The 115343-nt window shown below is 71.1% G+C and carries 97 protein-coding genes and 3 pseudogenes (2 of these 100 cut by a window edge); 61 read left to right on the top strand and 39 right to left on the bottom strand.

The window, feature by feature from the left end:
• From OG948_RS41625 to OG948_RS41590, 8 genes are all read left to right on the top strand, one after another.
• Positions 1-476, top strand: partial view of a carboxylesterase/lipase family protein gene (locus OG948_RS41625; RefSeq protein ID WP_406300891.1) — the end only. The gene continues 1009 nt to the left of window position 1, outside the view; 476 of the gene's 1485 nt are visible here — the last part of the coding sequence; its start codon lies off the left edge, out of view; it ends in the stop codon at positions 474-476.
• 632 nt (positions 477-1108) lie between these two features.
• The gene (locus OG948_RS41620; protein WP_331770173.1) at positions 1109-2188 is read left to right on the top strand and encodes an iron ABC transporter permease; all 1080 of its coding nucleotides are present in this window, start codon (positions 1109-1111) and stop codon (positions 2186-2188) included.
• Entirely contained in the window at positions 2185-3246 is a 1062-nt protein-coding gene (locus OG948_RS41615) for an iron chelate uptake ABC transporter family permease subunit (protein WP_331770172.1), read from the top strand. Before OG948_RS41620 ends, OG948_RS41615 begins: the two co-directional genes overlap by 4 nt.
• Before the next feature lie 120 nt (positions 3247-3366).
• Entirely contained in the window at positions 3367-4236 is an 870-nt protein-coding gene (locus OG948_RS41610; RefSeq protein ID WP_331770171.1) for an ABC transporter ATP-binding protein, read from the top strand.
• 106 nt (positions 4237-4342) lie between these two features.
• Positions 4343-5413 carry an iron-siderophore ABC transporter substrate-binding protein gene (locus tag OG948_RS41605; RefSeq protein WP_331770170.1) on the top strand — a complete coding sequence of 357 codons (1071 nt, stop codon included), beginning with the start codon at positions 4343-4345 and terminating at the stop codon, positions 5411-5413.
• A gap of 46 nt (positions 5414-5459) precedes the next feature.
• Positions 5460-7337, top strand: a complete 1878-nt coding sequence (locus OG948_RS41600) for an ABC transporter ATP-binding protein (RefSeq protein WP_331770169.1) — start codon at positions 5460-5462, stop codon at positions 7335-7337.
• 132 nt (positions 7338-7469) lie between these two features.
• Positions 7470-9170 (top strand): ABC transporter ATP-binding protein, encoded by a 1701-nt coding sequence (locus OG948_RS41595; protein WP_331773477.1) that lies wholly within the window; start codon positions 7470-7472, stop codon positions 9168-9170.
• Between the two features lie 121 nt (positions 9171-9291).
• A complete protein-coding gene (locus OG948_RS41590) occupies positions 9292-9615 on the top strand; it encodes a YciI family protein (RefSeq protein WP_331770168.1) in 324 nt (107 codons plus the stop codon).
• 137 nt (positions 9616-9752) lie between these two features.
• Here the strand turns inward: OG948_RS41590 and OG948_RS41585 are convergent, their stop codons facing one another.
• A complete protein-coding gene (locus OG948_RS41585; RefSeq protein WP_331770167.1) occupies positions 9753-10151 on the bottom strand; it encodes a VOC family protein in 399 nt (132 codons plus the stop codon).
• A gap of 128 nt (positions 10152-10279) precedes the next feature.
• On the opposite strand from OG948_RS41585, the gene OG948_RS41580 reads away from it, so the two are divergent.
• The 3 genes from OG948_RS41580 to OG948_RS41570 all read left to right on the top strand — a co-directional run bounded on the left by OG948_RS41580 (position 10280) and on the right by OG948_RS41570 (position 14111).
• The gene (locus OG948_RS41580; RefSeq protein ID WP_331770166.1) at positions 10280-11281 is read left to right on the top strand and encodes a YafY family protein; all 1002 of its coding nucleotides are present in this window, start codon (positions 10280-10282) and stop codon (positions 11279-11281) included.
• A 60-nt stretch (positions 11282-11341) separates the two neighbouring features.
• Complete coding sequence (locus OG948_RS41575; protein ID WP_331770165.1) at positions 11342-13123, top strand: immunity 49 family protein; 1782 nt, start codon at positions 11342-11344, stop codon at positions 13121-13123.
• An 88-nt stretch (positions 13124-13211) separates the two neighbouring features.
• Positions 13212-14111 carry a hypothetical protein gene (locus OG948_RS41570; RefSeq protein WP_331770164.1) on the top strand — a complete coding sequence of 300 codons (900 nt, stop codon included), beginning with the start codon at positions 13212-13214 and terminating at the stop codon, positions 14109-14111.
• 22 nt (positions 14112-14133) lie between these two features.
• Here OG948_RS41570 and OG948_RS41565 read toward each other — a convergent pair whose 3' ends face one another.
• Positions 14134-15075, bottom strand: coding sequence for a DUF1838 family protein (locus OG948_RS41565; protein WP_331770163.1), 942 nt, complete (start codon positions 15073-15075; stop codon positions 14134-14136).
• A gap of 164 nt (positions 15076-15239) precedes the next feature.
• Here OG948_RS41565 and OG948_RS41560 point away from each other — a divergent pair, with 164 nt between their 5' ends.
• Positions 15240-16145: a metalloregulator ArsR/SmtB family transcription factor gene (locus OG948_RS41560; protein WP_331770162.1), complete on the top strand. Its 906-nt coding sequence runs from the start codon at positions 15240-15242 to the stop codon at positions 16143-16145.
• Complete coding sequence (locus tag OG948_RS41555; RefSeq protein ID WP_331770161.1) at positions 16142-16744, top strand: dihydrofolate reductase family protein; 603 nt, start codon at positions 16142-16144, stop codon at positions 16742-16744. The genes OG948_RS41560 and OG948_RS41555 overlap by 4 nt, the downstream gene beginning before the upstream one ends.
• A gap of 174 nt (positions 16745-16918) precedes the next feature.
• Here the strand turns inward: OG948_RS41555 and htpG are convergent, their stop codons facing one another.
• Positions 16919-18844: a molecular chaperone HtpG gene (gene htpG, locus OG948_RS41550; RefSeq protein ID WP_331770160.1), complete on the bottom strand. Its 1926-nt coding sequence runs from the start codon at positions 18842-18844 to the stop codon at positions 16919-16921.
• Positions 18845-18946: 102 nt separating this feature from the next.
• The gene (locus OG948_RS41545) at positions 18947-19699 is read right to left on the bottom strand and encodes a type III effector protein (protein WP_331770159.1); all 753 of its coding nucleotides are present in this window, start codon (positions 19697-19699) and stop codon (positions 18947-18949) included.
• Positions 19700-19904: 205 nt separating this feature from the next.
• Here OG948_RS41545 and OG948_RS41540 point away from each other — a divergent pair, with 205 nt between their 5' ends.
• Entirely contained in the window at positions 19905-21605 is a 1701-nt protein-coding gene (locus OG948_RS41540; protein WP_331770158.1) for a DUF885 domain-containing protein, read from the top strand.
• A gap of 211 nt (positions 21606-21816) precedes the next feature.
• Here the strand turns inward: OG948_RS41540 and OG948_RS41535 are convergent, their stop codons facing one another.
• Positions 21817-22749, bottom strand: a complete 933-nt coding sequence (locus tag OG948_RS41535) for a LysR family transcriptional regulator (protein WP_331770157.1) — start codon at positions 22747-22749, stop codon at positions 21817-21819.
• A 101-nt stretch (positions 22750-22850) separates the two neighbouring features.
• Here OG948_RS41535 and OG948_RS41530 point away from each other — a divergent pair, with 101 nt between their 5' ends.
• Both OG948_RS41530 and OG948_RS41525 read left to right on the top strand, forming a co-directional pair.
• Positions 22851-23864: an NADP-dependent oxidoreductase gene (locus OG948_RS41530; protein ID WP_331773476.1), complete on the top strand. Its 1014-nt coding sequence runs from the start codon at positions 22851-22853 to the stop codon at positions 23862-23864.
• Positions 23865-24024: 160 nt separating this feature from the next.
• Positions 24025-24762, top strand: a complete 738-nt coding sequence (locus tag OG948_RS41525) for a hypothetical protein (protein ID WP_331770156.1) — start codon at positions 24025-24027, stop codon at positions 24760-24762.
• 181 nt (positions 24763-24943) lie between these two features.
• Here the strand turns inward: OG948_RS41525 and OG948_RS41520 are convergent, their stop codons facing one another.
• Both OG948_RS41520 and OG948_RS41515 read right to left on the bottom strand, forming a co-directional pair.
• Positions 24944-26638, bottom strand: coding sequence for an alpha/beta fold hydrolase (locus OG948_RS41520; protein WP_331770155.1), 1695 nt, complete (start codon positions 26636-26638; stop codon positions 24944-24946).
• A 166-nt stretch (positions 26639-26804) separates the two neighbouring features.
• Complete coding sequence (locus OG948_RS41515) at positions 26805-27362, bottom strand: TetR/AcrR family transcriptional regulator (RefSeq protein WP_331770154.1); 558 nt, start codon at positions 27360-27362, stop codon at positions 26805-26807.
• 282 nt (positions 27363-27644) lie between these two features.
• Between OG948_RS41515 and OG948_RS41510 the strand changes: the two genes are divergently transcribed.
• Complete coding sequence (locus tag OG948_RS41510; RefSeq protein ID WP_406300575.1) at positions 27645-28268, top strand: hypothetical protein; 624 nt, start codon at positions 27645-27647, stop codon at positions 28266-28268.
• Between the two features lie 84 nt (positions 28269-28352).
• On the opposite strand, the gene OG948_RS41505 is transcribed toward OG948_RS41510, so the two are convergent.
• Positions 28353-29252, bottom strand: a complete 900-nt coding sequence (locus tag OG948_RS41505; protein ID WP_331770152.1) for a LysR family transcriptional regulator — start codon at positions 29250-29252, stop codon at positions 28353-28355.
• 94 nt (positions 29253-29346) lie between these two features.
• Between OG948_RS41505 and OG948_RS41500 the strand changes: the two genes are divergently transcribed.
• Both OG948_RS41500 and OG948_RS41495 read left to right on the top strand, forming a co-directional pair.
• A complete protein-coding gene (locus OG948_RS41500) occupies positions 29347-29664 on the top strand; it encodes a hypothetical protein (RefSeq protein WP_406300574.1) in 318 nt (105 codons plus the stop codon).
• Between the two features lie 60 nt (positions 29665-29724).
• On the top strand, positions 29725-30426 hold the full coding sequence (locus tag OG948_RS41495; RefSeq protein WP_331770150.1) for a 2-phosphosulfolactate phosphatase: 702 nt from the start codon (positions 29725-29727) through the stop codon (positions 30424-30426).
• 17 nt (positions 30427-30443) lie between these two features.
• On the opposite strand, the gene OG948_RS41490 is transcribed toward OG948_RS41495, so the two are convergent.
• Positions 30444-31205: a TetR/AcrR family transcriptional regulator gene (locus OG948_RS41490; protein ID WP_331770149.1), complete on the bottom strand. Its 762-nt coding sequence runs from the start codon at positions 31203-31205 to the stop codon at positions 30444-30446.
• A 314-nt stretch (positions 31206-31519) separates the two neighbouring features.
• Here OG948_RS41490 and OG948_RS41485 point away from each other — a divergent pair, with 314 nt between their 5' ends.
• On the top strand, positions 31520-33778 hold the full coding sequence (locus OG948_RS41485; RefSeq protein WP_331770148.1) for an MMPL family transporter: 2259 nt from the start codon (positions 31520-31522) through the stop codon (positions 33776-33778).
• A gap of 106 nt (positions 33779-33884) precedes the next feature.
• Here OG948_RS41485 and OG948_RS41480 read toward each other — a convergent pair whose 3' ends face one another.
• Positions 33885-34556, bottom strand: a complete 672-nt coding sequence (locus OG948_RS41480; protein ID WP_331770147.1) for a TetR/AcrR family transcriptional regulator — start codon at positions 34554-34556, stop codon at positions 33885-33887.
• Positions 34557-34747: 191 nt separating this feature from the next.
• On the opposite strand from OG948_RS41480, the gene OG948_RS41475 reads away from it, so the two are divergent.
• Positions 34748-35119: a hypothetical protein gene (locus OG948_RS41475; protein ID WP_331770146.1), complete on the top strand. Its 372-nt coding sequence runs from the start codon at positions 34748-34750 to the stop codon at positions 35117-35119.
• A gap of 87 nt (positions 35120-35206) precedes the next feature.
• Here the strand turns inward: OG948_RS41475 and OG948_RS41470 are convergent, their stop codons facing one another.
• On the bottom strand, positions 35207-36070 hold the full coding sequence (locus OG948_RS41470) for a YwqG family protein (protein ID WP_331770145.1): 864 nt from the start codon (positions 36068-36070) through the stop codon (positions 35207-35209).
• A 395-nt stretch (positions 36071-36465) separates the two neighbouring features.
• Here OG948_RS41470 and OG948_RS41465 point away from each other — a divergent pair, with 395 nt between their 5' ends.
• Positions 36466-37878, top strand: a complete 1413-nt coding sequence (locus OG948_RS41465; protein ID WP_331770144.1) for an FAD-dependent oxidoreductase — start codon at positions 36466-36468, stop codon at positions 37876-37878.
• Positions 37879-37920: 42 nt separating this feature from the next.
• Here OG948_RS41465 and OG948_RS41460 read toward each other — a convergent pair whose 3' ends face one another.
• Entirely contained in the window at positions 37921-38301 is a 381-nt protein-coding gene (locus tag OG948_RS41460; RefSeq protein WP_331770143.1) for a hypothetical protein, read from the bottom strand.
• 234 nt (positions 38302-38535) lie between these two features.
• On the opposite strand from OG948_RS41460, the gene OG948_RS41455 reads away from it, so the two are divergent.
• Positions 38536-40509 (top strand): hypothetical protein, encoded by a 1974-nt coding sequence (locus OG948_RS41455; RefSeq protein ID WP_331770142.1) that lies wholly within the window; start codon positions 38536-38538, stop codon positions 40507-40509.
• Positions 40510-40824: 315 nt separating this feature from the next.
• On the opposite strand, the gene OG948_RS41450 is transcribed toward OG948_RS41455, so the two are convergent.
• Positions 40825-41487 (bottom strand): NAD(P)-binding domain-containing protein, encoded by a 663-nt coding sequence (locus tag OG948_RS41450; protein WP_331770141.1) that lies wholly within the window; start codon positions 41485-41487, stop codon positions 40825-40827.
• A gap of 190 nt (positions 41488-41677) precedes the next feature.
• On the opposite strand from OG948_RS41450, the gene OG948_RS41445 reads away from it, so the two are divergent.
• From OG948_RS41445 to OG948_RS41435, 3 genes are all read left to right on the top strand, one after another.
• On the top strand, positions 41678-42301 hold the full coding sequence (locus OG948_RS41445; RefSeq protein WP_331770140.1) for a sigma-70 family RNA polymerase sigma factor: 624 nt from the start codon (positions 41678-41680) through the stop codon (positions 42299-42301).
• Positions 42298-42873 (top strand): hypothetical protein, encoded by a 576-nt coding sequence (locus OG948_RS41440; RefSeq protein WP_331770139.1) that lies wholly within the window; start codon positions 42298-42300, stop codon positions 42871-42873. Before OG948_RS41445 ends, OG948_RS41440 begins: the two co-directional genes overlap by 4 nt.
• A gap of 793 nt (positions 42874-43666) precedes the next feature.
• Positions 43667-44098, top strand: coding sequence for a nuclear transport factor 2 family protein (locus OG948_RS41435; RefSeq protein ID WP_331770138.1), 432 nt, complete (start codon positions 43667-43669; stop codon positions 44096-44098).
• A gap of 491 nt (positions 44099-44589) precedes the next feature.
• Here OG948_RS41435 and OG948_RS41430 read toward each other — a convergent pair whose 3' ends face one another.
• Together OG948_RS41430 and OG948_RS41425 are read right to left on the bottom strand one after the other, a co-directional pair.
• Positions 44590-45078, bottom strand: coding sequence for an SRPBCC family protein (locus tag OG948_RS41430; protein WP_331770137.1), 489 nt, complete (start codon positions 45076-45078; stop codon positions 44590-44592).
• A gap of 315 nt (positions 45079-45393) precedes the next feature.
• Positions 45394-46101 carry a class I SAM-dependent methyltransferase gene (locus OG948_RS41425; RefSeq protein ID WP_331770136.1) on the bottom strand — a complete coding sequence of 236 codons (708 nt, stop codon included), beginning with the start codon at positions 46099-46101 and terminating at the stop codon, positions 45394-45396.
• 66 nt (positions 46102-46167) lie between these two features.
• Between OG948_RS41425 and OG948_RS41420 the strand changes: the two genes are divergently transcribed.
• From OG948_RS41420 to OG948_RS41405, 4 genes are all read left to right on the top strand, one after another.
• Positions 46168-46668: a MarR family transcriptional regulator gene (locus tag OG948_RS41420; protein ID WP_331770135.1), complete on the top strand. Its 501-nt coding sequence runs from the start codon at positions 46168-46170 to the stop codon at positions 46666-46668.
• A 143-nt stretch (positions 46669-46811) separates the two neighbouring features.
• Positions 46812-47423: a GNAT family protein gene (locus OG948_RS41415; RefSeq protein ID WP_331770134.1), complete on the top strand. Its 612-nt coding sequence runs from the start codon at positions 46812-46814 to the stop codon at positions 47421-47423.
• 70 nt (positions 47424-47493) lie between these two features.
• Entirely contained in the window at positions 47494-48342 is an 849-nt protein-coding gene (locus OG948_RS41410; RefSeq protein ID WP_331770133.1) for an oxidoreductase, read from the top strand.
• Positions 48342-48956 (top strand): TetR/AcrR family transcriptional regulator, encoded by a 615-nt coding sequence (locus OG948_RS41405; RefSeq protein ID WP_331770132.1) that lies wholly within the window; start codon positions 48342-48344, stop codon positions 48954-48956. The genes OG948_RS41410 and OG948_RS41405 overlap by 1 nt, the downstream gene beginning before the upstream one ends.
• A gap of 26 nt (positions 48957-48982) precedes the next feature.
• On the opposite strand, the gene OG948_RS41400 is transcribed toward OG948_RS41405, so the two are convergent.
• Together OG948_RS41400 and OG948_RS41395 are read right to left on the bottom strand one after the other, a co-directional pair.
• Complete coding sequence (locus tag OG948_RS41400) at positions 48983-49945, bottom strand: hypothetical protein (protein ID WP_406300573.1); 963 nt, start codon at positions 49943-49945, stop codon at positions 48983-48985.
• 252 nt (positions 49946-50197) lie between these two features.
• Positions 50198-51418, bottom strand: a complete 1221-nt coding sequence (locus OG948_RS41395) for an alpha/beta hydrolase (RefSeq protein WP_331770130.1) — start codon at positions 51416-51418, stop codon at positions 50198-50200.
• 218 nt (positions 51419-51636) lie between these two features.
• Here OG948_RS41395 and OG948_RS41390 point away from each other — a divergent pair, with 218 nt between their 5' ends.
• Positions 51637-52752 (top strand): MerR family transcriptional regulator, encoded by a 1116-nt coding sequence (locus OG948_RS41390; protein WP_331770129.1) that lies wholly within the window; start codon positions 51637-51639, stop codon positions 52750-52752.
• Between the two features lie 297 nt (positions 52753-53049).
• Here the strand turns inward: OG948_RS41390 and OG948_RS41385 are convergent, their stop codons facing one another.
• Entirely contained in the window at positions 53050-54114 is a 1065-nt protein-coding gene (locus tag OG948_RS41385) for an aldo/keto reductase (RefSeq protein WP_331770128.1), read from the bottom strand.
• Between the two features lie 117 nt (positions 54115-54231).
• Between OG948_RS41385 and OG948_RS41380 the strand changes: the two genes are divergently transcribed.
• Entirely contained in the window at positions 54232-55068 is an 837-nt protein-coding gene (locus OG948_RS41380) for a helix-turn-helix transcriptional regulator (protein ID WP_331770127.1), read from the top strand.
• Positions 55069-55231: 163 nt separating this feature from the next.
• On the opposite strand, the gene OG948_RS41375 is transcribed toward OG948_RS41380, so the two are convergent.
• Positions 55232-56386 (bottom strand): MFS transporter, encoded by a 1155-nt coding sequence (locus OG948_RS41375; RefSeq protein WP_331770126.1) that lies wholly within the window; start codon positions 56384-56386, stop codon positions 55232-55234.
• A 371-nt stretch (positions 56387-56757) separates the two neighbouring features.
• Between OG948_RS41375 and OG948_RS41370 the strand changes: the two genes are divergently transcribed.
• The 3 genes from OG948_RS41370 (at position 56758) to OG948_RS41360 (ending at position 60588) form a co-directional block, all read left to right on the top strand.
• A complete protein-coding gene (locus OG948_RS41370; protein WP_331770125.1) occupies positions 56758-57264 on the top strand; it encodes a MarR family transcriptional regulator in 507 nt (168 codons plus the stop codon).
• A gap of 269 nt (positions 57265-57533) precedes the next feature.
• Entirely contained in the window at positions 57534-58532 is a 999-nt protein-coding gene (locus OG948_RS41365; protein ID WP_331770124.1) for an NAD(P)/FAD-dependent oxidoreductase, read from the top strand.
• Positions 58533-58959: 427 nt separating this feature from the next.
• Positions 58960-60588, top strand: coding sequence for an MFS transporter (locus OG948_RS41360; RefSeq protein ID WP_331770123.1), 1629 nt, complete (start codon positions 58960-58962; stop codon positions 60586-60588).
• Positions 60589-60866: 278 nt separating this feature from the next.
• Here the strand turns inward: OG948_RS41360 and OG948_RS41355 are convergent, their stop codons facing one another.
• Positions 60867-61286, bottom strand: a complete 420-nt coding sequence (locus OG948_RS41355) for a nuclear transport factor 2 family protein (RefSeq protein ID WP_331770122.1) — start codon at positions 61284-61286, stop codon at positions 60867-60869.
• A 112-nt stretch (positions 61287-61398) separates the two neighbouring features.
• Between OG948_RS41355 and OG948_RS41350 the strand changes: the two are divergent.
• Positions 61399-61584: pseudogene (locus tag OG948_RS41350) on the top strand (oxidoreductase); the annotation flags it as partial.
• 141 nt (positions 61585-61725) lie between these two features.
• Here OG948_RS41350 and bla read toward each other — a convergent pair.
• The 7 genes from bla to OG948_RS41315 all read right to left on the bottom strand — a co-directional run bounded on the left by bla (position 61726) and on the right by OG948_RS41315 (position 74915).
• A complete protein-coding gene (gene bla, locus OG948_RS41345; RefSeq protein WP_331770121.1) occupies positions 61726-62637 on the bottom strand; it encodes a class A beta-lactamase in 912 nt (303 codons plus the stop codon).
• Positions 62638-63154: 517 nt separating this feature from the next.
• Positions 63155-64702, bottom strand: a complete 1548-nt coding sequence (locus OG948_RS41340) for an FAD-binding oxidoreductase (RefSeq protein WP_331770120.1) — start codon at positions 64700-64702, stop codon at positions 63155-63157.
• Between the two features lie 253 nt (positions 64703-64955).
• Positions 64956-65537, bottom strand: a complete 582-nt coding sequence (locus OG948_RS41335) for a YbhB/YbcL family Raf kinase inhibitor-like protein (protein WP_406300890.1) — start codon at positions 65535-65537, stop codon at positions 64956-64958.
• Between the two features lie 335 nt (positions 65538-65872).
• Entirely contained in the window at positions 65873-66775 is a 903-nt protein-coding gene (locus tag OG948_RS41330; protein ID WP_331770118.1) for a hypothetical protein, read from the bottom strand.
• Complete coding sequence (locus tag OG948_RS41325) at positions 66772-67569, bottom strand: MerR family transcriptional regulator (RefSeq protein WP_331770117.1); 798 nt, start codon at positions 67567-67569, stop codon at positions 66772-66774. Before OG948_RS41325 ends, OG948_RS41330 begins: the two co-directional genes overlap by 4 nt.
• 1111 nt (positions 67570-68680) lie before the next feature.
• On the bottom strand, positions 68681-69565 hold the full coding sequence (locus OG948_RS41320) for an alpha/beta hydrolase (protein WP_331770116.1): 885 nt from the start codon (positions 69563-69565) through the stop codon (positions 68681-68683).
• Between the two features lie 292 nt (positions 69566-69857).
• Entirely contained in the window at positions 69858-74915 is a 5058-nt protein-coding gene (locus tag OG948_RS41315) for an FG-GAP-like repeat-containing protein (protein ID WP_331770115.1), read from the bottom strand.
• Between the two features lie 1456 nt (positions 74916-76371).
• Between OG948_RS41315 and OG948_RS41310 the strand changes: the two genes are divergently transcribed.
• A complete protein-coding gene (locus OG948_RS41310; protein ID WP_331770114.1) occupies positions 76372-77385 on the top strand; it encodes an NlpC/P60 family protein in 1014 nt (337 codons plus the stop codon).
• A gap of 150 nt (positions 77386-77535) precedes the next feature.
• On the opposite strand, the gene OG948_RS41305 is transcribed toward OG948_RS41310, so the two are convergent.
• Positions 77536-78093: a pyridoxamine 5'-phosphate oxidase family protein gene (locus OG948_RS41305; RefSeq protein WP_331770113.1), complete on the bottom strand. Its 558-nt coding sequence runs from the start codon at positions 78091-78093 to the stop codon at positions 77536-77538.
• A 368-nt stretch (positions 78094-78461) separates the two neighbouring features.
• Between OG948_RS41305 and OG948_RS41300 the strand changes: the two genes are divergently transcribed.
• Positions 78462-79484 (top strand): zinc-dependent alcohol dehydrogenase family protein, encoded by a 1023-nt coding sequence (locus OG948_RS41300; protein WP_331770112.1) that lies wholly within the window; start codon positions 78462-78464, stop codon positions 79482-79484.
• A gap of 111 nt (positions 79485-79595) precedes the next feature.
• Here the strand turns inward: OG948_RS41300 and OG948_RS41295 are convergent, their stop codons facing one another.
• The 3 genes from OG948_RS41295 to OG948_RS41285 form a co-directional block, all read right to left on the bottom strand.
• Complete coding sequence (locus OG948_RS41295; RefSeq protein WP_331770111.1) at positions 79596-79724, bottom strand: LPFR motif small protein; 129 nt, start codon at positions 79722-79724, stop codon at positions 79596-79598.
• A 241-nt stretch (positions 79725-79965) separates the two neighbouring features.
• Complete coding sequence (locus OG948_RS41290; RefSeq protein ID WP_331770110.1) at positions 79966-80604, bottom strand: carboxymuconolactone decarboxylase family protein; 639 nt, start codon at positions 80602-80604, stop codon at positions 79966-79968.
• Positions 80605-80815: 211 nt separating this feature from the next.
• The gene (locus OG948_RS41285) at positions 80816-81223 is read right to left on the bottom strand and encodes an SHOCT domain-containing protein (protein ID WP_331770109.1); all 408 of its coding nucleotides are present in this window, start codon (positions 81221-81223) and stop codon (positions 80816-80818) included.
• Positions 81224-81599: 376 nt separating this feature from the next.
• Here OG948_RS41285 and OG948_RS41280 point away from each other — a divergent pair, with 376 nt between their 5' ends.
• The 4 genes and pseudogenes from OG948_RS41280 (at position 81600) to OG948_RS41265 (ending at position 83810) form a co-directional block, all read left to right on the top strand.
• A complete protein-coding gene (locus OG948_RS41280) occupies positions 81600-82247 on the top strand; it encodes a GAP family protein (protein ID WP_331770108.1) in 648 nt (215 codons plus the stop codon).
• A 204-nt stretch (positions 82248-82451) separates the two neighbouring features.
• A pseudogene (locus OG948_RS41275) lies at positions 82452-82763 on the top strand (MFS transporter); the annotation flags it as partial.
• A 315-nt stretch (positions 82764-83078) separates the two neighbouring features.
• A complete protein-coding gene (locus tag OG948_RS41270) occupies positions 83079-83501 on the top strand; it encodes a DUF6325 family protein (protein WP_331773475.1) in 423 nt (140 codons plus the stop codon).
• Between the two features lie 36 nt (positions 83502-83537).
• Positions 83538-83810, top strand: a complete 273-nt coding sequence (locus OG948_RS41265) for an SHOCT domain-containing protein (RefSeq protein ID WP_331770107.1) — start codon at positions 83538-83540, stop codon at positions 83808-83810.
• Between the two features lie 130 nt (positions 83811-83940).
• Here the strand turns inward: OG948_RS41265 and OG948_RS41260 are convergent, their stop codons facing one another.
• The gene (locus OG948_RS41260) at positions 83941-85131 is read right to left on the bottom strand and encodes a hypothetical protein (protein ID WP_406300572.1); all 1191 of its coding nucleotides are present in this window, start codon (positions 85129-85131) and stop codon (positions 83941-83943) included.
• 358 nt (positions 85132-85489) lie between these two features.
• On the opposite strand from OG948_RS41260, the gene OG948_RS41255 reads away from it, so the two are divergent.
• The 4 genes from OG948_RS41255 (at position 85490) to OG948_RS41240 (ending at position 92278) form a co-directional block, all read left to right on the top strand.
• On the top strand, positions 85490-88189 hold the full coding sequence (locus OG948_RS41255) for a LuxR C-terminal-related transcriptional regulator (RefSeq protein WP_331770105.1): 2700 nt from the start codon (positions 85490-85492) through the stop codon (positions 88187-88189).
• A 42-nt stretch (positions 88190-88231) separates the two neighbouring features.
• Positions 88232-88750 carry a hypothetical protein gene (locus OG948_RS41250; protein WP_331770104.1) on the top strand — a complete coding sequence of 173 codons (519 nt, stop codon included), beginning with the start codon at positions 88232-88234 and terminating at the stop codon, positions 88748-88750.
• A 180-nt stretch (positions 88751-88930) separates the two neighbouring features.
• Positions 88931-90544 (top strand): MFS transporter, encoded by a 1614-nt coding sequence (locus tag OG948_RS41245; RefSeq protein ID WP_331770103.1) that lies wholly within the window; start codon positions 88931-88933, stop codon positions 90542-90544.
• 294 nt (positions 90545-90838) lie between these two features.
• Complete coding sequence (locus OG948_RS41240) at positions 90839-92278, top strand: diacylglycerol kinase family protein (RefSeq protein ID WP_331770102.1); 1440 nt, start codon at positions 90839-90841, stop codon at positions 92276-92278.
• Between the two features lie 66 nt (positions 92279-92344).
• On the opposite strand, the gene OG948_RS41235 is transcribed toward OG948_RS41240, so the two are convergent.
• Positions 92345-92632 (bottom strand): amphi-Trp domain-containing protein, encoded by a 288-nt coding sequence (locus OG948_RS41235; RefSeq protein ID WP_331770101.1) that lies wholly within the window; start codon positions 92630-92632, stop codon positions 92345-92347.
• Positions 92633-93011: 379 nt separating this feature from the next.
• On the opposite strand from OG948_RS41235, the gene OG948_RS41230 reads away from it, so the two are divergent.
• From OG948_RS41230 to OG948_RS41220, 3 genes are all read left to right on the top strand, one after another.
• Positions 93012-93293 carry a three-helix bundle dimerization domain-containing protein gene (locus OG948_RS41230; RefSeq protein ID WP_331770100.1) on the top strand — a complete coding sequence of 94 codons (282 nt, stop codon included), beginning with the start codon at positions 93012-93014 and terminating at the stop codon, positions 93291-93293.
• A 255-nt stretch (positions 93294-93548) separates the two neighbouring features.
• Positions 93549-94193, top strand: coding sequence for a dihydrofolate reductase family protein (locus OG948_RS41225; RefSeq protein ID WP_331770099.1), 645 nt, complete (start codon positions 93549-93551; stop codon positions 94191-94193).
• 248 nt (positions 94194-94441) lie between these two features.
• A complete protein-coding gene (locus tag OG948_RS41220; protein ID WP_331770098.1) occupies positions 94442-95206 on the top strand; it encodes a glucose 1-dehydrogenase in 765 nt (254 codons plus the stop codon).
• Between the two features lie 166 nt (positions 95207-95372).
• Here OG948_RS41220 and OG948_RS41215 read toward each other — a convergent pair whose 3' ends face one another.
• The 3 genes from OG948_RS41215 to OG948_RS41205 form a co-directional block, all read right to left on the bottom strand.
• The gene (locus tag OG948_RS41215) at positions 95373-95981 is read right to left on the bottom strand and encodes a TetR/AcrR family transcriptional regulator (protein WP_331770097.1); all 609 of its coding nucleotides are present in this window, start codon (positions 95979-95981) and stop codon (positions 95373-95375) included.
• 136 nt (positions 95982-96117) lie between these two features.
• Positions 96118-97821 carry an FAD-dependent monooxygenase gene (locus tag OG948_RS41210; RefSeq protein ID WP_331770096.1) on the bottom strand — a complete coding sequence of 568 codons (1704 nt, stop codon included), beginning with the start codon at positions 97819-97821 and terminating at the stop codon, positions 96118-96120.
• A gap of 267 nt (positions 97822-98088) precedes the next feature.
• The gene (locus OG948_RS41205; RefSeq protein ID WP_331770095.1) at positions 98089-100875 is read right to left on the bottom strand and encodes a LuxR family transcriptional regulator; all 2787 of its coding nucleotides are present in this window, start codon (positions 100873-100875) and stop codon (positions 98089-98091) included.
• Between the two features lie 261 nt (positions 100876-101136).
• On the opposite strand from OG948_RS41205, the gene OG948_RS41200 reads away from it, so the two are divergent.
• Positions 101137-102051 (top strand): MBL fold metallo-hydrolase, encoded by a 915-nt coding sequence (locus OG948_RS41200; protein WP_331770094.1) that lies wholly within the window; start codon positions 101137-101139, stop codon positions 102049-102051.
• A gap of 21 nt (positions 102052-102072) precedes the next feature.
• The gene (locus OG948_RS41195) at positions 102073-103614 is read left to right on the top strand and encodes a carboxylesterase family protein (protein WP_331770093.1); all 1542 of its coding nucleotides are present in this window, start codon (positions 102073-102075) and stop codon (positions 103612-103614) included.
• 361 nt (positions 103615-103975) lie between these two features.
• Here OG948_RS41195 and OG948_RS41190 read toward each other — a convergent pair.
• A pseudogene (locus OG948_RS41190) lies at positions 103976-104871 on the bottom strand (aldo/keto reductase); the annotation flags it as partial.
• Positions 104868-105746 carry an NAD-dependent epimerase/dehydratase family protein gene (locus OG948_RS41185; protein ID WP_406300571.1) on the bottom strand — a complete coding sequence of 293 codons (879 nt, stop codon included), beginning with the start codon at positions 105744-105746 and terminating at the stop codon, positions 104868-104870. The gene OG948_RS41185 and the pseudogene OG948_RS41190, both read right to left, overlap by 4 nt.
• A 10-nt stretch (positions 105747-105756) precedes the next feature.
• Between OG948_RS41185 and OG948_RS41180 the strand changes: the two genes are divergently transcribed.
• Positions 105757-106587, top strand: coding sequence for a LysR substrate-binding domain-containing protein (locus OG948_RS41180; RefSeq protein ID WP_331770091.1), 831 nt, complete (start codon positions 105757-105759; stop codon positions 106585-106587).
• On the opposite strand, the gene OG948_RS41175 is transcribed toward OG948_RS41180, so the two are convergent.
• Complete coding sequence (locus OG948_RS41175; RefSeq protein ID WP_331770090.1) at positions 106555-107391, bottom strand: class II glutamine amidotransferase; 837 nt, start codon at positions 107389-107391, stop codon at positions 106555-106557. The genes OG948_RS41180 and OG948_RS41175 overlap by 33 nt on opposite strands.
• Before the next feature lie 586 nt (positions 107392-107977).
• On the opposite strand from OG948_RS41175, the gene OG948_RS41170 reads away from it, so the two are divergent.
• The 9 genes from OG948_RS41170 to OG948_RS41130 form a co-directional block, all read left to right on the top strand.
• The gene (locus OG948_RS41170; protein ID WP_331770089.1) at positions 107978-108298 is read left to right on the top strand and encodes a cupin domain-containing protein; all 321 of its coding nucleotides are present in this window, start codon (positions 107978-107980) and stop codon (positions 108296-108298) included.
• A gap of 163 nt (positions 108299-108461) precedes the next feature.
• Positions 108462-109124 (top strand): hypothetical protein, encoded by a 663-nt coding sequence (locus tag OG948_RS41165; protein ID WP_331770088.1) that lies wholly within the window; start codon positions 108462-108464, stop codon positions 109122-109124.
• Positions 109124-109561 (top strand): roadblock/LC7 domain-containing protein, encoded by a 438-nt coding sequence (locus OG948_RS41160; RefSeq protein WP_331770087.1) that lies wholly within the window; start codon positions 109124-109126, stop codon positions 109559-109561. Before OG948_RS41165 ends, OG948_RS41160 begins: the two co-directional genes overlap by 1 nt.
• Positions 109558-109938 (top strand): DUF742 domain-containing protein, encoded by a 381-nt coding sequence (locus tag OG948_RS41155; protein WP_331770086.1) that lies wholly within the window; start codon positions 109558-109560, stop codon positions 109936-109938. Before OG948_RS41160 ends, OG948_RS41155 begins: the two co-directional genes overlap by 4 nt.
• A complete protein-coding gene (locus OG948_RS41150) occupies positions 109919-110512 on the top strand; it encodes an ATP/GTP-binding protein (protein WP_331770085.1) in 594 nt (197 codons plus the stop codon). Before OG948_RS41155 ends, OG948_RS41150 begins: the two co-directional genes overlap by 20 nt.
• Positions 110509-111801: a cytochrome P450 gene (locus OG948_RS41145; protein WP_331770084.1), complete on the top strand. Its 1293-nt coding sequence runs from the start codon at positions 110509-110511 to the stop codon at positions 111799-111801. Before OG948_RS41150 ends, OG948_RS41145 begins: the two co-directional genes overlap by 4 nt.
• A gap of 1 nt (position 111802) precedes the next feature.
• A complete protein-coding gene (locus OG948_RS41140) occupies positions 111803-113668 on the top strand; it encodes a helix-turn-helix domain-containing protein (RefSeq protein WP_406300570.1) in 1866 nt (621 codons plus the stop codon).
• Positions 113669-113927: 259 nt separating this feature from the next.
• Entirely contained in the window at positions 113928-114695 is a 768-nt protein-coding gene (locus OG948_RS41135; RefSeq protein ID WP_331770082.1) for a restriction endonuclease, read from the top strand.
• 110 nt (positions 114696-114805) lie between these two features.
• Positions 114806-115343, top strand: partial view of a HAMP domain-containing protein gene (locus OG948_RS41130; RefSeq protein ID WP_331770081.1) — the 5' portion only. 4037 nt of this gene lie beyond the right edge of the window; only the first 538 of its 4575 coding nucleotides appear in the window; it begins with the start codon at positions 114806-114808; its stop codon lies off the right edge, out of view.

Below are 115343 nucleotides of genomic sequence, written 5' to 3'. Positions count from 1 at the left end.
TCGACCTGCCCGAGGCCTTGGTGACGGCGTACCGCGCGGCGATGCCGCAGGCGCCGGTCCTGGACGTCTACCTCACGCTTCTCGGCGAGGTGATGTTCGGCGAGTACAGCCGGCGCCTGGCCGAACGGCACGCCCGCGCGGGTGGCCGGGCCTTCCTGTCCCGCTTCACCCGCCGTCCGGACGCCCCGGGTGCGGTGCCGCGCGCCTGGCACTGCGCGGACGTCCCCTTCGCGTTCGGCAACCTCGATCTCGACGAGGTGCGATTCCTCATCGGCGGCCCACCCGACGACGCGGACCGCCGACTCTCGCAACGCATGCTTCGTAGCTGGGCCACCTTCGCCGCCGGCGGCGACCCCGGCTGGCCGCACCTGGACGACACGAGCCGGCACACCCACATCTGGGACACGCGGGACCGGCCCCACGCACCCGTCCACGCACCCTGGACCGACGTGGACTTCGGCCCGTTGTGCCCGTGATCACGCGCCCGACCCCAACGGCTCGCCGTCCCGGGCGCGGGCGCTCGGGCCGCGTCCGTTCGTCCGTCCGTTCGTTCGAGCGGATGGGCGGGCGCCGGGCGGGGCGGGGCACGCGTCGGGTGTGGTGGGTGGCTGCGCGTGGGTTCGGCGCCGGGCGTTCGGTCGGCGGGGACGGCCCGCCCCGATGGGGCAGTTGATCGGAGTCGACCGATCGGCGCCGGAAGTGAGGCGATGGTTTCGGTATTGGTGGGATGCGCCACATTCGACGACGCTGAGCCCCGGGTTTTCCGGACTTCACGGGCGTCGGTGATCAAGTGTCCGTAATGCCCTATCGACAGTGTCATGGGATTAACTTAGGCTCACCTAAGTCCCGGCGTGTCGCTCTGTCGACGTGCCCACCTTTCATGTCTTTTGCACGCCTGACAGGCGACTGCCCCGCACGATGGGAGTGGTATGTCGCAGGGTCTTCCTGATGACGCACCGTTGGTCCTCGACCTCGCCGACTTCCGCTTCGGATCGTTCGACACGGCCGCGTCGGTCGTACTCGGCGGGTACGGGGTGCGCGTCGACGGGCGGGGCGCGGTCGGGGAGTTCGGCTTTCGTCGGTCGTGTGTCCCCGATGGATCGAAGGGATGACGCGCGTCGATTCGGGCACGGCCGCCGTCGAGCACGCCGTGCACGTCGTGCCCACCGGCGCGGAGATCCGGCGCCGACGGGTGGTGGGTCTGGTCGCGCTCGTGGCGGTCCTCGTGGTCGCGGCGCTGGTGTCGCTGGTCGTCGGTGCGCGGGCGTTGAGTCCGGCCGAGGTGTGGCACGGGTTGTTCGCGGAGCCGGACGCGGACCAGCGGCAGAACGAGGTCAGGCTCATCGTGCAGACCGTGCGGGTGCCCCGGACGGTGCTCGCGATCGTGGTGGGCGTCGCGTTGGGGGTGGGCGGAGCGCTGATCCAGGGCTACACCCGCAACCCGATCGCCGACACGGGCTTGCTGGGGGTGAACGCCGGCGCCTCCTTCGCGGTGGTCTCGGTGGTCTCCGTGTTCGGGTTCGCCGACCCGACGCAGTATGTCTGGTTCGCCTTCCTCGGCGCGGGGGTTGCCGGTGTCGTCGTGTTCGGGTTGGCGAGTATCGGCCGGGGCGCCGGCAACCCGTTGACGCTGGCACTGGCCGGGCAGGGCATCACGGTGTTCCTCGCGGCGATGACCACCGCGGTCGCGTTGTCGGACAAGGCGTCGCTGAACGCGCTGCGATTCTGGAACTCGGGCTCGGTGACCGGTGTCGGATTCGACGTCATCCGGCCGGTGGCCGCTTTCGTCGGGGTCGGGTTGGTGTTGGCACTGGCCACGCTTCCCACCATCAACCTGCTCAACCTCGGTGACGACGTGGCGCGGGGGCTGGGCGTGAACATCACGCGAAGCCGGATCATCGGCATCGTCGCCATCACCCTGCTGGCGGGCGCGGCGACCGCGGCGTGCGGTCCGATCGCGTTCCTGGGTCTCATGGTGGCCCACGTGGCCCGGTATCTGACCGGGCCGGACTACCGCTGGTCGGTGCCGTACGCGGGTCTGCTCGGTGCCGTCGTGCTCCTGGTCTGCGATGTCGTGGGGCGGGTCGTGGCGCGGCCGGGCGAGTTGGACGCGGGTGTCGTCGTCGCCCTCCTGGGCGCCCCGTTCTTCGCGGCCCTGGTGTGGCGCGGAAAGTTCAAGAGGACATGAGCGCGACAGACGTCGAACGATCGCCGATACCGGGTGTACGGCTGGGGCACGTGTCGTTCGTGTGGCGACCCCGAATGGTGCTCGTCACGCTGCTGTTGGCGGCGGCGACCTTCCTGGTGTTCTGCCTGTCCATCGGCATCGGGGACTTCCCCATCGGCCTACCGCAGGTGGTCGCCACCATCGTCGGCCGGGGTGAGCAGGTCGACGAGTTCGTGATCATGGACCTGCGGATGCCGCGTGCCATGGCCGGTCTCGTGGTGGGGATCGCGCTGGGGGTGTCCGGGGCGATCACGCAGTCGATCGCCCGTAATCCGTTGGCCAGTCCGGACGTTCTGGGCGTCACCGGGGGCGCCAGTGCGGTCGCGGTGTTCCTGGTGACGGTGTCGGGCGGGGCGTCCGCGGCGATCGCGGGCACCGTGGGGCTGTCCGCGGCGGCGCTCGCGGGTGGTCTCGGCGCGGGTCTGCTGGTGTACGTCCTGTCGTGGCGGCGCGGGATCGACGGCCTCCGTCTCATCCTGATCGGCATCTCGGTGAGCGCCGTGACTCAGGCCGTCACGACCTGGCTGCTGGTCTCGGCCGACATCAGGGATGTGGCCCGGGCCCAGGCGTGGTTGGTCGGCTCGCTGGAGGATCGATCGTGGGACGAGGTCCGGATCGCGCTGTGGTGCACGCTCGTCCTGATGATCGTCGTGGCGGTCGTCGCGTTCCAGTTCAAGCCGCTGCACTTCGGCGACGACGTCGCCGCGGGCCTGGGCGTGCGGTACGCGGCGGTGCGCGCGGTCCTGCTGTTGTGCGCGGTACTGCTGGCCGGTGTGGCGGTGAGCGCGGCGGGTCCCGTCCCGTTCGTCGCGCTGGTGGCGCCGCAGGTGGCGATGCGGCTGGCGCGATGCCCGACACCGCCGATGGTCGCCTCCGCTCTGGTGGGGGCGTTGTTGCTGATCGGCTCGGACCTGGTCGCGCGTACGGCGTTGCCGATCACGCTCCCGGTCGGCGTGGTCACCGCCGCGATCGGCGGCCCGTTCCTCGTGTATCTGCTGGTGCGGGCGAATCTCAGGTAGCCGACGCGGACACAGCCGGCGCGGCCGGTGCGGGCAGCCGCAGACCATGACGAGCCGAGACGGCGGATACGGCGGATTCCGCAGACGCAAGGTCGAGCAAAACCGAGACAAGGGGACGTAGTGGCCGCTCAGTTCATGACCGAGACCGAAGGCGGGTCCGACGTCGACCACATGTCACGGCTGGCGGCCGAGGGCGTCACGGTGGGGTACGGCGGCCGGGTCGTCATCGACGGCCTCGACGTGGTGATACCGCCGCGGCTGGTCACCACGATCATCGGGCCCAACGGCTGTGGGAAGTCGACCCTGTTGCGGACCCTGTCGCGGCTGCTCAAGCCGACCAAGGGCATGGTGCTGCTGGACGGCGACGACATCGGCAGGCTCAAGACCAAGGAAGTGGCGAAGAGGCTCGGGCTGTTGCCGCAGGCCCCGGTCGCGCCGGAGGGGCTGACGGTGGCCGACCTGGTCGCCACGGGCCGCCATCCGCACCAGAGTTGGCTGCGCCAGTGGTCGTCGGACGACGCCGCCGTGGTGGAGCGCGCGCTGGCCATGACCGGGGTGGCCGACCTGGCGGACCGCCCGGTCGACGCGCTGTCCGGCGGTCAGCGTCAGCGGGTCTGGATCTCGATGACCCTGGTCCAGGGCACCGACCTGCTGCTGCTGGACGAGCCGACCACCTACCTGGACCTGGCGCACGCCATCGACGTACTCGACCTGGTGGACGATCTGCACGAGGCGGGGCGCACCGTGGTCATGGTCCTGCACGATCTCAACCTGGCCACGCGCTACAGCGACAACCTCATCGTGATGAAGGCGGGGGCGATCCTGGCGCAGGGGCACCCGCGGGACGTGATCACCGCCGAGTTGCTGTACGAGGCGTTCGGGCTGCGTGCGCGAGTGATCGACGACCCGGTGGGCGACCGGCCGCTGATCGTGCCGATCGGCCGTACGCACGTGGTGGTCGGCCAGGGGTCCGACGAAGATCAAAAATAGGAAGACCAACGACAACTTAGGCTAGCCTTGCCTAAGTTGTACCTGTATGGTTTGCCTGCCCTTTAACAAGAGGGGCGGCGAACGGCACGAAAGCAAGGGATTTCGGATGCTCCACCATCGAACGACGCGTATGGGGTCCCGGCGACGATTGGCGGCGATATTGTCCGCCGCGGCGCTCGGAGTCGGCCTTCTCACAGGCTGCGGTTCCGACTCGGACGACAAGGACAAGAAGGCGGACACGTCGAGCGGCAACGCCCCGGTCGCCGCCGCCGACGGCGTCTTCCCGGTCACGGTGGAGCACGCGTTCGGATCCACGAAGGTGACCAAGGCACCCAAGCGGGTCGTCTCCGTGGGCTACACCGACGACCAGGCCATCCTGGCACTCGGCATCAAGCCGGTCGGCATGGTCGACCAGTACCCCAACCCGCCGGGCAAGACCCCCGACGTCAACACCCAGTGGGCCTGGACCAAGGACAAGTGGGGCGACACCCGCCCCGAGGTCGTGATGAACAACGGGGACTCCGCCCCCAATTACGAGAAGATCGCCGCTCTGCGGCCGGATCTGATCATCGCGGTCTACTCCGAGATCGACCAGGCCGCCTACGACAAGCTCGCCAGGATCGCCCCGACGGTGGGCCGCACCAAGGCCGAGAAAGAGCCGTTCAGCGCGCCGTGGCAGGACAACGCGATCCACATCGCCAAGGCGCTCGGCAAGTCCGACGAGGGCACCAGGATGGTGCAGGGCATCCAGGACAAGCTGGACGCGGCCCGCAAGGCGCACCCGGAGTTCGCCAACCAGACCGCCGTCGCGGTGTCCTGGTACAAGGACTCGCTCGCGCCGTTCACCACCACCGACGTGCGCGGACGACTGCTGACGGGCATCGGCTTCAAGGGCGCGACGGAGATCGACAAGATCGCGGACGGCAAGTTCTTCACGGTGCTCTCCCCCGAGCGCATGGATCTGCTCAACGTCGACCGCATCTTCGTCATCAACGACCAGGCGGACCAGGACGCGCTGAAGAAGTTCCAGCTCTTCACCAACCTGCCCGCGGTCAAGAACGGGAAGGTGTCGTACCTGCTGGACGGCGAGGGCCCGGCGGTCGGCGCGGCCATGTCCCAGGGCACGTTGTTGTCCCTGCCGTACGCCATCGACGAACTCGTCAAGGCGGCCGGCTAGTCATGTCGATCGGCATAATCCGTCCCCGGCCCGCCTCGGGCCGGGGATGAGTACCACCGACACGCGTCCGGCGCCGGCGACCCTGCGCACGGCGACCGGACGCCGGGCCACCCGATGGGTCGCGGCGCACTGCCGCGAAGTGCCGTGGCTGACCGCCGGAACCGTGCTCACCACGGTGGCCGGGGCGGCGCTCCAAGTGCTTCCCGTGCTCCTGCTCGGCCGGGTGGTCGACGGCGTGATCGAGGGCGAATCACGCTCGATCCTGGTCACCATCGGGCTGTTGCTGGTGGCCGCCGCGCTCCTGGGCGCGGCGGCCGGCGCGGCGTCGACGTACCTGATCGGACGGCTGGGCGCGGACCTGCTCGCGCGGCTGCGCGAAGGCGCGGTCCGGGCGGTGCTGGGCATGCCGAGCGCACGGATCGAGCAGGTCGGCCGAGGCGACGTGCTCTCCCGGGTCGGCGACGACGTGGCCGTGCTGTCCAAGGGCATCCGAGCGGCCGTCCCCACGGTGTTCTCGGCCGGGGTGCTGGTCGTCATCGCCACCGCCGGGATGTTCGGACTGGACTGGCGACTGGGACTGGCGGGCGCCGGGGCGCTGCCCGCGTACGCGCTGGCCCTGCGCTGGTATCTGCCCCGGTCCGCCCCGCTCTACCGGAAGCAGCGGGTGGCGCAGGCCGACCGCGCGCAGGCGTTGATCAGCGGGTTGGACGGGATCGACACGGTCCGGGCGTACCGCCTCGAGGACACCTTCCGGGAGAAGGTCACCCGCGAGTCGTGGCGGGTGCGCGAACTCGGCATCGAGGTGTTCCGGTTCTTCGGCCGGTTCGTCGGCCGGGAGAACCGCGCCGAGTTCATCGGGCTGGTCCTGATCATCGTGGTCGGCTACGCCCTGTTGGAGGCCGATGCCGCCACCCTGGGCGAGGTGTCGGCGGCCCCGCTGATGTTCCACCGGCTGTTCACCCCGCTGGGCTCCATCATGTTCACCTTCGACGAGGCGCAGAAGTCGGGCGCGAGCCTGACCCGGCTGGTCGGGGTGCTGGAGGAGGCGGGCGAGGATCGGCTGGTGGGCGACGCGGGTGTCGCGACCGCGGGCGTCGGGTCGGCGGAGGGCGCGTCCTCGGACGTTGCGGTTGCCGGCGTCGGGTCCGCGGAAGCCGCGTCCCCGGGCGCCGCGTTCGTGGACGGCGCGCCGTACTCGGTGACGGTGCGAGGGCTGACGTTTCGCTATCCCGACACCGAGGAGCCGGTTCTGCGGGACGTCGACCTGACGATCCCGGGCGGTGGTTCGCTCGCGCTGGTGGGGGCGACGGGTGCGGGCAAGTCGACGCTGGCCGCGCTGATCGCGGGCATCGGCACGCCGCAGGCCGGGTCGGTGTGCGTGGGGTCGACCGACCTCGCCGATCCGGACGAGGCCGGGGCACGGGCCCTGGTGAGCATCCTGACCCAGGAGACGCACGTCTTCTCCGGCTCCCTCGCCGACGATCTGCGGCTGGCCGCGCCGGAGGCGACCGACGCCGAACTGACACACGCGTTGCGTACGGTCGGCGCCGACGGCTGGGTCGACGCGCTGCCCGACGGGCTGAACACCGCGGTCGGCGAGGGCGGCGAACGCCTGGACGTCACCAAGGTCGCCCAGATCGCGCTGGCACGGCTGGTGCTGGGCCGGTCGCCGGTGGTGGTGCTCGACGAGTCGACCGCGGAGGCGGGCAGCGCGGGCGCGGCCGAACTGGAGCGGGCCGTGCGAGCCGCGTGCGCGGGCCGGACCACGTTGTTCGTGGCGCACCGGCTGACCCAGGCGATGGCGGCGGACCGGATCGCCGTGTTGGACGCGGGACGCGTCGTGGAGGAGGGGACGCACGAGGAGTTGGTGGCGCTGGGCGGGCGGTACGCCCGGCTGTGGCGGGCCTGGCGGGAAGGTGGTTGACGGGCGGCTCCGTCCATCCCGCGAACCCCGCGAACTCCGCCTGCCCCGCGAACCCTGTGAACCGTGTGAACCCCGAGAGCTCCGCGAGTCCCGCGAACTCCGCCGACCGGAAAGCGAATGCCCGTCACCTCGATGAACACTCCCGACACGCAGCGGCCCCGCTCGGGGTCCGCCATCCTGCGCACCGCGATGCGTCGCAACGCCGGGGCCATGACCTGGGGCACCGTCCTCATGGGCATGTACCAGGCGGGAGAGACCGCCTTCCCCATCGCGATCGGCCTGATCGTCGAACACACGTTGCGGGATCGAAGCCTGGGCTCACTCGCCCTGGCGATCGCCGCGCTGGCCGTGATCATCACGACCGTGTCGTTGTCGTGGCGGTTCGGGATGCGCATCCTGCAGAAGGCCAACACGACCGAGGCGCACCACTGGCGGGTGGAGGTCGCGGCGTGCGGTCTCCAGCCGGTGGCCAGGGACGTCGACCTCAAGTCCGGCGAGGTGCTCACCATCGCCACCGAGGACGCCGACCAGACCGCCGACATCATCGAAGTGGTGCCGCTGCTGATCAGCTCCCTGGTCGCGGTACTGGTCGCGGCGATCGCGCTGGGTCTGGCCGACATCCGGCTCGGCCTGCTGGTGATCGTGGGGACCGTCGCGATCCTGTCCATTCTGAGCGTGATGTCCAAGCGCATCGGCGCCAGTACGCGTGAACAGCAGGCCCGGGTGGCCCGGGCGGGCGCGAAGGTCGCCGACCTGATCACCGGCCTGCGCCCGCTGCACGGCTTCGGCGGCAACCACGCGGCATTCCTGTCCTACCGAAAGGTCAGCGCGGAGGCGCGGCGCCAGGCGATCACCGTCGCCGGGGTGAACGGCGCGTACGCGGGCACCGCCCAGGCCCTCAACGCGATCCTTGCCGTCGCGGTGACCGTGACGGCGGGTCTGCTGGCGTTCGACGGCTCGATCACGATCGGTCAACTCGTCATGGCCGTGGGGCTGGCGCAGTTCATCATGGAACCGCTCAAGCTCTTCTCGGACATGCCGAAGTACGTGATGATCGCGCGCGCGTCGGCCGAGCGAATGGCGCTGGTGTTGGCCGCGCCGCCGGCGACCACCCCGGGTTCGGGGCGCCCGACGGCGGGCGGAGACCTCGAGATCGACTGCGTGCGATACGGGTCGCTGCACAAGGTGAAGTTCCGGGTGGGCCCCGGCGAGTTCGTGGCGATCGCCGCCTACCAGCCGCGCGCGGCGGCCGAACTCGCGTCGATCCTGGCCGTACAGGTCCCGCCCGACGCCTACGAGGGAGTCGTACGGGTCGGCGGGCAGGAGATCGCGGACCTGTCGATCGAGGCGGTCCGAGAGCACATGCTGGTGAACCCGTACGACGGGGAGATCTTCGCGGGCACGCTCCGTACGAACATCGACCCGTCGGGCGGCAGTCGGATCATCCCCGAGGCCGTCGAGGCGTCCATGCTGACCGACGTCGTCGCCCTGCACCGCGAAGGACTCGAGTACGGCGTCCGCGACCGCGGCGCGAACCTGTCCGGAGGGCAGCGGCAACGGCTGTCCCTGGCCCGCGCCCTCGCCGCCGACACCGACGTCCTCGTCCTGCACAATCCGACGACGGCCGTCGACGCGGTCACCGAACAGTTCATCGCGCGCAACGTCGCGAAGCTGCGCCGAGGCCGCACGACCATCGTGATCACCGGCAGCCCGGCCCTCCTGGACGTCGCGGACCGTGTCCTGGTCCTGGACGACGGCGTCATCACGGCCGAGGACACCCATCGGAACCTGCTCGCCACGGACGCGGACTACTGCTCGGCCGTGGCGCGATGACCCGGGGGCGACGACTCATCGCGTGGCGGACGATCGATGGTGCGGGCGCCGGTCGATCGAGTGGGTGTCGATTGCTCGAGCGGGTGTCGATCGGCGGGTGTCCTGCGGGAGGATGACCCGCATGCAATTCCTCTTGATCGCCCACGACGGAACCGACGAGCACGCCGCGGCCCGTCGGCTCGCGGCCAGGCCACGGCACATCGAACTCGGCGACACGATGGTCGCCGCGGGGCGGATGTTGTTCGGTACGGCGATCCTCGACGCCGATGGACGGATGATCGGATCGATGTTGGTCCTGGACTTCCCCACGCGCGCGGAGCTCGACGCCTGGTTGGCGGTCGAGCCGTACATGACCGGCGATGTCTGGCGGGACGTCGACATTCGCCCGTGTGCGGTGGGGCCGTCCTTCGGCGGCGCGGCGGGGCCTGGGCCGGGGCCGCGCTGAACGCACCCGAAGTCGTCATATCGGCGGGCGTCGTTCGCGTGCGGTGACGGCGCCCCGGTCGAGCGGGTCCACCGCGATCACGGCGCGCCGTGCGACCACGGCGTACCTCGCGATGGCCGGGATCGGCGGGATCGGCGTCAGCGCGCGAACTTCGCGACGGCGGCCGGGGTGACCGGGGTGAAGAAGTTGACGAGGTTGCCGTCCGGGTCGCGGAACAGGAGCGCGCGGTTGCCCCAGGGCATCGTGGTGGGCTCGTTGACGAAGTCCGCCACGAAGCCGGTCAGGTTCCGGTACACGCCGTCCACGTCGTCGACGCGGAATTCGAGGATGACGCTGCGGTTGTCCGCCGGGTGGGCGGAGCCGGGCGCGAACAGTGGGACGGTGCGGGTGCCGGCGATCGCGAGGGTGGCGGAGGCGGTCCTGAGCTCGGCGAAGTCCTCGGTGGCCCAGTCGGCCCGCACGCCGGTGGCGCGCTCGTAGAAGTCGACGAGGCGGGCCACGTCGGCGGTGATGATGCGGATCGAGACGAAGTCCATCGGGGGTCTCTCCTGGCTGGTGATCGGTGATCGGTGATCGGGGATCGGTGATCGGTCGGTGCTTGCGATCACACGCTACGATCGATACCGGACAGAATCCGCCCGGTATTCACGGGAGACTTTCGGTCATGACCCGACCCATCGCTCGCGTGCTCACCCTGCTGGAGCTCCTGCAAGGAGGCGGCCTCCGGACGGTGGCCGAACTCGCCGAGCGGCTCGACGTCGACGAGCGCACGGTGCGTCGGTACGTCGACCACCTCGTCGATCTCGACGTGCCGGTCGAGTCCGTGCGTGGCCGCTACGGCGGCTACCGCCTGGCTTCCGGCTACCGCATGCCACCGCTCATGCTGAGCGACGACGAGGCGCTCGCCGTACTGCTCGGCCTGATCGCGGGCCGGCGGGCCGGTCTGACGACCACCACCGGCACGGCCGCCGAGACGGCGGCGGCGAAGATCCGGCGGGTCCTGCCCGAGCGGCTCCGACACAGGCTCGACGCCGTGTCGGGCTCGCTCGCCTTCACCGCCGAGCCCGGCGAGCCGACCGCCCCGGAGAGCGCGGTCCTGCTCTCGATCGCCGACGCGGTGCGCCATCACCGGCCGATCTCGATCCGGTACACCGCCGCCGACGGCCGACGCAGCGAACGCACGCTGCATCCGTACGGTCTCGTCGCCCACTCGGGCAGGTGGTACGTGACGGGTGTGGACGTCGCGGTGGGCGAGGAGCGGACGTTCCGGCTGGATCGCATCGCCGGCGCGCGGACCCTGCCCGGCGCGTTCGAGCCGCCCGCCGGGTTCGACCCGGCGGAACGCGTCCTGACCGGGCTGGCCACCGCTCCGTACCGGCACGAGGTGACCCTGCGGATCCAGGGGACGGCCGAGCAGATCCACACCCGACTTCCCGCCGGGATCGCGATCGTGGTGGAGCCGCCGGTCGAGAGCGGCGCGGATTCCGACGCCGGGCACTGGTCCCGCGTCGAACTGCGCGTGGAACGACTCGACTGGCTGCCCGCCGTGCTCGCGTCGCTGGACCGGCCGTTCCTCATCGAGCGACCGGATGAACTCCGCGACCTCGTCGTGGCACTGGCCGACCGGCTCACGGACTCGGATCGGCGAACTCCGCCGCAGGTGTGAGGGGCGCCGGTGGCCGGTACCGTGTCGGGCCGGCTCGGCCCGCCTGCGTAGAGTCTTCGGGTGAATCGGCACGACATACCTGATCCGCACCTGTCCATGCTGACCGTGCCGCAGGCCGCGTATCTGCGCGAGCTGACGGCCGATTTCTTCTTCACCCGGCATGGGGTGCGCCCGGCCGTCGAGGGCGATGTCGTCGAGCACGCGGGCCGTCTCAGTCCGCTGAAGAACCTGGCGCAGCGGTGTCGCGCGGTGGGCGAGGAGCAGTGGCCCGCGCTGGTGGAGCAACACTTCGGCAACCTGGAGACCGCGTCCCGGGGTGAGGAGAGCACGCAGGAGTTGCTGCGAGGGGCTTATCCGCGGCTGTTGCCCGACGACTTCTTTCCCGCGGATGCCGCGTCGGGCTTTCGCTACGTGCAGCCGGTGGCCGAGGGGCTCATCCTGGCCTTCGCACTGGACGCGCCCGGTTCCGTGCGGATCCTGACCGACCGGGAAGTGGCGGGCGCCGGGCACCGGGAGCTGTGGACGGCGGGCGTGGCTAACCTGCGGAGCGACCCCGTGGAGCACGTGGAGGTGCGCGGGCCGCAGGGTGCGCTGCTGCACTCCGTCAGCGGTGGCTCCCACTTCGTCGCGAGCAGGGCGCTGGTACTGCCCGACCTGGTCCGATCCGTCACCGGACGAGAACTGCCGGCGGCCGGGGCGCTCGTCGCCGTGCCCACGAGGCACCTGTTGGCGTTCCACGCGATTGTCGACGGGACCGTGGTGGACGCGGTCAACGACCTTGGTGCGTATGCCCTCGGCGCCTACGAGGACGGACCGGGCGCACTGTCCCCGAGGTTGTACTGGTGGCACCAGGGGCAGTTGGTCTCGCTCACGGTCTTCGACCACGACCGGCGCACCTTCTCCGTGGTGCCGCCGCAGGAACTGATGGAGCTGATGAGGAGCCTGCGCGACCGGGACGGCGGCGGAGACTCGGGGCCCGAGGTCGCCGGCGGCACGACCGATGTCGAGCAACCCGAGCACGCCACCGTCGAGCAACTCGCGCGGATCGTGGCCGAGTTCACCGCGCGACTGGAGCAGGACGCGAGCGGCTTCGCCGACGGCTTCGGGGCGGCCGTGGACCTTGCCCATGCCCGCTGCGCGGACGATGCCGCGTCGGCGAAGCCGGAGACGTGGGAAGCCTGGGTCACCGCCATGCAGGTCGGCAGCGCGTTGTTCGCCACCGCGCTCGCCCGGGAGGGGACCGTGCCGTGCCGGATCGGCGATCGCGTGCTTGCCCTCCCCGGCGCCGCCACCGCCACCGGCATCGCGCCGTACGCTCACGCCCGTGCCTGGCTCGACGCCTTCTGGCTCGCGGTCGTCTGCCGCGAGCAGGAGCGGATCACCACCCTGTGCCGGGTGCCGCCGGCGGACCTGCGCCGTGCCGATCCGGTCGACGACTACGTCCTCCACTGGATCGACACCCTGCAGAACTACTGGCTCGGGCGGCCGATGGACGACATCGTCCAGAAGTTGGTCGCCACCATGAACACGTCCGGGCGAGATGTGGCCACCCGTACTCCCCGGGACTTCCTGGATCTGATCGACTATCAGCCAGTGGCTCTCTTCCATCGCCTCGTCACGAAGGATCACGCGGCCTTCGCGGAGGCTCTCACCGAAGCCCTCGCCCACCACGACACCTACTGGAACGGCTCGCGCGCGCCGCGTGGTCGGGTGGCGCTGGGCCCGCTGGCGATGGCGTGCCTCGCGTACGAGATGGGCTTTCCCGTGGACGTCGACACGACGTTGCCGTACCTGCCCAAGTACCTGCTGAATCGCGAGTGGCTCGGCGAGTTCACCACCTGAACCCGGCGTCGATCGACCGCCGGGTTGGGGAGGGGAGGGAGGCGGGAAGGTTCTCGACGATGGTCCGTCGCGTCGAGGGGGAATGTCCGTGGTGCGCAGGGGTGGTTCGGGTACGAGTGCCCAAAAGGGTCATCCGTTCGGTCGTCGGCCCTCCGGCGGGTGGGCCGATGTGCTGTGGGACTGGTCGAAGTCCGGTACCCGACACGCGGCCTTGAACCGGGTGTTACGCCGGCTTCCCGGTGTCGGGTCGGCGACCGCCTACCGGTTCGGCCTGGTGGAGCGGGCGCACTACGCGTACGGGGTGCGCCGGGCCACCGAGTCGGCCGCGCGTCTGGGGCATCGGGGCGTGACGGTCGTGGAGTTCGGGGTGGCCGGCGGCAACGGGCTGTTGGCGCTCGCCGAGCACGCCCGCTACTACGCCGCCGCCACGGGCGTCGCGGTGCGGGTGGTCGGCTTCGACGGCGGGGCGGGTATGCCGCCGGCCAAGGATCCCCGGGATCTGCCCTATCTGTTCGGCCCCGGCTTCTACACGATGGACCACGAGCGATTGCATCCCCGCCTGGGCGAGACCGAGTTGGTGATCGGCGACCTCGCGCGGACGCTGCCGGACTACCTCGATACCCACGAGCGCGAACTCCGGGCCCACCCGGTCGGGTTCGTCTCCCTGGATCTGGACCACTACACCTCCACGGCGACCGCGCTGGATCTCTTCCGCCGGCCCGGCCACGGCCACCTGTTGCCCCGGGTCACCTGTTACCTCGACGATCTCCCGGGCACCATCGACCGGATCGGCGAGGCCGCCGCGATCGCCGAATTCAACGCCGCCCACCCGGACCGGGTGATCGGCCGCGTCCTGGGCCTGCGCGCGTTCACGCCCTTGGACCCCCCGTGGGCCGACCAGATCTACGTCCACCACCGCTTGGACCACCCCGACTACGCAACCCTGGAAGTCGGCGCCACCGGCGACCGCCTGCCCCTGACGCCCTGACGGCCGGAAGCGCCCGCGTGGCTCAGGGGGTCGAGTCGCGCCACTCGCGCCAGGTGAGGCCGCGCGGGGCCAGTTCGCCGGCGTGGAATGCGGTCCAGGTGGTGGTGTTGGGGCCGGTGCCGGGGGTGTCGGGGGCGCTGGTGTAGAGCGGATGCCGGGTGCGTACGAGGTCGGCCAGCCACGGCTCCAGCGCGTCGAAGCCGTCCAGCGTCCATGCGCGCGCGTGGTAGACGAGGTTGCCCGGCGTCTCGCTCTCCGCGATGCCCATCGCCGGCACGTACGGGCAGATCCGGCTCCAGCAGTTGGTGACCGGCATCGCTCCCGTCCGGGTGTCGGCGTGCGTACCGGAGTACTCGCGGGCGTCGTCCTCGTGCACCAGGAAGTCGAACAACTCCCATGACGTGTACGTCGAGTTCGCGAGGCCGAAGTCGTCGTCGATGCCGTACCGGTCGGCGAGGCGGTAGACGGGAGGCACGTCCAGGGTCCACACCAGATTGCGGTGCACTCGCCGCGGGGCGACGGAGCCGGCCAGCGGAACCTCGGCGGGGCCGAACAGCGCGAACAGGGCGCCGGCACGGATGCGATACGACAACTGCACGCGGTCGTTGGCGATCGGCGGAAGCGGACGGGTCTGCCCGTCCAGCGGGTTCGTCCACTCCGTCAGGACGCTGCCGTCCTTCGGATCGGTGTAGAAGACGATCTCGCGCGAGACCATGTGCAGGTCGTCGGTGCCCGGCGGGTGGACGAGCCGGCGAATGTTGTAGCCCTCGACGCCGAACAGCACCCGGCCGTGCGGGAATACCTTGCCGTGAACGTCACCGGGCACGTGGTTGTGCACGGTTCCGCTGATGCGGTAGAGCATGTCGCGGCCATCGGGACGACCGAGCAGTCGCACGAAGAGTCGGGCGTTCGCGTCGTCGAGCGATGCGATCAGGGCCTCGGGCGATGTCTTGCCGGGTTCCATACGCGGTGTCCGTCCGTCCACTCGTCTCGATCAGGTCCGACCCCATCCTTTCGCGGAATCCGACCCCCGGTGCGCCGTCGGACGGATCTCGTCGTCGATGGTGTGGGCGGGAGTCCGGATCTATTCCTTGACGAGAATATTCGTCATCGTGAATACTATGGGCCATGGACGCACTCCTCACCGCACTGGCCGATCCGGCCCGTTGGCGGCTCGTGAGCCTGCTGGCCGAGCGACCCCGCTCGGTCGGTGTCCTCGCCCAGCTCGCCGACGCACGCCAGCCGCAGACGACCAAGCACCTGCAGACCCTCGAGCGCGCCGGCGTCGTCACCTCGCAGCGCACCGGCCAGCGCCGCGTGTACGCCCTCCGTCCGGGTCCGCTGCGGGACCTGGCGGCCGTGCTCGTGCGGCTCGCCGACACCGCGGACCGGGTCGCCGGTCCCGATTCGACCTACGACCGCTACGGGCTCAGCCTCCACGCCGAGCGGCTCGCCGCGGACGAGACGGGGTGGGCCGACGGCCGCTCGTTCGGGTTCCGCCGGTCGCTGCCCGCACGCCCGCAGTCGGTCTGGCGGCACCTGACCGAGACCACCCCGCTCGCCCGCTGGTGGACGCCGGACGACCTGCGGGTCTCCGAGCTCGTCTTCGAGGCGCGACCGGGTGGGCGGGTCGTCCTGGAGTACCGCGACGCCGAGGACGCCGACGGCGCCGAACCGGTCGCCGGACGGGCGGAGGGCGTCGTCGAGGAGGTACACCCCGGTGAGCGCCTCGCCTACCGGCTCTCCCCGCTGCTTCCCGACGGTGGTCTCGCCTTCACCTCCCACGTCGAACTCGTCCTTTGGCCCACCGACACCGGCACGGACCTCGACACCCGCTGGCGGATCACCGACAGCACGATCGACTCCGCGGACTTCGTCGCCGGCATCGAGATCGGCTTCGGTCAGAGCCTCGACAAGTTGGCGGCGATCCTCGCCGCCGACGCACGCAACACCGTCGACACCGACAACGGGCCCGACGACACCGACGACACCGACGACACCGAGTACGACACCCACACCAGGAGCACGAAGTGACCGAGCAGACCGTCAACCGCCGGGTGGTCACCAACATCGCCCTCTCCCTCGACGGCCACTACGCCGGGCCGGACAACCCGCTCGACATGAGCTGGGTGATGCCGTACGCGCACACCGACGTCGCCCGCGACCATCTGACCGCCCTCTGTGAGCCGGCGACGACGGCCCTGCTCGGGCGGGTCAACGCCGAGGGCTTCCTCGGCTTCTGGCCCACCGTCATCGACATGGAGGGCGCCGACCCGCGCGACGTGGGCTTCGCCAAGTGGCTGGTCGAGGCCGACAAGGTGGTCCTCTCCTCCAGCCTCGACCAGGCGCCCTGGGAGCGGACGACGATCGTCGACAAGCCGACCGCCGAGGCGATAACCGACCTGCGGGCGACTGAGGGCGGCGACATCCTCGTACTCGCCAGCGCAAGCGTCATCAAGGCCCTGCTCGCCGCCGACGAGGTCGACCGCCTCGCGCTCACGATCTTCCCCCTCTTCCTCGGCGGCGGACCGCGCCTGTTCGACGACGGCCTGCCTGCGGGGAAGTGGGCACTCGCCGGCCAGATCGCGGGCGAACACGGCACGGTGTCCGTCGTCTACGACCGAATCCGCTGACCCGGCCGATCGAAAGCACCACCGCGACCGTGCCACGGGCCCGCGCAAGGCTGCCCCGCACGGGCACAGGCCCCGGAACCGGTGTTCGGGTTCCGGGGCCTGTGCATGGGGTGCCCGTCGGCATGGCCGCCGCTCGGCCGGTGGTTCAGGCCGTGGCGGGGCGTCGGCCGTCGCTCACAGGCCGCGGGCCAGGCGGTCGGTCAGCAGGCGGGTGAAGCGGGCCGGGTCGGGCAGGTCGCCGCCCTCGGCGAGCAGCGCGCCGCCGTACACCAGCTCGACGACGTCCGCCAGCGCCGGGTCGTCGGCGTTCGCCTCGTGCGCCGAGCGCAGCGCGGTGATCAGCGGGTGCGTCGGGTTGAGCTCCAGGATGCGCTTGACCGGGGGCATCTGCTGACCCATCGCCCGGTACATCTTCTCCAGGGTCGGGGTCATGTCGTTGGCGTCGCCGACGATGCACGCCGCCGACGTGGTCAACCGCGACGACAGCCGGACCTGCTTGACCTGTTCGGACAGGGTCGTGGTCAGCCACGGCAGCAGGGCGGCGAAGTCCTGCTCGCGCTTGGCCTTCTCCGACCCGGCCTCCTCGTCGCCGTCGGCCGGCTCGTCGAGGTCCACCTGTCCCTTGGCGATGGACTGCAGGCTGTGCCCGTCGAAGGCCGGGACCTGGTCGACCCAGACCTCGTCGACCGGGTCGGTGAGGATCAGGACCTCGTACCCCTTGGCGGCGAACGCCTCCATGTGCGGCGAGTTCTCCACCATCGCGCGGGTCTCGCCGGTCAGGTAGTAGATCGCGTCCTGACCGTCCTTCATGCGCTCGACGTACTCGCGCAGCGTGGTGGTCTTCTCCGCGTCGTGCGTGGAGGCGGCGGACACCAGCTCCAGCAGGGCCTCGGTGTTGTCGGGGTCCTCGAAGAGGCCCTCCTTCAACGCGCGGCCGAACTGGGCCCAGAACGTCGTGTAGCGCTCGGCGTCCTTGGCCTGCATGTCCTTGATCGCGCCGAGGACCTTCTTGACCAGGCGCCGGCGCACGCCGCGAATCTGCCGGTCCTGCTGCAGGATCTCGCGGGAGATGTTCAGCGACAGGTCGTGCGCGTCCACGACACCCTTGACGAAGCGCAGGTAGTTCGGCATCAGCGCTTCGCAGTCGTCCATGATGAACACCCGCTTGACGTACAGTTGCACGCCGCTCTTGGTCTCGCGGGAGAACAGGTCGAACGGGGCCTGCGACGGGATGAACAGCAGCGCCTCGTACTCGAAGTTGCCCTCGGCGCGCATGTGGATGGTCTCGGCCGGGTCGAGCCGGTCGTGGCTGATCTGCTGGTAGAACTCGCTGTACTCGGCCTCGGTCACCTCGCTGCGCGGCCGGGCCCACAGCGCCTTCATCGAGTTGAGCGTGTCGACCCCGTGCGTGGTGACGCCGTCGGCGTCGGTGCGCTCGGTGGCCATCCGGATCGGCCAGCGGATGAAGTCCGAGTACTGCTTGACGATCTGGCGGATCTTCCAATCGGCCAGGTAGTCGGCCAGCCCGTCCTCGCTGTCGGCGGTCTTGAGGTGGAGGGTGACCGAGGTACCCACGGGCAGGTCGTCGACGGCCCCGATGGTGTAGGTGCCCTCACCGTCGGACTCCCACTCGGTGCCGGAGTCGGTGCCGGCCCGCCGGGTGCGCAGGGTGACCTTGTCGGCGACCATGAACGCCGAGTAGAAGCCGACGCCGAACTGCCCGATCAGGCTCTGCGCCGCGACGGTGTCCTTGGCTTCCTTGGCCTCCTTGATCTTCTCCAGCAGACCCGCGGTGCCGGACTTGGCGATCGTGCCGATCAGGTCCACGATGTCGTCCCGGCTCATGCCGATCCCGGTGTCGCGGACGGTCAGCGTGCGGGCGTCCTTGTCCACGACCAAGGCGATGTGCAGGTCGGACGTGTCGACCTCGAGGTCGGAGTCGATCAGGGACTCCAGCCGCAGCTTGTCCAGTGCGTCGGAGGCGTTCGAGATCAGCTCGCGCAGGAAGATGTCCTTGTTCGAGTAGATCGAGTGGATCACCAACTGGAGCAACTGACGGGTCTCGGCCTGGAATTCCAGCGTTTCGACGCTGCTACCCACCCTGGGGTCTCCTTTCGGGATGAAACATGTCGGGATGAAACTTGTCCGGACGAGAACGTGACGATGAACCGATATGGCGCGGACCGGGAACGCGCGGGACGTTCACCGCTGCCGTGCCCGGCGGCGGTGATCGCACGCCCGGCGCACCTCGGCGGTACTGCGAACCACGACGCCGACCCGCTCGGCCAGCGCCGGATGGCCGGGCTGTAGATGGCCGCGGGCCTCGGCCAGCGGACCCAGGAGGTCCGCGGGATCGTCCCGGCCCAGCGCCCGTCGCAGCGCGGCCAGGTCGGGCTCGGCGCCGGCCGGCAGGTCGGTCAAGGCGCCGATCTGCCCGGCCAATTGCCGAAGGCCGGCGGCGTGGGTCCGGGCCCAGCCGGCCACCGCCCGGTCACCGGCCCGCCGGTCCCGCTCGGCGGCCACCCGCTGCTCGCCGGTGGCCGTCGAACCGTCGGGGGCGGGTCGAAGCCGCAGATAGCGCCGTTCGGCCGCCTGCCGGCCGGCCACGCCCAGGGCCGGTGCCAGATCCGCCCAGCTCGTCCCCAACCGCCGGGCGGCCTCGATCAGATCGGGCTCCCAGCCGGCGATCTCCAAGCGCAGCTCGCGCAGCAGGGTGAGCGCGACCAGCACCTGGTTCGCGCTCAACGGCGGGTCGGACGTATCGGGTGAACGCATCGGCTCCCGGGCCGCGCGCATCGCGTCCCGGATCCGCCCGAGGGCCACACCGGTGTCCATGGTGGTCGGGGCGGCAGGGACACGGCCGGATGCCGTGCCGAGCGTCGGCCCCGGGTTGCGCTCGTCGTACCCCATGCCCGTGTGCCCCGTCCCCTCGCGCCCCGTTCCCTTGGTGCCCATGGGAGTCGTCTCCTCGGCCGGAGTCGTCTCCTCGGCGACGCCATATCGTGTCGTCGTAGCGACGACACGATAGGGCGGAGTGTGCGAGCGCGTCCAGACGCTCACGGTTGGTGAGCACCTCGGCGTGCCCCGCGGGCGCGTGCGATCGCGGACGGGATGGGAACTCCGCGTGACGGCGGTGCCCTCGCCGTATGAGGATGTCCACATGTCAGACAACAGCCCCTCGTTGCCCCGTCAGGTCGCCGACACGTACGTCGACGAACTCATCGCGCTCGACCCGGTCACCGGAACCTACCTCGGTGTCCCGGCCAGCTCCGCCAAGCTGCCCGATCTCTCCCCCGGTGGGCAGGAGGTGCGCGCCGACCTTGCGCGGGCCACCCTCGCCAGGCTCGCCGAAGCCGAGCAACTGCCCGGCGCGGACAGCGACATCGAGCGGCGCTGTGCGCGCTTGCTCCGCGAGCGGCTGACCGCGCAACTCGCGGTGCACGAGGCCGGCGAGGGCCTGCGCGCCGTCGGCAACCTCGGTACGCCGCTGCACGAGGTCCGCGAGGTGTTCCCCGTGACGCCCGCCGAGACCGAGCAGGACTGGTCCGCGATCGCCGAGCGCCTGCGCGCGGTGCCGGGCGCGCTGGAGGGCTATCGCGCGTCGCTCGCCCTGGGCCTGGAGCGCAAGCTGTACGCGAGCCCTCGCCCGACCGCGACGTGCGTCGAGCAACTCGGCGAGTGGGCCGACACCGACGGCAACGGACGCGGCTGGTTCGAGGACTTCGCCGCCGCCGGACCGGAGGCGCTGCGTACCGAACTCGACGAGTCCGCCCGCGCCGCCACCGTCGCCGTCACGGCGCTGCGCGACTGGATGCGGGACGTGTACGCCCCCACCATCGCCGGCGCGCCCGACATCGTCGGGCGCGAACGGTACGCGCTGTGGTCGCGCTTCTTCAACGGCACGGACCTCGACCTGGACGAGGCCTACGCCTACGGCTGGTCGGAGTACCACCGTCTCCTGGGCGAGATGCGGGAGGAGGCCGAGAAGGTCCTCCCCGGCGCCGCGACGCCCTGGGTCGCGCTCGCCCACCTCGACGAGCACGGCACGCACATCGATGGCGTCGACGAGGTCCAGGCATGGCTACAGGGCCTGATGGACCAGGCGATCGACCGCCTCGACGGCACGCACTTCGAACTCGCCGCGCAGGTGCGCAAGGTCGAGTCGTGCATCGCCCCGCCCGGGAGCGCCGCCGCGCCGTACTACACGCCGCCGTCCGAGGACTTCACCCGTCCGGGCCGCACGTGGCTGCCGACCATGGGCCGGACCAGGTTCCCGGTCTACGACCTCGTGTCGACCTGGTACCACGAGGGCGTGCCCGGCCACCACCTCCAACTCGCGCAGTGGACGCTCGTCGCGGGCGACCTGTCCCGCTACCAGGCCACCATCGGTGGGGTGAGCGCCAACGCCGAGGGCTGGGCACTGTACGCCGAGCGCCTGATGGACGAACTCGGCTTCCTCACCGACGCCGAGCAGCGCCTGGGCTACCTCGACGCCCAGATGATGCGCGCCACCCGGGTCATCGTCGACATCGGGATGCATCTGGAGCTGGAGATCCCCGCGGACTCCCCGTTCCACCCCGGCGAGCGCTGGACTCCGGAACTGGCGCAGGAGTTCTTCGGTATGCACAGCAGCCGGCCCGCCGACTTCGTGGAGAGCGAGCTCACCCGCTATCTGACCATTCCCGGCCAGGCCATCGGCTACAAGCTCGGCGAACGCGTCTGGCTCCTGGGACGCGAGAACGCGCGGAAGGCCCAGGGCGCGGCCTTCGATCTGAAGGCCTGGCACATGGCGGCGTTGTCGCAGGGTTCGCTGGGGCTCGACGATCTGGCGGACGAACTGTCCTCGGTGCCGGCTCCGTAGTTTCCGCAGCTCGGGCCGATGCGGGCCACTCGGTCGGCCCGCACCAGGGATGGCGCGGTGGTGGGTCCCCGGCCGGACACGCAGGACCCACCGCCGGCCGCCGGCGGGCCGAGGCGGGCCACCGTGTCGGAGGCGCCGGCGGAGGTGGCGTCGGCGGAGGTGGCGTCGGACGGTGTGTTCGGCGTTGCGCCCGCCGTCGTGTTCGAGGACGTCACCCGACACCGACCCGCGACGACGGGTTCGGGGGTATCCGGGACGCGTGGGCGAGGCGGAGTTCGCGGACGAGTGCTCCGACCGCGGCGGACGCGGCGAGTTCGGGGGTGGTGAGGTAACCCACCGAGCGTGTCGGGCGCTTCGGGCCGAGGTCGGCGACCTCCACGGAGGGCGGCGTGTCGGTGAGGGAGAGCGCGGGCATGATCGCCATGCCGAAACCGCCGGCCACCATGGCGAGGACGGCTCCGTCGTCTTCCGCCTCGACCGTGGCGCGGGGGATCCAGTCCTGGGTCGCCCACCACTCGCGCGTGTACGAGGAACAGTTCTCGGTCCAGTCGACCAGCGGCAGTGAGCGGGGATCGGGATGCCCGGCGGGATGCACCAACGCGTAGGGCTCCTCCAGCAGGACACCCCCGACCAGGCCCGGCGGCGTCGGCGTCCCCAGGGTCGCGATACTCACGTCCGCGCGCCCCTCGGCAACCTCCCCGGCGGTGCCGGGACCGACCTCCCGCACGATCCGCACCCGTGGTTCGATATCCGGGTGGCGGGCGGTGAGCCGTGCCAGCACCGGCGGCAGCAGGTGCAGGGCGGCGCTGCGGAACGCGGCGATGTGCAGCGATCCGCCGGCGGCTCCGTCGCCCATGCCGGCGCCCCGACCGGCCCCGCGTGCCTCGACGACCAGGACATCCAGCATTCGCAACACGCGCCGCGCGTGGGCCGCGGCCGTCGTACCCGCCGGCGTGGGTCGGGCCCCGGTCCGGCCGCGTTCGAACAGGACCGCACCGACCTTGCGTTCGATGCCGCGCATCGCGTGCGAGACACCCGATTGAGTGCTGCCCAGCGCTGCGGCCGCGGCCGAGAACCCTCCCTCGTCGGCCACGGCGACGAGGATCCGCAGCTCTTGCGGAGAAAGGTCGGCTCGGGCCGTCATCAGGGCTCCCACCTGCTGCCATGAGCGTGGCTCATGGATACGAATCGGTCATGAGCGCAACCCTCTGCCCGGCCCGCCCATTCCTGCATACGGTCCGTGCCATGAACTCGCTCCTGCCGAACAGCACGGCGGTCACCGTCCAGCAGACCGCCCGTCCCAGCGGCTTCCCCACGCCCGACCAGTTCCGGTTCGTCGAGACGCCGGTGCCCGAGCCGGTTCGGGGCACGGCGCTGGTCGAGAACCTGTACTGGTCCGTCGACCCGTACCACCGCGAGATGATGGACGGCGAGTTCGCCCTGAACGCACCGCTGGAGGGGCGTACGGTCGGGCTGGTCGTCGCCTCCCACGATCCGGGGCTGGTCGAGGGCGCGCTGGTCTTCCACCGCCGGGGCTGGCGCACGCACGCGGTGGTCGGTCCGGACGAGGTGCAACCGCTTCCCGAACTGCCGGGCGTTGCGCCGTCCGCGCACCTGGGTCTGCTGGGCGGTACGGGACTGACCGCGTACGTCGCCCTCACCCGCATCGCCCGGCTCCGCGAGGGCGACGACCTGTTCGTCTCCGGCGCGGCGGGCGGGGTCGGCACCGCCGTCGGCCGCTTCGCGCGCCTGTTGGGTGTCGGGCGACTGGTCGGCAGTACGGGATCGGCGGCCAAGGCGACGTACCTGACCGAGCAGGTCGGCTACGACGAGGTCTTCGACTACCGGGAAGGCCCGGTCGCGGACCTTCTCGCGCGGGCCGCGCCGGACGGCGTCGACGTATTCGTCGACAACGTCGGCGGCGACCACCTCGCGGCAGCGGTCGGTGCCCTGCGCGAACGCGGCCGCATCGTCCGGGTCGGCACGATCAGCCAGTACAACCGGCCGGACACCCCGCCCGTGCGCTTCGATCACGCGGACTTCGTGGAGAAGAGCCTGCGCATGGAGGGATTCCTGGTCCGCGACCACGGCGACGTGCGCGACGAGTTGTACACGTTCGCGGCGCCCCACCTGCTCGACGGGCGGCTCGCGTCGGACGAGACGGTCGTCGTGGGATTCGAACGGATCGTGGAGGCGTTCCTGTCCATGCTGCGCGGCGGCAACACGGGGAAGATGATCGTCAAGGCGGCACACGCATAGGGGGTCGAGCGCCCGGTGACGGACACCGGGCGGTGCGGGGGCGGGCCGCGGCGGGTCCTGGTCGGATGGTGTCCTCGGCGAGGGAGATGCCGAGGGGAGTGGGCGAATTCGGCGACGAGGGATCCCCATACCCGAGGGCCGGGTGGGTCATCATGAGCGTATGGACGAGGTGTTCGACAGGTTGTTTCGGGCCGGTCGGGAGGCCGTTCTCGACGGGGCGGTCCAGATGCAGGAACCGCCGAGGGCGAACGGCCCTCGATGGGGAACCTCGATCGTCCTGAGACCGGAGGCCGCTGTCACGGATCGGGTGCACGCGCTGGCGTTCGAGGCACTGGCCGTCGCGGGACGGGGGCACTGGCCGACCGGCGCCCGCGGCTCGGCACACATCACCGTCCGCGCGGTGGAGCCGCACCGCACGCCGATCCCCGCGGACGATCCGGCGGCGGCACGTTACGTCTCTTCGCTGCGCCGAGCCGCGGCGCAGTGTCCGAGCATCCGCTTCCGGGTGCGGGGCCTGACCTTGACGGCGAACAGCGTGATGTTGTGTCTGGGGCCGGAGGACGGCTGCGCCGACGAGTTCGCCGGGGCTCTGGCCCGGGCGTTGGGCGAGGACGGGTGGCTCGAGGCGGACCACCCGCGCGACGTCTGGTATCTGACGCTGGTGCACTTCGCCGGCCCGATCGAACGCCCCGAGGCTCTCGTGGAGTGGGTCGCCGCTCGGCGGAGGTTGGACCTGGGCGGGCTCGACGTGGATCGGGCCGAGCTTGTCGCGTGGCGCTTCAACGGGGTTCGGGTGGTTCCGGACGTCCTCGGGGCCGTCGGCATGCGGACCCCGGGGGAGGGTGCGGCCCCGGCACCGGATGGCCCGGGGCGAGGGCCGCATCGGGGTGGTCGGTGAGGTGGAGTTTACCGTCAAGGGCAGGGCCTTCTCCTGACGCGATCGTCGAACCGGCCACACCTGCCCGCTCGTTCGCGGGTCCGCGACTCCACGTACGTCGACCACCGCAGGCGCGCGAAGAAGAAGGTCGACGCCGTCTCCACGGGCCGCGTGTGCCGGCTGTGTTCGTGCACTTCTCGGGTCAGTCGTCGGTCGCGGCCCCGGCGGCGCCGAGGTGGTGGGCAAGCAGGGCGGGGTGGGTCAGTTGGGGGTAGTGGCCGGCTCCGGGGATCTCGGCCACCGGGTGATCGACGGCCGTGATCAAGGGGTCGGAGGTTCCCACGACGATCCGGATCGGGACGGTCACCCGGTCCAGCAACGCCCGGGCGCTCCGACGCTCGGCGAAGTCCGTGCGGATGGACGCGGCGACCCGGCGCGCCACCGCACGACGGTGCAAGTCGGCTGCGGCGCTGTCCACTTCCGCCCCTTCGGGGATGCCGAGGGCGCGGGCCAGCCGAGCGGCGGACATGCGGCGCAGCCTCGGCCCGACCATGCCCGAGCGCATCAGCGGCGACGCCGGTGCCTGGAGGAACGCCGGTGCGACGAGCACGAGTTCGCCGACCCGGTCGGGATGATCGACGACGAAGCGCAGTGCGGGCACACAGGCCGCGGAGTGCGCGACCAGCACCGGGCGGGTCCGCACCGGGCCCATGAGATCGGCCAACCACGCGTCCACGGCTTGGGATGTGGGGCCTGAGCGTCCCAAGCCCGGCAGGTCGGGGGCCAGGATCGGCCCCGGGAGGTGGGCGGCGAGAGGGGCCCAGAGGTCGGCGTTCATCGGCAGTCCGTGCAGCAGGACGTGGGTGGGGGAGTGTCGGTCCCCGGTGACCCAGGTACGGCTGCCCGCCACGGCGTGGAAGCCGTACGGGCTCAGCCAGGGCGTCGCGGCACCGAAGCGGGCGGCCACCAACTCGTCGGCCCAGGCCCGCAGCGCCTCGGCGGCCGAAGGCATGTGCAGCCCGGCGCTCGCGGCGAACGCGCGGGCGGATGCGGTGGGATAGCGGTCGGTCGACAGGAAGGACAGCGTCTCGGGGTCGGCGCCGGTCAACGCGCGCGGCAGGCTCCGCAGCAGGCCGACCGGGATGGTCCGGCGGGGCGCCCGTACGCCGGCGTGGTCGGCGATCGTGGCGATCAGCTCGGGGAGCAGCGGAGTGTCGTCGTCGAGCACCCAATGGTGCTCACCGGCGGGTGACGCGGGGATCTCGGCCAGGAATCGCACGAAGTAGTCGATCGTGGTGATCGGGAGGAAGGTGTCGCGGCTGCCGGGCAGCGCGGGAAGCCGCCCGTTCCACAGGTCCTCGACCAGGGCGGCCAGACCGAGGTACTGGCCCGGCCCGATCACGGTGCTGGGATTGGCGATGGTCAGCGGGGTCCCCAACGCGCGCGCCCGGGCGCGCACCGCGAGATCCCCCTCGAACTTCGACGCCTCGTACGCCCCCTGCCGGGCGTAGTCGGGACGGCCCTCGTGCGCGCTGACCCGGTACCCGCTGATGTGTACCAGTCGCCGCAACCGGGGCAGCGCGGCGGCCCATTCGAGCACGTTGAGCGCCCCGGTGACGTTGGTCGCCCGCGCCTCCCGCGCTTCGAGGCCGAAGGCGAAGCGAGCGGCGGCGTTGTAGACGTCGCGTGCCTGGGGCAGCCCCGAAAGCGGACGTGTGATGTCGGCGGTGACGACCTTCAGACCGTCGGTGCCGACGCCTCGGGAGGCCAGCCACGTGGTGAGGGCGTCGTTGCCGTCGTCGCGTACGGCTGCCGCCACCCGCTGACCTCGGGTGAGCAGCTCGGCGACGAGGGAGCGGCCGATGAAGCCGTTGGCACCGAAGACGATCGCGTCCATGAAGCTCCTCTTTGGATCGGGCTGGTGTGGATCGGCACGGGTTGAGCCGTGCCGGCGTTGGTCTGTGGATCGGTCTACATATTTTTCGGGCACGCTGAGATCCGCGGTCGGGCCGGGGTGAGCCGGGGCCGGCCGGGTGCGTCGGGTCGAGCCGGGCCATGTCGCTTCAGCTCAGCAGGGCGGCGACCCGGCGCGCGACGGCGTCCAGGGGCTTCCTGCTGCGGTGCGCCCGGGCGAGCAGGAGCGCCCCCTCCACCAGCGCAAGGATCGTGATCGCGAGGTCGTCGGCGTCCGGACGGTCCGCGAGTCGTGTGCGCAAGGCCGCCTCCCATGAGGTGTAGACCTCGGAACAGGCCTCCTGGAGCGGGTCGTTGGTGGCGGACGTCTCCAGCGCCACGGTCGCCACCGGACACCCCTTGCGCCAGCCCGACTCCTCCAGTCGGTCGCCCAACCGGTGCAACATCGCGTCGACGAACTCCGCTGCCGACGCGCTGGACTCGGCCAGATCCGCGAGCGTGTCGCCGATCGTGCGCCCGGCTCGTCGGACGGACTCGCCGACCAGCTGATCTTTGCCACCCGGGAAGTGGAAGTAGAGCGAGCCGCGGGGCGCACCACTGACCGCGATCACCTGGTTGAGCCCGGTGCCGAAGTATCCTCCGGTCTCGACCAATTCCTGCGTCGCGTCCAGCAACTGGTTCCGCGTCTCGGTGCCCTTCTGTCCCATGACGCCAAAGCTAGACCGATCTACATATTCTCGCAACCACCTGCACTCGTTTTCCGCCGCCGGGGCCGGAGCGGAGGCCTGCGGCGCGCCGGAACATCGCGAGCGCGCCGCGACGTGGGTGCGTGCCCGGTGCGCGATCCGGCGGACGGCGGCCGGGATGTTCCCGTCGTGGCCGCGCGTCGGGCCGGTCAGGATGGGATCGTGTACGGCGAAGACGACGACGGGGATGCGAGGAGGGGCGAGTCTATGCCTGAGGAGCCGAATTCGGCCACGCCGATTTCCGTGGGGGCCACGACCGGTTCGCGCGAGTCCGAGAGCGCGGGCATCGATGCGTTGGCGCGGGCGAACATGGTCGCGTTCGCGGCCGAGCTCGTCGAGCGTGGTTGCGCGGCCGAGGGGTTGGTCGATCCGGACGCAGCCGAGGAGGACGACGAAGGGCGGGCCGAGTACCGGCTGTTCGCGGTTCGGGCGCACGAGAACATCGAGCACTGGATCGCCATGCCCGGTGTGGAACTCGCCGTGGTGCGCGCGGCCGAGCCGGACGGACCCTGGTCGATCGAGTGCGATACCGACTCCTACGCATGGGCCGACCTGGTGAAGGAACTGGCCGACGAGGCAGACGGGTTGCTCGCCATCGCCCGGAACGTCACGCTGCTGCGGGCCGAACTCGCCCGGCGCGGCCTGGCATTGCGGGACGAGGAGGTGAACGTCGACGTGGACGCGTGCGGTGGAGGCTACGAGGCGTTCACGCTGCGTACGCCGGCCGGGGTGGTCCGGCTCGGCGTCCCGGACCGGGAGGCGGGTCCGGGATCGCGCATGGAGCTGTTCGTGAACGGATACGGGTACGTCTACGAGCAGGCGATCGAGGCGATCCTCGACGCGGCGACACAGGCACCTTCGGCGTAGCGCCGGTCGGATCGAGCGCACGGGGGGCATCCACCTCCGGGCCGTGTGGCCGATCGGCCGCTGACGGCGGTCGGCGGAGCGTCGTCAGTGTTCCGGTGGTCGACTGCGCATCCGCGTCGTCGGCGAGTCCTCGATCCCTGCCGCCTCCGCGGCGGCGGCAACGAAGGAGGCGACCAGGCGTCGACGGTCGTCTTGTGCCCAGGCGAGGACAAGCTCGCTGCCGGGAGCGTCGCTCACGGGCCGGTAGACGAGGTCGGGGTGCACGGGTGTGGCCAGAGAGCGCGGCAGCAGCGCGATGGTGCGCCCGAGCCTGATCATGTGCAGGGCTTCGGAGGCGTCCGCGACCTCGGGCCCGGGCTCGCCCTCGGGCGCACCCGTCCAGCTCACTCCCTTCCAGCGCGGCAACGTCTCCCGGGCGAGGTCGGCGAGCGTGACCTCGCTGCGGGAGGCGAGCCGGTGGCCCGGCGGCAGGATCGCCACGCGTCCTTCGACCGCCAGGGTTTCGTGGTCCAGCCCGGTCAGGTCGTCGAACGGTGCGTACAACAGGGCGACATCGGCCCGTCCGTCGCGGATGTGGTCGGCCCGGTCGGTGGACCCGCCGAAGATGATGTCCACCTGACGGGCGTCGGGCCGGCGGGCGTAGGCGGCCAGGATCCCGGACAGGAGGTTCGCATCGCCGCCGGGTTTGATCACCAGTCGCAGGTGGGCTTGCCGATCGCCGGCGCGGCGGGCCTTCTCGGCCGCCGCAGCGACGGCGTTGAGAGCGTGCCGGCCGTGGCGCAGCAGCGCTTCGCCGGCGGGGGTGAGGGTCACCTGCCTGCTGGTGCGCTCCAGCAGCTTCACTGCCAGGCGGGATTCCAGGCGTTGGATCGCCTTGGAAAGAGCCGGTTGCGCGATGGTGAGCCGGGCCGCGGCACGACCGAAATGCAGCTCTTCGGCCAGCGCGACGAAGTACTCCAGCTCGCGGGTCTCCAACTCGGCCATGCGTCAAGGCTATCGTCCGATCCATTCCCCGCAGGCATGGAACGAGAACGAACGGGTCTTGGACGCATTATCAAAGGCCCAGTTCACTGGGCCCATGATTCACCACACGATGATCGCAGCGTTCGACAATCCGATTCCCGCCAGTGAGCTGGACCGGTACCTGACAGAGCTCGAGGAGCTCGTCATGGGCTCCGGCCTGGTCGACTCGTTCTCGGCGCGGCACCACATCCGCGTCCCGGGTGACGACCACGCCCCGGTGGCGGTTGCCAGTGCCATCGTGCAGATGCGCCTGACCGATCTCGACGCCCTGAACGCGACCTTCGTCATGCCCGGGGCCCTCGACCTCATCAAGCGCTGGCAGGGCCGGTACCCGTACAAGGCGATCTGGGTCAACCACGAGCCGTTGGCATAAGCGGCTGCGCATTTGGGCTGTAGGCGGTGCCGGGGGGCGGGTATGCGCGATCATCGCCGGATGGACGCTCGTTTCCTCGGCATCGCCGAGCTGGTCGAACCCCCGTCCGTGGCGGTCGTGGTCGACGTCATGCGTGCTTTCACAGTGGCTGCCTGGGCCTTTGCCCAGGGGGCGGAAAGGATCGTGCTCGCCGAGTCACCGGCCGAAGCCCTGGCGCTCAAGGGTCGCCACCCGGATTGGGTGGCGCTCAAGGACGGTCCGCCGGCGCCCGGGTTCGACACCGTCAACTCGCCGGGCCTGCTGCGGTCCATCGACCTCGGCGGACGGACCGTTGTGCAGAAGACCACGGCAGGGACGGTCGGTGCCCTTGCGGTCAAGGAGGCGCCGCTGGTGCTGTGCGCGAGCTTCGTGGTGGCGGAGGCAACGGCTCGGCTCCTGCGGACACACGAGTGTGAGAGCGTCACGTTCGTGGTCACCGGCGACGACGGGCAGGCCGACGAAGACCTGGCCTGCGCTCAATACATCGCTCGCAGGGCCACCGGGGCCGACACGGACGCGGCCGAGTTCCTCCGCCGTGCCGGCGAGTCGCGCGCCGCCGCCGAGTTGACGGAGGGGGTGCGTGAGGGAGCCCATCCCGACGACGTCGCACTCTGTCTCGAACTCGACCGGTTCCCCTTCGCCATGGTGGCGACCTTGGCGGACTCGCTCATGGTCCTGCGTCCGTGCGCCGTGCCTTCGCCGACCGACCGCGCTTGGATCTGATCGCCGGCGGGTCCGACTCAGGTCGTCGGCTCCGGCGGCGCAACGGCCGGTTCGGCGGCCGGAATTCGGCGGTGCACGTCCGCGTACATGTCGAGCATCGCGATGCGGAAGATCTCGGCCTGGTGCGTGCCGATGAACGCGGTGTGGCCGAACACTTCCAGGGCGACGAGGCCGTGCATGTGCCCCCACGAGCTCAGGATGAGGGCGGCCGCCGCCGGCGGCAGATCGCCCAGACCGTCCGGTGGCAGGCCCTCCAGGTGTTTGCGGAGCGGGGGCGAGAGCGCGGGCGTGTCGGCGGCGCCCAGTTGTTGCGTGGTCAGCCCGGCGAACAGTTCCTGCTGGAAGATCGCGCTCATCCGGCGGACCGCCTGCGTGGTGGGGCCGTCGGCGGGCGCCCGGTAGTGCTGCAACGGGGCCCCGTAGATCAGTTGGAACCGTTCGGGATTGGCGATGGCCCATCGGCGGTAACCCTCGGCCGCCACCACCAGGCGCGGTACGGCCGTGTCGTGCGCGGCGTCGACCGTGGCTTGCACGGCGTCGGCCAGGTCGTCGTACGCCTTGGTGATCAGCGCGGTGACGAGGTCGTCCCGGCTCGGAAAGTAGTGGTAGAGCGCCTGCACGGTCATGCCGAGGCTCCGGGCGACCGCGCGTAGGGACAACGAGTGAGGTCCGTGTTCGGCGATGTGGCTCTCGGCGGCGCTCAGGATCTCCTGGACGGCGACGGCCCGGCGCCGCTGGCGCAGGGTGGGCACGGCCGCTGGGGCTTCGGCTGGAGGCATGCGACGACCGTACGACGAACCCTGCGGCACCGCATCCAAAAACCGCACTCTGTGAAGAAAATCTAACACTGCCAAAGATTCTTGTACCTCACTAATGTCGTCCATGGCGACGGGGCGTGCGACATCGCATCCCGTCCCCGATACGCGAAACACGATGGACGCGGAGGAGCGGTCTCTTCCGCCTCGTCGGCGCCGCCCCGGACGCCCCGCTTCCGCTGATCGGAAGGACGCCCGGCCCACCCCCATCAGGTCGTTCCGACCTTTGTCATGTCGTTTTCGCAGTGAGAGTGCAAGAGAGTGCAAGGGAGAAGTGCGTGTTCGACCGCATAGCCGAGCTGGTGGTTCGCCGGCCCAAGGCGGTACTCGTGGTCGCGGCCCTGGCCGTGGTCCTCATGGGCGTCGTGGGCTTCGGCGCGTTCGGCAAGCTGCTGGGCGGGGGCGGCTTCGACGACCCGGCCTCCGAGTCCACCCGTGCCGGGCGGGTCATCGACGAGAAGTTCGGCGGGGAGCCGAACCTGGTCCTGCTGGTCCGCCCCTCCGACGGCGGCGTCGACGGCCCCGCCGCGAAACGGAGCGGGCCGGCCCTGGTGGCGGACCTCAAGAAGGAACAGAAGCTCGACAACGTGATCTCGTACTGGGACACGGACAACCCGAACCTGCGCTCCAAGGACGGCCGCGAGGCCATCGTGCTCGCCCACGTGAAGGGCGACGACACGGAGCAGGGAAAGAACGTCAAGAGCATCGTCGACACCTACACCGGACGCTACGGGGACGGGCTCACCGTCCGGGCCGGAGGGGCCACCGCCGTGGCCGACGAACTGGCGACACAGAGCGGCAAGGACCTCGTCCTGGCCGAGGCGATCGCCGTGCCGCTGACGCTCCTGCTGCTCCTGGTCGTCTTCGGCAGCGTGGTCGCGGCGCTGCTGCCGCTGGTGATCGGCACCGTCGCGGTCCTGGGCACGTTCGCCGTCCTCGCCGTCCTGGGCAGCGTCACCGACGTGTCGATCTTCGCGATCAACCTGACCACGGCCCTGGGCCTCGGACTGGGCATCGACTACGCCCTGTTGATGATCAGCCGGTTCCGCGAGCAACTCGCGTCGGGGGCCGAGGTGGACGACGCGGTCCGGCACACCGTGCGCACCGCGGGCCGCACCGTCACGTTCTCCGCCGCCACCGTCGCCGCCGCGCTCGGATCGCTGCTGGTGTTCCCGCAGTTCTTCCTCCGCTCGTTCGCGTACGCCGGCGTCGGTGTCATCATCGTCGCCGCGGTCGCCACCCTGTTCGTGATGCCCGCCCTGCTCGCCCTCCTGGGGCACAAGGTCAACAGCGGACGCATGCCGTGGGCGAAACTCGGGCGCACCGACGCCCGGGTGCCGCTGTGGGGCCGGATCGCCGGCACCGTCATGCGACGTCCCGCGCTCACCGCGATTCCGGTGCTCGCGGTTCTGCTGCTGGCCGCGAGCCCGCTCCTGGGGATCAGCTTCGGTACGGCCGACGAACGGGTGTTGTCCGAGGACGCGCAGACCCGTCAGGTCTCGACCGCGCTGCGGGAGAACTACAACGGCAACGACGCCGCGGCCGTGCACATCGTCATCGACGGGCCGGTGGGCGAGGCTCCGTTGGCCGCGTACGCTGCCGAACTGTCCAAGCACAAGGACGTCGTCCGCGTCTCGGCCTCCACGGGAACCTACGTCGGCGGACGCTCGACCGCGCCGGGTCCCGGCAATACGGCCCTGGGCCGCCCCGACGCCCAGCGCATCGACGTGGTGAGCGCACTGGCGCCGAAATCGGGCGCCGCCCAGGACCTGGTCGCCGAGGTGAGGTCGCTGCCGGCGCCGGCCGGGACACACCCCCTGGTCTCCGGATCCGACGCCGAACTGGTGGACTCCAAGGACTCCATCGCCGGCCGACTCCCGATCGCGGTGGCCCTGGTCGCCGTCACCACCTTCCTCCTCCTCTTCCTGTTCACCGGCAGCGTCGTGCAGCCGCTGCGCGCGCTGGTGCTGAACCTGATCAGCCTGGGAGCGGCCCTGGGCGCCATGACCTGGATCTTCCAGGACGGGCACATGGCCTCCCTGCTCGGCTTCACACCGCAGCCGATGGACACCTCGATGACCGTGCTGATGTTCTGCATCGCCTTCGGTCTCTCGATGGACTACGAGGTGTTCGTGCTCAGCCGGATCAAGGAACTCCACGACCTGGGCGAGGGGACCGAGTCCGCGGTGGTCAACGGCCTCGGGCACACCGGACGTATCGTCAGCGCGGCCGCCGCCCTGTTGGCGGTGAGCTTCTTCGCGTTCGGTACGGCCGAGATCAGCTTCATGCAGATGTTCGGCCTGGGCACCGGGCTGGCCATCCTCATCGACGCCATCGCCGTACGCGGCGTACTCGTGCCCGTCGCGATGCGCCTGCTCGGCCGCTCGGCCTGGTACGCGCCGCGCCCGCTGCGGAAGTTCCACGACCGATTCGGGCTCAGCGAAGCCGGCCCGGCGCCGGTGGCCGCGACCGCGGCCGCGACCTCGCCGACGGCTGAGGCCGGCGCGCCCACCGAGAAGGACTCGGCGGGAGTCTGACCACGCGAGACCGCTGCCGTACCGTGCCCGCCTCCGCCGTCCTCGGAGGCGGGCACGCGCGCGCGGCCCGCGCTCGCCCGGCCGGGAGCGGCGCCCGGGTGCTCACTCACCCGTTGCGGGGAGGCGCCGCACCAGGGTTCAGCAGGTCTTCCAGTTCGGCCGCGAACAGCAGGGCGGGGTCGAACCGCATTCCGGTGAAGTGTCCGGCGAGTTCCAGGGACAGTACGCCGTGCAGCCGGGTCCAGAAGGCCAGGACCCGGCGGAGGACGGCGGATGAGGCGGGATGGTCGCCCGCCCAGTGCCGATGATCCTCGAGGTGCGCGTCGAACGGCGTCGCACGGGTGTCCGGGGGCAGCGCGGTGCAGGCGTCGAGCAGAGTCACCAGGATCTCGTCCGCGATGGCGGTGACGTCTTCGGGCGCGTGGTAGCCGGGGACGGGCGTGCCGTAGATGAGGAAGTACCGCTGAGGGTCGGCCAGGGCCCATCCGCGCAGGGCGTGTGCCAGTGCGGCCAGATCGCCACCGGAGTGGGCGGCCGCGCGGAGGGTGTCGGCGAGGCTTCGGTACGCGTCCGTGATGAGTTCCGTGATCAGCTCGTCGCGGCCGGCGTAGTACCGATAGAGCGCCGGTCCGCTCACGCCCATCTGCTTGGCGATCGCGTTGAGGGAGAGCGCGGACGCCCCCGCCGAGGCGATCTGCTCCCACGCGTGTTGCTTGATCTCCGCGCGCACCTGGGCGCGATAGCGCTCGCGCGGGGTCGCCGCGCCGGTGTCCGCCATGCCGCCGTACCTCTCCCTGAACCCAACCGGCTACATATTCAAGTTCTGGTTAGAAGATATCACGCAAGTGGTTGACGTCGATCGTGCGTGCAAGTTATAACTTATAACGAACGGCAAATCATCTAAGTGGACATGGCGGCGCGGGTCCTTGGGATCCGTACGTCCGACCACTCGCATACGAGGAGAGCGTCATGTCGGCTCCATCGAACGTCGTGTCGGCCTCGCCGACGTCCCCCGAGAACGGGGCGGCCCGGCGCATTCCGCGGGCGGTGACCGTCTCCGCGTGGGCGGTTCCGGTCATGGTCCTGGGTCAGTTCGCGCTGCTCGCCGGCGTGCCGGTCGTGGTGGCCCTGGTCGGCGCCCTGACTCGGGTTCGCGACCGGGCGGTGCGGGCGGGAGCCGTACTCGTGACCGTCGCGTTCGCGATCCCGCTCACCGTGTGGCTGGCGCGGCCCGACGGCGCGCAGAGCCTGTCCAAGGACATCCACCCGGCGTTCGTCGGCCTGATCGTCGCCGCCTCCGCCGCACTGATCTTCACGCTCTACCGCGCCCGCCGACGCTGAGCGCGGCCACAGGCACCGAAGCCCGTCCCACCGGCGCAACGAACACCCGGCCAGGGCCCATGACAGGGCCCAGTGCCGCGCCCGGCACTAGCACTGCACGGTCAGCCGTGCCCGGTCGAAGCGGTGGGCGGCGAGGTCTTCGGGACGGATCAGCCAGTAGAGGGCGCCGGCGTCGCCCCACATCGTCTTCGCGTCGCTGTCACTGTCGAACTGGGCGAGCAGGACCCAGCGTTCGGCTTCCCGGTCCAGGACGGGGGTGCCCCACGGGTGAAAGCCGCCGAGCGCCCCGCACGCGATGTCGTACTCCACCGGGCCCTGCACCGGCACGGCGTGGCCGCCGATCCGGTGGTCGAGATAGCCGTTCATCCGCCGGAACGCCCGAATGAACGGCCGGAGCGGGGCCGGGGTTTCGCGCATGTCGGGCCAGAGCCCGCCGTCGCCGAGCAGGGCCTCCCGGACCTGGGGCAGCCACAGGTCGGGAGCGCTCTCCTCGACGACCGCAGCCAACTCCACGCGCGTGTACGGTTCCGGCCCCGGGGGCGTCTCCGCCCGGAAGGCCGGCGTGTCTCCGGGGATGTACAGCACCCGGGCCCCCGCCCACGACTGGGGGTCGTAGGGGGAGACGAACGAACCCTCGCCGGCATCTTCGCCGCGGCCGTCGAAGTAGAAGAACAGCAAGGTCCCGTCGTGCGGGAAGTCGGAGGTCAACCCGTCGCGGGGAAGCAGCGCGCACCGCACCGACGCGACGAAGGACAGCGGACCTTGTCCCGGCCACTCGGGCCAGTCGGCCCCGGGCGGCAGTTCCGGTTCCCCGCCGAGAGCGGCGACGACGTGTTCGCCGTCCGCCGCACGGCGCAGACGCACGCATGGACGCAGCAGAGCGGTCCACCGCTCGGCGAGATCGTCGGGCAGATGCTCGGCCGCGAGCCGCGAGTATCGATCGTCGGTCATGCGAGCCATGATGGAGCGTGTTACCGACACCGGTGCCGTCGGCATCCGCCGGCCGCCCGGAGGTCGCCGCCCGACCGGTGTACGCGCGCTCGGTTCCCGGGTCCGGCGCCGCTTGTCGGGTCGGTACGTCGAAGAGGGGGACGTCCACGGAAACCGGCGGTGGGTCGAGCAATGGGCGAAGGTGTCGGATGCCGATGAGCCATTGGCGGGCGCCGGCCGTGGGGAGCCGGTCTGCGGCCGGACCGGATTCGTCGTTCGCGATGCGTTCGAGGGCCTCGGCGGCGAGCGTCCGGAGGTGGGCCGGCCGGTGAGCGGGTGGCCCTGGCCGTCGGATGAAAACAGGTGGCCCGGCCGCGCCGGGCGTGGCACCGTGGCGCAGGCGACAGGAGGCCCCGATGTCATCCATCATCGTGTGCGGCGCCGGTGTGGTGGGACTGTCCGCGGCGCTTCTGCTGCTGCGCGACGGGCACACCGTGACCGTGTGCGAGAGCGACCCCGCACCGCCCCCGGCCGACCCCTCGCGGGCCTGGAGGTCCTGGGAACGCCCGGGAGTTGCCCAATTCCGGCAGCCGCACAACCTCCTGCCGAGGTTTCGCCGGGTCCTCGCCGACGAACTCCCCGAACTGATCGACCGTCTCGTGGCGGCCGGCTGCTTCGAGGCGAGCGCCCTCCTGCCCCTGCCGCCGAGCGTCACGGGCTACACCCCGCACCCCGACGACGAGCGGTTCCGCTTCGTCACCGGCCGACGGCCGGTGGTGGAAGCCGTGTTCGCCTCGGCCGCCGAGGACGCGGGCGTCCGGGTCCTGCGCGGTACACCGATCGCCGGCCTGCTCACCGGACGCCCGGTCCTGCCGGGTACGCCGCACGTCGTCGGCGTCCGCACCCGCGCCGGCGCCGAGTTGCGCGCGGACCTCGTCGTCGACGCCACCGGCCGGCGTACCCCCTCCACGCGCTGGTTGGCCGACATCGACGCCCCGGACCCGCGGACCGAATCGGAGGAGGGCGGATTCGCCTACTACACCCGCTACTTCACCGGCCCTCGGCAGCCCGAGCGTCGGGGCGCGCCGTACACGCCCTTCGGCACGTTCTCGCTGTTGACGATCCCCGGTGACAACGACACGTGGTCGGTCACGGTGGTCGCCCGCACCGGCGACGCGCCGCTCAAGGCGCTGCGCGACCCGGCGTGTTTCACCCGGGTCGTACAAGCCTGCCCGGCCCAGGCGCACTGGCTCGCCGGTACGCCCGTCACCGACATCGTGGCGATGGCCGGCGTCCTGGACCGCCGGCGGCGACTGGTGGTCGACGGACGGCCCGTGGCCACCGGTTTCGCCGCGGTGGGCGACGCGTGGGCGTCCGGCAACCCCACCGCCGCCCGGGGGCTGAGCGTCGGACTCACCCACGCCCAACTCCTCCGGGACGTGCTGCGCGAACACGCCGACGACCCGGCCCGATTCCCGCCGGCGTGGGAGCAGGCCACCGAACGCGTCGTCGCGCCGTTCTACCAGGACCAGGTCCTCGCCGACCGGGCGCGCGCCGCCGAGATGGCACCCGACCGCATCGCCGACGCGACCCCGGTGGCCACCGCGACGAGCGGATTCGGCGCCGCGGCCTTCCACGACGCCGAGGTCTTCCGCGGTCTACTGGAAACGGCCACCTGCCTCGCCCTGCCGCAAGAGGTCCTCGCCCGCCCCGACATCCGAGCCCGGATCGACGCGGCCACCGCTCACCCGGCCCGCGCTCATCCGGCCCGCGAACTCGGCCCCCCGGGCCCCGACCGCGCCCGCTTGCTCCACCTGCTCACCACCTGACCCGCGCGAGCGCCCCCGCGTGTCCCGACGGTTCGACGCCGGTCAGACGATCTCGCCGGCGCAGGATCCGTGGGGGTCACAGGCGTAGCAGGTGTATCGCATACATCCGGTGCACAGGCCGATGTTCTCCAGCCGATATGTGTCCCGGCAGCTCTCGCACACGGCCCGCTCGCGCAGCATGGCGTTCCAGCCGTCGCTGCCGCCGATGAAGTCGTAGGAGACGGCGACGAATTCCCCCCACGCCGGGTCGTGTTCGGCCCAGTGTCGGAGGTACCAGGAGTAGACGGCGAAGAACGCCTTGCCGGTCACCAGGTGGTCGCGGCCCCGACCGTCTCGGATCCACACCTCGACGAGTTGCCCGATGCGCTCCCCGAGGGGCAGTCCGCCGCCGAGAACGACGCCGTTGTTGTTCCTCATCGTCATCGCCACAGTATCCGGTCGGACACGCCCTCGTGGACAGCCGCGGAGGTACGTCCGCCCGAGACCGGTGCACAGCGAGTCCCGCCGGGCATGGACGAACGGACGTGGACGGCCCGGGGAGCAACCCGGCCACCGGCGGAATCCACGGCGAGGATCCCGCACTTGGCCGGCGGGTCGGTTCCGCGACGGATTCGACGAGACCGGGTGCTGTCCGCGCTTGTCGGTAGGGTCCCGGCCATGGATCTTCGGGGATGGTCGGTTGTGCTGTTCGGGGACTTTCGTTCCATCGGGAAGGCCGAAGCAATACGCCGCTTGGAGTCGCTCGGTGCCCGCGTGGCGGACACCGTCACCGGCGAGACGGACCTGATGATTCTCGCCACCGGTGAACGGGGTCCCATACCACGCACCGAACACATGCTCCGTATACCGGAGTTCGATGAGGAAGCCCTGCTCGGCATGCTGGAATGCGGTGACGTCGCCGCCTCGCGTGTGGACGAGCAACCGCCCCCGTTCCTGCCCCGGACTCCTGACGCTGCGGCCCCCGACGCTCCGGCCCCCGACGACGCGGAGGCGGTCTACGCCCTCGTGGAGGGGGCTGACTGGTCCGCCTTCGTCCCGGATCGCGACCTGATGCCGCTGCGCGCCCGCCTCGCCGAACTGGAGCGGCACCGGGGTGTGACCGCGGCCCACCGATTGGCCACGCGCCGGTTGCGCGATACCGGCGAGGCGAGGTTGTGGCATCCGTTCGGGCACGGTGCCGAGATCGTCGGGCATGCGATGAGCCCTGACGGTCGGTACCTCGCCACCGGCAGTTGGTGCTCCGACGGCGATTACGACGCCGGAGGTGTCCTGCAGATCTGGGACATCGCGTCGGGGCGGTGCGTCAACACGATCTCGGATGTCGACGGCGGCGTCGGGTGGCCCGACTACGAGCGCACGATCCAGTGGTCCGCCGACGGGTCCCGTCTCGCCGTCGCCTACGCCACGAACAGCGTGGGGGTATGGAGTCCCACCCAGGAGAACGGGAACCCGATCGCGACGATCGACGTGTCCGACGGCAACTCCCGGCCGTCGCAGTTCGCGCTTTCCCCGGACGGGCGCAGCGTCTACTACCACAGCACCACCAACGGTGACGGCGGACTGCAAGGCTGCGTGGTCCCGGTGAACCGCGGCACCCTGTACTGGCTGCCCCAGCGCGTGAAGACCGACCACCCCTACGGCATGGCGCGACAACTCCCGGCACGCGTCCGTGAGGCATTCGAGCAGGCCGAGGTACGGGAAGGCGTCGGCCGGTGGATCGAGAACCCGGTCTGGTCGCCGGACGGGACCCGTCTGTTCGGAACCAACGCGATCTGCGTGGACGCCGGTACCCGCGAGGTGGGCTGGTACATGCCCGCCTCGATGGCCGCGCTCCGTCCGGACGGGTCGCGCGTCGCCGCCGTGACCCGGGACGGCTTGTCCTTCCTCGACGCGGCCGGTGGCCGGATCGAGGCCGGCCCCTTCGATCTCGGCACCGCCTGCTCCCTGCGCTGGGCGACCGGGCGTCCGAACCGACTCGCGGTGCTGACGCGCGGCTCGGACACGGCCGCGCCCGCCGTGCACATCTTCGACGGGGAGCGGCACATGGGCTCCACGGTGGTCGCGCATCCGCAGTGGGACGACGTCGAACGATGGTGCGGGGACCGCAACGCCTGGTCGTGGGCGCCCGACGGAGACCGCGCGGCAATCCTGACCGACGCGGGCACCGTCGAAGTGTGGTCCTTCGCCGACCCCGCCCGTGCCGAACGGCTGCGGACGTTCGCCGCCGACGGCACCGACGCGGTGTACTGGGGTGTGGGCGACACTCTGGTTCTGGCGGCCTATACGGGTGTTCGCTTCGTCCGCACGGAAAGCGGCGGGATCGTAGGCGACTTCACCTTCCCGCAGGACCCTGAGGGACCACGTCCCGTGGAAGGCGCCGGTGCCTACGAGTTCGAGCGGCAGATCTTCCCCCTCGACGACCACACCTGGGCGATGACCCTGGAAGCCGACGTCGTCGTAGCGCCGTCCGATCGAGAAGACGCGTTGGACTCCGTGCTCACCTGGGCGGTGGGGCGCCGACACGGGTGGCCGGTGCGCTGGGGCGAGTTGAAGGTGCTTCCGGATTTCCTCGCCGCCGTCGAGGTCCTCGACTCCGAAGCGGGCGACGTCCTCCGTGAATCCCCGTCCTGAAGAATCGAACGAGGCACGGTGACATCGTGGGCGGGCGACCTCGCCGCTCCGCCACGGCACGCAACGCGGCTTCACGACGACCGCCGTCGACCACGGACGATGCATCCTCCGTGGTCGGCGAGCACCTGGCACCCGGAGCGCCGGCATCAGCCGTACCGGTGCCAGGCAGCGAACACTTGATCGAGGCGCCGCCCCGCCAGGTACTCGGGACGCACACCGACCCGTGCGATGGGCACTCGCTCGACCTCGTCGACTCCACTCGACGACCGTACCGTCAGGAAAACCCGCAGCTCACGCCCTGATGAGGGAGCAGCCTCAGCCGCGGAAGGATGCGTTGCGCTCCGGGTCGGCCTCGGTCAGGGCCTCGGTGACCGCTTCGATGCCGGCGCGGAGGCCGTAGACGGGGGTGTCGGGCTGCCGGCGCCAGGAGTCGTCGAGGCCGCCCGCGTCCACGGAGTCGAAGCCGAGCTCGTCGATCAGGGCCCGAACGATGTTCTTGGCCGATTCGTCGTCGCCCGCTACCGGCAGGGCCATGCGGTCGGGCCGGCCGGCCGGGAGGGGCCTTTCCAGGAGGTCCTGGGCGTAGGTGCCGTTGAAGGCCTTGATCACCGGGTGCCCGAGCTGCTTCTCGACCCAGCGGCTCTCGGTCAGCCCCTCGTCCTCGATGGCGGCGATCCGGCCGTCGCGCTGCTGCGGGTAGTAGTTGTTGGTGTCGATCACGGTGAAGCCCTCGGCGGCTTCGTCGAGGAGGCCGGCCGGGAGGTCGGGCACGTTCTTCAGTGGGACGGTGACCACGACGATTTCGGCGTCTCGGGCCGCCTCGGCCACGGTGACGGGGGTGGCGCCGGTCTCCTCGGCGAGGGCCGTCAGCGTCTCGGGGCCGCGGGAGTTGGCCACGGACACCTCGTGTCCGAGGGAGGCGAGCCGACGCGTCAGGTTGCCGCCGATGTTGCCGGCGCCGATGATGCCGATCTTCATGAACTTCTCCAGTGCGTGCGGTATCGGGTGTCGCGCATGCCGGAACCCCGCGAGACGACATCGCATTCCCCAGCGGACCCGATTCGGGGCACGAACGCAGCGCCGGGATCGTCGGCGTGGGTGCGCTGTTCTTGTAACGGCTTCCGGGGCCGGGGCCAAGTAGGGGAAAGCAAACGAAGGGAGACGCCACATGGGTGCATACGACCTTGCACGGATCGGTCGTGATCCGGCCGCCTTCGAGGTGTTCTACCGCAGGCATTTCGAGGCGGTGACACGCTTCGTCGCGCGGCGGGTCGACGACCCGCACACCGTTGCCGACCTCACCGCGGAGACGTTCCTGGCCGTGGTCGACTCGGCTCACACCTACCGCCCGGACAAGGGCAGCGAGATCGCCTGGCTGTACGGGGTGTCCCGCAACGTCGTGCAGAACGAGAACCGGAGGGCCGCGCGCGAGCTGCGTGCCACCCACCGCAGTGCCGGCCGGCGTCGACTCGATGATGACGACATTGCGCGCATGGAGGAGCGCATCGACGCCGAGGCTTCCGGCCGTCGTGCGCTCGACGCGCTCGCGACACTGCCCAAGGGGCAGCGGGCGGTGATCGAGTTGATGTCGATCGACGAACTGTCGGTGAGCGAGGCCGCCGCCGCGCTCGGGATATCCCCGGTCACCGCCCGAGTGCGTCTGCACCGCGCCCGCAGGACACTGCGCAACGTCGCCGGCACTCCGGCCCCGACCGCCGCAGTGGTCACGTCCCGCCCGACCCCGACCCCCACGGCCTGTGCCGTGACGACACCCGCGATGGAGAGTCGATGAACACTCGGAGCCCCTTCCAAGAGCAGCTCCTGGCCGAACTCAGGGACGTGGTCGCGGAAAAGGCCGCCACGCCCGCTCCCCGGCCCGGTATCAGCCGTCGACGCAAGGCCACGATCACCGGCGCGATCGCGGTGGCGATGGGCGCCGCCGTGGCCGTGGTCGTACCCGTCGTCGTCGGTGGCACCACGTCACCGGCGTACGCGGTGGAGCGCGACCAGGACGGCTCGATCACGGTCCGCGTGCGGGAGTACACCGACCCCGCCGGGCTCCGGGACCGCCTCCGGGACCTCGGCGTCAACGCGGTCGTGGACTTCGTGCCGCTGAACCGGCAGTGCGTCGAACCTCGCGCCGCCTTCGCCGAGTACGACCCCCTGCTGTTCACCAGCGAGGCGCCGACCGAGGGAGCCGAGGGATTCATGCGGCTCCGCCCCGACCGGATTGCCGCCGGCCAGACCCTCGTGCTCGAGATCTACTACCGGAACGACGCCCAGGCCCACGTGAGCAGTGACCGCGCGCGGCTCGCCACCGGACCGGTGGCCCCCTGCGTACTCGTTCCCGTCCCCGCGAACTGAAGTCCCGCAGGGACGGCGGGAATCGGATCGAGCGAGCGTCACGGACGACTCCGTCGCATCCGGCGGGCAGGGCACCGGCGTTCGCCACGTGTTGGGTATGGGGCGCCGTGCGCAAGCCCCGCCGTCGCCGAGAACGCGCCGGACGCGGTGGGTGATCCCGACTCCGGGTGCACGGCGGACTGTGGCGGAGGTTCGATGGTGCTGCCGTAGTGCCGTCGAGTGTCCGGTCGCTTCTGCGAGCGGCCACCGAGCCCGGGGGCGGTCCTTGCCCAATGCCGGGCCAGGGACAGGCCCGAATTCACCGAGTCCGCGATCAGGCGCCACTGTGGCCCGGCCAGGACGCCGATCAGTGTGATCGGCTCTTGGGCGGGCCGCGGTCGCGTCCGTCGGGCGGGCCTCGGGCGGCCTGTGTCGCGGTGTGGGCCATATGTTCGGCGGGCGGCGTCGGCCCACCCCGACGCGCTCGCCGAATCCGCGCGGACTCGCGGGCGTGGCCGCGTCCGCCCACCGGGCGCTTGCCGACGCGCCGGGGCTCCGCCGATCCCGTCGGGGCCGGCTCACTCCTCCCGGCCGGGGGTGACGACATCCCCGCCGGGCGCGATGACGTTGCCGCGTGGGACACGGCCTGTCGGCGCGATCGGCCGCGTAGCCGAGGCAGGAGACCCGTTCCCCGCCCGCCGGCCGGGGACGGCAGCCCGGCGGCTCACGATGCCCACGAACGCGTCGGCGACGGCCGTCCTCACCTCCGGGGGAGGATCATGGTGGTGGGGGCCGAACCTGTAGGAGGTAGGTCATGGGACAGGCACGTGAGGCCATGGACCGGCTCACCGAGGCGATGACGAAGTCCAAGGACGTCAAGTCCATCGCGGACTGTTTCGCGGAAGACGCCGTGGCCACGACGCCGGAAGGCAGTTTCCGCGGCCGTGACGCGATCGCGGAGTACATGGTCGAGTTCGCCGTCGCCGTACCGGACGGTGAGTTCGAATATGAACACGAGTACGAAGTAGGTGATACCGCAATCGACGAAGGATGGTTCCACGGGACCAACACCGGCCCGCTGAAGCTCCCCGACGGCGAGATGCTCCCGGCGACCGGTAAACCGGTCCGCATCCACGGCTGCGACGCCGGGACGGTCGAGGACGGACGGATCGTCGACTATCGGCTGTACTTCGACCAGTTGGCGTTCCTCGATCAACTGGGATTGGCGCCCGCGACCGCGGGTTGATCCAGCAGCACGCCGGCGACCCGGGCCCGCGCTCGGGCGTTCGACGCGCGAGGGGGCGGCATGGATGGGCGCAGGGCACGCCCGGTTGCGCGCCGTCGGCCGCGAGCGCGTCGGAGCCTGTTCCCAAACGTCTCCGTCGCGATGCTGCTCCGGCTGCGAGTTCACGAGGCCGGCCGGTGACCGGTCCGATCCGGGTCGTCGTTGGCGAATGTGACGTATGTGCGCGCGACCTGCCCAGGTCTCGTCCGGTTCGGGCTCGCCGGAGGCACGGGTGCTTGCGCCCACGCGCGGTGCGCCCACGCGCGGTGCGCCCACGCGCGGTGCGCCCACGCGCGGTGCGCCCACGCGCGGTGCGCCCACGCGCGGTGCGCCCACGCGCGGTGCGTCCGCATGCACGGTACGTCCGCGCGAGTCGTGCGTCGGCCCCTACCGAAGGAGGGCGCCCACGCTCTGGGTGTCAGGGCTCGGACCCGCGCCCGCGATGGCGGGGATCAGGGGGCCGACAGGACCCGGGTGAGCGCGGCGACGGATGCGGGGACCTCGGTCTTCGACAGGCGACGCCGGCGCAGACGGGCGAACAGGTGCTTGCGCCAGAACGTCTGCGGATGCAGCTCCCAGGTGACGGTCAACCGCGCCCCGCCGGCCTCGGGAACGATGTGCCAGCGCCAGTCGGCGTAGCTCGGGTTGCCGTCGTCGCTCTGCGCGCGGTACCCGAAGACGCCGCGCTGCGGGTCGAGTTCGAGTACCCGCGACCGACTGGGCCACGACGGCCACCCGTCGGGTTTGACGACTACGACCCATTCGGCCCCCGGCGCCGGCACCTCCGGGGCCTCCAGCACCCGCGTGACCGCGCGATTCCACTCCGGAAGCCGCGCCACGTCGGTGACCAGGGCGAATACCGCGTCCGCGGGAGCGGGTACGAATGCGCTGAACGAACCCGAGAACCCTGCCGCGCCGTCGTCCCGTGTCCGCCCGGTCATGGAAACTCCTCCCGCCGTACGAGTGCCGCGAACCACTCACTCCCGCCGCATGCGTGGCCCCATGCATCTACTTCAAGTCTCGCGCGCGCCGCGCCGGACGCCACCGCGACGGCCCCGGCGTCCGGACAGCCGCCGCGTCAGCGTCCGGGCGCTGTGCCTCGACCATCCTCGGCTACGTGCGGACACTCAGTGTGACCGCGGACTCGTCCCGTCCCCGTGCCCGTCCCCCGTACCCGCGCACATCCGCATCCGCGTGCGCGCCCGCATCCCCGACGGTCCGACCGGCCTACTCGACGGATCCCGCAACCCCGGTTCTCACACCTCGCCCTCCTCCAAAGTCCCCGGGCCACCGTCACCCGGACCGGGTGGACGTACAGCGGTGCCGAGGATGTGAGTGGCCGCGGGCGTCGGGACCCGGGTGTCCGGGAACGCGAAGCGGTCCAATTCGGTGACGGTGAAGCCGGCCCGGCGGATCGCGGCCTCGGTGTCGCGTCCGGTATGACAGCCACCGCACAGCAGCGGCCACACGGTCGCATCCACCACCCGTTGCACCCGCCGCATCCGCGCACTGCCCGCCTGGACGTGCTCGAAGAACCGCAGTTGCCCGCCCGGCCGCAGCACCCGGAACCCCTCCCGAAGCGCCGTATGCGGGTCCGGCACCGAACACAGCGTCAGGCAGAACACGACGGCGTCGAACGACTCGTCCTCGAACGGCAATTCGTCGGCCAAGCCGCCCCCGACGTCGACCGGGACCGCGCCGGCACGGGCGGCCTCGACCGCAAGCGCCCGCAACCGCGGCTCCGGCTCGACCGCCGCAACCCGCGCCACCGACGGCGGGTAGTGCACGAAGTTCGCACCGTGCCCCGCGCCGATCTCCAGCACCTGACCGGTCAGGCCGGCCAACAACCGCCTGCGGTGCTCACCGACGCCCGCCTTCTCCAGACCCGGACCGGCCACCTTCGCATAGAACCGCGCGAAGACCGGTCTGCGCACCGACCTCGCCGAAGCCTTCGTCTCGTACACGATCGACCACCACCTTCCCGGCCGCCGCCATCCGGCCGCTATCCTTGATATGGGAGGGAGTACATAGTGAACTCTATTCACGATAACGCCGGAAAGGCCACGGCGGACGTGTCCCTGGACCGGCTGTTCGAACTCGCCGAAGTCCTGGGCAGGTTGATGACCCACGGCATCGACGCCCACGGCCTCACCGCCGCCCGCGCCCGCCTCCTGTGGGTCCTGCTCCACCACGGCCCGATGACCCAACGCGCCCTGGCCGACGCCCTCGGCGTCACTCCGCGCAACGTCACCGGCCTCCTCGACGCCCTCGAAACCGACGGCCACGTCGAACGTGTGCCCCACCCCACCGACCGCCGCGCCACGATGGTCCGGCTCACCGACCACGGCACCGCCGTCGTCACCCACCTGCGCGAAGGCCGCGACGTCATGGCCGCCGCCCTGTTCGCCGACATCCCCGAGACTCACCTGGCCGGGTTCACGGCGACCATCGCCACGGTCACCGCCCGCCTACGCGGCACACCACCCGCGCCGGAATGCGACGGCGTGCCCGCACCTCAACTTCCGCGGTGAATGGCGGATCTACCGCCACATGACGCACGGACGGCGTCCCGCGATGCGTTTCCCACCGCGATCACCAGGCGCTCCCGGCCTCGGGTCGACGAAGCACAACAAGGCATCGCAAACCCTGTGCGCAGGCCGCATAGGCTCCCCGGATGGCAAAAATCACCGGCTACCTCTCGCAAGGGCGGCGCGTGGCCATCCGCCACGTCTGCCGTCAGGACTACGACGAGCTCACAGCGCTTGCCCGGGACAGCGCGGAGATGCTTCGCCGTTGGCTGGGAGCCCGCGACAACACGGTTGAAGCGTTCGAGAGCTACCTCGAGCGGTTCGAGCAGCCCACTCATGTGGGCTTCGTGATCTGCCTCCGTGACACCGGCGCGATCGTGGGCGGTGTCAACATCAACAACGTCCTCAGGGGCGCCCTCCAGAGCGGAACTCTCGGCTATACCTCGTACGCCTCGACAACCGGCCGTGGCTATATGACCGAAGGGCTGGGGCTCGTCATCCGGTTCGCCTTCGGGGTGCTGGAACTGCACCGGTTGGAGGCGAACATCCAGCCGGACAACACGTCTTCGCTCAACCTCGTCGAGCGCCTGGGCTTCCGGCGCGAGGGCTACTCGGTCGCCTTCCAATACATCAACGGCGAGTGGAGGGACCATGAGCGCTGGGCCATCACCGCCGAGACGGCACGAACAGCGGCACGGCCCGTGAACCTCCCTCACCGCCCCGCGGGTGAGGAATCGGAATCTACACGACGACGATAAAAATCGACGCTGTGTAGACTTTGCGGTGGGGGAGCGGTCCGGCTCCTCGCGACTCTCCCCAGGAGGAGCAATGCAGAGGCCGAACTGGCTCATCACCGGCGTCAGCACTGGCCTCGGTCGTGCCTTCGCCCAAGCGGCCCTGGCCGCAGGTCACACCGTTGTCGGCACGGTCCGCGCCGAGGAGGACCTGCGGGCCTTCGAAGGACTCAAGCCCGGCCACGCTCACGGCCGCATCCTGGACGTGACCGACGACCACGCCGTATCGAAGGTGATCACTGAGGTGGAGCGCGGCGTCGGCCCCTTGGATGTCGTCGTCGCCAACGCCGGCTACGGCCTGGAGGGCACCCTCGAGGAAACTCCGTTGGCCGAGGTGCGGCGGCAGTTCGAGGTCAACGTGTTCGGGGCAGTGGCCACTCTGCAGGCGGCACTGCCGCACATGCGCCGGCGCCGCCGCGGACACCTGATGGCCGTCACCTCCATGGGCGGGCTCATGGCCGTGCCCGGCATGTCCGCCTACTGCGGCAGCAAGTTCGCCCTGGAAGGCATTCTGGAGGCGCTGGGCAAGGAGGTCGCACAGTTCGGGATCCGCGTGACGGCGATCGAGCCCGGCTCCTTCCGCACGGACTGGGCCGGACGGTCCATGACACGTGCCGCGCGGACCATCGACGACTACGACGAGCTGTTCGCCCCCATCCGTGACGCGCGGCAGAAGGCCAGTGGGAACCAGTTGGGTGATCCGGCCAAGGCCGGGGACGCCGTCGTGCACATCGCCTCCGTCGACCGGCCGCCGGCCCACCTCGTCCTGGGCTCGGACGCGCTGCGCCTGGTCACCGCCGCGCGCACGGCCGTGGACGAGGACATCCGCGCGTGGGAGACACTCTCCCGTACGACCGACTTCGCCGAGGGTGCTCGGCTCTGATGCACGACCACCACCCCACGCGAAGCCGGCGCGCCACCGAACGCAAGGGCGATGTCCGGGAGCGGGCCATCCTGGACACCTGCGAAGCTCTGCTGGTGCAAAAGGGCTACGACCCGATCACCGTCGGCGACATCGCCCAAGGCGCCGGCATCACCCGCGGTGCCCTGTACTTCTACTTCGGCTCCAAGCAGGAAGTGGTCACGGCACTCGTGGCCCGAACCGTCGAGCACCTGTGGGAGCGCTCGCGTGCCACCGCGCAGACCGACGAGCCGCGCCAGGCCATCGCAGCAGCCATGCAGCGCACCGTCGAGCTGTGGAATGCGCATGGCCCGGTCATGCGCACGGCGATCGACCTGTCGTTGACCGTGCCGGAGATCGGCGCGCTGTGGAGCCGTACGGCCGACTTGTTCATCGCGGCCATCACCGCCGTCCTGGAACGCGCCGGCATCCGGGCCGGCAGCGAACCGGACCAAGCCTCGGCGATGGCACGCGCCCTGTGCTGGATGATCGAACGGACCTTCTACCACGCCTCGCAAGAGTCCCGCGAGACGCTGCGGGAGGCGTCCGCGACCTGCGAGCACATCTGGCTCACCAGCGCCGGCCTGACCCCCTGAGGCATCCGGTGCCGACCGGCCGTCGGTCAGTTCGAGGCGGTGCCGCGGGTGAGCAGTCCCGCCGAATGCACCACGGCGTTACCGGTGTTCGGGAAGGCCGTGTAGTAGTCGTACTTGAGTTTGCCGCCGGGCGCCTTGCCGAGCACGATCCAACCCCGCCGAGTGCAGACCTGTTTCGGGTCCCGGACGATGTCCTCGCGCAGGACGATCCGGTCGGTGCGGACGGCCGCCCGGTCCTCGGTCTCCAGAGTGAGCGTGCCGGAACAGTTGATGCCGGGGTAGTCCGACTCGCCGACGATGGTTCCGGGTTGGCCCACCTGTAGGCGCAGGGCGACGGTGTAGGTGGAGGTACTCAGTGCGGACCCGCGCCATCCGGCGGCGAAGTCCGTCGGCAGCCGGTGGGCCGTCGGCTGCGGACTGCCACTCGTGCGGCTGCTCGCGCTCGTCCGGGGACTCGTCGCGGGCCGGGTGCCGCCGCTCGCGGTCGGACTCGTGCTCGCACGGGCGCTGGGGCGCGTGCCGCCGCTCGGGTCCGCCCCGGGGTTCGCGCTGCCACCCGTGGAATCGATCGTGATGCCGGTGCCCGGATCGGCCTCGATGAGCACTCGCCCCGGCGAGAACTCCTGGACCACCCTGCCCTCCATCGTCACCCGAAGCCCCTTCGCGGCGGCGACCCGGAAGACGGATTCCTTGACCGTGCCGTCCTCGGTGTGCCTGATCACCACGATGAGTTCGTTGCCGGCGGTCTTCTTCGAGGAGTCGACACCTTCGTCGATACTGAACGTGCCCACCGGGGTGACCCAACGCGCACCCAGCGCTATGGAGATCTTGCCGCGCGTGGAGATCGAGAACTTGATCGGGCCGACTGCGTAACCGATCACCGGATCCTCGACGCCCGCCTTCCGGTCGCCTCCCTCGTCGAGCCCCGAATAGCCGCACGATGTGGTGCCGATCAACGCCATCGACGTGCACACCGTGACCAGTCCCACCCGTGTCCCAAGCCGCCGTAACCGCATCGCGTTCCTCCCCCGAGAACACCCGTGCCGTCGAGTATGAGACCGAATACGAATGAATGTCGGGGAAACCACCTCGATGCCGCGCACGGGAGCCGACCACTCACCACGCGGCGCTGAACTCGTGGCGGCGCATGCGGCGCACGCGGCATATGAGGCGTATGCGGCTTTCTGTGTGGTGCGCGGGGTCCGGCACAGGCTGAGGCGCACGACGAGTCCGGCCGCTCTTCAGTTCTCCGCAGCGACGTTCCGCCGGATGCCTCCCGGGGCGGCGGGTTGTTCGCGCACCCACGCGACGAACTCCTCGGTCGCGTCGACGACCGCTTCGAAGCGGACCGAGCGGAACAGGTCGAAGGCGTGCTGTGCGCCCGGGAGTTCGGCGTAGACCACCGGGTTGCGCGACACGGAGCGCAGCGCGTTGGTGAAGGCGCGGGCGTTCTCGACCGGGACCATGGTGTCCGCGTCGCCATGCACGATCAGGAACGGCGGTGCGTCGGGGCGGACGTGGAACACCGGCGACGACTCGTCGTCCCGGTCGAAGTAGCCGCCGTGGTAGCCGTTGAGGCTGATCACCGCCGTGACGGAGGTGTCGGCGTCCGCGAAACCGGGCTGGTACGCCGGGTCGCCGGGTGTGAGCGCGGCCAGCGCCGCCATCTGGCCGCCCGCCGAACTCCCGGAGACGACAAGCGTGTCCGGGTCGGCTCCGTACTCGTGGGCGTGGGCACGTACCCACGCGATGACCTTCTTCAGGTCGATCAGGTGGTCGGGGTGTTGCGCGGCGGGGCGCAGACGGTAGTTCGCGCTCACGCACACCCAACCCCGATTCGCGAAGCGGTGGATGAGGGGAAGCGACTGGGTGTTCTTGCGGCCTCGGCGGTATCCGCCGCCGTGCAGGTGCACGAGTACGGGTGCGCCGGAGACCGGGCCCGAACGGCGCCGGTAGACGTCGAGCAGATTGCGTCGCCCGGCGTCGCCGTACGCGATGTTCGCGATGCGTTCGACACCGCGCCGGCGACGCCGGAACGGAGTGAGGAGGGTGCGTGTCGTCCGGAGCGAGGATGCCGTGGCGAGGTGCGTGCGCCGGTCGGCGCCGAGGGCCTCGGTGAGCGCGTCGTCCAGGACCCGCCGGGCGCGCAGTCCGCGGCGGGCGATGACGACGAGCCCGGGCAGCGTCAAGGCGGCGACACCCGCCGTCACGCGGGCGGCGGTGGAGTCGAGGTCGCCTTGGGCGTAGGCCACACCCGTCCAGCCGATCAGCCACACGATCGCCACGAAGGGCAGTTCGTTGACGACCAGGCCGAGGCGGAAGCTCAGCTCGGCGAGCGGGCGCGGCCGACGCAGTGGCGCGAGCGCGAGCGCCGTGACCACCGCGGCGACCACCACCGTGAAGAGATAGCCGTACGGCACGTTGTCCCACTCCCAACTGATGCAGCCGACCCGACTGGTCAAGCGATCCAACCGTCCAACCGATCCGAGCATCTCTCCGGCCGACCCGAGAGACGCACCGGCACTGTTTCCACCATAGCTGTGGTACCACATCTGGGGTAGTGGGCTGCTCCTCGTGGACGTTGCCCAAGGCGGACTGCTCGTCGAACCAGCCGCGCGGCACGCGGCATCGGAGCCAGGTGCTTGACCCTCACGTGGCGTCATGCCGCATTGTCGGTGGCGTGGAAGAGCACCTGACCGTGGGACGTGTGGCCGAACTGGCCGGCGTGAGCGTGCGCACGCTGCATCACTATGACGAGATCGACCTCGTGCGGCCGTCCGCGCGTACCGCGGCCGGGTACCGGGCCTACTCGGCGGGCGACGTGGAGCGGCTGCGGGAGGTGCTCGCCTATCGGCGGCTGGGCTTCGGACTGCGCGAGATCGCGGATCTGGTCGACGACCCGACCACCGACGCCGTCGCCCATCTGCACCGGCTGCGCGGCCTGTTGTCGGAACAGCGCGACCGCGCCGCCGCCATGGTGACCGCCATAGACAGGGAACTGGAGGCACGGGCAATGGGGATCAGGACGACGCCGGAGGAACAACTGAAGGTGTTCGGTGCGCAGTTGTACGAAGCCATCGGATCCGCCTACCCGGCGACGCGGCGCACCGAGCCACGGATCGCCGCGAGGGTCTGGGATGCGCTCGGGGACGCACGGACGGTGCTGAACGTCGGTGCCGGCACCGGCTCCTACGAACCCCCGGACCGCGACGTCACGGCGGTGGAACCGTCGGCGGTCATGCGGGCCCAGCGTCCCGCGGGCGCGGCGCCGTGCGTCACCGCCAGTGCCGAGAACCTCCCGTTCGAGGACCAGTCCTTCGACGCCGCGATGGCGTTCAGCACCGTTCATCACTGGCACGACCCGATCGCCGGGCTGCGCGAGATGCGACGCGTGGCCCGCCGTGTGGTGGTGTTCACGCACGACGCCAGTGACACCGGCTGGCTTCACCGGTTCTGGCTCACCCGCGACTACCTGCCCGAGGTCGCCGGCCTGGTCGCCGGCCGGCCCTCGGTGGTCGAGTTGGCCGGAGTGATCGGGGCCCGCCTGGAGCCGGTGCTCATCCCGTGGGACTGTGCCGACGGCTTCTTCGAGGCGTACTGGCGCCGCCCCGAGGCGTACCTGGAGGAACACGTGCGCCGCGCGATATCGGTATGGACCAGAGTCGGCCCGGAGGCCGAGCAGCGGGCGGTGGACAGACTCCGCGACGATCTTTCCTCGGGCCGGTGGGTCGAACGCAACCGCGAACTCGTCGCCCTCGACGCGGCGGAGCTCGGCCTGCGCCTCCTCGTGGCCTGAACCATCGTGGGCGAGAACGCCCATCGTGCGTGAGAACGCCGCAGGGAGCCCGCCCGCCGGAATCGGTGGACGTTGTCGCGGCGTCACGTGGCCTCGACGGCAAACCCGACCCGGAGGCCTCGCCCGCCGTACGGGTCGACCGCGGACCGGTCGGTTTGGCCCGTCCGCCGCATCAGGGCACGCACGGTGCGCGCAAGCAGGGCACGTACCGAGCGCGCCGCGTGCATCTCGGCACGGGGCACAGCGGGCCGCACACGATCGAGGGCAGGTCCGCCTGGGACCGCCCTCGATCGGGTATCAGCGGCGGGTTTCCACCTTCAGGTCGCCGCGGATCAGTGTGCGGGCCACGTCACCGGCGAACATCTCGTGCGGGAAGCCGAGTTCGATCGCGCCGGCCTCGTCGAGGCGAGCCAGTTGGGACGTGGTGAAGTCGACCTCCAAGGCACCCAGATTGTCCTCCAGTTGCGCGCGCGTTCGGGCGCCGATGGTCGGTGCCGTCACGCCCGGGTTCCGCAGGGTCCAGGCCAGTCCGACCTGGGCGGGTGTGTGGCCCAGCTCCGTGGCGACCTCCTTCACGACGTCCACGATGGCGAGATTGCGTTCGGTGAGCGCCCCGTTGGCGATGGTGAGGCTCTTGCGGGTGCCGCCGCCGGATGCGGCGTTCGCCCCGATCAGGTCGTCACGGCTGTACTTGCCGGTGAGCAGCCCGCCGGCCAGCGGTGACCACGGGATCACCCCCAACCCCAGCTCGCGGGCCATCGGGATCAGGTCACGTTCCCCGGTACGCTCGATCAGGCTGTACTCGATCTGCAGCGCGACCAGCGGCGACCAGCCGCGCAGGTCGGCGATCGCCTGCATGCGCGACACCTGCCAGGCCGGGGCGTTGGACATCGCCACGTACAAGACCTTGCCCTGCCGGACCAGATCGTCCATGCCGCGCAGGATCTCCTCGACCGGTGTGGTGAAATCCCACACGTGCAGGTAGAGCAGATCGATGTAGTCCGTATCGAGCTGTCGCAGACTTGCTTCCACCGACGCGAACAGGCTCTTGCGGTGGCTGCCCCCGGAATTCGGGTCGCCGGGCCGGCGCTGCGTCGTGTATTTCGTTGCCAGCACCAGGCTTTCGCGATTGTCGCGGGTGAATTCGCCCAGCAGACGCTCGGAACTGCCATTGGTGTAGGTGTTGGCGGTGTCGATGAAGTTGCCGCCGCGGTCGACGTAGAGGTCGAACAGCTTGCGGGCCTCCTCCCGGTCGGCGCCCCAGCCCCAGTCGGTGCCGAAGGTCGCCGCACCCAGCGACAGTGGAGAGACCCACAGCCCGGAGCGGCCCAGCAGTCGGTAGGTGTCGAGGGTGAGCGACATCGTGTCCTCCTGTGCTTGAGATCCGTTGTCGAAGACAAGACTGTGACCACCAAGTGCCGGGGGTAAGGGAAGGAAGTTCCTGGGAAGGCCAGTCCTACCCTGGTTGTTGGGGTCGACATGACGACGACCCGCACCGTGGACGCGACACAGGAGTTGGCCGCCTTCCTGCGGACCCGGCGCGAACGCCTGGACCCGGACGACTTCGGCCTGCCGTCGCGGCGGCAGGCCCGGCGGACCCCGGGATTGCGCCGCGAAGAGGTCGCCGAACTGGCCGGGGTCAGCACGGACTACATCGTGCGGCTGGAACAGGGCCGCGGGCTGCGACCCTCGGCGAACGTGGTGGAGGCGCTGGCCCGGGCGCTGCGCCTGGCTCCGGACGAACGCGCCTACCTCTTCAACCTGGCCCAGCAGCATCCCCGCAACGCCGACAAGCCCGCCACCACCGCGGCGCCGCCGCTGGCCCGGCTGGTCGCCGACCTGTCGCCGCTGCCGGCCATGCTGATGAACCACCGCTACGACATCCTGGCCTGGAACGGCGAAATGGCCAGGCTGCTGGGAGATTTCGACGCCTTGCCGCCGTCGCAGCGCAATGCGATGCGGCTGTGCCTGATGCATCCGCGGGCGCGGGAGTTCTATGTCGACCGCGAACGTGTCGTACGGGAGGGCATCGCCCACCTGCGCGCCGCGTGGGCCGCGTATCCGCAGGACCGGATGTTGACCGACCTCATTGCCGAATTCATGGCGTGTGACGAGGAGTTCGCGCGAATGTGGGCCGAGCGAGACGTCCAGGTCAACGGCCGCGGGCGCAAGGAGATACGGCATCCCGACGTCGGTGTGATCGCAGTGCACTTCGAAGTCCTCACGCCACTCCAGGATCCGGACCAGCGGCTGGTGATCTACCGCGCCGCGGACGACGAGAGCCGGTCGGCATTGGACCGCTTGTACACACGATGACGTCGAACCCTCCACCCGCGCACCGGGTCGACCCGTCGTTCCGGGTGGTCGCGAGCCGGTGGAGGGAGTGCGCCTCCGAGGCCTCAGGCCCCCCTGGGTGGCGCGAACTCGCCCATGGGTACGGTGCCGCGGTGCAGGGCGGGAGCGGATCGGGGGTGGTGGTTCAGCCGCCCAGTGTGATTGCGGCTGCGATCGCCGGTCCGAAGGCGCCGCCGAGCTGGTAGCAGAGGTTGAACAGGCCTATCGCGGTGGGGCGTTGGGTGGCCGGCGCGGCTGCGGTCGCGTACACCGCGAGCGTCGCCTGGCCCGCGCCCGCGGTGAAGACGGCCAGTGTCGCGACCAACAGGAGCAGCGGCGCCCAGGGGGTCAGAACGGCGGTGAGCGGAGCGAGCGCGCCGACGGTGAGCAGGATCGTCAGGACCCGGGGGCGACTCATCCGAGCCGACACCGCAGCCAGCAGCATGGCGAGGGCCGAACCGGCGAGGAGAGCGGCCAACTGGCTCGTGCCGATCGTGGAGGCCGACCAGTCGGTGCGGTCGCGCAGCAACTGCGGGACGGTGAAGAGCAGCGTGAAGTACGAGGTCGCGAAGGCGCAGGCGAGCACGGCGGAGAGGACGAACGCGCGGGTGCGCAGCAGCGCCGCCGGTACGAAGCCCGTGGGGTTGGACCTGATGTGCAGGGCCAGCAGCGCGCCCGTTGCCAGTGAGGCGGCCACCGCGGGGAGCGGGTAGCGCGGGACGAGGACCAGGGCCGTCGCGGTCAGGACCAGCAGGGCGGCACCCCGACCGTCGAACCGGGTGCTGTGCCGCGGCGCGGACAGGTCGGCGCGGCGCATGACCGCCGGCAGGGCGAGGAGGGCGATCGCGCCGACGGCCATGGACAGCCGCCACGAGGCGATGTCCGCGATGGTCGAGCCGAGCAGCGGGCCGACCGCCCCCAGTGTTCCGAAGCCCGCCGTGATCACGCCCATCCGGCGGACCGAACCCGCCAGGCTCATCGCCGCGGTGACCAGGCCCGCGCCGCCTGCGGCCTGGGCCGCCCGGCCCGCCATGGCCACCGGCAGCCAGGGCGCCGCGGCGAGGACCGCGGTGCCGGTCACGATCAGGGCGGCGCTCAGCTTGAGCGTGATGCCCAGGCCGCGGCGGCGCAGCAGGTTCGCCATCAGCGGGGTGCCGACCGCCATGGCCCAGGCGAAGACGGTGACGAGCCAGGTCGCGGTGGCCGTACGGACGCCGAGCGAGTCGGCCGTGTCGGGAAGGATCAGGACCGGGCTGTTGGCGCTTGCGGCGATCGGGGTGGCCAGCAACGCCAGCCACACGACCGGTACTCGACGCGAAGCGGGCGCGGCGGCGGAGGGCGTGACGGGCGGCCGGACGGACGGCCGTACGGGGGCGGAGGCGAGGGGCTTCGTCGGTGTGGTGTGGCGGGGGCCGGGACGGGTTTGGGCGTGCGGGGACACGGCAGCCTCCGGAAGGCGGGGTGGTCGGCGGTTGTCGGCGGGGGAGCGGCGGTGAAGCCGGGAGAGCGATCCGGGCGGCTCGCTGCTCGGATTCGACAATCTCAATAGCTAGATACAAGCATTCGACTCTCCCAGAGTCAAGTATCTCGAATCTAAGAGACTCACTACTGGTAGAGTTCCTACCGAGAGAGTCCGTACCGAGAGAGTCTGTATCGAGAGGCGTGACGACGATGAGCGATGCCGTGGACGCGATCATCGGTCAGTGGGCCGAGGAGCGCTCCGACGTGGTGGACGAGCTCTGGACGGTGCAGCTCTTCGGGCGCATCCAGCGGCTGGCCCTGGTGGTCGAGAAGTCGGTCAAGGCAAGCGCCGGCATGCACGGCTTGGATGCGGGCGAGTTCGACGTCCTCACCACGCTGCAGCGGTCCGGACCGCCGTACGCCCTCACTGCCGGGACCTTCCTCAAGGCGTCCATGGTGTCCTCGGGTACGATCACCAACCGCATCGACAAGATGGAGGCCAAGGGCCTGGTGGAACGCGTGCGCGACGGGGAGGACCGGCGCACCGTCAAGATCCACCTCACCGAGCACGGGCACGAGGTCACCCGGGCCCTGTTCGCCGACCATCTGGCGAGCTACGCGCGGCTGCTCGCAGACGTGGACCGTGACCTGGTCGAGAAATCCGGCGACAGCCTTCGGCGGGTGCTCGAAGCCCTCGGCGACACCAGCATCAAGTGACGGCCACTCGGGCGGTCGCTCCCGGCGCCTCCGAACGGCCCGCGGTCACGTAGGCCCTGTCCGGCGGGCGCGGGCCGGGAGCTCTGCCGGCAGTCGGCCTTCCGTCGCGCGCAGGGGAGGGCGCGGAGGGGCTCTGCGATCCAGGCCGCCATCTCGCCAGATTCTTGCGTTATACGCAAGAGGCCATGCCTTTGTCGCAAGGTGGGCTTAACGTTGCTCCCATAGGACTCCGAGAACGTACGGAGTGAGCAACCAGAAGGGACGACGTCATGTCCGTGACCACTGCCGCCCACACGACCGACCGACTGCCCAACACGACTGCGGATGCCGTGGTGATCGGCGGCGGCGCCGCGGGCCTGAACGGTGCGCTGATGCTGGCCCGCTCCCGCCGATCGGTCGTCGTCATCGACAGCGGCAGCCCGCGCAACGCGCCCGCCGAGGGCGTACACGGCCTGCTCGCCCTGGACGGCACACCGCCGGCCGAGCTTCTGCACAGGGGTCGCGAGGAGGTCCGCCGCTACGGTGGCCTGGTCGTGGCCGGGCGGGTGATCTCGGCCGCCCCCGCCCCCGCCGAAGGCGACCCGCGCTTCACCGTCACGCTCGCCGACGGCCGCACCCTGCGGGCGCGCCGGCTGCTGGTGGCCACCGGACTGCGCGACGAACTTCCCGACATCCCCGGCCTCGCCGCGCACTGGGGCCGCGGCGTGGTGCACTGCCCGTACTGCCACGGCTGGGAGGTGCGCGACGAACCCATCGGGATCCCGGCGGTGGGGCCGGCCTCGGTCCATCACGCGCTGCTGTTCCGTCAACTGACCGACGACCTGGTCTACTTCACCCGCGGAACCGACCTGGACCAGGACACCCGGGCACGTTTCGCCGCCCGCGACATCCGCGTCGTCGACACCGCCGTGACCGCGATCGAAACCGCCGAGGACGGGACCATCACGGGCGTACGCCTGGCCGACGGCCGACTCGTGTCCCGTCGGGTCCTCGCGGTCGTGACCCGGATGCAGGCCCGTACCGACGGCCTCGAGGAACTGAGGCTGCCGATGCGGGACCTGCCCGAAGGCATGGGGCGCCACTTCGCGACCGGGATGGCCGGCACCACCGAGGTCCCCGGTGTGTGGGTGGCCGGGAACGCCACCGACCCGACCGCTCAGGTCGGCGCCTCCGCAGCGGCCGGCGCTCTGGCAGGTGCCCACATGAACGCCGACCTCGCCGCCGCCGACACCGATGCGGCTCTCCGGGCCGCCCGGACCGCCGCCTGAGAAACCCCGCGTTTCGCGGAACCCTCACGCCGTACCGCGGCAGCCGCGTCGGCAGCCACCACATCGGCGCCTCGTCCCCGAACGGCGCCGAGTCTCGCATGTGCTCTTGAGCCGAGTTCCGCACGCGTGCTTCCGGCCGCATCCCGCATGCCTCTTGAGCCGAGACCCGCATGCGCCTTTCCGCGCCGCACTTGGCATGCGCTTGGAGCCGCGTCCCTCATGTGCGGGGCTCCCGAGTCGCGCCCCGCATGTGCGGGGCTCCCGAGTCGCGCCCCGCATGTGCGGGCTCCCGAGTCGCGCCCCGCATGTGCGGCCCCGCGCGGAACCCCGCATGCCCCTTGAGCCGTGGCCCGCGTGCGCCCTTCCGCGCCGCACCCCGCATGTCCTTCGAGCCGCGTCCCTCACGCATGCCCATTGGGAGGAATCCATGAGCTTGAACCAATCCGCGCAAGCGAGCACCGGCCCATCCGGTGTCCCTGGCCCCGTCCACGTCCACGTCCCCGTCCCCGGCGACGGCGGGCCGGACGCGCGGCAGCGCCGCACGATCCTGATCGCCGTGTGCGTCGCGCTGATGGCGGTGATCGCGTCGGTCTCCGGGCTCAACGTGGCCCAGCCCGACCTGGCCGTCGAGTTCGACGCGTCGCAGGGCACGATCCTGTGGATCATCAACATCTACACCCTGAGCCTGGCCGCGCTCCTGCTGCCGCTCGGTGCCCTCGGCGACCGCCTGGGCCGCAAACCCATGCTGGTGGCCGGCCTGATCCTCTTCGGCCTGGCCGGCGCCGCGGCCGGACTGGCCCCCTCCGCCGAGGTCATGCTCGCCGCGCGCGTACTCGGCGGCATCGGCGCGGCGATGATCATGCCGATCACCCTCGCCGTCATCACCTCCACGTTCCCCGAGGAGGAACGCGGCCGAGCGATCGGCGTGTGGACCGGCGTCGCCGGCGGCGGTGGCGTTCTGGGCATGTTCCTCTCCGCCGCCCTGGTGGACGTGGCGAACTGGCGTCTGTTGTTCGTACTGCCCGTAGTCCTCGTCGCCGTCGCACTCGTCATGGCGGTGCGTTCGGTCCCCAACTCCCGCGACATCTCCCGGCATTCCTTCGACTTCACGGGTGCTCTCACCTCCGTCGTCGCCGTGGTCGGGCTCATCTTCTTCCTTCAGGAAGGCCCCGAACGGGGCTGGGGCGCACCCGCGACCCTCATCGGCCTCGCCGTCGGCGCCGTGGCCGCCGTCGCCTTCGTGACCTGGGAACTGCGACGCCGCGACGCCGCGCTCCTGGACGTACGCCTGTTCCGCGAACGCGGCCTGGCCGGCGGCTCGATCACGCTCCTGGCCGTCTTCGGAGTGCAGGCGGGCATCTTCGTCGTGCTCTTCCCCTTCCTCCAGGCCGTCCTGGGCTGGTCCGGGTTGCTGTCCACCGTGGCGCTGATGCCGATGGCCGTGCTGATGATGATCTCCTCCGGCCTTGCCCCCAAGCTTGCCGAGCGCATCGGCCCCAAGGCGACCATGGCCACCGGGATCGCGCTGGCCGGCGCCGGACTCGCCCTGATGGCCGCCATCGTCTCCGTCGACGGCGGCTACCTGTCCGTCCTCCCCGGCATGCTCGCCATGGGCATCGGCATGGGCCTGTCGATGACGCCGTCCACGGAGGCGATCACCGGCTCCCTGCCCCAGGAGCGCCAAGGCGTGGCGTCCGCCCTCAACGACGTCACCCGCGAGTTCGGCACCGCGCTCGGAGTCGCCCTGCTCGGTGCGTTGTTGTCCGCCGGATACCGAAGCGCGATCGACACCCGACTCGACGGCGTCCCCGAGGACAGCGCCGACACGGCCCGCGAAGGCGTCGCCAACGCCATCGACGCCGCCCACACCGCCGGCCCCCACGGGCAGGATCTGGCCCGCGCCGCCCGGGAATCGTTCGTCGACGGATGGCAACAGGCCATGTGGGCAGGCGTGATCGTGATGGGGGTGCTCCTCCTCTACATCCTCGCCCGAGGCCCCCGGCGCCCGGTCCGCACACCCGACAAGCCGGCACCGGCCGCGGCTGTCACCTCATAGCCCAGACCACGGAACGGCCCGATCCGGGCCCCGGATCGGGCCCCGGAACGGACAACGACTACCGCGTCGGCCCCGACGGCTGGACCCTGTACACCGTGGACGGCAGCCGTGCGGCCCACATCGAGCACACGATCGCCATCACGGAAGAGGGCCCCCGCATCCTGACCCTGCCCTGATCGCCCGGACTGCGCACCGTCCCGTCATCCCGACCGCGCACCGTCCCGGCGCAGATCTCTCGTACGCCGACCCGCGTCTCCGACACGAACCCGCGGGAGAGATCAACTCTCGTGCGTCCAGGCGAGCTTGATCCGATACTCGCGGATTCGCCAGCCCGCCGGCGTTCGTACCGCGGTGCAGGTCAACCGCAGACCGCTGGTCAGATGTGGCGCCTGGCCGTCGCGATGGAAGTACACGAGCGAGTTCGCCGACGCGGTCGCCCGGTCGGCGTCGCCGTCGACATCGACCAGGACGTCGGTGGTCATGTGCTGGGTGAGTTCCCCCTCGACCTCGGCCCGGCGCATGTAGCCGACGACCTTGTCGAGGCCCTGGAGTTCGCCGCCGCGCGGCGAGTGCACCGCCACGTCGTCGGCGAACACGGTGCCCGCATCCTCCCACCGCCTCTCGTCGAGCAGCCGCGCGAGACGGATGAGCAGGTCGGCGATCTCGGTGCGGTCGTCGATCGGAGCGTTCGAGGACATGGCATCCCTCTTTCGTTGGCGCGTCCAACATTGGCGACGCCAACTATATATGCGAATCCATTGGCGGCGCCAACGATATGTGCGGGCTGTCGTGGACCCGGCGAACCGGCCCGACGACCACGCGGCACGCGCGGCCCACGACGCGGAGAGCCTGTGCTTCCACGGCGCTCCACATGCCGCGTTCCGGTTCGTCACCGGTGACGGCGGGGCGCGACCGGCCGTCGACGTCGGCGCCTACACGCAGACACTGCTCCCGACCATGACCGCCTACGGCGTGGACAGTTGCCCGCAGGGTCTCCACTGCCGCCGCGGCCGACGGGCGACGGCGGCCGCGGCCGACAGTGACAGGCGTACAGACCCTGCCGGCGGGTCCGCACGCCCGCCGCCCGCCGGCCCCGTCCGCCTCGCCGGCTCGATCACGGTCCCGCGTGGTTGGAGGTCAGGCGAGTACCGCTGCCACCAGCGCGGCGGTATCGGCGATCAGTGGTTCGTCCGCGGGTGCGGCGGAGTCGTGCTTGGTGGACAGGACCGCCATGACGATGGGTCCCCGGCCGGGTGGCCAGGTGACGCCCACGTCATTGGTGGTGCCGTACCCGCCGGTACCGGTCTTGTCCCCGACGATCCAGTCCTTGGGCAGCCCCGCCCGCAGGCGGTTGCCGCCGGTGGTGTTGGCGAGCAGCCAGCCGGTCAGCCGCTCGCGGTCCCGCGCGTCGAGGGCGGTTCCCAGGGCGAGTCGGGCGTACGTCCGGCCGATCGCACGAGGGCTCGACGTATCGGTCGCCCGGTCCGGCTCCGCCGAGTTCAGGGCCGGCTCCCATCGGTCGAGCCGGGTCACCTCGTCCCCGATCGAACGGCAGAAGCGGGTGACCGCGCTCGGGCCGCCGAGTTCGCGCAGCAGGAGGTTCGCCGCGGTGTTGTCGCTGTGGTCGATGGCGGCCGCGCACAGGTTCGCGACGGTCATGCCGTTGGCGAGGTTCTCGGGCAGGCCCGTGATCGGCGCGTAGCCCGACTCCGTGACGTCCTTCTGCGTGTACCGGATGCGCCGGGCGAGGAACTCGCCGTCCCGGTCGAGGTCCCGCAGGACCGCGGCCACGGCGATCGTCTTGAACGTCGAACACATCGGGAACAACTCGCGCGCGCGGTGGGACACGGTCCTGCCCGTGACGGTGTCCCACGCGAAGACTCCCAGCCGAGCGGAGTGCGCCTCCTCGAGAGCACACAACCGCCCGACGATCCGCTCGTTGTCGTTCGTGCCCTGTGCGAAGGCCCTTCCGCCGACGGGGAGAACGAGGCCGAGAGTTGCTGCGGCGACCCCGCCGAGTACCCCACGCCGACTCGGACGCAATTCCATGACCACTTCTTCCCTCGGTTCGTGCGGCGTCATTGGGCATGCGGACGCTCCCGTGCGGGCCGTCCAAACCCATCCATGCCTATTGCGGATGCGAGTTCACCCGAAACGGTTCCCGCCGCCGACATGCCCACCCACGCCATACGCCGACTCATGCGTCGGGGATCACGGTGTGCAACGCGGTGTGCAACGCGGTGTGCGACGCGGCGTGCAACGTGGTGTGCAACGCGGTCTGCAACGCCGTGCGGATCCTCGGGACGAGCGCCGCGTCGCGTACTTTCGCACCCGCAACGCCAAGGATGGTCCCGGGGCCGGAACCGCCGTGCGAGCGGCACGACACGAGCCACGGCCGACCGCCCGGCGTGGCCGGGACCGCTCGTCCGCGTCCGAATCCGCGCCGTCGTGCAGCCCTCGGGCGCAGGTGGGTGCCGGGGTTCGGAGCGGCCCACGGTTCGCCGCCGTGCGTTCCGAACTCCGGCCCCGGAAGCTCACCTCCATCGCCCCACGTGGACCGCGCCGCTCAGGCCCGCGCCACCGACTGGGGGAACGTGAACACCTGGTCCGGGTCGTAGTGTCGGGACACCGCCTTCAGCCGCGACAGGTTCTTGCCGTAATAGGCCGTACCCCAGTCGGGCAGGTTCGCGTCGATGTAGTTGACGTACGCCCCCGACGCGCCCAGCGCCTCGAGGCCGTCTCGGACGGCGTCCACCGCGGCTGTCGCCTCCTCCTTGCCGGCCGGTGTGGTGCTCGCGTAGATCTGTGCGGTGGCGAGGGCCGAGCGGTGTGGAAAGGCCGTTGCGTCGGGGGCGATCCGCGAGACGGCGCCGCCCATCGAGTCCAGCAGCAGGTCCATCCCGGTACGCCCGGCCATCAACCGCACCACCCCCTGCGCGTCCAGCGGAGCGGTCAGCACCCGGGAGACGGCGACGAAGGCCGCTCGCGGCAGCCGCCCGCCCTCGAAGGTCGGGTGGCACTGCGCGATGGTGTCGTTCGCGCAGCCGGCCATGTACTTCATCGTGTCCAGGTAGCTCTTGCCCTGCACGGTGCGCGAGCTCGGCTGCGTCGACGCGGCGGCGATCAGCCGGTCCAGGAGCGGATTCAGCCCGCTCTCCGCCCCGACGTAGCACCCGCCCACCCGACAGGTCGGTGGCGTACCGCCGGACACCACACAGTTCGACCACAGCTCCGGCGGCGCGTCCGAGACCCACTCCTGCCAGGCCCCGATCACCGACGCGGCCGAGCCGGCCGGGAAGCGCAACGAGAAGACGGTGAGCGCGGGCGCCGGCTCGGTGCTGAAGGTGAACCGGGTGACCACGCCGAAGTTGCCGCCGCCTCCGCCGCGCAGCGCCCAGTACAGGTCCGGCTCGGAGCACTCGGAGACGGTGAGTACCCGCGAGTCGGCGGTGACCACCTCCGCCGAGACCAGCCGATCGCAGGTGAGTCCGTACTTGCGGGTCAACACCCCGATCCCGCCGCCCAGGGCCAGCCCGCTGACCCCCACCGTCGGACACGAGCCGGCCGGCATCAGCCGTCCGGCCTCCGCCAGCGCCGCGTACACCTCGATCAGCCGGGCTCCCGACCCGACTCGCACGGTCCCGTCCGACTGCACCTGGACCTGCGCCATCGGCCGCAGGTCCATCACCAGCCCGCCGTTGGGCACGCTGTACCCGAGGTAACTGTGTCCTCCGCTGCGCGCGGCGATCGGTACCCCGTGTCCACGGGCCGCATCCAGGCAACTCTGTACATCCGCCGCGGAGGTGCACTGGGCCACCGCCGCCGGAAGTTGATCGTCGTACAGCTCGTTGTATCCGAGCCGGGCCACGCCGTACCCCTGGTCCTCCGGCAACAGCAGCCGCCCGTCGAGCCGCGCCTTCAACGCGGCCCAGTCCGGGGGTTCGGCCACGGACCCGGGCACCCGCTGCCCCGCGATGCCTCGCAACGGCCGGGCGTCGTACGCCGGCAACACCGGTGTCCGGCTCCGCGCCGGCGCCCCGGCCGCAGTCCCCGTCACCGCCAACGCACCCCCGACCCCCAGAGCGGTCAGAAACCTCCGTCGATCGATCGTCATACGCTCACATCTCCCGGCGACCCGTGCGCACCGCGCGTCGGCTACGCGGCGCTGCGTCGCTGCCATCCTGACCCGGGAATCGGTCGACAGCGGGTCGGACCACGCTCCGGCGCGCCGGATTACGCCCATCGGTGGATGCGAGTCGGGCCTCGGCGTCCGCGGCTGACACGACACCCATGCCCGAACCCACGCGCCTGCGCCATCCGGGCCAGGAGGCCACCGTCAGGGATCGTCGGAACGTCGGCGGGAAGTACTACGACTCGCCGCGGATCCCGGCCGAGGCGATCGAGGCCGCGGCGATGGTCCTGGCGGCGGTCTGGGTGGACGAGCCGGAGTTCAGGCCGGGAAGGGACGGCTGGTTGAGCGCGTGGACGACGAACTCGTAGGTGTTCACCGTCGAGGGTGAGCAGGGTCCCTGGTAGCCGTAGAGGCTCGCGCTTCCCCGGTAGTAGACCTGCCTGGCTCCCGCGGGGACCGAGGGGCGGTAGGCGTGGTCGACGTTTTGGGGGAGCGAGGTCGTGTTCGCCGGGATGTCGTAGATGACCCAGTGGATGAGGTTGGCGTTGTCGAGATCGCGCATGACGATCGCGTAGCTCCTGGCGGTGGCCGGGGCTCCGGACCAGGTCAGGGGCGGGGACTCGTTCTTCTTGGGGGGGGGGGGGGCGTTGCCGCCCCCGCTGGTGCACTCGTGGATCTTGGGGATGAAGCCGCCGTCGACGAAGGCGGCGCTGGACAGGGCGAACACGCTCCGGTCCGCCGACGGCGCCGGTGCGGTCGACGAAGCGGCGGCGGGTGAAACGCCGACGGCCCAGGTGATGAGCAGTGCGCACAGCACGAATCGTGTGCTTCTCACTGGAGGCTCCCGAGGATGCTTGTGGTCCCTGTGGTCCGTCCATGGGGTAGGTGGGGATACGGGGCGAGTCGGGGTGGAGAGGTCGGAGCGGGACGAGCGGGGGTGCGGCACGCGTCGCATGCGTGCGGTCGAATCAGCGTATGCACGCCGGATTCCGGCGGCCAAGGCCACTTTCGCTGCGAACGATGCACTTTTCTCTCACGAACGACGGGTGCGCTGCCCGGCGTTCGGTGACGACGGCATCGAACGCGGTCGGCCCGACGACGGGCAGGGCCGGGTAGCCGACGCGCCCCGATGTGTCGGCGGGCCGCCGGCGGTCAGCGGCTCCGGGGCTGCTCGGGCGCGGTGGACGTGCGGGTTTCGGTGCCGGCCTTGCTCCCGAGGGATGCGACACGGGTCTTCAGAGCCGCCACGGCCGGCTCGGGGTGCTCGGCGTAGAAGCGGAAGGCGCGGGCCTGGGCGGGTTTGCCGAGGGGGCGTCGGTACGAGACGGGGGCGGTGAGTTCGACGGTGATCGTGGTCTGGCTCGCCACCGCCAGGTCGGCGACGCCGTTGTCGTCGACGGTGGCCAATCTGCCTTCGGGGAACTTCCGTTCGAGGCGGACGGAGGCGATGTGGTCGGCGGGGATGTGGATGTCGAGGAGGGCGCCGTAGCGCAGGCGCAGGGAACCGTCCGGGCCGATCACGTGGGGGCGGACCACGCACGAGGCGTGCAGGGCGACGATGAAGTAGCAGCCCCAGATGTCGACGACCAGCGTGACGGCGTGCACGACCGGCCACGGGATCAGGAACGCGAGGGCCAGGGTCTCGACGACGGAGACGAAGAAGAAGCAGTACACGTACGCCGTTTGACCGGGGGCGTACGCGACGGGCAGGTCGCCGTCGCGGACCCCGTGCGGGCCGCGGCGGGTCGCCCAGCGCAGGAAGCTGGTGGAGAGGAACAACTCGTGGGCGGTGAGCCTGCGTACGGGCGCCGGAACGGTGTCGGCGATCGCGGCGAGGAAGGCGGGGCGGCGTGCGAGCCCGGCACGGCGGTGGCGGCGGTGGTCGAGGGCGAGCAGGGCGGACGCCGCCACGGCGATGGTGAGCGATGCCGCCGCTGTGGCGGTCCGGGCGGTCGAAGGGACCCGTACGCCGCCGACCAGGCACAGGATCACCGTGAACTCCCCGGGGAGGAGCGCGACGAAGGACCAACGCACGATCTTCCTCGGCCCCTTCATCCGGCACGCTCCCGGAGCAGCACGATGGCGCGGCGGATGGCCGCCGCCTGGGCGGGGGAGTGATCCTCGAAGAAGGCGTCCAGGAAACCGCTTTCGTCTTCCGCCACGCCCCGGTCCGGGATGGCCATCGCCCGCAGCGCCGCGTCCGGGATGCTCTCGGCGACCGCCCGGGCGGTCTGCTCCACCCGGGGGTCGTCCTCGGCGGCGTCGGCCAGTTCGTCCAGTCGGGCGTAGACCTCGTACGCGCGCCGCATCGCCTCCGGGTCGGCGCCGAGGGTGTGTACGAGGGCGTCGAGCCAACCTCGGTCGGCGCCCGGTGATCCGGTCTCCAACAGGGCGAGCAGTTGCCGCTCCTTGGCGGCCATCGCCGGTTCCGGACCGGGGAGCAGAGCGGAGGCGCGGGCCATGTCCTCGAAGACGGCGGCGAGTTCGGGGGAGACGGGGGCCTCGGCGGGCAATCGTCCGGTCCGCTCGGCCTGTTCGAGCAGTTGGCGCAGGCGGGCGCGGCGCTGCCGGATGGCGTCCTCCTGGCGGGCCAGGTCGACGTCCAGCTCGGTGAGGATTTCCACGAGTTCCCGGCCCGCGTCGTTCGCCAACACGTCCTTGACCTCGTCCAGGCTCAGGCCGAGCTCGGTCAGCCGGCGCAGGCGGGCCAGTTCGACGGCATCGCGCAGGGCGTACTCGCGGTACCCGTTGGGCTGCCGGGGTGGCTCGGGCAGCAGGCCGATGCGGTGGTAGTGGCGCACGGCGCGCGTGGTGACGCCGGCGATGGCGGCCAGTTCTCCGATTCGCATGCCACCAGTAGAAACGTTGACGCTACGACAAGGTCAAGCTGCTGGTCCGCGAGTCGGTCGCGTCTTGCGTCGCACCTCGCACGCGGTGTGCGGACGCCCCGCCCTGTTCGCCATCGGCCCGGCGACCGCACGTCCGCACCGCCCGCCGCCGCCCCTTCCGGCGCGGGCCCGGAAGTCCGCGCCGCCGCGGAGCCGTTCGGTCTGATGCCCGGGTTCGCGGTTCGCTCCACCCCGTGTGCGGTTCGCTCTCCCCGTGTCGAATCAGGAATGGAGCTTGCCTCTTTGATCAATACTGTTGTCCTGTTGCACCGGGGAGGGTGGGTTCGCCCCGGGAACTCGTTTTTGCTGCCCAAGGAGAACGCATGATCCTCGTCACCGGTGCCACCGGGAACGTCGGCCGCCACGTCGTCCGCGAGTTGGTCGGCCGGGGGGTTTCGGTGCGGGCCTGACCCGCGACCCGGCCGCCGCGGAACTCCCGGACGGCGTCCAGGTGTTCGAGGGCGACCTGGGGCGGCCGGAGACGCTGCCGGCGGCGCCGGCCGGGGTCGAGGGCGTGTTCCTGTTCGCGGTGCCGGGCAGCGGCCCCGCGTTCGTACAGGCCGCCGAGGAGGCAGGCGTCGCCCGGGCGTCGGAAGGCCGGGGCGCAGCGTGGAGACCTGCGCATCGGCGCTGCCGGAGCCACCGAAACCGGCACGAATGGGGCGCTGTCGGCCCGCCCCTGGGCCCGCTGCCGGCAGCCACCGTGACCATCTGCCGGCGATCCGGCCCGCGAGCCCGCGGTGGTAGGGCCATGCCGCCTGGTCCAGCGGCGACCGCCGCGGCACGGAGCACATCGACAACAAGGGCGCGCCGTTCCGCACCAGCGCCGACACCGGCCGTCCCGGTTACGGCTACCCGCTGGGTGGGGGGAGTGGGTCGAACGGCAGGAATGACAGCGGATGGCACCACCGCCCGCATCGGCACGATCGAAGGCCGGGCGGCCGGTGGGCGACGACGGTCGGGCGGCCTGGGGAAGGCTGCGGCGTGTGGGGGAGGAACCCGCGAGCCGGGACGGCCGGCCGGCGTGCTCCGTCTCCCTGCGTTCCGCGCGGCAACGCCAAGCGTGCCCGGGTCACGACTCGTCTGTGAGGAACGCGTGCAGTGCGGTGGTCAGCGCCGCCGGGTTGTCCTCCTGGACGATGTGCCCCGCGTTCGGTACGACCACGAGTCTCCCGTCCGGGATGCGCTCGACCAGGCGTTCGGCGGTGGCCTGCGGGAGGACCTTGCTGCGTGCGCCGCGCACCACCAGGACCGGTACCGCGGTCAGCCGAGCGTCCAGCCGATCGATGGCCGCGAGGATGGCGGGGAAATCGGGGGGACGCGGATCGCCCTTCGGTATCCAGACGCCGTCGGGCGCACGATGAAACAGTGTGCTCATGCGGTAGGCGACGCCGGCGCGGTCGGCGCGCGGATTGACGCACATCGCGGCCTGGACCACCGTCTCGAGTTCTCGCACGGGACCGAGTCCGGCCATGAACGCCCGTACCCGCCGGGTGCTTTCGAAGTCCACGCCGGGTGCGACGTCGACAAGGGCCAACCGCTCCACCAGGTCGGGCCGCGAGTCGACGACGTGGGCGGCGACCACACCGCCGAGCGACATGCCGACCAGCCGGATCCGATCGAAGCCGAGGTGGTCGGCCGCGGCGACGACATCGGCCGCCATGGTGTCGATGCGGTAGTCCTCGGACCAGTCGCTGTCGCCGTGCCCACGCAGATCCAGTGCGACGAGTCGGGCGGCGCCACGCAGGCCGAGGCAGACGAAGTCCCACGTGCGCGCGGTCAATCCGCCACCGTGCAACAGGAGCACCGGAGGTCCCGTTCCGCCCCAGTCGAGTCCGTGCAGCCGGCAGCCCGCGCGGGAGAAGCGGATCTCGCGGGGCGCCGCCGCAGCGTGGACCGTGACGCCCAGGGCCGCCGCCACCTCGATCATCGCCGCAATCGTGGCTCGTCCGCGCACGACGCCTCCTCTCATACCTTGACCACTCAAGGTAAAACCACTTACCTTGACGAGTCAAGGCAAGTGCGACGGCCAACCCATCGAATACCACGCAACCCCGACCACGCCGGGCGGATGTCCCCGGAGGCCGCGAGCAACCTGCTCGCCGCCGCGGGTGATCCAGCCGCCGCGCAGACCCGTACCGAGGCCGCACGGATCGGGATTTCGGACGCCGAAGTCAACCACCACGTCGAATGGAGCCCGGCGCCGATGGCGCCGGGCTCCATTGACTTACGTGGGTCGGACGGGACGGTTACCAGGTGCCGGGAGTGGCCTTCCATCCCTTCACAGGAGCAGGGAACGTGCCGTCCGGGGTGGCGGCGAACATGTGGAACTCGGTGGATCCGTCGGTGGCTTCGAACATCGCGGCGACGTCCGCGCGTCCGTCGCCGTTGTAGTCGCCGGACACGGGCACGGCGGCGTTGCCCGGCCACGTTCCGGCGGCGGAGGTCCAGCCGGCGACGTCGTCGTTGAATCCGCCGTCGGTGCGGGCGGTGAAGGTCATCAGGCCCACCACGCCGTTGCCGTGGTCGTACATTGCCGCAATGTCGACCCGACCGTCGCTGTTGTAGTCGCCGGTGGTGAGTCGGGTCCTGTTCCAGGACCAGTTGCCGGCCGTACGGGACCAGGACTGCGTGGTGCCGGCGAAGTGCCCGTCGGGCAGGGCCCGCAGGGTGAACAGGGCGACGGCGTCACCCTCCGTGTTGCCGTAGCCGTACATCGCGGCTAGGTCGGTGCGGCCATCCCCGTCGAAGTCGCCGGTGACGAACTTGCTGCGCGCGAGCGACCAGTTCCAGGCACCGCTCTGCCAGGTCGCTACGGGTTCCTCGAACGTGCCGTCCGCCTTGGTCGGCCACGTGTAGGCGTTGGTCGTTTCCGAGCCGTGGTCGTACATCATCGTCGGCTCGTCGCGTCCGTCACCGTTGAAGTCGCCGGCCAGCAGGACGGCCTTGGTCCAGTCCCAACGGCCGGGCGCGGTGTAGTTGCTCGGAACGCCGTCGGCGATGCTTCCGTCGGGTCGGGACAGGAAGGTGAACAGTTGGGTGGCGCCGTCGGGGTAGCCGTACAGCGCGACGACGTCGTCGCGTCCGTCCTGGTCGAAGTCACCGACCGCGAACTTGGCACGGGTGCTGTCGAACCAACCGGCGTGGCTGAGCCACGCCTGCCGAGGTGCGCCGACGCCACCGTCGGAGGTGCCGGAAGAGACGAACAGCGCGGTGGTGCCCTGGCCGTAGTCGTAGACGGTCAGCACATCGGCCCGGTGGTCGCCGTCGAAGTCTCCGGAGTACTCGCTGCGTTGGGCGGCAGTGCTGTCGTTGTAGTGGTGTTCGGTGCTGATGTTGGTGGTGGCGTTCCAGCGGATGTAGCCGCCTTGGAAGTCGCTGCGGCGTCCGCCGGGAACGTCGTACTCGTTGCCGGTGGGGAAGCCGAGCCAGCCCTGCTCCCAGTTCAGGGCCGCCCATCGGGCGCGAATGTTGCCGTAGACGGCCCAGGCGCCGGTTTCCGGGCTGGTGTAGATGGAGCCGGTGTCGGTGCTCGCGCCCGGCGTCCGGAAGAGGGTGTATGTGCCGGGCTTGGTGGGCGTGTTGGCCACGTCGGTGGCGGGGAACCCGAGGGTCCCCTGCGGACCGCCGATGGCTTGCCAGCGGCTGTAGGTGTCGCCTGTGATCACGTGCCCGCCGGTGTCGTCGGTCCACGTGATGGCGCCCGGGCCGCCGGTCGGCGTTCCGGCGTAGTGGGTGATCCAGCCGATGACGCTCCCGGCACCGCTCCGGATGGTGGTCTCGTCCGAGACCGGGTAGCCCAGTGGGCCGTTGACGCCTCCGCTTTCGAGCCACTTGTGTCGCGCCGCGCCGTGTTGGTACCAAGCCCCGGTCGTGGGAGACCAGTTGATGTGGCCGTTGGTGCCGCCACCGTCGACCGTTCCCTGGAAGTTCACGTACTTCCCGCCCTTGCCGTCCGGAAGCACACCGGTGGTCGGCAGGCGCAGCGGCCCGTCGACGCCGCCGATGGCTTTGTATTTGGCGAGGATCGGTCCGCAGACCTTCAGTTTGACGTTGGCGTCACCGGCGGAGGGGAACTCCTCACACCCGGCCCCGTCCCAGGGGGTCTGGTTGTCGGCGATGACGCGCATCGGCGCGAAGGAGTTGCCGTCGGGCGCACGCGTGGTGCCGAGTGCGACGGCGAGTCGTCCGTCGGTGGCCTGGGCCCACAGGTCGCCCTTGCCGTCGCCGTCGAGGTCGCCGTCGGAGTTGAGTTTGGGGTAGGCGGCGGCGTCGAGGCCGGTGCCGATGAGGGTTCGTGTGGTGGTGTTGCCGAGTGCGGTGACGTCGACGGTGCCGTCGGCGTTCTTCTTGGACGGGTACTGGTACACCTGGCCGGTGGTGCGGTCGCGTGCCCACAGGTCGGGGAGTTGGTCGCCGGTGGTGTCGCCGGGGGCGAGGAGGTCGAGGTTGTTCCAGGCGTTGCCGCTGCCGATGAGGGTGGCGTGGTCGAAGGAGGACGCACTGCTGGTGCCGTGGAAGAGCCACACGCGGCGGACACCGGAGGCGTCCTGTTCCACGGTGAGCAGTTCCATCTTGGCGCCGCCGGCCTCGTCCACGTCCGCGTCGACATTGCCGACGGCGAGGATGGCGAGGACCTGGGACCAGTCGCTCTTGTAGCCGGTGCAGGTCCTGCTCGGGAGGTTGGTGGGGTCGACGCAGCGGGTGGCCGAGGGCCGGGCGACGGTGCTGCGACGAGTGCCCTTGGCGAAGAACTTGCCTTCGGCGTCCGGGCCGTTGTTGCGGTAAAGGTACAACTGGCCGCTGCCCAGCGCGTACAGATTGTCGCGGAAGATGCCCGCCCCGCCGCGGTGGGTGATCAATGCCCCCGTCCAGGTCGCGTTCTGGTCGACGCCCACCGGGCCTTGGACCCGGGTCGACACGGTGACCCCACCGTCGGCGGGGTTCGTGTTGGCCGCGTACATGCGCAGCGCGCCGGTGTCGTCGGGGATCAGGAGATCGATGCGTTTGTCGCCGTCGATGTCGCCGAGGGTGGTGGTGGCCTTGGGGTCGCTGGGTGCGTAGAACGTGTAGTCGGTGGGCTGGGAGCGGTTCCCGGCCTTGTCGACGGTCTGCGCGAAGAGGTGGTTGGTGCCCCACAGGCCGACCGGGAGGTCCTTGATGCGCCAGGTGTTGTCGAAGGCGTCGTAAGTGGCGCGGGCCGCTCCGCCGACGGGGATGGGGCCGTTGAGCGCGTACTCGATGGCATCGACGCCGGAGGCGTTGTCGGTGGCGGTGAGGGTGAAGGTACCCTTGCTCCCGGCGTTGTTGCCGCCTCCGTTGACGGGAAAGTCGGTGCTGGCGATGGTCGGCTCCGTGGGCGGCGTGCCGTCCACGGTGAACGTCTGGCCGGGTACCCAACCCGATTCGAGGTCGCCGTCGCCGGCCACGACGCCCCAGTTGTAGGTGTGGCCGTCGAGGAGTTTCCCGGCGGGGATGTCGGCGCGGGCCTCGTGACCGCTCGGTCCCCGGGAGATCCACCCGCTCTCGTGGATCAGCGGATTCCCGTTGCCGACCTCGCGAATGGCGAAGTTGGCGTCGACGTCGTGGCCATCGGGGTCGGTCAGGGTGGCGAACAGGCTCACGCCGCCCACGGCGGGGTTGACCGCGCCGATGTAACCGGCGTTCCCGGAGGCCCCGCCGTTGACCGGCACCGGGGTCATCCGCGTGTTCTTCGGGACGTTGGGCGGGGTGTTGTACTCGATGTAGATGTAGTTGTCGGCGGCGGTGCGGGAGAACCGCTTGAAGCCGTCGTTGCTCGTGGTCTTCGGCGATTCCTTGCCGTGGACGCTGAGGGTGAGGAACTCCCAGTTCTGGTGCGGGAGGACGTTCGAGGTGATGTCGAAGTCGACGAGGCGGTTGCCGCACTTGGACTGGGTACTGGAGCTGGGTACCGAAGCGGTGCCCCACAGGCCCAACTCGGTGGGCTTGTTGTCCCAGTTGGTGCCGGTGGTCAGGGTGTCGTTGGTCAGGTGGAGCTCGACGGGCTGCGCGTATTGCTGCTCGCAGCCGAAGATGGCGGAGTCGACCTGGGTGGTGTTGAAGACGACCCGTTTGATCGCCTTGCCGTTGAGCCGGCCCTGCCAGTTGTAGTCGACGCGGTAATAGGTGCGCTCCAGGCCCGTCTTGACCCGGTAGTGCTGGTATCCGGCACCGGGCTGGAAGTCGGTCCGGCCGTAACCCGGGGTGTCGGGGTACGCCTCCTGGGCCCAGCCGTAGGTGCTGACGTTGTCGGGCAAGGGGACCCACGGGGGGTCGATGTACAGCGGGAAGACCGTGTCCGGTGCGGACAGCAGGCCCGCGTCGGGGGTCAGGGAGAGGGTGCCATCGGCCACCTCGGCCTTCAGCGGGGCAACCGAGGCCCGGGCGCCGGGCTGCCGGTCGGTGGAGGCGAGTTCGGTGCCCGGGGCGGTCGCCGGGGCGGCGTCGGCCGACGCGCCGGCACGGAGAGAGGTGCCGGTGGCTTTGGGGGTCGTGCGCGAGTCCCACATGGAGGCCGCGGGTGCGATGAACGCGACCTTGCCGTCGGGGGACTTGGCCGCGAGCGACCCATCGGAGTTCGCACCGACCGTCAGGCCGTCGGCGTCCATCCCCAGCTGCAGAGTTGCGAGTCGGGGATTCCTGGCGGCTTCGGCGGTCTTGACGATCAGGGTGTGGGTGAAGCCGCCCTGCTCGCCGGCGACGACCTTGAGGTCGACGTCGGGCAGGACACCCGGGTAGAGCGCGCCGTCGCCGGCGAGGACGGGTTTGGGCAGCGTGGTGGGCCAACTCAGGGTCAGTTTGCGCCCGTTGTTGGTCATCGAGGCGAGGAGCTTGCTGCCTCCTCCGCCGAGGACCAGGTCGCCGGTCGTACTGGCTGGTCGGACCGTTCCGTCGGCCGCCTTGGCCAGGGTGGGGTCGAGTTCGCGCCAGGTACCCGTCTTCTTGGTACGAGCCGGCTCGATGGTGCGCTTGAGGGCGAGGTTGCCGTTGGGCAGAGCCGTGACGGTGTCGGTCTCGGTGGTCAACTCCGGTACGGGGACCGGGACTCCGGTGCGCTTGGCCTGCGCGGTGGCGGTGGCCTCGGCCTGGGCCTTCGCCGCGGCGTCGTCGGTGGGCGTCGCCGAGGCGGCCGGGGCGTTGTCCGGTACGGCGATGGCGTCGGTGCGGGTGACGACGGACGCACCTGCGGTGCCGGCGACGCCACAGGACAGCGACAGGGCAACGAGCCCGCAGACGGCCGCGGATAGTCGCGGATAAGGACGTGCGACAGGAGGCGAATGCCTCATGAGGAACGCTCCCGGGGTGTGGTGTTCGAGATGGCGCGCGAAGGCGCATGAATGCGCGGAACCTATCGGTTGGCCCAGTCGGCAACCACGTGACACAGATCACTTCGGAAAGGTCATGGTGTCGACAAGTACCCACCTTGCCGTGCGCTGCCGATGAATTGTCGTCTATGGATCCCGACGGGTGATTCGGTTCGGTGCGGGACTATCGACGGACCGTGGGGGTTGTAGTGACGAATGCCACATCGTCTTCGGGAATCCCCTTTGCCTGTACGGGACTTGGGCCCGTACGTTGCGCTCCGTCTGTGATCCTTCGCCTGTTCCGGGCGGGATCCTTCCGGTCCGATGGGGGTCCTGCCGATGCGTGTTCGGTCGTGGAAGACAGGCGATGCCGGTCGGGGCGGGGTCGTTCGGCCGACGGCATACTGCGTGCGAAGACGGGGAGCATGGAATACCGTCGATGACCCGTCGCCGAATGAGGAATCGCCTACGTGTGACGACGGTCCCGATGTCGTCCACCGGCATCGTGTCCACCGCTCGCGGAGCGGGGTCCACCGCATCCTCGCGAGACCGGGTCGCGCGGGACTCCCACGCTCCGCGACAGTACGCTCCGTGTCGCTCGGGTATGTCCGAGGAGCAGTTCTACCGGCGCTACAAGATTTCCCTGCCGCCGAGTACCGGACGAATCAAGTACCGCTCCATCGAGGGTCGACGTGGGAGCAGTGGGGTCCTGCGACTCGGTGCGCCCGCAAGCATCATCTCCGCCACGTGATATCGATCGGAATGGAATCCGATCGACCATCGCATTGCGAGTATCGTCCGAAAAGCGATCTGCCGACCGAAATCCGGCTCGTGCGGGTTTTATCAATCGGTCGGCCGTGGGACCGAAGGTGAATCCGAAAGGAGCGAATCCCGCATTTCGACGGCTCTCATTCGACGGCTTTCTTTTGCCGGGTCGACCACTGGTCGAGGCCTCGCCGCACGGCCGGCAGGCCGGTGGGCCGCGACGGAGGTCATTGCGTCCCCATTTGGACGCTCGCGCCTCCGAAATGTGCGTCGATCCACGCTCGGATAACCCTGCACCGGATGCGGCATTCGGGCGTCGTAGTCGAATTCCCCGCGAAACGCATCGGACAAAGCTCTCATTTATGATCTTCTCGACTGTTCATGGAACCGCCGCGATGAATTCGAAGGCGAAGCATGTACGATAAAGATTCGGTAACGTGAAGGCCGGGGTCATGGTCGTTGGATGGCTGGGGTGGGCCTTCTTCGACGGACGATCGCCTCGGGGTCGGCCATCCGGTCCGCCCGGGCCGCCCGGTCGTCCCCGCCGAATCGAGTGTCCGCATTCGGCCCGGTAGGCGGCCGAGGAAGGAGAACCGCCCCAGTGGCGTCCAGACATCGGTGCGGACAGCACCGTAAGCCCAAACCGCGCACCTCGGCCCGCGCGGTGGCGACCGTGGTCACCGTCGCCGCGACCATGACCGGCACGATCGCCTTGGCCGGTACCGCCCAGGCCGACCCCCAGCCTTCGCTGCAGCAGATCCAGGAACAGGTCAACAAGCTGCACAGCGACGCGATCAAGGCCACCGACGTCTTCAACGGCGTCCAGGAACAGGCCGACAAGCTGCGCGAAACGGCCAATCGAACGCAGGCCCGGGTCACCGACGAGCAGAATCAGCTCAACATCCTGCGTGACCAGATCGGGGTCGTCGCGGCCGATCGGTACCGGGGCGGCACTCTCCCGGCGACGCTCTCGCTGGCGCTGAGCGGAGACCCCGAGAACTACCTGCAGAAGGCGCAGATGATCGCGCAGCTCGACAGCCAACAGGCCGCCAAGCTGCGCCAGATCGCCGCCCAGGCACGTGCTCTGAGTCAGGACCGCACCGAGGCTTCGTCGCAACTGGCGGAGTTGGAGAAGTTGCGGACCGAACTCAACCGGAACAAAACCGAGATCCAGGGGAAACTCGCCGAGGCCGAGCGCCTGCTCAACACCGTCACCAGGGAGCAGCGAGCCAAGATCCTCGCCTCCTCGGAGCATGAAACCGCCCCGGGAAGCGGTACACCCGATCGCAGTTCGCGCGACAAGCCGAAGGACACACCCACGACGGATGTGCCGGCCTCCGGACGGGCCGCCGTCGCGATCCAGTTCGCGCGCGCCCAGATCGGCAAGTGGTACGGCTGGGGCAAGACAGGCCCCACCAACTACGACTGTTCGGGCCTGACCCAAGCCTCCTGGGCCGCGGCGAACGTCAAGTTGTCACGCGTCACGACCACACAGATCAATGACGGCAAGCGGGTGACCAAGGCGGAGCTGCAGCCCGGGGACCTGATCTTCTTCAACAGGGACAACTCGCATGTCGGCCTCTACATCGGTGGCGGTCGCATGATTCACGCACCGCGTCCCGGTACGCAGATCACCGAGGCCTCGATCGACACCATGTACTTCTACGGGGCTGTTCGTCCCGGTTAGAAACGATCGCAGCCCGCCGACGAACGCACCACCCGCGCATGGGCACGGGGACGAGAATCCTCCCGTTCGCCCCTTCGCGCGTCCGGTCCCGGCCGCGCCGCCCACACCTCCCGGTGTCGGCGGCGCGACCCGGGAGGCGGAGCCGGTTGCTCAGAATGTCCACCGTGTGTGGGTGTAGACCCCCTCGTCCCGGCCGAAGCCGTACGCGGTCGCCGGGGCTACCGCGAACACCAGCACGCTCCCCTTGCGGATCGCATCCCCCATTCCGTGGAAGGTGCCCTCGGGCGACGTGATGTGCGGACCGTACTTGGTCTCGTAGGCCCCGACCACCTGCTCCAGGAGCGCCGGATCGTCGACGCGTTTCGCCGTGCCCTCGATCACTACGTCGAGTCCCTCGGTGAGCGAGTTCCCGCCGGTCAGCAGTGCGCAGTGCTCGTCATGGGCCAGGTTCGTGGCCTTCTGCTCTCCCGGACCGGTGGAGAAGTACAGCGCGCCGTCGTGCCAGGCGGCGATCAACGGGGTGATGTGCAGCCGTCCGTCGGGTCGCACGGTGGTCACCCAGAAGATCTCGGCCGCGTGCATTCGGCGTTGGGCCTCGGCCCATTCGGTGGCCGTGACATCCGCGGCGCCGGGGCGGGGGTTGAGCGCGGAGCTGTAGCGGGCGTCGAGTTCGGTCGTGGGTTGTTCCGCGGGTCCGTTCCGAGACATGGCGGACTCCTTCCTGTCCTTGCTCATGTAGACCGAAAGTCCGCGCCGAAATCATCGCGGTACGCGTGTCGTCTTTCCGTGCGTCCGATCAGGTGCCACTCACGACCCCGAGAGGGTGCGCGTCCGCGCCGAGCTTCGGCTGTCGGTCCCGGCGGTGACGGGAGCCTGGACGCGCATGCGGGTGAACAACCGGGCGACACCGCGAGCGCGGCCCTCGTTCGGCTCGGGGCACGTCCTTGAATGATCCGAGGACCCGCCGCCCCCACCGGCGGGGCCTCGGCGGCAGCCTTCCGGCAGAGCCGTTCGGTAGGCCCGTCCGACGGACAGGGCCGTCCGGCAGGCCCTGCCAACAGACAAGGAGCGTTTCCATGCGTGGTGTCGTGATGCATGCCCCCGGCGATGTGCGAGTCGAGGAGCGTGCGGACCCGGCGATCCTCGCCCCGACCGATGCGGTGATCCGACTGGCGGCGACGTGTGTGTGCGGGTCGGACCTGTGGCCGTACCGGGGGATCGAGTCGTTCGACGCGCCCGCCCCGATGGGCCACGAGTACGCCGGTGTCGTCGAGCAGGTCGGCAGCGCGGTCACCACCGTCGAACCCGGGCAGTTCGTGGTCGGGTCGTTCTTCGCCTCGGACAACACCTGCGAGATCTGCCGCGCGGGCTACCAGTCCTCCTGCGTTCACCGCGAACCGGTCGGCGCCCTCGGCTCGCAGGCGGAACGGCTGCGCGTGCCGTTGGCCGACGGCACCCTGGTCGCCACGCCCGGCATTCCGGACCGGGACCTGGTCCCGAGTCTGCTCGCCGCGTCCGACGTGCTGGGGACCGGGTGGTTCGGCGCCGTCGCCGCGCAGGCCGGGCCGGGCAAGACCGTCGCGGTGGTCGGCGACGGCGCGGTCGGGCTACTGGCGGTACTGGCCGCGAAGCAGCTCGGCGCGGAGCGGATCATCGCGATGAGCCGACACGAGCCACGACAGAAGCTCGCGCTCGAGTACGGGGCGACCGACATCGTCACCGAGCGCGGCGACGACGGCGTGGCGCGGATCAAGAAGATGACCGACGGCCTGGGCGCGCACTCGGTGATCGAGGCGGTCGGCTCCCAGGAGTCGATGACGCAGGCCATCCGCTCCACGCGCCCCGGCGGCCATGTCGGCTACGTCGGCGTCTCCCACGACGTGCGGCTGGACGGACAGGAGCTGTTCTTCTCCCATGTGCATCTGCATGGCGGCCCCGCCCCGGTCCGCCGGTACCTGCCGGAGCTGATCGACCTGATCTGGCACCGACGCATCGATCCGGGCAAGGTCTTCGACCTCGAACTCCCTCTCGACCGAGCCGCCGAGGCGTACCGGGCCATGGACGAGCGCCGCGCCGTCAAGGCCCTTCTCACCGTCTGATCACCCGGCGATTCCGGACACAGCCCTCGGCGCCGCCTGCGCCGGGGCCGGGGTTGTCGGCCCCGACCCCGCGCACGCCGGAGGTCGACCCGACGGGCATCGAGTCCGCGGTCAGTGCCGCCCGCGCGTCGACTCGGACGCGCCGCCGAACAACCGGGCCAGGGCCCGGAACGGCAGCGTGACGACGGTCGCGATCGCATGCCCGATCTTGGCGAAGACGTCACCGATTGCTCTCAACATTTCCGACCTCCCATCGCCTTGAATCACGCCGCACGCCTCTCGTGATGCGGTGATCCATGGCTGCCCCCGGAGAGCAACGGAAAACATGCGGACACACCGCCGCGTGTCCGCACTCGAGTGGACAACCTTGTACGGCAGGAGGGTCACGGATCGCTCGACGCAAGGGGCTCCACGGATCGAGGTCGTCCGCCCGGTGCGGCTCCCCGGGAAGCCGGCCCATGCATGCGGCGGGCCGGGCGCGCTACGGGCGAACGGCCTCCCGCTCGGTCAGCAGCGTGTCCAGGACGTCGAGGGCGCGCCAGGTGCGGGTCATCCCGAACGGTGCGGTGGCGCGGACGGCGGCACGGACCTCGTCGGGCGTGGCACCCGTGCCCAGTGCCCGGCCGACAGGGGCGCGGAAGCTCTCCTGGAGGGTCTGATAGAGGACATCGACCGCGATCGTGGCGAAGGCCCGCTCGCGGACACTGATCCTGGACATGTCGGCGCGCATGCGCGACTGGAGATCCATGTAGTCGGCGAAACTCGGGTCGAGGGCGTGCACTTCGGCGCGCATCGCGGCGGGGATGGGACTGCCGGTGCCGTCCGTGTTCAGCCGATGCGCCGGTCCGGTCGGCCCGAGCAGGTCGTACTCGCGCTCGATCTCCACCAGTCGCTCCAGAGCGGCCAGTGCCGCCGGATAGCCGCTGTCGTAGGAGACGAAGCGGAGCAACTCGCGCAGATCGTCGGCGTCGAGGCCGTTGTCCAAGGCGGCCCGTACGTGCAATGCGTACGGCGTGCCCAGCGTCTGTGTACAGACGTCCGCAACCAGGCTGAGCAAAGCCCTTTCACGCGACGACAGTTCGGGTCCCGCCCCGGCGAGCCGAAAGCTTGCGGCAGTCATCTCCGCGCTGCATGGACGCCGGATCGGCTCCCTCCGCCGACCCGGTCGTCGTCGCCTTCGACCTGCGGTGCGCGGTACACGCACGCACCTGAACCAGCCCGAGGAAGCGCGCACGTCCTTGGACGAGCAAATCGACCGGTTCCTTCGGAAGCTGGTCGGCATTCGCTGATCGCGACGGCCGGCGTCCTGATGGTCGGCGGAGACCGCGGGCTCAGGTCAGGAGCTTTTGCTTGGCCCTTTGGAACTCGTCGTCGGAGATGGTGCCGTTGTTCTTGAGGTCGGCGAGTTTGCTGAGCTGGTCGATGGGACTCGCGGTCGTACTCGCCCCGCTCGTGGGGCCGGCGGCGTCACGAACGTATGCCTTGAAGGCGGCCTCGTTCTCCTTGGCCTGCTCGACGTCGCGGCGGTTCATCGAGTGGCCGCGGACGATGAGGTAGATCAGGACTCCGACGTAGGGCAGCAGGATCGTGAAGACGAGCCAGCCGGCCTTGCCCCACCCGCCCAGGTCGTGGCTGCGGAAGATGTCGCCGATCACCTTGAACAGGAGGAAGAACCACAGGACCCACAGGAAGAGCCACATCATGGTCCAGAACAGGTTCAACAGCGGATAGTCGTCCATCGAAAACTCCCAGTCCAGGGCCGTGGTCGGCGCCGTTGGGGCGCGGGCTCGCCGGCATGCCGGATTGCCACCGAATATCGGCATGACGGGCATGTCGGACATCGGACACGGCAATCACTCAAGGCATACCACTGGTTTCGAGCGGGAGCATTTCGGGAGCCGTGCGGCGCCTCGCCTCGCCGCGCCGCGCATCGCGGCCGAGCCGAACGACACGTCCGGTTCGACCGGGCATCGGCCGGGTTGCCGTTCCCCGGAAACAGCGGAACCGTTGTGCTCACGATGTGGCTGCGTCGACCCGCCGCGTGACGCGGTGATATCGGCTGCTCCGAGGAATCCCCTCGACTTCGCCCCGCGGTTACCGTCATGGGGGCAATCAATGGTCCTTGATCTCGTCATCATCGGTACAGCCATCAGCTTGGGGCCGTTGCACAACTCCGCGTTCATTCTGCTGCTGTCCACGGACAGAGGGTTGTTGAAGGGGCTCGTCTTCATCCTCACCTGGCTCGCCGAACTCGTCCTCGTGGTCGCCGGTGTGGTGTGGCTGACCGATGGCGACCCGCCCTCGCGCCACAGTGCGTCCTCGACGGCGGCCCTGGCCGCGAAGCTGGCCGTGGGCGTCGTACTCGTCGCCTATGGCGAGCACAAACGGCGTCGGGGGCCCACTCGACCTCGAAAGACGCCCAAGTGGCTGGCGCGGCTGGATCGCGTCTCCGCGTGGACGGCCGCCGGACTCGCCGTCCTGCTGCAGCCCTGGGCGATGGTCGCCGCCGGTGGCGCCACCGTGGTGCAGGCGGACATGTCCTCCGCCGTCACGTTCGTGGCCTTGATGAGCTTCTTCCTGCTGGCCACGGGCAGTGTGCTGGTGATGGAGCTGTATGCGACGTTCGCGCCGACCGAGGCGCGGGCCGAGCTCGCGCGGCTGCGCATGGCGATCGAGTCACACCAGGACCAGGCGATCGTCGTCCTGTCGCTGCTGACCGGCCTGTGGCTCGTCGCGCAGAGCACCTACGAACTCGTCACGTAGAGCCCGAAGCCACGCAGGGCTCGAAGCCACGCAGGGCCCGGCGACGTCTCCAGGTGCCGGGTTGGGCCGCACGGGTGGCCGGTGAGGGAGGGGTGAGGCTGCCCAGAGCGTCGTCTCGTCTCGTTGTGGTGTCGCGGTCTGTGCGACGCTGCATCGGCGGCTGCCGGACCGGAACGCGTGGGGCGACATCGAATCGGACCGCACGGCATGGGGGTGATGCTCACCCCGTCGGTCAACATCGTGCAATCGAGCTTCCCGGAGGAGCAGCAGGGGGAGATCTCGGGCCTGTCCCGCGGCGTCTCCAACCTCGGATCCTCACTCGGCACCGCGATCGCCGGCACGATCCTGGTCGCCGGCCTGTCCACCGGCGCGTACGCGATCGCCATGGCCGCCCTGGCCGCAGTTGGTTTTATCGGCCTCGGCGCCGCGGTCCACCTGCCTCGCGATCCCGGCCCGTCGGGCAGTCCCACCGGGACCGGGGCCGGTGGTTCGAACGGAATCACCCCTGGCAGGTGATCCGAGGGGCACCCGGACGGGCTAGCTTCGCACTATCCCGGTCGGCGCACTCATCCCGATCGGCGGCAGCGCGCCGCCCGGGGCCGGGTGAGGAGACACGGCATGCGTGAACCGGCCCGCCGGCCGGTTCGTCGAGGAGATCGGTCCGTCCGGCGAGCGACTCGGCGACTTCCTCAGGCTTTACGCACCGCGCGTCGGCCGCAGCGGCCATCGCGCTCGACGAGCGACTCGACCGTGTCGAGGCGTAGCCCGTCGTTCCCGACGCACCCATCTGGAACCGCCGTGAGCAATGAATCCAACGACAAATCCAACGACATGGGCCCGATCGACTACCTGATCATCGAGTTCCCGGGCAGCCACATGACCGGAGAGGGCCTACCCCTCCTCGTCGACCTGGTCGACCGCGGCATCATCCGCATCCTCGACCTGGCCTTCGTGCAGAAGCAGCAGGACGGCACGGTCTCGGGCCTGGCATTGGCCGATGTGACCGGCGACGGGCTGCTCGACCTCGCGGTCTTCGACGGCGCGTCCTCCGGCCTGTTGGGCGAGGACGACACCGCGGAGGCCGCATCCTCGCTGCGCCCCGGAGACTCCGCCGCTCTGCTCCTCTACGAGAACCTGTGGGCCGCGCCCCTCGCCGCCGCCCTGCGCCGCGGCGGCGCCCGCATGGTGGCCGGCGGTCGGATCCCGTTCCAGAACGTCGTCGACGCGCTGGACGCGCTGGAAGCCGCCACCTGACCCGCGGGTCCGTCCCGCCATCCCGAGGAGGAAATCATGCCCGGACTCCTGCGCGGCGTCGCCCGTACGGCCGTCGTCGCCGGAACCGCCACCGCCGTGTCCAATCGCGTCTCGCGCCGCCAGGCCGGCCGCTGGTCACAGCAGGGCGAGGAACAACAGGCCGCTGCCCCGCCGCCCGCCGCCGCTCCGCCCGCCGCGGCGCCGGCCGACCCCATTGCCCAACTCAAGGACCTCGCCGCGCTCAAGGAGCAGGGCGTCCTCACCGACGACGAGTTCGCCGCCCAGAAGGCCCGCATCCTCGGCACGTGAAGCCGGGGAGCACACCGCCCGCGCACGGCGACCAGGCGCGCGGTGCGCACCCGTGTCGGCGCCGGAGCCCGGGGCCGCCACGGGTGTCGGCGCCGGAGCCCGGGGCCGCCCGCGCACGGCGACCGGGCGACTACCCGTGCGCCCGGGAGTCCTCGTGGGAGCGGGTGACACGGCCCGATGCCGCCAACAGCGCGACCACGGCAAGCAGCACCAGCAGGATGACCAGCAGCAGCACGATCGTCAGTGCGGTGGGGTGGTTCCACAGTGCGAAGCAGAGGGCGACGAGCAGCACCAGGGCGAGGATGAGCCATCTGCGGTAGGCGGCCACCCAGGTGCCGACCGGTCCCGCCGTGAGTCCGTGCGTGTTCCCCCACCGTGCGACGGAGTCGGCCGTGCGGTCGGCGCCCCCGCGCAGCGCGCGCGGCAGGCCGCCGGTGCCGGACAGGTACGCGCCGATCGCCACCACCAGGCCCAGGACCAACCCGGTGACGGTGCTGACCTTCAGGAAGTGCAGGAGCGTGTCGAAGACCGCTCCCGCCGCCGCCGGGGACAGCACCTCCGGCGGCAGGTGGTCCATGTAATAGCGGCGTACGATCGCCAGCGCGACGAGCATGACCACACAGGCGGCCGCGACCCCGAAGGCGGTCGTCACCAGGGCACGACGGCGCCTGCGGGCCAGTGCGATCCCGATGGCGCCGATCACGACGGTGATCACCGGCAGCCAGTTGCCGATCACATCGAGCGCGTGCGCCGCGTCCCTGACCTTGTTCATCTGGTCCGACCGGAAGAGCACCATCTGCTTGTCGACGTCGGGAATCAGTGACGCGGGTTTGACTCCCGCGTCGACGAGTTCCCGCCGGACGTTCTCCACCGCGTCGCCGACATCGAGCGTGACCGTGCCCCCGTTGACACCGACCGCGCCGCGCCCATCGCCGGTCAGCACATCGACGACCGCCGTGTGTGCCTTCCGGTTGGCCTGGGTCCAGAACGTTTCGAACCTGTCGCTCGTCACGAAGCGGTCGGCCGCCTTCCGGGCGACCTGGGTGACGGCATCGTCCAACTGCGGGGCGAGCGAGCGTACGGCGTCACCCACCCGCGGCGGCAGCCCTTGGGATTCGAGCCAGCCGGCGACATCGGAGGTGACCGCCTTGCCGTCCGCACGCACGTCGACCGCGCGGGTGATCCGGTTGGCGGCGGCGTCCTCGATCGCGGGGTCGGTCGCGAGCGGCTTGACCGTCTCGACGTAGCGGTCGGTGTCGAGCACGATGTCGTGCACCCACACCGTGATCAGCGAAACCGGTACCAGGACGCAGGTCAGCACGATGAGTACGGTCGAGGCGAAAGCGCGGATGAATCCGAGGACACGCGAACCCGCCCCGCGGTGCGGGGGCGAAGCAGCCGACACGCCCCGCGAGCCTTTGGTCGCGCCGTTATGGGGCTCCGGTGAGCTGGACATCGCGCTCCTTCTCCAGGGCCGACTCCACGTGTTCGGCCGACTCCGCATCTTCGATTGTCACCGACGGTTATCGGACCGGCACGTTGGGTTCCGCCACTCGGCCGTGCCCGGTCGATGTCTGCGGGAGTCGAGGGCGGATCGCCCCCGCCGGCGAGCCGTGCACAACTGGGGTTGAGTGGAAAGGAGGCCTGATTCCAGCTCCCCGGACGTGGGTGACCCCACCATGCGCAACCTCTTGGCGCTCGACTCCTACGGATCGGTGCCGCCACCGGAGCGGGCGCCGGCGCCGATGCTGACCGACCGGTTCGTCATCCCCGCGACACCGAAGGTGTTCGTCGAGCGCCCGGTGTTGCCGGCTCGGCTGACCGCCGGAATCGCGGGGCCGCTGACCCTGGTCGGTGGGGCCGCCGGAGCGGGGAAGACCGCGCTCGTCGCGCACTGGATCACCTCGGGCGCGGCCCCTCGGGGCACCGCCTGGCTCACCGCGGAGGAACGCGACGGCCCCGGCGCGTTCTGGGCCTACCTGCTCGAGGCACTGCACCGGAACGGGGTGCGGATCCCGGTCGAGGTCGGCGCGCCGGCGCGCGAGGAAGGGCCGGACTCTTCCGTCCTGGTACGCCTTGCCGCGGCGCTGGCCGCCCGCCGGGACCCGGCCGTGCTGGTCATCGACGACTTCGACGCGGTCGCCGACGGCGTCCCGGAGGACCTGCACTTCGTGCTCGCGCACGCCGCCGGCGGCCTGCGGCTCGTCCTGACCGCCAGAACCGAGCCGCCGCTGCCGCTGCACCGCTACCGGCTGGCCGGCGACATCACCGAGATCCGCGATGCCGACCTGCGCTTCACCGCACCGGAGACCGAGCGGATCCTGCGGCGCCACGGACTGCACGTGTCACCGGCAGCGGTCGACCTGCTGACGGAACGCACCCGAGGCTGGGCCGCCGGGCTGCGCCTGTGCGCCCTGGCCATGGGGCGCAGCCCCGATCCCGAGGCGTTCGTGCGGCAATTCGCGGCCGACCGTACGACGATCGCCGACTATCTGCTCACCGAGGTCCTCGACGCGCAACCACCGGCCACGCAGGACCTGTTGCTGCGCACCTGCGTCAGCGACCGGATCCACCCGGACCTGGCGGACGAACTCACCGGTCGCCGGGACGCGGCCTGGACGCTGGGGCGACTCGCGCGCGACAACGCCTTCGTCGACCGCGAGGAAGGGTCGGAGTACTACCGGATGCACCCGTTGTTCGCCGAAGTGCTGCAAGCGCACCTGAGCCGCCGGTTTCCCGGGCGGGCACCGCTGTTGCGCGCCCGGGCGGCCCGGTGGCTCGCTCGGGCCGGCCGACTCGGCGACGCGATCGCCCAGGCGACCGCCGCCGCCGACTGGCCGTTCGCGTCCGCGCTCCTGACCGACGATCTGGCCCTGGGCAAACTGTTCACGGGCCTGGAGACGTCCACCCTGACCCGCGCGTTCGCGACCATGCCGACGGACCTGCCCGGCGCGGCGCCGGCCCTGGTGGCGGCGGCGTGCCGGGTTGCCGAGGGCGACCACCGGGGCGCCACGGTCGCACTGCGGCGCGTGGACGCGTGCCTGACCGGTGTCGCCGACCCGTGCCTGCTGCTCGGCCGAGCCCTGGTCGGCGTGCTCGTGGCCCGTCCGGCGGCCGATGCGGAGGCCGCCGAGCAGGCCGCGGCCGACGTCGACCGCCTGCTGCGGCAAATCCCGCGACCGCTGCGCGAGCGGCACCCGGAATTCCTCGCCCTCACGCTTGCCAACCTCGGCGCGACCGAGCTGGGAGGCGGGCGGCTGGACCGTGCCGAAGCCACCCTCACCGCCGCGCTGGAGGCCTGCTCTCGACCGGGCACCGAGGAACCACGCTGCGACGCGCTCGGGTCGTTGGCTCTGGTCGACCTGCTGCGGGGTCGCCTGCACGACGCCCGGGCACACGCCTGCGATTCGCTCGCACTGGCACGCGGATGCGCGCTGCCGCCGGACCGCGTGACCGGGCTCGACCACCTGGTTCTGGCCGGCGTCGCCACCGAGCACGACGACCTGGACGCCGCCCGAGCCGGCCTCGACCTGGCGAACGCGGCGGCGGACGCCTTCCACGAACCCGTGGCGAACGTGCAGGCGGCCGTCATCGGCGCCCGATTGGCGACCGCACGAGGGGATGGCGAGCGAGCCCTCGCCGTCCTGCGAGGCGCGGCCTGCTCGACGCCGGATGTCGTGCCGGCCACGGCGCGATGGGAGGCGGACGAACTCGCCGTCGCGCAGTCCTCGGCCCACCTGGCCCGGGGCGACCCGGAAGCGGCGTTGCACGTGCTGGGCAGCATCGGCGACGACCGTCCCCGGTACGTCGTCGCCCGGGCGCGCGCCCTGCTTGCCGCCGGCGAGCGCACGCGCGCGCTGAAGCTGCTGACCGAGCCGCCCGCCCACGCGACGAACGCCGACCGGGTCGAGGCCCGCCTGCTGCAGGGCGCCGCCGCCGCCGAGGCCGGCTGCCTCGCGGAGGCCGGCCGCCTGCTGGGTGAGGCGCTCGAACTCGCCCGCACCGAAAGACTGCGGCGGACGGTCGCCGAGGCGGGCCCTTGGGTGCGCCGGCTGCTGCGCCGGGACCCGCGTCTGGCGATGGCGCACGGGTGGCTTCCCGCCCGTGTCCTCGGACGCACCGGCGCCGGCCCGCCGGCGACGCGTGCGCAGGCCCCGACCGGCGAACAGACGTCGGCCGTACCGGTGCCGCTGACCGACCGCGAGAGCGAGGTGCTGCGCGAGGCCGCACGGATGTCGTCCACGGAGGAGATCGCCGCGGCACTGTTCATCTCACCGAACACGGCGAAAACCCACCTGAAGAGCATCCACCGCAAGCTCTGCGTCACCCGCCGCGGCGAGGCCGTGCGTCGGGCGCGCAGCCTGGGGATTCTCGAGTGACGGCGGGGACGGCTCCACGTCGAACAGGACAAGGGAACCTCGATGTTCAGAACGCGACAGTCCGAAGGCCACGAGCGCAGGGCACAAAAGCGCGCCCACGCCGACTACACCGGTGGCGTCTACGGATCGATGCTCGCCTCGTCCGTCATCGTCGGCGCCGGGGCACTGGGCTCCTTTCCGCGCCTGGAACTCATCCTGCTGCTCCTGGCCACCGGACTGGTCTTCTGGATCGCCCACGTTCACGCGGAACTGTTCGGCGAACGCATGTCCCAACGGCGGATGAGCCGCGACGTCGTCATGCGAGTGTGCAGGGAGGAGTGGCCGATCTTCAAAGCCGCCATCCCGCCGGCGATCGCGGTGGCGGTCAGCCCGCTGCTCAGCCTGGGGGCACAGGGGACGGTCTGGCTGGCGCTCATCGTCGCCGTCGGCGGGCAGGTCGGATGGTCGCTGGCCGCCGCCTTGCGATCCGGTGCCTCCACGCGGCTCGTGGTCGTCTCCGCGGCGGTGAACCTGGTGCTCGGGGTCCTCATCATCGTCCTCAAGGTCGTCCTGACGCACTGACCCCGATGCGGCCGGGGCGGAACGCCGTGGGCGCGGACGTGCTCGAAGCCGCGGTCGGAACCGGCGGTGCGGACCGGTATGGCGTCGGCCGCAGGGATCCCGGGCGTCGGCTGCCGCCATTCGACGTACCGCCGTGGCGAGCCGCGGGCCCGCCCTCCGGGACGCTGCGACGATGTGGCCATGACGGACACGGCTGGGGCCGCGAAGCGTTCGGCGGCGGGACTCGTCCTGGGGACACTGGCCGCCGGGCAGTTCGTGATGGCGCTGGACAGCTCCGTCATGAACGTCTCGATCGCGACGGTCGCCGAGGACGTGGGCACGACCGTGACGGGAATCCAGGGCGCGATCACGGCGTACACCCTGGTGATGGCGATGTTCATGATCCCCGGTGGCAAGGTCGGCCAACTCATCGGGCGCAAGCGCGCGTTCATGATCGGCTGTGCCGTCTACGGCTGCGGCTCCCTGACCACGGCGCTCGCCCCGAACCTGCCCGTGCTCCTGTTCGGCTGGTCGTTCCTCGAGGGGATCGGGGCGGCGTTCATCCTGCCCGCGATCGTGGCACTGGTCGCCGGGAACTTCCCCGCGGAACGCCGGCCCGCCGCGTACGGACTCGTCGCCGCCGCGGGGGCCGTGGCGATCGCGCTCGGGCCGCTCATCGGGGGTGTCGCCACGACGTACTTCTCCTGGCGTTGGGTCTTCGCCGGCGAGGTCCTGATCGTGCTGGTGATCCTGCTGCTCGCCCGACGTGTCGCCGACGCGCCGACCGGCGAACGTACCCGCATCGATCTCGTCGGCGCCGTGCTCTCCGCCGCCGGACTCGGGACCTTCGTCTTCGGCGTGCTGCGTTCCAGCGAGTGGGGCTGGTTTCTGCCGAAGGCCGATGCGCCCGCCTGGCTCGGCATCTCGCTGGTCGTGTGGTTGATGCTGACGGGTCTGGCCGTCATCCGGCTCTTCCTCCACTGGGAGGCCCTCATCGTGGAGCGCGGGAGGGATCCGCTCGTGGACCCGGCCATGCTGCGCAACCGGCAGCTCACCGGCGGCCTGACGATGTTCTTCTTCCAATACCTCGTGCAGATGGGCGTGTTCTTCGTCGTACCGCTGTACCTGTCGGTGGCACTCGGATTGTCGGCGCTGGACACGGGCGTGCGCATCCTGCCGCTCTCGCTCACGCTGTTGGCAGCCGCGATCCTGATTCCGCGATTCCTCCCGAACGTCTCGCCGCGGCGCGTGGTACGACTGGGGATCCTCGCGTTGCTCGCGGGCGCCGTGGCGCTGATGGCCGCACTCGACGCGGGCGCGGGCGCGGATGTCGTGACCGTCCCGTTGTTGTTGATCGGGCTCGGCATGGGCGCATTGGCCTCCCAGCTCGGATCGGTCACCGTCTCGGCGGTGCCGGACGAGCAGAGCGCGGAGGTCGGCGGCATCCAGAACGCGGTCACCAACCTCGGCGCCTCGATCGGCACGGCGCTCGCGGGGTCCGTCCTGATCGCCACGCTCACGACTTCGTTCCTGACCACCATCGAGCAGAACCCGGCGGTCCCGCCCCAGGTCACGAGTCAGGCGACCGACGAGCTCGAGAGTGGCGCACCCTTCCTCTCGGACGCCCAACTCGAGTCCGCCCTGGACAAAGCGGGCACCAGCCCGGAGGTGTCCCAGGCCGCGCTCGACGCGAACAACGAGGCCAGGCTCGACGGCCTGCGCGCCGCACTCGCCATCCTCGCCTTCGCCGCACTCCTCGCGATCTTCTTCACCCGACGGATCCCGACGACCCAACCTCGCTCGAAACAGGCGTAGACGACGCGGATCCCGGCTACCCGACCTTGCTCGAAACCGGCGTGGGCAATGGGGATCCCGGCGACCCGACCCTGCTCGAAACCGGCGTGGACGACGCCATCCGCCGCGACCGCGCGAGCGCGGCACGACGCCGTGGGCGGCGCTCGCGCATGTGTCCTGCCGTCGGTGGTGCTCCGGCCCGTCGCGGGTCGGAGGGTGGCGGACCGAGTCCGGCACTAACGTGGACAGCACGATGACCTGCGAGCAGGCTCGGGCTGATCCCGCGTCCCGAGTCCACACGGTCACGGAGGAGTCATGACGGATTCCGAGAAGCCCGGTCGGGGCCCGGGAACAGGCCGCGGCCCCGGGGGTCCTTCCGGGGCGGCCGAGACCCCCGAGAAGCAGTGGCCGCCGGTGACGGCCTCCCAACGCCGGCTGGCCCGGCTGGCCTTCGCGGCGGCGCTCGGCGCCGCGGCGATCCTCGTCAGTGGCGGTGGCAGCAGCCTGTTGGTGCTGATCGTGGGTGTGCTCGGCCTCGTGGTGACGCTCGCGGCGCTGTGGGGCTTCCTGAGCAACCGAGGCCCACTGCGCTGGGTCTGCGCCGGCGTCGCCGTCGCCGCGCCGATCACCGTGATCGTCTGCTACATCGCCCGCGGCCATGTGTGGGACATCGTGCTGACGCTGCTCCTGGCGGCAGTGGCGGTTGCCGCCGCGAGGACCGCCCTGATCCTGGCCCGGCCGCCTGCCGGCATGCCCGAGCGCGAGACGCCGCCCCCGATCCGACCCTTTCTGATCATGAATCCCCGCTCGGGCGGCGGAAAGGTGGCCCGGTTCGCACTGGACGACAAGGCGACCGCGCGGGGCGCCGAGGTGGCGCTGCTCGACGGCCCCGGCCAGGTCGACGTTGCCGCACTGGCCCGGAAGGCGGTGGCGGACGGGGCCGATCTGCTCGGGGTCGCGGGCGGCGACGGCACCCAGGCACTCGTCGCCGGCATCGCCGCCGAGAACGACCTCCCGTTCCTCGTCGTCTCGGCGGGCACGCGCAACCACTTCGCGATGGACCTCGGGTTGGACCGGGAACGGCCGGACGCCGGCCTCGACGCCTTGAACGAAGGCGTCGAGGTCCGCTTGGACCTGGGGCTGGTCGGCGGCAGGACCTTTGTCAACAACGCCTCGTTCGGTGCCTATGCCGACGTCGTGCAGAGCCCGGCGTACCGGGACGACAAGCGGGGCACGATGCTCGGGCTGCTTCCCGAGACGCTCTCCGGCCACCGCGGCCCGCACCTGGTCGTCCGCGTCGACGGCGAGGTGGTCATCGAGGGCCCGAAGGCACTACTCGTCAGCAACAACCCGTACGAGTTCGGCGGTCCGACCGAGCTGGGCCGGCGGGCCCGCCTCGACACCGGCCTGCTCGGCGTCATCGCGATCACGGTCGACAACGCCGAGCAGGCCGTCGAACTGCTGCGCGGCCGCCGTGGCCGAGGACTGCGCACACAGGTCGCACACGAGGTGCTCGTCGAGTCGCACGCCCCCCGGATCCCGGTCGGCATCGATGGTGAGGCCGTGCTCATGCCCACCCCGGTGCGGCTGACGATCCGGCCGCTCGCCCTGCGGGTGCGTGTGCCGCGGGAACGGCCGGGCGTGCCACGGTCGAAGCCGCCGATCGACCTGGCCCTGCTGCGTCACCAGGCGCTGAACAGGACACGTCTCGCGGGTGGCGGTACCTCCTCGACCCGTCGCGGGGACCGGGAGTGACGGCCCACCGACGGCCCGCCGTGAGGTGGCGAGGTGACGACCCACCGCTCACCGGCGGGCGCGGCGCTAGTCACCGCTCGATGCGGGTGCCTCGCCGGACTTCGACTTCGGAGCCGCTGCCTTGGCCTGCGTGGTCGACCACTTGAGCTCGATCTCGAGCTCGATCTCGCCGTCGCCCACTTCCACCTCGACCTCGCTGCGCAGCTCGTCGGGAACGTGCATGCTCAGCACGCCCGGACCGAGCTCCAGCTCGACGTGACCGCCGCGCCTCAGCGCGGTCGCGAGCGCGGAGAGCAACTCGGCCGCCTCGGTCCGCGACAGGGAGCCCTTCTGCTCGAACTTGAGGTCCTTCATGGGAAGCCTCCCCACTCCGTTACGAACAGTCTTTGCAGTCGAGTCTGCGCCCCGCGTGGCCCCTGGGCATCCGGTGGCCCCTGGGCATCCGGTGGCGCCGGACGGGCGGTGGCGCCGGACGGGGCGGTTTCGGCGCCACGAAGCTCCCGAGCGTCGTACGGTCGCGTTCCCGGTGCGGCGCCCGACGGACCGCCTCGACTGGACGCCGTGAGTCGGGCGAGTTCCCATGGAGACGGGGGCGATCGATTCCGTGGCCGGTCCACACCGGAGCTGCCGCAGCCCCCGGGTCGCCCTGCGACGCGGTCGTTCCGCCCGGGTGGGTGACCCGACCGCACGATCTGCGGAAGGCACCGTCGGTGACGTCCTCGAGGATTTTCGGATGAACGTCCGGCAGGATGAGCAGGCAGCGATCCGGCATGCGGCGGCCCGGTTGAAATGCGCCTTCCCCTCCGTGGATCCGGCCACCGTCGACGCGCTCGTCGAGGCGGCCCAGGACGCGCTGAGCGACGCCCCGATCCGGACGTACGTCCCGATCCTGGTCGAACGGCGCGCCAAAACGATGCTCGCGGACGGCGTCACGCCCCCGGCGCCGGCACCGTTGGCGCCGGACACCGAGCCCCGAGGACACGGGGCCACGGCCTGGCGCATCGTGGAGACGTGAGCCGAACACGGCGGTCACCCCGGCACGCACCGGCGCCGTGCCGCCGACAAGCCGTGCGGCCGGGCACGTGGGAGACGGCCCGAAAGATTCTTCGGGATTTCCCGCGGAGGCGTGTCGAGAACGGGAGAGCGACTCCGACCCACTCGTGAGAGCAACGCGCGAGCCCGGCCGAACCCGTGCGAAGGACATCGACCGGGCACCGCCGATCCGCGGCGGTGGGTCTCATCGCCGTTGTCGACAACATGGGAGGAACTCGTGACTCAGCTATTGAGGGTGCAGAACTTCAGCGTCTCCGCCGACGGTATCGGCGCCGGTGAGGATCAAACCTTCGAGCGCCCGTTCGGCCATGTCGAGCCGGAGCGGCTGTTCGCCTGGGCCGGTGCCACGGCGAGCTGGCCCATGCGTACCGATCCCGGGGGCAGCCGGGGCCTCGACGACCACTTCACCCGCGACTACCCGCGCAACATCGGTGCCGAGATCATGGGGCGCAACAAGTTCGGGCCGCAGCGCGGGCCCTGGCACGATCACCAGTGGCGCGGCTGGTGGGGCGACGAGCCGCCGTTCCGCACCCCGGTGTTCGTCATGACCCACCACGAGCGTCCTTCGTTCACGCTCTCCGACACCACGTTCCACTTCGTCGACGGCGACCCGGCCACGGTTCTCGAACAGGCGCGGGAGGCGGCCGGGGGCAAGGACGTGAGGCTCGGCGGTGGGGTCACCGTCATCCGGGAGTTCCTCGACGCCGACCTCGTCGACACCATGCACGTGGCGGTGTCGCCGGTGAAGCTCGGGTCCGGACTTCGACTGTGGAAGTCACCCGACGAACTGCTCGACCGCTTCCACCTGGACGTCGTGCCCAGCCCGAGCGGCGTGACGCACCATTTGTTCTGGCGGAAGTGACACGAATTTCGCCCACGTGAAGCGCACGGGCCCCGGACCCCGAGGCGTGGGTCGGGGCCCCGTGGGCGTCTCGGATCTCCCATGTCGCCCCGTGGTCCGGAGCATTCCCAGGTTTGGACTTGCTGGTCCAATTTTTCCGTCGCACAGTGGCACTGCGCCCTGGTCGTCCAGGGCCCTCGTCCGGTCGACGGCGGTATGCGGTCCGGCCGTTCGGGTTCACGGTGGAGCACCGAAAAACGGAGTGGACCATGTCTATGCGGCTCGAGGGGCGAACCGCCCTGGTGACCGGAGCGACCAGCAACATCGGGCGTGCGATCGCGGAGGCATTTGCCGCCGAGGGAGCGTACGTCGCCGTTTCGGGCCGCAGTGCCGAGCGGGGCGGGGAGGTCGTCGACGGGATCCGCGCCCGCGGCGGCCGGGCCGAGTTCGTGCAGGCCGACCTGGACGGAAGCGCCGCCGCGTCGCAGGCGCTGGCCCGAGAGGCGACGCGGGTTCTCGGCGGTCGCATCGACGTCCTGGTCAACAACGCCGGCATCTACCCCGGCGACACCACGGCGGCCACCGACGAGAGCACGTTCGACCGGGTCTACGCGGTCAACGTGAAGGCCCCGTTCTTCCTGACCGCGGCCGTGGCACCCGCCATGGCGGAGGCCGGCGACGGAGCGATCATCAACCTGGGCTCGTGGATCGCGCGATTGGGCATTCCGGTCGGCGCCCTCTACAGCTCCACCAAGGGAGCCATGGAGACCCTGACCAGGGCCTGGGCGGCGGAGTTCGGGCCGCACGGCGTTCGGGTGAACGCGATCTCCCCGGGCGTGGTGCTGACGCCCGCACCCGAGGAGGCCCACCCCGGCGAGATCATGATGAAAGGCACCCCCGCCGGACGGATGGGCACCCCCGACGCCATCGCGAACGCCGCCGTGTACCTGGCCGGTGCCGAGTCCTCGTTCGTGCACGGCATCGTGCTCGACGTCGACGGCGGGCGCACCACCGCCGCCGTCATCGCCGGTTGAAGCAGGGCACCCCGGGAACGGCCGTGGGGCGGGTGGTTCCGGCGGAGCCGCCCACCCCGGTCCGGGTCCGCACGCGCACGCACCGCGCGACTGACGGGCGGGTGCGCGGCAGCCGGGCAGGACGGCGCCCCACCCGGAATGGGCCCGTGCGTCGGCCCGCGCCGGATCACGCCACCGCGCTGCCCGCGCGGCGCAGGTCCGCGATCCCTTGATCGAGAGCGGCGCGCAAATGCGTGGACCGACCCGTCGACAGCAGGATCGACACACCCCCCTGAATCGCGGCCAGCAGCGAGGCGGCCCGCACGTCGACATCCAACTCGGCGGGAAGCATGCCGCCCGCCTGCAGCGCCCGGATGCCCGCCGCCAGACTCTCCTGCCAGCGGCGCAGCAACTCGATCACGATCGCCCGCGCCCCGGGAGTCGAACGTCCGACCTGAAGGAACAGCGACCCGAGCGGGCATTGGTCCCCCTGCGCCTCGTAGCGCTTGATCACCACGTCCCGCCACTGTTCCCAGGCCTCCCACGAGTCGAGGCGGCCCAGATACGGCTGCTGGTCCTCCAGGACCTGCTCCGCCTCGAACCGGGCCACCGCGACGAGCAGTTCGTCCTTGCCGGACGGGAAGTAGTGGAAGAGCTGGCTCTTGCTCGTGCCGGTCCGCGCCATGATGTCGTCCAGCGTCGTCGAGGCGACGCCCCTCTCCCGCAGGACCGCCGCCGCACCCGCGACGATCCGACTCCGCGTCGCCTTGCCTTTCGCGGTCAGCTCCCCGGGCATGCCCCGCCTCCTTGTCATGGGCCGAATGGACCGAGTGGTCCACTCTAGTGGACGGCCGAGCGGGCGGGGCGCTGCGGGCGGCGGCGGGGGAGTGGCGGCCGGCCGTGGTAGTGACCTTCGCTGCGGCCGAGCGGGCTCATGCCGGCGTGGACAAGGCCGTGAGGTAGGCGGACAGAGCCGCCGCGGTGTGGGTGAGCGGGAAGCGTGCGCCGAGGTACCCGTCCGGGCGGACGACGAAGCCGGTCGGGCCGTCGGGGCGGTAGAGGCGGGCGAACTCCCCGGCGGCATCGCCGTATTCGGGGACGGTCAGCGTGCCGGGCGCGGTCGACGCGGCTCCGCGGGCGAGGACGGCGATGGTCTGCGGGCCGGTTTCGGTCTCCGGGCCGTCGGAGGTGCCCGGGCGGTCGCCGGACACCTGGGGCACCACCCCGGAGATCCCGGCCGCGTCGGCGGCCTCGGCCAGGTCGGTGGTGTCGGCCGCGTACAGCAGCAGCACGTGCCCGGTTCGGCCGCGCAGGACGTCGAGCAGGCGCAGGGGGTAAGCGGCGACCGGGGTGGTCAGGCCGGCGCAGTCCGGGGCCCGGTCGCCGGGCTGGGGTGCGTCGGCCGGCCCGTACGGGTTACCGGCGAGCGGGCCGCCCCGGTAGCCGACGAGCAGTTGGGCCTCGCGGAGCATCCGGGTCGGCGGGGTGTCGGCGTCGGCATAGATGCCTTGGGTGGCGTGTCGCAGGGTGCGGCCGACGACCTCCTCGCCGACCGGGCGGCGTTCGGCGTCGTAGCCGGCGAGCAGGGCCGGCCCGGCCTCGCCGCGGACGACGAGGGCGAGTTTCCAGGCCAGGTTGCAGGCGTCCTGGATGCCGGTGTTCATGCCCTGGGCGCCGGTGGGCGGGTGGATGTGGGCGGCGTCTCCGGCGACGAAGACCCGGCCGTCCCCGTAGCGGTCGACGATCCGGTGGCTGATGCGGAAGACGGAGGACCAGCGCATTCGGGAGACGGTGGCCGGCTCGGGAGCCAGTCGGTCCACGACGGCCTGGATATGGGACAGTTCCGGCGCACGGCCGCCGTCCAACCCGTGCGCGACGCCATCACCATCCCCCGGCGTCCGGTCCGCCGCCCAGGTGGAGAGTTCGGGCGGGACCGGCATCGACATGCGGTACCGGCCCGAACCGGGCAGCGGGATGCAGACCAACGCGTCGTCGATGGAGCCGTCGTCGGCGAGGTGGATGGACCGTACGGCGTATCCGTGCGGCAGGGACCAGTCGGCCTCGACGTCGGCCAGCATGTACTCCTCGGGGAGGGCACCGCCCCCGAAACCCAGGCCCAGGCCCTTGCGGACGGTGCTGTGCGCGCCGTCGCAGCCGATCAGGTAGCGGGCACGGACCTCCTCGGCCGCGCCGGAGGGGGAGCGCAGCCGGGCGGTGACCCCGGCGGCGTCCTGGGTGAACGACAACAACTCGGTGCCGCGTTCGATGGCCGTGCCCAGGCCGGCGACGTACTCCTCCAGGATGCGTTCGGTCTCGTACTGCGGCAGCGCGGCGAACCTGTAGGGCACCTCCGGGGGCAGTACGAGGTCGATCCGCGGCTGCTCCCGGCCGTTGACGTAGACGAGTTGGCCGCGCAGCGGAACGGCGGCTTCCAGGACGGTTCGGGCCAGGTCCATCCGGTCCCAGATCTCCAGGGTGCGCGGCTGGATGCCGATCGCCCTGGCGTACGGCAGACGCGCCGGCAGCCGGTCGACGAGGCGGCAGCGCACGCCGTGGCGGCGGAGTTCGGCGACCGCGCTCAGTCCGACCGGGCCGGCGCCCGCGATCAATACGTCGGTGGTGTGGGTGTGCGCCACGGGTTTCTCCCAGTGCTGGTACCCCCGGACCGGTCCACGTTCCATCGTCGCCCGGCAGGCCGCGCGCGGCGATCCGGACACCGCGCCGGAAGTGCGCGGTGCCGTTCCGTGCGGGCATGGGTGTAGACCGCCTGTGGGGCCGGCGGCGGAGACGTCGTCGGCGATCGGGTGGTGCCGCTTTCGTGTCGGCGGCGGATGCGACCGCCGGGCACGGGTCGCCGCCACGCCGTGCGCTTCGATGGGGTGATTCCGGTGCCGGGCGCGGCCTCAGTCCCGGTGGTCGGGCGTGGGGTGGATGGTCTCGACCAGGTCGCGCAGTTGGGAGCGGGCGGTGATGCCCAGCTTGGGGAAGCTGCGGTACAGGTGCGAGCCGATCGTGCGGGGGGACAGGAAGAGCCTCTCGCCGATCTCGCGGTTGGTCAGTCCGCGGGCGGCGAGCCGGACGATCTGCTGCTGTTGCGGGGAGAGTTCGGCGAGCGCGTCGGGTGTGGAGTCGGTGACGTCCAGGCCGGCGGCGCGCGCTTCGGCCCGGGCCCGCTCGATCCACGGGCGGGCGCCCAGGCGTCGGAAGGTCTCCAGGGCCTCGGTCAGGGGCGCTCGCGCCTCGGCGATGCGGCGACGGCGCCGCAACCATTCGGCGAGGTCCAAGAGGGTCTGGGCACGTTCGAAGGGCCAGTGCTTCGGGACCGGATCGGCCAGGGCGGCCCGGAAGTGGCGCTCGGCTTCGTCGGAGTCGGCCAGCAGGCCACGAGCCCGGCTGATCAGCGCACGCAAGCGAGGTGAGGCACCCGCCCCGAGATCACGTGCGGAGCGTTCCACGATCGCGGTCGCCTCGTCGCGGCGGCCACTGCGTACGGCGGCCGCGGCCAGATCCGCGAGGGCCGGGTAGGCGGCGTGGTAGTGCACGGGCGCGCCGGCCGGCGTGAAGACCGCGCGGAGTTGGTCGTACGCCGCCTCGTGCGCGCCGTCCGCGAGGGCCGCGGCGCCGAGTGCGCGACGGGCGTAGACGGCCACCGAGCGGCTCTCCAGCGGGTCGATCAGGGCGAGCGCGTCCTCGGCCCGGACGCGGGCCGCCGTGGTGTCCCCCTGGTAGGCCAGCACGGTGGCGTCCACCGCCGCGGCACACGCCACGGCGTGGTCGAGGCCGGCCGTCGAACCGAGCGCGGTGCTGCGGGCGCAGGCCTCCCGGGCCCGCCCCCACCTTCCTTGTTCGACGTAGCTCCAGGCGGCCGCGCCACCCAGACCCTCCGGGAGCGGTCCGTGCATCCCCCAGCGGTCGAACGCCTCGTCGAAGGCACGGACGGCTTGTGGGGTCTCGTCCAGCAGCCACGCCATGATCGCGAAGGCGGTGAGCCGGTCGGGCCGGCGTCGCGCCTCGGCCTCGATCCGCGGGAGCAGGGAGAGCAGTTCGGCCCGGTCCTCGAAGGGGTCGGACACGGTCCGTACCCAGGCGCGCAACCACGCGTGCGACGCGTCCGCGGGAAGGCTCGCCAACACGCTTCGGACGCGGTGTCGTTGGGCGTCCTCCCCGCAGTAGAAGCGCACCACGGCGGCGCCGGCCAGGAAGTCCAGCGCGATGGCGGGTCGGGCGAGGGCCAACTCCTCGGCGGTGTCGGCCAGTCGGGCAAAGACCACGGTGTGGCGCACGGTCAGGGCGGCCAACCGCCCGACCTGCGCGGCGGCGCCGACCAGCAGTGAAGCGTCGTCGGTACGGGCGTGTACCGCGGCGGCCAGTTCCTCGACCCAGGCGAGGTCACCGGTGAGCACGGCCTCCGCGGCGGCCTCGACCAGCAGCCGGGCCCCGTCCTCGCGCGGTGCCAGGTGCGCGGCACGTTGCAGGGCCTTGGCCGCCGCGGCGTGGCCGCCGCGACGGCGGGCCCGGTCGGCAGTGTGTTCCAGCTCCGCCGCCACGGCAGGGTCCGGGGGCGTGGCAGCGGCGGCGAGGTGCCAGGCGCGGCGGTCCGGCTCGTCCCGCAGCAGTTCGGCGAGGGCGAGGTGGGCCGCGCGCCGGGCGTCGACGGGCGCGGCGTGATACACGGCGGATCGGACCAGCGGGTGGCTGAACCGGAGGCCCCGAGCGGTCCGCCGGATCAGCCCGGCTCGTTCGGCGGGCAGCCAGGTGTCGTCCTCGGCGTTCGGCAGCGCGGCGGGGACGGCGATGGCGGAGTCGACGGTGTCCATGGCTGCCAGGAGCAGCAGGGCTCGCGTGGTGGGCGCCGACAGGCCGTTCAGCCGAACCGCGAAGATGCGCTCCAGGTGGTCGGCCACGGGGAGCGGGCCGGCGGACGGCGGCCCCGCGGCCGCCTCGTGTGCGGTGGCCGTCCCGGCCAGCTCGGTCAGCGCCAGCGGGTTGCCGTCGGCCTGGGCCAGGATCTGCGTCCTCAACCGGCCGGTCGGGCGCCGCGGTTGCCGGTCCAGCAGCCGACCGGCCGCGGCGTCGTCGAGCGGCTCCAGGGTGAGTGTGGGGACGTGCCGGTCGAACCCCGGCAGGTGATCGCCGACACGGGCCGCGATCAGCATCGTGACCGGTTCACCCGCCAGCCGTCGGGCGGCGAAGAACAGTGCGTCCAGGGACGCCCGGTCGAACCACTGCGCGTCGTCCAGGACCACGAGCACGGGTCCTCGGTCGCCCAGGGCCGAGAGCAGGTTCAGGACGGCGACCCCGATCAGCATGGGGTCGGGCCCCGGCGCGACCGGTCCCGTACCGAACGCGCCGTGCAGCGCCGCACGTTGCCGCTCCGGCAGTCCGTCCGCCTCGGCGGATACCGGCCGCAGCAGTTGATGCAGGGCGGAGAACGCCAGGCTCGACTCCGACTCGCTGCCCTCGGCGTGCAGGACGCGGGCGCCGTTCGCCTCGGCCCGGCGTACCGCCCGGTCCAGCAGGGCGCTCTTTCCCATGCCCACGTCACCGAGCAGCAGCAGGACCCGGTCGGCCGATGCCGAGTCCACCAGGTGGAACAGGTGTGCCAGTTCCGTGTCCCGGCCGACGATCGGTCCTGCCGCATCCGGGTTCGATCCCGTGAGCGCACGGGGGGCGCCTGGGTGCTCGTCCACGGGGTCTCCAGGAACTGTGGCTCGTCGATTGTCGATCGTCGATTTTCGATCGGAGCGGTCTTGCCTCGTCGTGCCCAGGCTACAAGCGGGCCGGCCGGGCGCCCGGGGCACGTGGGCCGGTGCCCGGGGTACGCGGGCCGGGTGCCTGTGCACGCGGGGCGGTGCTCGGGCAGCGGGGCGGTGCAGTCACGTGACGGATACCGCGCCCGGTGGGGGCGTCCGTACGGTTTGGGAATGACTTCGAATTCTCCAGGAATCCCCATGGAACAGATCGATCTCGGCGACGTCACCATCACCCGGGTCTGGGAATACTACGGTTCCGTCGAAATGACACCCGACACCTTCTTCCCAGAGAGCTCGAAGGAAGTCTGGGAAGACGGCGCTCCCTGGCTGGCCCCGCATTTTCTGGATTCCGAGACCAATATCGTGAATTCCGCGATCCAGACCTGGCTGCTGCGCAGCGAGGGCAGGACCATCCTCGTCGACACCGGCGTGGGCAATCACAAGGAGCGCCCGTACGCGCCGGTCTGGAGCCACCTGGAAACGGACTTCCTCGCCAATCTCGCCCGCGCCGGCGTCGAGCCCGAGGACGTGGACATCGTGATCAACACGCATCTCCACGTGGACCACGTCGGCTGGAACACATATCTGGACGGGCGGAATTGGGTTCCCACATTTCCCAATGCCACCTATCTGATGCCGAAGGACGACTACGACTTCTGGAACCCGGAGAACGGCCACAAGCCACTGCTCGGTCGCGGCAACCAGAACGTCTTCGAGGACAGTGTGGCCCCGGTGGCCCGGGCCGGCCGGACGCTGTTGTGGGAGGACAGCCACCGGATCGACGCCCACCTGCGCCTGGACGCGGCACCAGGGCACACACCCGGCTCCTCCGTACTGACCCTCGCCTCCGGGACGGACCGCGCGGTCTTCGTCGGCGACATGCTGCACAACCCGGTGCAGATCCTCGAACCGGACGCCAACAGCTGTTTCTGCGAGGACCCGGCGGGTGCCCGCGCCACCCGTCGGAAGGTGCTGGGCTGGGCGGCCGACAACAACGCCCTCGTCATCCCCGCCCACCTGGGCGGCCACGGCGCGGCCGAAGTCGTGCGCGAGGGCGACAGGTTCGCCATCAAGGGTTGGGCCCCCTTCACCCCGTACCCCGAGCAGGACTGAGACCCGCGGAAAGGCGACACCGTGAACGACATCGTGACCACCAGGCAGGGGGCCGTCCGCGGTCTGCGCCGAGACGACGGCACCGCCGCCTATCTGAACATCCCGTACGCCGCCCCTCCTCGGGGTGCGGGCCGCTTCGCCCCACCGCGGCCGCACGAGCCGTGGGAGGGCATCCGGGACGCCGGCGTGCCGGGACCCAACGCCCCCCAGTCCGAGCGCACGCTCGGCGGCGTGGACATGTCCCCCTACTTCGGGGCCGGATGGAGCCGCGGGGAGGACTACCTCACCGTCAACGTCTTCACGCCCGCGGCGGATGCCGTCACGCCTGCGGCCGACGGCCTTCCGCCCGCGGCCGCGGGCGCCGGACGGCCGGTCATGGTGTTCGTGCACGGCGGCGGATTCGTCGCCGGTTCGACGCGGTCCGCGTTGTACGACGGGTCCGCCTTCGCGCGTGACGGCGTTGTTCTCGTCACCCTCAACTACCGGCTCGGCATCGCCGGGTTCCTCGACATCGCCGGGGCGCCCGCGAACCGCGGCCTGCTCGACGTGGTCGCCGCGCTGCGCTGGGTGGGGGAGAACATCGCCGCCTTCGGGGGTGACCCGGGCAACGTCACCCTCTTCGGCCAGTCGGCCGGGGCGACCATCGTCGGCGGCGTCCTGGCCACCCCCGAAGCCGCGGGCCTGTTCCGCCGGGCGATCGTGCAAAGCGGCAGCGGCCTGGGGGCGTTCAGCACCGAGCAGGCCGCCCGTGTCACCAGGGCGGCGGCCGAGCACCTGGGCATCGAGCCGCACGTCGACGCCTTCGCGGACATCCCCGACGAACGCCTGGTCGAGGCCGCCTCCCGGCTCGCCGGCATCGACCTGCGCACCGACGCACACCACGACCCGCTGATCGGCCTCAGCCCGTTCAGCCTGGTCCTGGACACCCAGCCCGCCGAGTCCGTCGCGGCCGGCTTGGGCGCCGACATCGACCTGCTCATCGGGACCAACACCGAGGAGGGAAACCTCTATCTGGTCCCCGTGGACAAGTACGCCGGCTCGACCGCCGGCGACGTCGACGACACGGCGGCGCGCGCGCATCCGAACCCGGCGCGGCTCGTCGAGACGTACCGGAAGGCCCGTCCCGAGGCGTCCTTCGGCGAACTGCGGTCCGCCATCATGGGCGACGCGCTGTTCGGCGCGGGGAGCTGGGCGCTGGCCGGCGCACATGCCGGGCACCCCCGATCCGGCACCTTCGCCTACGAGTTCGCCTGGCGATCGCAGGCGCTGAACGGACGGCTCGGTGCCACCCACGCGGTGGAACTGCCGTTCGTCTTCGATCTCGCGCGACTTCCGCAGTTGCGGGGTGCGGGCGCGCTTCTCGGCCCCGACGAGCCCCCCGCGGAACTCGCCACCCGCATGCACGCGACCTGGATCCGCTTCGCCGCCACCGGCAACCCCGGCTGGGACCCCTACGACACCGAGCGCCGGCCCACGATGCGCATCGACGCCGAGTGGACCCAGGTCGACGCCCCCCGTAGTCGGGAACAACATGCCTGGATACGCCCGTTCGCCCACACCTGAGCGCGCCTCCGGCTTCCGCCGGGACCGTCGGTGCACGCGTCCGTCGCGATCCGGATGACGACCACCGGCCGCCTCGTCCCCGGACATGGCCCGGCACAGCCCGGCGGATGGCGGAGTCCTGGTCCGAATGCGCCCGAGGATCGGGTGTGTGGTGTGTCCCGTGGTGTCAGCGAGTTCGCCCGCTGCGTTCCCGGGGGCCGCCGGTCCCGCGCGTCCGGCTCAGGGCCTTCGGGGAGCCCGGGTATTTCCCCATCGGGTTCGAACACCGCCATGTCCGTTCCCGGGACAACTCTTCGGCCGACTCGTGTCCGGGACGCACGCGCGTTCCGGACCGGGTGTCGGGTCGATCCGCGCCCGATCGCAGGTGCAGGCTCGCCGGTTCCGCCGCCGTCAAGGCGAGCGCGGCTGCTGCGGCCGAGTCGCGGATCGAGGTGGGTCGGCGCGCGCCCGGGATCGGGATCACCGCCGGTGACTGGGCCAGATGCCAGGCCAGGCAGATCTGTTGCGGGCTGACGCCGTGGGCGCGGGCGAGGGTGTGGAAGGGCGTGTCGGGCGTCGGCGCGGTGGTTCCCGGATCGTCGACGGCGCTGAGCGAGATCCCGCCGAGCGGGCTCCACGGCAAAAAGGCCAGGCCGAGCCCGGTGCAGAGGTCGAGGGTGTCCCGGGTGCACGAGTGTGCCGGGGAGAAGCGGTTCTGTACCGAGACCAGACGCGGGCCGAGGATCTCGCGCGCTGTGCGGATCTGCCCGCGGTCCACGTTGGAGAGGCCGACCATCCGGATCGTGCCGGCGTCGGCCAGGTCCCGCAGCGCGCCGACCGAGTCGGCGAAGGGCACGGCCGGGTCCGACTTGTGCAGTTGGTAGAGGCCGATCGCCTCGACACCGAGCCGGGTCGCCGAGCCCTCGGCCGCGCGGCGCAGGTGGCGCGGGTCGCCGTGGACCGTCCACGACCCGTCGCCGGGACGACCCCGGCCGCCCTTGGTCGCCACCAGTACGTCGTGCGCCCCGCTTCCGTGGGCGGCGGGCGCGCGGGCGATCAGTCGTTCGTTGTGGCCGAGTTCGCCGGCGTGCCGGTGGTAGCAGTCGGCGGTGTCGATCAGCCGTACACCCGCGTCGAGCGCGGCGTGGATCGTGGCGAGCGCCTGTTCCTCGTCGGGGCGCCCCCGACGGAGAGCGGCATCGCGCCGAGGCCGATGGTGCCCACCGCGATTCCGCCGATGGTGCGTGGCGAGGCCGGTGTGTCCGGAGTCCCCGTCATCCCCGAGCCTCCTCGACGACCAGCGGCAGCCAGTCGGCGACCGAGGAGAACCGGAAGCCCACGCGGGCTGCCCGGCCGGTGTCCATGGCATAGCAGCGGTCGAAGGAGAACGGTGAGAACGGCTCGCCCGTCCCGACGAGCAGGATCGGGTCCGTGCCGGTCGAGCGGCCGATCGCCGCGCACAACCCGCGTACGTCCAGTGTCCCGTGGGAGGCCGCGTTGACGGGCCCGGTGAAGTCCGCCGCCGCGGCCCAGGCCAGGAAGCGGGCGATCTCCGGCGCGTGGACGAAGGAGGCGGGCCGGGGCGCGGGGTGGACCACCACCGGCCGGCCGCGTTCGATGCGCTCGACGTAGTGGGCGAGGCGCCCGGTGAAGTCCGCGCCGCCGAGGACGTGCGCGGTGCGGACGACTGCGACGTCGAAGGGTGCCTGCCTGGTGAGCAGGGCCTCCGCCTGGCGTTTGCCTTCGCCGTAGTGCTCCGCCCGGAACCGATCGTCGGCCCAGGGGAGTTCCGGGTCCACCGGCCAGGCCGACGGATCGACGGCGTCCTCGGTGAGGGCGGAACCGTCCGGTCGGGCGAGTTCGGCGTAGACCTCGACCGTCGAGGTCAACACGTAGCGCCGGGTGCGGTCGGCGAAGACCCGGGCGGCGACGGCCGCTTGGAGCGGCGAGTAGCAGACTTGGTCGACCACCACGTCGAAGCGCCGGTCGCCGAGCGCGGCGCGCAGTTCGGCCTCGTCGTCACGGTCGGCGCGCAGGTGGGTCACGCCCTGTGGCGCGGGCGTCGACCCGCGGTTGACGACGGTCACCGCCGCCCCCGCGTCCGACAGTTCCTCGACCAGTCGCCGCCCGAAATGGCGGCTCCCTCCGATCACGCACACGTCCGTGGTGGAGGCCGCGGACGCGATCGCCGCCGAACTGACCGACACCCGGCAGCGCATCGACCGGCCGGCCGCCGAGCGCACCGTACTCACCGTCGCCACGTTCGCCGGCGCGGGCAGGCGGCTGCTGCCCGGCGCCCTGGCCGGATTCGTCTCGGACCATCCGGAAGTGGAGCTGACGATCCTGGAGGCGGAGCCGGAGGAGAGCCTGCCCGCCGTCCGCGAGGGACGGGCCGACCTCGCCCTCGCCTACCACTACGACGGCCCGCCACCCGCCCGGCCCGGCGACCGCTCCGGCCTGGACTGGACGCCCCTGGGCGTGGACCCGCTGCGAGTCGTGCTCCCGCGCGGCCACCCGGTCGCGGTCCGCTGTTCGACCCGGCCCGAGCCACCGCATCCGGCCGAACTCGCCGACCAGCGATGGATCCTGGGCTGCCGCAAGTCCGCCGCCCGGTTCGCCCACCACGCCGCCCTGGCCGGCGTCGAGTTGCGCATCGCGTGCACGGCCACGGACTACGACTTCGCCCGGTCACTCGTCCGCGCGGGCGTCGGCATCGCACTGATCCCCGAGATCGGCCTGACCCGGCACGAGGAGCTGATCGACCTCCCGCTGGCCGAGCCGAGCCCGCGCCGCCATCTGGGCCTGGCCCTCTCCCGACGCCGCCGCGGCCCCGCCGCACGGCCGGCCGAGCAGTTGGCGTCCCGACTCGTCGACCAGGCACGGGCATGGACGCCGAGCGGCCCGGCTTCGTGGGTCGAGCCGGGCCGGTACGTCCCCGGGAAAAAGTGGGACCGTGATCCCTCAGGTGGGCGGGCTGGGGGTGAAGGGGTGTAGTTCATTCTCGCCGGACTGCACGATGCCGTAGCTGCTCTCGGGGACCTCGTTCCAGGCACCGGGAAGGTCGCCGGGGGGCTCCGACACGATCAGGCGGGTCTGGTCGGAAACCTCGCGCAGGAACGCCACATCGGGGTGGAGCGCGCGCAGCGTGTCCACCCGGGTGCTGTAGAAGAGCGAGCGGGACTGCGTCTGGCTGGAGTAGCGGAATGCCCACAGTCGTTGGCCGTTGGTCACCGCGACCGTCATCTGCAGCGGGAACTCCACGCCGTGCCGTCGACCGGTGTGTTCCACCAGGCCGGCCATCCGCGCCACGGCGCCCGGCGGGTCCTGCTCCAGGCCGAAGGTGAGTGCCAGGAAGAACATGAGTTCGGAGTCCGTCGATCCCTCGATGTCGGGAAAGAGGTCCGGGTCGACGGCCAGGGCCAGGTCTCGCTTGCTGCGGTGGAAGTCGGTGATGGCACCATTGTGCATCCACATCCAACGCCCGCGACGGAACGGGTGGCAGTTGCTCTGTTGGACCGCCGTGCCGGTCGAGGCCCGGATGTGCGCGAAGATCAGTGGAGAGCGGACGTGGTCGGCGATCTCCCGGAGATTGCGGTTGCTCCATGCCGGGCCGGTGTCCCGAACGAGCGCCGGAGCGTCGATGCCGGGTGTGTACCAGCCGACGCCGAACCCGTCGCCATTGGTCGTCTCGACGCCCAGCCGGGAGTGCAGGCTCTGATCGATCAGCGAGTGAGTCGGTTTGTAGAGGATGGTCTCGAGCAGGATGGGGGTTCCCGCGTAGGCGAGCCAACGGCACATCGTCTACCGCCTCAGGTCTTGGGATTGCGCTGCGGAACCTGCGCCGCGCAACCGCGTCGTGGATCTGCGCCGCCGCGCCCGAACCGCCGCGCCCGACACGAGCGCGTGCGGATCCGGCCTCGGGACATCGCTCCCCGCCACACGGCTCCCGGGGCCTCGGCGACGTGGCCGCGGACCGCTTCCGCGTCGACGTCGTGGATGTCCACGCCGCCCGGATTCCACGGCCTCCTCCTTTCGACTCTAGGCACGTCCGCCGGTGGCTGCACCCGGGCGGAAACCGATGCGTCAGGGGCGGCGGCCGGATCGGAGCGCGGACCCGGCCGGCCGCGGTCCTGCGGCATGCGCGGCCGGCACCGGCGGCGCACTCGCCGGTGCACGCGCGCCCTTGGTTCGGTCGACGCGGTGACCGGCAGGCACATCCGGTGGGAAGAGATGGTGCACGGGGCCCCATCGGGCGCCGGAAATTGGTGCACGGAGGTCGTAGTTCCGGCCACGCGCGTCCCTCTAGCGTGCTCATCACCGCCGACCGGACCGAGACCGGGTTCCGGGCGGTCGAGATGTGTGCCGTGCAACGGAAGGGACGATCATGCAGTCAGGATTCCGGGTGACCTCGATCCAGGACACGCCGCCGTCGACGGTCGCCGACGGGATCGTCGCCCGTGTGCTGAAGGAAGGCAGCACCGAGGACCCGTCGGTCGTCATGGAGCTGAACTTCGCGCCGGGCGCCGCCTTCGGGAAGGACGCCCATGCCCAGCCGGAGATCCTGATCGTCACCGAGGGCGTCTTCCTGGACGGACACGCCGAGTACGGCGAGGGCAGCGTCATCGTGGGTACCCCGGGCTCGGTGCACTTTCCGCAGTCCACAGTGGGCTGCACGGTGCTCGCGATCCACCCCGCGGGCCTGTAGCGCCGAAGGGCCTGGTGATGTCGATGACCAGCGCACCGGAGTCCCGTTGGCCCGGGCAACCGCGACCCCGCCGGATGACCTTGGCCGTCTACCGGGTCGACGAGACGACCGGTGATCGCGTCCCGGTTGCCGCGCCGCAGACCGTCGTCGTCTCCGAGCGCGTGTGCGCGCAGACGAACGCGTACCCGGTCTGCCGCTGTCGGCGCTGCCGCCCGCCCGGTTCCTGACGACGGCCCGGCCCGGCGGGCCGACGGACTCCGGCGGTGTCCGGGCCGACCTGCTGATCCCCACCGGGCATCTCGTCGTGGACGGACCGGAGGAAACGCGGTACCCACCCATGGCAGTGGAACAGGAACCGCCGCCCGCCGCCGCGCCGTCCCCGGCCGAACTGCCCGCGGGTCGGGCGTACGCGGCCGAACCGAACGCGGCTCCGGCCGAGTTGCCCGCGGCTCACCAGTACCCGGCCGAGTTGCCCGCGGTTCAGCCGTACGCCGCCGAACTCCCCGCGGTTCAGCCGTACATCGCCGAGTTGCCCGCGGCTCGGCAGCGCACGGCCGAGACGGGTGGCGGGACCGACGTCCCCACCGCGGTGTCCCCGGCGACGTCCCCGTCCGGCACGGCGGGTGAAACGCCCGCCGGACCGGAGTTGACCGCGTACGGGCTGCCCAAGCGGCAGCCGCGGCGCGCGGCGCGCGGGGACCCGGCGCCGCGACAGGAGGAGGTGGCCGACGCCGAGGCGTTCACCGAGGGGTTCGCTCGGCTCAGGGGTGTCCTGGCGGCCGAGTACGACCGAAGCGACAGCGTCAACGAAGGTTGGAGCACGTGATGTCCGAGTACCCGCACGCCACGGCCGACACGGCCGACCTGCGCCCGCAACTCAATGCGCTCCTCGGGGAGGGCGTCGTCTCCGCCGTGCTGTTCTCGACCGACGGGCTGGCGCCGGCGGCCACCGACGGCCTGGGCCGTGACGAGGCCGAGCGGTCCTGCGCGGCGTTCGCCGGCGTGGCCTCCCTGCAGGACACCTTCGCCGACTGTTGCCGAACCACGCCGGACAACCTCTTGATGCGCTATCAGATCATGGACTTCACGCGGTACACGGTCCTATTGCTCGCGGCAGGCCGCAACAGCGGCCTGGGCGTCGCCGTCGAAGGCGACTCGATCAGCCGGAACGTGCAGTTGGCACTGTCGAAATCGCTCAAACTCATCAAGGCCCTGGGACCGTTCCTGGCCGCCCGGGACCGCCAGGCACCCGCCCGGACATGACCTCCGGCGCGGGCGGTAGCGGCCACACGCGCCGCGGCGTCGTCCGCTCGCACACGGTCATCCGCGCGGAAGCGGTGGCACCGGAGGGCGAACGCCCCCGCATCGACGTGGCGACGCTGCTGTCGGTGGACCCCACGGCCCCGGTGACCGGACTCGGCGTCCAAGCGCGCCGCGTGGTCGCCCTGTTGGTGCCGGGGGTGTTGTCGGTGGCGGACGTCTCCGCGCATCTGGAGCTTCCGGGGGCCGTGGCGCGTGCCGTCGTCGTGGACCTGGTCGTCAGCGGCCACGTACGCGCCGCGGACCCCTTCACGCCGCTCGCGCAGCCGCACGACCGGGACTTCCTCGAAAGGGTTCTGCATGGCCTCCAGCGTCTCTGACCGCGGATACCTGCCCGCCAGGGCACGATCGGTGAAGGTCGTGGTCCTGGGGGCGTTCGGTGTCGGCAAGACCACCTACGTGGCGACGCTCTCGGAGATGCGTCCGCTGCACACCGAGGAGCGACTGACGCGTGCCGGCGAACTGGTGGACGACGTGGCGGTGGACACGAAGTCGACGACCACGGTGGCCATGGACTTCGGGCGGCGCACGCTCGGCGACGGCGACATCGTGGTCTACCTGTTCGGCGCACCCGGGCAGCCGCGCTTCGCCGCGATGATCCGTTCGCTGCTGACCGGTGCCCTGGGCGGGCTGGCGCTCGTCGACACCCGGTACATCGACCGGTCCTACGAGTCGATCGACCTCCTCGAGGAGGCCGAACTGCCGTACGTCGTGGCCGTCAACACCTTCCCCGGAGCCCCCGAATACCCCGAGGACGTGCTGCGCGACGCACTGACCCTCCCCGGCGACCGCCCTCTCGTCTTCATCGACGCCCGCACCATGCACTCGGCGAAGCGCGCCCTGGTCGCGCTGGTCTCCGACATCCTCCGACCCGCAGGGAGCCGCGCCCGATGACCGACCGGGACCAGCAAGCCGCCGCCGTGCCACGGTTGTTCGGCACGGCGTTTCGTGAACGCCCCGAAGCGGCCCACGGATCACTGCGCGCCGCCGGACCGGTGGCGTGGGCCGAAGTCGCCGACGGCGTACGGGTCCTCGTGGTCACCGACCACGCCGCCGCCCGGGAACTCCTCGGCGACCCGGCGTACACCAGGGACCCGGGCACGTGGGAGGCCCTGGCGCGCGACCGCGTCCCGCCCGGACTCGCGCTCATGTACGCCGGCGGTCTCCAGCACACCGACGCCGAGGAGCACCGGCGGTTGCGGCGGGTCGTGGACGACTGCCTGGCCTGCGTCGATCTGCACTCCGTCCGGCGCGGTGTCCAGCGCTACGCACGGGAACTCGTCAAGGCCTTCGCCCACCGCGGACACGCGGACCCGATGGCCGAGTTCGCCGAACGCGTCGCCGTCCACACCCTGGTCGAGCTGCTCGGCGGCACGGCGGAGATCGCCGACCGTGTCCGTGCGTACGCCTGGCCCGTGGTCGACGCGCTGCCGGAGGCGGCCGAGGCATCCGGGGAACTCAACCGTGCGCTGGGCGAAGTGGTCGCGGCCAAGCGAGCCCGGCCCGGTGCCGACGTGACGTCGTGGATGTTGGCGCATCCGGCGGCGCTCGGCGACCGGGAGGCCGAACTGCTGCTGCGCTCGATGGTGCTGTTGGGCGCCACGTCCACGGCCGCCTGGATCGGGACCACGCTGCACGCGCTGCTCACCGAACCGGCCTATGCCGGCGAACTCGTCGGCGGCGCGGTGACGATCCGCGACGCGATGGACGCCACCCTGGCGACCCGGTGCCCGGTGGTGAACGCGTCGGTGCACTACGCGCGGCGGCCCACCACCCTGCACGGGGTCGCGATACCCGCCGGGGTGCCGATCCTGATCGGCCACGCCGCCACCGGCCCGGCCCCGGCTCGGCCCGGCATGCCGCGGCCCCGGGACCGCAGCCACCTGGCGTGGTCGGCCGGCCCCCATCGATGCCCCGCGCGGGCGGTGGCCTCCACCATCGCCGAAGCGGCGATCGAAACGGTCGTCGACGCCCTGTGGGACCTGGCCACACCCACTCCGGCGATCTCCGGCAGGCCCGGCCCGTTCCGGCGGTGCCCGGCGCACCTGGGCGTACTGTTCGCGCCCGACGACGGACGCGGCGCCGGCGGGCCGCCCGCGCGAGGCGACGGCGAACCCGTCGTGGACACTGATTCCGGTTCCGGTCTGAAAGGGGTGACCGCAGGACATGTTGTCCCTGCGTGACTTGAGTGCGATTCCCGAGTTCGGGCTGAATCCGGTGGTCGGCGCGGATCGGGAGGTGCACCGCGCCCTCATCCTGTCCGGCCGCGAGTGGATCGGCGCGGACATCGCGAACGCCCTGATCGTCGCCAACGCCGCGAACCTCCAGGTCGTGGACCGGCTGCTGGCGACCCTCGCCGCGGGTGGGGCGGCCGGGATCGCGGTCGCGGAAGCCCCCGACGAAGCCTCCATCGCCGCGCTCCGGCGAGCCGCGGAGCACCGCGGCTTCCCGCTGCTCACCTCCACGCGCCCGCTCTCCGCGTGGCGATCCGGCCTCGCGCAGAGCGTCCTGGACCTCGGCGCGGACCGGGCCCGGCGGCACGCCGCCAGATTGGCGGAACTGATCGGGCAGCTCAAGACCTGCCACGACGCCGTCGGGGCGATCAGTCGGCTCCTGGCCGACGAGTTGGACGCGGAAGTCGTCGTACGCGGCGCGGACGGCATCCTCGCCGCGGTGCCACCGGCCGCCCCGCTCACGCTGGCCTCGGTCATCCAACGGCCGGACCGCCCCTTGCAGACGACGCCGGCCGGCCTGTTCGCCGGCACCGTCCACCTGTCGGCCGACCAGGTCCTGATCGTCGCGACCAAGGAGCCCGCCGGGCGGGCGGACCGGGAGATCGTCCAGCACGCGGCCACGGCACTGACGTTCGCCCTGGCGCCCCGGCCCCGGCAGACCGACACGGCCCTGACCACCGCCGTCCGCGGCATCCGGCTCTCCGCCTTCCAACTCCTGATGACCGGCAGCACCACCCACGCGCGACGGGTCATGGCCGGCGTCACCCCCGGGCTCCTGGACAGCGAGTCCGCCCGGGTCTTCGTGGTGGACTGCGCACGCGCAGACCGCGACACCGTCATGGCCGAGGTGGAACGCAGCCTCCACGACCGAGCACTGGCCATCCGCTGCCCCGCCTACCACGAGCACGTCATCGTCGTCGTCCCCGAACACCCCGGCACCGACGCGGAACGCGAACTTCGGGCCCTGCGCCAGGCGTTCGGCACCGCGGACGTCGCGGTCGGAGGCAGCCCGGTGCATCCGCTGGAAGGAGTCGGCGACGCCTACGGGGAAGCGGCCGACGCCCTGTCCCGTGCGGTGCACCACCCGGAGCGCACGGTCATCACCTCGTCCCGCACCCCCGGCCTGGTGGACGTCCTGCCGGACGCCGCCCGCGCGTGGGCCGCCGGGTTCCTGGAGCCGATCCTGAGCCTGCCGCGAGCCGGGCAGCAGATCCTGGAAGCCACCGCGATGGCACTGGAGTTCCGGACGTCGGCGGCGGCCCGGATCATCGGCGTGCACCGCAACACGATCGCCCGGCGGGTCAACCACGTGTGCGCCGAGATCGGGATCGACCCGGACCGCACGCTCGACCGCATCACGCTGTCCCTGGCAATCCAGATCGTCGGCACACTCCCCTCGACGCCCCCCGGGCAGGGCTCGGAGGTGTCACTGCACGGCGTTCTCTCCCATCCCCAGGTCCGTGGCTGGGCGGACCGGACGCTGCGGCCGCTGGCGGACGATCGACGCGACCTCATCCGTACCCTGCGAACCTGGGTGCTCACCGAGTTCAACGCCGACGCGACGGCGGCACGCCTGGGGATCGCCACCAAGACCGTCCGCGCACACATCCACGCCGCGGAACCCCTCCTCGCCAAAGACCTGATCACCGGCCTGCCGCAGGACGTGGCGGAGGAGGGGGAGCAGCGCCTGAGCGGCCTAAGGACGCTGACCGTCGCGCTGTACGCGACCACGCCACCGGGAGGCGCGCACCCCGCGCTGCCCGGCGACCCGCCCCGGCCCGTCCCGGGCGCCGGCGGCTTCGCCGCAAGCCGCTGACAGCCGCCTTCGACCTCTCGCCCCGCCGCCGACCCGGCCGACGCGAACGCACGGCAATGGCCGGCCGAACGCGGGGGTTGGAACCGGCGATCGAGGGCAGCGTCAGGGAAGCTTGAACGTCGCCCGCCCATCGGCGAGTTGCGTGCCCGGCAGGGTACGCACCGGCCGGGTGCGGAGCGGCTTCGAGGTGGGAACGCGGGACGCCGGATGGTCCGTTGTGGCGGAGTCCGCGGCTTGGGTCGGGGAAGAGGGAGCGGACTTGGGCACGATACGTCCCACGGTCGACGATGCGGTGGCCGAGTTCGGCCCGGGACGGCTCGGGCGCGGCACCGGTCGGGAGGCGCGAATCGGTGGATTCGTGCGATTCGACCGCGTGTTCTGGTGGCTCGCGCCTTCCGTGTGTGTCGTCGCGGCGTATTGCGGTGTGCGACGGGAGTGGGACCTGTTGGCGGCGATCGTGGTCGTCGCCGTGACGGTGATCGGCGTGTTGTACGCGTGTGGTCGGCTCCGGCCGGCGGTTCGATCCGAACGGCGGCGATGGGCGCCGCGGACACGGGCGATCGCGCGACCGGGGGCGGTGTCCTTCGCCGCCGTGGACGCCATGACCGGAGCCCGATTCGAGGAACACGTCGCGGAGTTGTGTCGTCGTGACGGGTGCGCCGACGTGGTGGTCAGCGGTGGCGCGGGCGACCTGGGGGCGGATGTCGTCGCCCGGCTCCCCGACGGGCGCAGCCTCGTCGTCCAATGCAAGCGACTCGGTAGGACACGCGCCGTGGGCAGTCCGGACATGCAACGCTTCGTGGGAACCGCCCGGCCGGTACACCATGCCGACGTCGCGGTGCTCGTCACGAACTCCAGGTTCACGGCGCCCGCCCGTCGGCTCGCCGGGGCCCAGGACATCGTGACCCTCGACCGGCGGGCCCTGGGTCGGTGGATGGCGGGCAGCGAACTCTCGACGGTTCTGCTCGGCGGAACGGGAGCCGCGACAGAGGCGATCATCGACTTCGACGCACCACGCCTCGGATAACATTCGGTGTATTTGCCGATGGGCCGCGGCGTCGCGGATCAAAGGCGAACAGTGCGCGGATGTCCGGTGTGGGGCCGGGTCACCGGGGACCGAGACGAGGTTGCGATTTCATGACCGATACTGCGGACACCGGTGAGGTTCCCGCCCCGCGTGCGCGGGCGCGGCGCAAGACGGACGTCGTCGGCAACGCGGAACTGCGGCAACTCCTGGCCGGATTGACCGCCGTTCGCGACGGCGATTTCGGCACCCGGTTGCCCGACGACGGCGATGGTCTCCTCGGCGAGATCGCCGGGGTGTTCAACGGCATGGTCGACCAGTTGGCGTTGTTCACCTCGGAAGTCACCCGGGTGGCCCGGGAGGTGGGGTCGGAGGGCACCCTGGGCGGGCAGGCCGGCGTGCCCGGGGTGTCCGGGACATGGGCGGATCTGACCGATTCCGTCAACGCGATGGCGGGCAATCTGACCACGCAGGTCCGCGACATCGCCCAGGTCGCCACCGCCGTGGCGCGCGGCGACCTGTCGCAGAAGATCGACGTGGACGCGCGCGGCGAGATCCTGGAGTTGAAGAACACCGTCAACACGATGGTCGATCAGCTCTCGGCGTTCGCGGACGAGGTCACCCGGGTGGCCCGCGAGGTGGGCAGCGAGG

This window comes from Embleya sp. NBC_00888 (assembly GCF_045207655.1).
GTDB lineage: Bacteria > Actinomycetota > Actinomycetes > Streptomycetales > Streptomycetaceae > Embleya.
This window is presented reverse-complemented; position numbering and strand designations above follow the sequence as displayed.

Excerpts from the sequence above, each read along its gene's own strand:
- OG948_RS41495 (WP_331770150.1), top strand. The coding sequence starts at position 29,725 with ATGGACGCTCGTTTCCTCGGCATCGCCGAGCTGGTCGAACCCCCGTCC.
- OG948_RS41240 (WP_331770102.1), top strand. The coding sequence starts at position 90,839 with ATGACGGATTCCGAGAAGCCCGGTCGGGGCCCGGGAACAGGCCGCGGC.
- OG948_RS41200 (WP_331770094.1), top strand. The coding sequence starts at position 101,137 with ATGGAACAGATCGATCTCGGCGACGTCACCATCACCCGGGTCTGGGAA.
- OG948_RS41380 (WP_331770127.1), top strand. The coding sequence starts at position 54,232 with ATGACGACGACCCGCACCGTGGACGCGACACAGGAGTTGGCCGCCTTC.
- OG948_RS41530 (WP_331773476.1), top strand. The coding sequence starts at position 22,851 with ATGAACTCGCTCCTGCCGAACAGCACGGCGGTCACCGTCCAGCAGACC.
- OG948_RS41385 (WP_331770128.1), bottom strand. The coding sequence starts at position 54,114 with ATGTCGCTCACCCTCGACACCTACCGACTGCTGGGCCGCTCCGGGCTG.
- OG948_RS41270 (WP_331773475.1), top strand. The coding sequence starts at position 83,079 with ATGGGCCCGATCGACTACCTGATCATCGAGTTCCCGGGCAGCCACATG.
- OG948_RS41445 (WP_331770140.1), top strand. The coding sequence starts at position 41,678 with ATGGGTGCATACGACCTTGCACGGATCGGTCGTGATCCGGCCGCCTTC.
- OG948_RS41465 (WP_331770144.1), top strand. The coding sequence starts at position 36,466 with ATGTCATCCATCATCGTGTGCGGCGCCGGTGTGGTGGGACTGTCCGCG.
- OG948_RS41290 (WP_331770110.1), bottom strand. The coding sequence starts at position 80,604 with ATGACTGCCGCAAGCTTTCGGCTCGCCGGGGCGGGACCCGAACTGTCG.
- OG948_RS41295 (WP_331770111.1), bottom strand. The coding sequence starts at position 79,724 with ATGTTGAGAGCAATCGGTGACGTCTTCGCCAAGATCGGGCATGCGATC.
- OG948_RS41595 (WP_331773477.1), top strand. The coding sequence starts at position 7,470 with ATGAACACTCCCGACACGCAGCGGCCCCGCTCGGGGTCCGCCATCCTG.
- OG948_RS41405 (WP_331770132.1), top strand. The coding sequence starts at position 48,342 with ATGCACGACCACCACCCCACGCGAAGCCGGCGCGCCACCGAACGCAAG.
- OG948_RS41145 (WP_331770084.1), top strand. The coding sequence starts at position 110,509 with ATGACCGACCGGGACCAGCAAGCCGCCGCCGTGCCACGGTTGTTCGGC.
- OG948_RS41215 (WP_331770097.1), bottom strand. The coding sequence starts at position 95,981 with ATGCCCGGGGAGCTGACCGCGAAAGGCAAGGCGACGCGGAGTCGGATC.
- OG948_RS41265 (WP_331770107.1), top strand. The coding sequence starts at position 83,538 with ATGCCCGGACTCCTGCGCGGCGTCGCCCGTACGGCCGTCGTCGCCGGA.
- OG948_RS41170 (WP_331770089.1), top strand. The coding sequence starts at position 107,978 with ATGCAGTCAGGATTCCGGGTGACCTCGATCCAGGACACGCCGCCGTCG.
- OG948_RS41435 (WP_331770138.1), top strand. The coding sequence starts at position 43,667 with ATGGGACAGGCACGTGAGGCCATGGACCGGCTCACCGAGGCGATGACG.
- OG948_RS41255 (WP_331770105.1), top strand. The coding sequence starts at position 85,490 with ATGCGCAACCTCTTGGCGCTCGACTCCTACGGATCGGTGCCGCCACCG.
- OG948_RS41475 (WP_331770146.1), top strand. The coding sequence starts at position 34,748 with ATGTCGGCTCCATCGAACGTCGTGTCGGCCTCGCCGACGTCCCCCGAG.
- OG948_RS41515 (WP_331770154.1), bottom strand. The coding sequence starts at position 27,362 with ATGGGACAGAAGGGCACCGAGACGCGGAACCAGTTGCTGGACGCGACG.
- OG948_RS41605 (WP_331770170.1), top strand. The coding sequence starts at position 4,343 with ATGCTCCACCATCGAACGACGCGTATGGGGTCCCGGCGACGATTGGCG.
- OG948_RS41300 (WP_331770112.1), top strand. The coding sequence starts at position 78,462 with ATGCGTGGTGTCGTGATGCATGCCCCCGGCGATGTGCGAGTCGAGGAG.
- OG948_RS41545 (WP_331770159.1), bottom strand. The coding sequence starts at position 19,699 with ATGGGCACCAAGGGAACGGGGCGCGAGGGGACGGGGCACACGGGCATG.
- OG948_RS41460 (WP_331770143.1), bottom strand. The coding sequence starts at position 38,301 with ATGACGATGAGGAACAACAACGGCGTCGTTCTCGGCGGCGGACTGCCC.
- OG948_RS41365 (WP_331770124.1), top strand. The coding sequence starts at position 57,534 with ATGTCCGTGACCACTGCCGCCCACACGACCGACCGACTGCCCAACACG.
- OG948_RS41440 (WP_331770139.1), top strand. The coding sequence starts at position 42,298 with ATGAACACTCGGAGCCCCTTCCAAGAGCAGCTCCTGGCCGAACTCAGG.
- OG948_RS41315 (WP_331770115.1), bottom strand. The coding sequence starts at position 74,915 with ATGAGGCATTCGCCTCCTGTCGCACGTCCTTATCCGCGACTATCCGCG.
- OG948_RS41370 (WP_331770125.1), top strand. The coding sequence starts at position 56,758 with ATGAGCGATGCCGTGGACGCGATCATCGGTCAGTGGGCCGAGGAGCGC.
- OG948_RS41535 (WP_331770157.1), bottom strand. The coding sequence starts at position 22,749 with ATGACGGCCCGAGCCGACCTTTCTCCGCAAGAGCTGCGGATCCTCGTC.
- OG948_RS41490 (WP_331770149.1), bottom strand. The coding sequence starts at position 31,205 with ATGCCTCCAGCCGAAGCCCCAGCGGCCGTGCCCACCCTGCGCCAGCGG.
- OG948_RS41150 (WP_331770085.1), top strand. The coding sequence starts at position 109,919 with ATGGCCTCCAGCGTCTCTGACCGCGGATACCTGCCCGCCAGGGCACGA.
- OG948_RS41355 (WP_331770122.1), bottom strand. The coding sequence starts at position 61,286 with ATGTCCTCGAACGCTCCGATCGACGACCGCACCGAGATCGCCGACCTG.
- OG948_RS41505 (WP_331770152.1), bottom strand. The coding sequence starts at position 29,252 with ATGGCCGAGTTGGAGACCCGCGAGCTGGAGTACTTCGTCGCGCTGGCC.
- OG948_RS41450 (WP_331770141.1), bottom strand. The coding sequence starts at position 41,487 with ATGAAGATCGGCATCATCGGCGCCGGCAACATCGGCGGCAACCTGACG.
- OG948_RS41175 (WP_331770090.1), bottom strand. The coding sequence starts at position 107,391 with ATGTGCCGTTGGCTCGCCTACGCGGGAACCCCCATCCTGCTCGAGACC.
- OG948_RS41250 (WP_331770104.1), top strand. The coding sequence starts at position 88,232 with ATGTTCAGAACGCGACAGTCCGAAGGCCACGAGCGCAGGGCACAAAAG.
- OG948_RS41305 (WP_331770113.1), bottom strand. The coding sequence starts at position 78,093 with ATGTCTCGGAACGGACCCGCGGAACAACCCACGACCGAACTCGACGCC.
- OG948_RS41155 (WP_331770086.1), top strand. The coding sequence starts at position 109,558 with ATGACCTCCGGCGCGGGCGGTAGCGGCCACACGCGCCGCGGCGTCGTC.
- OG948_RS41455 (WP_331770142.1), top strand. The coding sequence starts at position 38,536 with ATGGATCTTCGGGGATGGTCGGTTGTGCTGTTCGGGGACTTTCGTTCC.
- OG948_RS41580 (WP_331770166.1), top strand. The coding sequence starts at position 10,280 with ATGACCCGACCCATCGCTCGCGTGCTCACCCTGCTGGAGCTCCTGCAA.
- OG948_RS41280 (WP_331770108.1), top strand. The coding sequence starts at position 81,600 with ATGGTCCTTGATCTCGTCATCATCGGTACAGCCATCAGCTTGGGGCCG.
- OG948_RS41615 (WP_331770172.1), top strand. The coding sequence starts at position 2,185 with ATGAGCGCGACAGACGTCGAACGATCGCCGATACCGGGTGTACGGCTG.
- bla (WP_331770121.1), bottom strand. The coding sequence starts at position 62,637 with ATGGAATTGCGTCCGAGTCGGCGTGGGGTACTCGGCGGGGTCGCCGCA.
- OG948_RS41520 (WP_331770155.1), bottom strand. The coding sequence starts at position 26,638 with ATGGACGCGATCGTCTTCGGTGCCAACGGCTTCATCGGCCGCTCCCTC.
- OG948_RS41235 (WP_331770101.1), bottom strand. The coding sequence starts at position 92,632 with ATGAAGGACCTCAAGTTCGAGCAGAAGGGCTCCCTGTCGCGGACCGAG.
- OG948_RS41410 (WP_331770133.1), top strand. The coding sequence starts at position 47,494 with ATGCAGAGGCCGAACTGGCTCATCACCGGCGTCAGCACTGGCCTCGGT.
- OG948_RS41540 (WP_331770158.1), top strand. The coding sequence starts at position 19,905 with ATGTCAGACAACAGCCCCTCGTTGCCCCGTCAGGTCGCCGACACGTAC.
- OG948_RS41620 (WP_331770173.1), top strand. The coding sequence starts at position 1,109 with ATGACGCGCGTCGATTCGGGCACGGCCGCCGTCGAGCACGCCGTGCAC.
- OG948_RS41160 (WP_331770087.1), top strand. The coding sequence starts at position 109,124 with ATGTCCGAGTACCCGCACGCCACGGCCGACACGGCCGACCTGCGCCCG.
- OG948_RS41245 (WP_331770103.1), top strand. The coding sequence starts at position 88,931 with ATGACGGACACGGCTGGGGCCGCGAAGCGTTCGGCGGCGGGACTCGTC.
- OG948_RS41600 (WP_331770169.1), top strand. The coding sequence starts at position 5,460 with ATGAGTACCACCGACACGCGTCCGGCGCCGGCGACCCTGCGCACGGCG.
- OG948_RS41430 (WP_331770137.1), bottom strand. The coding sequence starts at position 45,078 with ATGACCGGGCGGACACGGGACGACGGCGCGGCAGGGTTCTCGGGTTCG.
- OG948_RS41325 (WP_331770117.1), bottom strand. The coding sequence starts at position 67,569 with ATGCGAATCGGAGAACTGGCCGCCATCGCCGGCGTCACCACGCGCGCC.
- OG948_RS41220 (WP_331770098.1), top strand. The coding sequence starts at position 94,442 with ATGTCTATGCGGCTCGAGGGGCGAACCGCCCTGGTGACCGGAGCGACC.
- OG948_RS41480 (WP_331770147.1), bottom strand. The coding sequence starts at position 34,556 with ATGGCGGACACCGGCGCGGCGACCCCGCGCGAGCGCTATCGCGCCCAG.
- OG948_RS41415 (WP_331770134.1), top strand. The coding sequence starts at position 46,812 with ATGGCAAAAATCACCGGCTACCTCTCGCAAGGGCGGCGCGTGGCCATC.
- OG948_RS41565 (WP_331770163.1), bottom strand. The coding sequence starts at position 15,075 with ATGGAACCCGGCAAGACATCGCCCGAGGCCCTGATCGCATCGCTCGAC.
- OG948_RS41500 (WP_406300574.1), top strand. The coding sequence starts at position 29,347 with ATGATTCACCACACGATGATCGCAGCGTTCGACAATCCGATTCCCGCC.
- OG948_RS41590 (WP_331770168.1), top strand. The coding sequence starts at position 9,292 with ATGCAATTCCTCTTGATCGCCCACGACGGAACCGACGAGCACGCCGCG.
- OG948_RS41585 (WP_331770167.1), bottom strand. The coding sequence starts at position 10,151 with ATGGACTTCGTCTCGATCCGCATCATCACCGCCGACGTGGCCCGCCTC.
- OG948_RS41285 (WP_331770109.1), bottom strand. The coding sequence starts at position 81,223 with ATGGACGACTATCCGCTGTTGAACCTGTTCTGGACCATGATGTGGCTC.
- OG948_RS41330 (WP_331770118.1), bottom strand. The coding sequence starts at position 66,775 with ATGAAGGGGCCGAGGAAGATCGTGCGTTGGTCCTTCGTCGCGCTCCTC.
- OG948_RS41230 (WP_331770100.1), top strand. The coding sequence starts at position 93,012 with ATGAACGTCCGGCAGGATGAGCAGGCAGCGATCCGGCATGCGGCGGCC.
- OG948_RS41340 (WP_331770120.1), bottom strand. The coding sequence starts at position 64,702 with ATGACGATCGATCGACGGAGGTTTCTGACCGCTCTGGGGGTCGGGGGT.
- OG948_RS41360 (WP_331770123.1), top strand. The coding sequence starts at position 58,960 with ATGAGCTTGAACCAATCCGCGCAAGCGAGCACCGGCCCATCCGGTGTC.
- OG948_RS41525 (WP_331770156.1), top strand. The coding sequence starts at position 24,025 with ATGGACGAGGTGTTCGACAGGTTGTTTCGGGCCGGTCGGGAGGCCGTT.
- OG948_RS41560 (WP_331770162.1), top strand. The coding sequence starts at position 15,240 with ATGGACGCACTCCTCACCGCACTGGCCGATCCGGCCCGTTGGCGGCTC.
- OG948_RS41470 (WP_331770145.1), bottom strand. The coding sequence starts at position 36,070 with ATGACCGACGATCGATACTCGCGGCTCGCGGCCGAGCATCTGCCCGAC.